Origin of the sequence: Clostridium drakei (assembly GCF_000633595.2) — a bacterium.
In the GTDB taxonomy this organism is placed as follows: Bacteria; Bacillota; Clostridia; order Clostridiales; family Clostridiaceae; genus Clostridium_AM; species Clostridium_AM drakei.
This window is the reverse complement of the sequence record NZ_JIBU02000045.1, coordinates 1-115,343: the sequence shown is the minus strand read 5'-3', so window position 1 is coordinate 115,343 and position 115,343 is coordinate 1. Positions and strand designations below refer to the sequence as shown.

Here is a 115,343-nt window from a genome sequence, read left to right as displayed (position 1 = left end):
GCATCCCATTCCAAAAGTCATTAAAGTTTCAGCAGCTTTTGGATTTACTCTTATTATTTCTCCAATTGTCATATCCTTAGTTATTCTTTCCATAATCAATACCTCACTTTTACTTAATTTATAATACTAGATTTAGTATCACATTGTAATTGTAATACTTAGTCATTTTCTTATCAAGTATTATTATTTCTTTTATAGCAAAAATTTATTATTATTTTTTATTTATAAGCTTAAATTCTGAATTAGTAATTTCAAAATTATTTTTTAGACCATCAGTTATATAAACTTCTTTATTTTTAGTTACAAATATGGCATCTACTCCTTTTAATGTTTTCACATATTCAGGACCCTTTTCCATACCCTTATAAAATATGTTTTTAGTCATAGCATCTGCATCAATGGATACATCTGTAACTAATGTAACACTGGCAAGGGAATTATCCATTGGGTAACCAGTAAAAGGGTTCAAAATATGATGATACTTTTTACCATCCTTTTCAAAAAACCTTTCATATATTCCAGAAGTTACAACTGTTTTATTGGTAACATTTATTGTAGCAAAATAATCTCCTGTAGTATTAAATGGATTTTGTACACCTATTGTCCATGGTTTACCTTCTGGATTATCATTAATAGCAAGCACATTACCACCAAGGTTTACAATAGCATGCTTAACGCCATTTTCCTTTAGTATTCTCGTAGCTTCATCTGCAGCATAACCTTTTGCAATACCACCTAAATCTAAAGACATTCCAGGTTTAGCCAACATTACCTGCTTATTTTTCTCATCTATAATAAGATCTTTATAATTTATTAAAGCTTTTTTTTGGTCTATTTCCTGTACAGAAGGCAATTTAGCATTATCAGTTCCTATTCCCCAAAGCTTAACTAAAGGTCCTATAGTTATATCAAATGCTCCATTAGACTGCTCCGAGTAATATTTTCCTTTTTTCAAAACATATAAAGTATCATCGGATACTTTAACATAAGACTTTCCAGCCTTATCAGCAACAGCATCCAACTCAGTTCCGCTTTTATTTACACTCATCTTATTTTCTATATCTTTAATTCTTTTATATGCACTGTCAATAGCTTGTTGCTTATTGCCATCGTATACCTTTATGGAACAAACAGTACCTAACATATATTCTGTTTTATCAAGTGGTTCTAAATTCTTTTTTCCACATCCATAAAATAATGAAATACATGTTACCATAAAAATTGCTATACTTATACTTTTAACCACTTTTTTCATACTTGTAAACCTCATTTTTATATTTTATTCAAGTTTTATTTTCTTTTTGTACACACAAAATTTTGCCTTAATATAGTTTCTCTTAATCATTTAAGTCTAATAGGGAATCCACATGCAACCATATAAGCTTCGTCACTTAAACTTCCTATATATTGATTGATATGGCCTAAAATATCACTAAAAATTCTTCCAAGCCTATAACCTGATACTATACTCCACCCCACCTCATTTGTTACTATAATTAATTCTTTATCTCTTTCTTTTGCTACTGTAATTACTTTCTTTACTTCATCTTTTATTTCCTTTTCTAGCTTTGATATTTCTTCTAATGAAATAGTATCAAAATCAATATTTTTGTCAAACATCAAATTTGTAACCATAGTGCCCATACATTCTAACATTATATATTTATTATTGTCTTTTTCCAGAATTTTATCTAAATCTTTAAACCCTTCATAAGTTGACCATTTTTGATTTCTACTCTTTTTATGAATTTCTATTCTTTTTTTCATTTCTTCATCTGTAACTTTAGCTGTAGCAATATATAAAACATTGTCCTTACCTTCTAAAATTTTTTCTGCAAAAGTACTTTTTCCACTTCGACTTCCACCTGTAACTAATACTATTTTTCCCATACTGACGCTCTCCTATCATATAAAATTCTTGACTAATATCGTAATAACAATTAATGCAAGTATTTCATTTAATTCATTGCTTGCTCCTAAAGTATCTCCTGTAAGTCCACCTATTTTACCTTTACAAAATAAATTGAATATAAATGTAAAAATCATTGCTGAAACCACCAAAATAACAGTATATTTCCAATGTATTATTAGCAACAACACTGCTAAAGTCATCATAAAACTTATACACAATTGATTTTTTCCTACATTATTTATAAGAAAATTTCCTGTCCCTGTATTCTTGGCAGTATTACCTATATAAGATATAAAAACAGTACAAAATCTAGATATTGCAGGAACTACTATAATTGCTACGGAATATCTAGGAGCTATATATGTTAAAAGTGAATATCTAAACAAAAAATTCATTATTGTTGCAATACATGCATATGTACCTATTCTACTATCTTTCATTATTTCAATTATTTTTTCCTCACCCTTAAAAGCAAAGAATCCATCAAAGGTATCTCCTAGCCCATCTATATGAAATCCACCAGTAATAATTACTCCAACTAAAATTACTATCACTACTACTACATCAACTGGTAATATCTTTACAAACGCTTCATATACTATCCATTGAATAATTCCAATTATTAACCCTACAATAGGCAAAAAAGTTGATCCTCTCCTAAAATCCTCCATTTCACAAGGTAAATTCATATTTACAGGTATTCTAGTAAAAAACTGAATTACTAACAAAAAACTATTGAATACTTTTTTCATAATAATCTCCTTTACTATCACGCTTAAATTGTACTTCTATATTAAATTTAATTATAATATATTTCATAATTTTTATGTTCAGTTAAACATGGCATATACTATCTATGTATATATTTCCATACTCATACTTTATAAGAGTTATATCGCCATTTTTTGAATTAAACTTCCAAAAAAAATCTAAATTATTGTCTAAAATATAACAATACACAGATTTTATAACACCACTGTGAGTTACAATGAGAATATTGTCATCCTTAAGTTGTAAAATACTATCCATAAAATCTTTTATTTTTCCATAAAACTGCATATAACTTTCTCCATTTGGTGGTACTGCATTCTTCCAATCTTCACACCAAACCTTCCATTCTTTTGGATAAAGTTCTTTTATCTCATTATAATTTTTCCCTTCAAATGCACCAAAATTTCTTTCATTTATTCTGAAATCTTCAGTTATACTACATTCTTTTTTATCCAATATAATCTCAGCCGTTTGCTTAGCTCTTTTCATTTTACTTACATATGCTCTATTAAAACTTATATTTTCAAGCATTTTTGAATCCTTCTTTGCTTGGATAAAACCGATTTCACTAATTGGTACATCTAAATTACCATAATAGAGATTACTTTTGTTACATTCAGTTTCTCCATGTCTTACAAAATATAAATTCATACATTCCCCCCATTCCTGTAGTTCACAAATAAATTATATAGCAAATATGCAAAATGGACAAATTATTATTAATTTAAATATACATTTTGTATATAAAAATAAACCTGTAGATATTTTTTATCTACAGGTTTTCTCTTAAATCTTAAGCAGTATATTCTTCATCCGCTTTTTTAAATTTATTCTTTCTTGATAAATATATAGGATAACCTATTACAGTAAGTAGGATACCTATTCCTGCATTCATAGGTTGGGTAAGTAAAGTGTTAAATATTATATAAGCTCCGCCTATAATAGCTATAGCTGGAATTATAGGATATAGTGGAACTTTGTATGGTCTATACAAATCTGGCTGTTTTTTTCTAAGAGTAATTACTGCACAGAATGTCATAACATAGAATATCCATATTACAAATACCAATAAGTCAGTTAACTGATCAAACTTTCCTGAAAATACAAGTATTATTGATACAACAGCTATTAATATACTACTATTTATAGGTGATTTAAAAGTTGGATGTAACTTTGATAACCACTTACTTCCTGGTAATTTATTTTCTGTTGCCATTGCATAAGGTATTCTAGCTCCTGTTAATATGTATCCATTTAGTGCTCCAAATATAGATACTAATATACCTACAGTTATAACTTTACCACCTGCTTGTCCGAAAATTACTTTTGCAACATCAGCAGCTGGTGTTTTTGTAGCAGCAAGAGTAGATGCTGGTAATACAAATAAATAAGCTACATTTATTATTACATATACTGCCATAACTAATGATAATCCGCCAACAATAGCTCTTGGTAAATCTTTACCTGGATTTTTCATTTCTCCTGATATAGCTCCAACATTAATCCAACCTTCATATGCAAACATTGTAGCTACTAGAGCTGACCCAAGACTTGTAGCTATTGGATGATTAGCAGCTGTTACTGGGAATAATCTTGCTGCTCCACCGCCGCCATTCATAAGTCCAACTATTATAATTGCAAATAAAGGTATTAACTTACCTACTGTAGATACAGTTTGAATAATTCCACCTGTTTTTGATCCCAATGCGTTCATGCATATTAAAAATATAATTACTATAATTGCTACTGGCTTTAACATTGAATCACTTAAACTTAATAACGATGTTACCTGTGTTGCAAATATTATTGCAAGTGCAGCTATATTTGCTGGAATATATATGATTGTTTGTGCCCATCCTAAAAGATACCCCCAAACATCACCATAAGTTTCTTCCAAATATGCTATCATACCACCTGTTTTAGGTATTGCTGCAGATATTTCAGCTGCTGTAAGTCCGCCTGCTATAGATATAATTCCACCTAAAACCCAAGCCATCATACCTAGTCCAGGAGCTCCTGTTGATGTAAATATAGCTGTAGGTTTAAAGAATACCCCTGAACCGATAACCATACCGATAACGATTGCAAGAGCAGGTACAAGACCTATTTCTTTTTTTAATTCACTTTTACCCATTTTGAGATTACCTCCCTACAAATTTTAAAATGTGATAAATTCTTATCACGATAAAATATTAACATCTATTTTGCTTTAAATCAAGATAAATTTTATAATAGTTTATGCATTTTATACAAAACGTTGAAAATTGCAGGATTTGACGAACATATTTTATAATTTCAAAATTTAACTTACTTAGTTCTACTTTTATTTCGTTATTTTTTTAACTATATTAGTGCAATAAATTAAAATAAATGAATAATTGGTTTCATTTACAAAAATACTTCGTTAACCAAAAATACATAACAATAACAAATATTATTTTAATTTGATATAATTTACTTTATAATTTTATAATTAGTTATTTCAAAAATAGATTTTATAATTAACTTTTTGCATAAAATCAAGCTTTATTCATTCTATATATTGAATAGATTTTATTTTCTGTTAAATTATAGCTTTTATTAATACTAAATATGGTATATTCTTTTTATATAAATAATTTGTTATTATTTATATTTTTATAAAAAACATACTAAGTACTTTACTATTTTGTTACTTTAGTGTATTATTATTTATTGGTATAAAATTACTTTTGACAACAAATAATTTTTATTATATAATATTATCAATTATATAATAAGGATGGTGTGTATGGATACTTTATCTAGTATTTTTAGAGAAAAAAAATTAAAACTTACTCCACAAAGAATTGCAGTATATAAATTTTTACAATCAACTAAAGAGCATCCATCTGCTGAGACAATATATACAGCGCTTCAACCAGAATATCCTACTATGAGCCTTGCAACTGTTTATAAGGCTTTAAAAACTCTAGTTGAAGTAAACCTTGTTCAAGAAATTAACGTTGGTGAGGGAAACTTTAGATATGATGGAAATGTTCTACCACATCCTCACATACAATGTCTTAGCTGTGGAAAAGTAGAAGATATAGACGGAATTTGTTTTTCTGATTTAAATGACAAAATTAAAAGTTATACTGAATATGATATAGTAGGAAATCAAGTATACTTTTACGGAATATGTAAAAATTGCAAAAATTAAATTTAACTTAATTAACTTTTTACACTTCAGATACTAAATTTAAAATCTGAAGTGTAATTTTTTTGAAACAAATGTGTTTTATGGAATAAAGTTAATTGTTTTTTACTTATAGGCATCATTTACAATCTCTTCCCACATTTTTGTACTTGGCTTGCCCGATAACAATTCATCTATTTTAGAGGACATTCCACTTTTTAGTTTTTCAGAAACATTTTCTAAAAAAATTATATTGTCTTCAGTACTTTCTTTTAGATGTTTAACCACAACAGATTTAACCCCAGATTTTATAGAACTATTTACCTTCTTGTTTCCAGTTACAAAACCTTCTCCCAAAAGCTTTTTCTGAAAATCGTCATTTATAATAAATTTTACGAAACTATTTATTTCTTCACTATTTTTACTGTTTACAGGTATGCAAATTATAGAATTACAAATTACAGGTACAACCATTTTTGAAGAATTGCTACCGGTAAAACTATCCATAATTTTTATATCTTTATTTTCATCTTTAAAATCTTTAACATAATATGATGAACTTATAATCAAAGGTAAATTCCCTTTTATAAATTTATTTATACTGCTTTCATTTCCAATTTCAAAAGTGTTTTTGTTTATATTATTTTGTTTTATAAAAGCTGCCATATCATCAAATGCCTGCTGAATTTCACCTAAAGACTTGTAAAACTCAGCTCCACTATCATACTTGCTTTCTAATTTTCTCATACTGACTTTGTTATTTATTATCATAGAAGCTAATCCATTGTTTATATCTAAATCTTCTGTTAAAATTACAGGAATTTTTATTGATTTTTCATTTAAACTTTTTAATGTGTTTTTTAATTCATCAATACTAGATGGAATTTTTAAATTTTCTTTTTTAAAATAACTTTCATTATAAAAAGTTTCTATTGTATATGGAATTAAACCAATCCCGTAATATTTATCATTAAACCTTCCATAAGAATTTAATATAGTATAATATTTATCATTAAGATTACTATCATCATAAAGATTTCCTATATCACTTAATAATCCTTTTCTACTTAACTTAATCATATTATTCCTAGAAGTAACTACTATATCAGCATTATTATTCTTACCTATATCTTCTTCTATTTTACCTCCCATAGCATTATTAATGCTAACTTTTACTTTAGGATTATCTTTTTTGTATCCTTCTATTGCCGATTTCAATATACTTGAACTCTCTTTATCTTTTAAATCCACATATATATTTAATTGTTTTTCTTTTTCTGAATCCTTTGCCTTATTACAAGCCACAATATTGATAACAAATAGCAATATTAAAAATAATGCTACACTTTTTTTCTTGCAAATCATAAAGTTTAGTTACCTCCTTTCTAGCTAAAAACTTAAACATTAAATTTTTCATATGCAAAGTACTTCTAATTTTATTTTGCACATAATAATTAAATATATAATAATTTCATATAATTAAATGGAGGTGAAACATATGAAATTTAGAGTGATATTTCTAAAAAAGAAATATATTTACTTTATAATACTTACATTGATAATTTTTATATTGATAGTTATACTACTTTTATCAAAGCATTATTCTCCAACTTTTAATACTGTTTCTGAAAGCAAAGTATTAAAAGCTGACTTTGATGGTGATGGAAAAAAGGACATACTCTCAGTAAAAAGATTTAATGATAAGTATTCTATTGATATTAAAATTAAAGATAAAAATTATCCTATTACTCCATATAAAAACTCTTCTGCTTTATTCAATTATTCATCTTACTGGCCTATGAGAGTAACTCTTATGGATGTATCAAGGGATAAAGTTCCTGAAATATTTATTCAGGCTTCAAATAAAGACAACCCTATTCAATATGTTTTTATTTGGAACGGTAATAAATTTGACAATGTACTTTCAAATTCCAATAATATTTTAGGATTTATTGATTGCAAAAATAATAAAACTCCAAAGGTAATATCAGGTAAGTTTCAAGGCAACACTGTTACTCTTTCAAATTATATATTTTTAAATTATAAATTTAAAAATTATAATTACGATAACAATACTACTTTTATGGGAACAGACACAATAGCTACTTTTATTCAATTTATACAGAGTCTTCCTCAAGAAGAATCTTATAAGCCTAAAGATATATTTACCCCCAACTTATCTGATAAAAATTTGCCACTTATAAAACAGCTATCTTCAGATAATAGTACTTATGTATTTCAAGATGCTATATTTAAAGAAAACAAGTGTAATGAGGATGGAGAAGTTTCTGAAGTATATTGGACTTTAAATTTCAGAGGTGTATCAAATTCAGATAAAAAAACAGTAAAGAATTATACTATCAACCTTTTATTAACTCCTAGTGAGGTCAATAAAGGAAATTATTACTTTAAAATTTCTTATTTATTTTAAAAAACAAAAGGGACCGTTTTACGGTCCCAAGGGGGATGGGGGGTTATAGTATCAAACAAACTCAAATATAATTTGCTTGACACTTTAGGAGATTATATCTCCTAATTACATTTATTATAATATCCTAATTTGAAAAATTTTATTCACTTTTTGATAAAGTTTTTAGTATTTTTTATACATATCTTCTATTTCTTTTTTTATTTCTTCTCTCAATTTTACAGGTTCAATAACTTCTGCATTTTTACCAAATCCCAATATCCAATTTTTCACTTCTTGAAATTCATCCAAATACATAATTAGCAATAATGATCCATCATCTAATTTTTGTAATTGCTCATCAGGATGCCATTTCCCATTTTCTATAAAGTCTGAAATATTTTTATCAAACCTTATTATAACTTTATTTTTATCTCCTTTAAAAACAGCCCAATTTTCTTCTAGATATGTTTTCAAAGAAAATGTGTGAGGTATCATATATATTTCATCTGTTATCTTTAAATTCTGTATTCTTGATATTTTAAAGCTTTCAACTCGATCACTCTTATAATAGTAACCTATTATATACCATGCACCTTCTCTAAAAATCAAGTTATATGGATCTACTTTTTTTATAGTCAAATTATTTTTATTTGCAGAAAAATAGTTTATGCTTAAAGTTCTTCCTCTACTCATAGCATAATTTATTTGAGATATCTTATCTTGTAAGTTTTGTAATCCACCAGCTTCATTAATTTTAAAATTTCCATTTTCATTTAAATACTTTAGTTCATCATTAGAATTCACACACAAACTCTTTATTTTTGTTACAGCTGTTTGTAAGTCTTTCTCATATGTAAAGCCATTTTCTTTTGTAAGTATTTGCGTAGACATGAGCAAAGATTGTAATTCTTCTTTGTTAAGCTTTGACGGTTTCATATAAAATTCTTGATCTATATAAAATCCTCCATACCTACCTTTTTTAGTATGCACTGGTATGTTAGCCTTATTTAAACTATTAATATATCTATATATAGTTTTTTTATCAACTTCTAAAGTTTCTGCTAATTCCGTTGCTGTAGTAAGTCCTTTGTATTGTAATGTAATTATCATTTCTATTAAATGAGAAATTTTAGACATACTTTTTTACCCCCAGTATAATTTTATCCTAATCTTTAATTATATCGGCATTTTTAGCAATTTTTTTAGCATTTTCATATAAAATATTAAAATAAATTTTTATCCGATCGCTACCATTGCTAATACCCCCATCTTCTTCAAGTTGGGGATAAGCACTGCTACGCGCCTGGATAAGTTCTTCTAAGACTCAGATGGAGAGAGGTATTCCTCACAAGCAAACTCCACCTGAGTCTAAGAATCACTTGATGTTTTTAAATTACTGACTAAACTGAAAGATATAAAAAATAGACATATATAGCTTGAAAACTATACATGCCCATTTTCACATGTTAACTTTAGATAATTTGGTTATTAACAGTACCATAGTAGTTATAAAATTAAATGTAAAATGATTGAATACAGAGTACCAATATCCCTTCTTTTCTATTAAATAGCAATTGTACATTCCTATCCAAATCAATAAAGGAAAAGCTCTCAAATTAAAATGAATAAAACCAAAAATTGTACTACTCAATAAAGCTGCTAAATAAATGCCTATCCTAGGTGTAAATATTTTTTCAAATATCAACCATCTAAAAATAAATTCTTCAAGTATTGGTGCAAAAATTATAACTATTGGAATTATTATCAGGAATCTATTTAATGGCATGTTAGACATCCAAGTAACTACTTCTTGTTCTTTAACTTGAACATTAAATATAGAAACAATCATAGTTTCTATATTAGCAATTATAATTATTACAACATAAGAAAAAGCTGTCAATTTTATAGCTGAAATAAGATTGAATTCTTTCAAACTAAATCCAAATCTCTTAAAATCATCACTTAATCTTTCACTTAAAGTATGTTTTAAATTTTCATTTGATAAACATAAGCTATATACTCTATTAGCTTTTTTTAAATATCTAATATTAATAACTGTAAAAATAAATGGAAAGATATTATTCGTAAATAAAGATGCTATCAAATACACTAAAGCTATTATAGTTAATAATATCTTACTTATATTTCTTTCTCGAGAAAATCTTATAAAAATTACAATTGGAGGAACATAAACAAATAGAAATACAAGCAGGTCTTTAATAAGATCATATTTTACCATTATATATTCTCCTTATTCCGTATCCTCAACTCTTATAGCAGCTATCTATTTATACACTGCTCAATTGCATCCAAAAGTTCTTCTTTACCCAATTTCTTTAACGAAGAAAAGGTGAACACTTCTTCTTCATTACTTAATTCAAATGTTTCTCTAATAACTTTCAAATTCTTTCTCAATTCAGCTTTTTTCAATTTATCAATTTTAGTTGCCACTATAATGGCATCATAATTATAATGCTTTATCCATTTATACATAATTATGTCGTCCTCAGTTGGTTTATGCCTGCAATCAACAAGTAGTATAACTTTTTTTAATTGTTCTCTTCCCGTTAAATATCTTTCAATTACTTTTCCCCAATTTTCCTTTTCTGACTTTGAAACCTTTGCATATCCATATCCAGGTAAATCAACAAAATAAAATTCATTATTTATAATAAAAAAGTTTACTAACCTAGTTTTTCCAGGAGTACCACTTACTTTAACGAGCTTTCTCCTATTAACTAAAGTATTTATTAAAGATGATTTTCCTACATTAGATCTTCCTACAAAAGCTATTTCGACTCTATTATCTTGCGGATATTGATTCGGTACAACTGCTGAAATTACAAATTCCGATTGTTTTATTTCCATAAATTTATTTTCACCTACTCATTTTTAACTAAGGCATTTTCTAAAACAATATCTATTTTATCTGCCAATATATAATTTATCTTACTTTTAACGACTTTTGGTATTTTTATTAAATCTTTTTCATTATCCTTTGGTATTATTACTGTAGTAATACCAGCTCTATATGCAGCTAAACTTTTTTCCTTAAGTCCACCTATTGGAAGGACCCTACCTGTTAAGGTTATTTCACCAGTCATAGCTACATTATGCTTAACCTTTATGCCACTTAATGCAGATATAATTGCAGTTATCATTGTAACACCTGCTGATGGACCATCTTTAGGTACAGCACCTTCTGGAACGTGTATATGTAAATCCTTCTCTTTATAGAAATTACCTTCTATTCCATATTTATGAGCATTAGCTCTAACATAACTATAACCAGCTTTAGCAGATTCCTTCATGACATCACCTAATTGACCCGTTAGTTCTAACTTTCCTGTTCCAGGCATAACACTTACTTCTATTGGTAAAGTATCTCCACCATATCCTGTCCATGCCATTCCCATTACTACTCCAACCTTATCTTCTTCATCAGCTTTATCATAAGTGAATATTTCAGGTCCAAGATAAGTCTTTACTTTAGTTGAATTGAGTATTATTCTCTTTTTATCTTTTTCCATAATTTCTGCTATGGCTTTTCTTATTACAGAAGATATTTTTCTTTCTAAGCTTCTAACTCCTGATTCCCTTGTATAACTATCTATTATAAGTTGTATAGCTGAATCAGATATTTTCACCTTATCATCATCTATTTCATGTGATTTTAACTCTTTATCTACTAAATGTTCTTTTGCTATATGAAACTTTTCTTCACTGGTATATCCTGAAACCTCTATTATTTCCATTCTATCTAATAATGGTCTAGGTATATTTTCCAAGCTATTAGCTGTAGTTATAAACAATACATTTGATAAATCAAATTCCAATTCAAGATAATGATCTCTAAATGTATTATTTTGTTCACTATCTAATACTTCTAAAAGTGCATCTGCTGGATCACCTTTAAAATCATTGCTCATCTTGTCTATTTCATCCAATAAAAACAAAGGATTTTTTGACTTAGCCTGCTTCATTCCATATATTATTCTTCCTGGAATAGCTCCTACATAAGTTTTCCTATGTCCTCTTATTTCAGCTTCATCCCTAACGCCACCTAATGACATTCTAACAAAATTTCTGTTTAAAGCATGAGCTATAGATTTACCTATAGAAGTCTTTCCTACTCCTGGAGGTCCAACAAGACAAAGTATTGGTCCTTTTAATGAATTACTCATCTTTTTAACAGCTAAATATTCAATTATTCTATCCTTTACGTCCTCAAGTCCATAATGTTCTTTTTCCAATACCTCTCTAGCTGATTTTATATCTAAGTTATCTTCTGTTTGTTTATTCCAAGGAAGATCTAATATCCAGTCAAGATATGTTCTTATTACTCCACTTTCTGCCGAATACCCTCCATTATTCTTTAATCTTTCTAATTCATATAAAGCTTTTTCTTTAACATTTTTAGGAAGCTTAGCTTTACTTATTTTATTCTTATATTTAGCTAATTCTTTCTTGTCTTCGTCTTCTTCTCCAAGTTCTTCTTGTATAGCTTTTAGTTGTTCTTTTAGATAATATTCCTTCTGTACTTTATCAATTTTATTCTTTACTTTTACACCTATTTTTCTCTCTATCTTTAATATGTCAACTTCATTAATCAATATATCTAAAAGTTTTTGAAGCCTTTCTTCTACTTCATAAGTGTTTAAAAGTTCCTGCTTTTTTTCTTGCTTAAGCATAAGATAGGAACTTATAACATCTGCAAGCCTTCCTGGATTATTCAACTCCTCAAGTGTAACTATCGTATCTATTGGTATACTTCCCGATAACTTTATGTACTCATCAAAATTTTTCCTAATAGAACGAACTAACGCTTCACATTTATTATTGTTAATACCATCTTCATCCACTAAGCTTTCAACTTCAACTTTTAAAAATGGTTCTTTTTCAATATATCTTGATAGCTTTCCTCTACTTTCTCCTTCTACTAATACTCTTATAGTATCACCTGGTAGCTTAAGAATCTGCTTTATATTACAAATAGTCCCCATTACAAATATATCTTCTTCTTCAGGTTCTTCAATCTTGGCCTCTTTTTGAGCTGCTAAAAATACTTTTTGTTCATTAAGCATTGCTTCTTCAATCGCACCTATAGACTTTTCTCTGCCAACATCAAAATGTAAAACCATATACGGAAACACAGTAATGCCTCTTAACGGAATCAGAGGAAGAACTTCTAAATTTTTCTCCATTATTTCTCCCCTCACTTTTTTAATTTATTTCAACTTAATAATAATTTAATATATAATTAGACTAATATATTATACCCATAAAATAGTTTTTTTTCAATTACTCTATTCAAGTTGTTATGTTTTTTAGATTATAAACAAGTAGCTTATCATTTTTAAATTAAAAATCATATAAAAAAGTATTTTAACACAAAAATAAATTTAGTATTAAAATACTTTTTTTGATTTTAAGCTTTTATAGATTCTGCTGCTAATACATCAACGTTAGTATTTATGCATTTAGATTTATCTTTCACCTTTTCTTTTTCCAACGCTATTTTTATAACTTCTTTTATATTTTTAACTGTTATAACCTCTACTCCATCTAACTTAGAAAAACTTTGCTGCCAATTTTCATCCGGTATTATAACAACTTTAGCACCTGCTTTTTTTGCTGCCTGAACCTTAGCATTTACTCCACCAACAGCTCTTACATCTCCATGTATAGACAATTCTCCTGTCATTGCAACTTCATTACTTACTGGGACATTGCTTATAGCACTGTATACTGCTGTAGCAATGCTTATGCCTGCAGAAGGTCCATCTACTGGTGCTCCTCCTGAAAAATTTATATGTATATCATATTCGTCACAATTTAACCCAAAGGTTCTCTCAATAACAGTAATAACATTTTCTACAGAACATCTAGCTGTACTAGTTCTTATCATTTTTCTATTTTGATTACTTATTTCCTCTTCTTCTACAATACCTGTTATTTTCAATACTCCTTTTCTAGTATTGGATTTTTGGGCCGTGGCCTCTATTTCCATTACAGCTCCAATGTTTGATCCATAAACAGCTAAACCATTAACATACCCCACAGCAGGCCTATCGTTTATTGTTTTTTCAAATCTTGGTGAATATTGTCCATTTTCAATTACCCATTCAACATCTTCTATTGTAATATCATTTCTATCCTCATTTAAAGCTATGCCTGAAGCTAATTGAATTAAGTTTACAGCATCTCTACCATTTTCACAATACTTACCTACCATACTACAAGCTTTATCATCTATGTTAAAACCTATTTTATTTACAGCATTAAGAGCTATTGTTCTTATTTCTTCTGGGTTAAGTGCTCTAAAAAACACTTCAACACATCTAGATCTTAAAGCTGGAGTGATTTCCTCTGGATTCCTTGTTGTTGCTCCCACGAGCCTAAAATCAGCTGGAAGACCATTCTCAAAAATATCCCTAATATAGGTTGGCATATTTGTATCTGATGAGTTGTAATATGAACTATCTAAAAAGACTTTTCTATCTTCTAATACCTTTAAAAGCTTATTCATTTCTATATGATGAAGTTCACCTATTTCATCAATAAATAATATACCTCCATGAGCCTTTGTAACTGCCCCTGGCTTAGGCTGAGGTATACCAGCAACTCCTAAAGGTCCTGCTCCCTGATAGATTGGATCATGGACAGAACCTATAAGAGGATCAGCTATTCCTCTATCATCAAACCTTATAGTTGTAGCATCTATTTCAATAAACTTTGAAACTTCATTAAAAGGAGAATATACTTTTTTCTTAGCATATTTAAGCACTAATCTAGCCGCAGCTGTTTTACCAACTCCCGGAGGTCCATATATTATTACATGCTGTGGATTTGGACCACAAAGTGCTGCTTGAAGAGCCTTTATTCCCTTTTCCTGACCTATGATTTCATTAAAATTTGATGGTCTGCTCTTTTCTGTAAGAGGTTCTGTGAGTTTTATATTCCTAAGCTTTTTTAAATTCTCCATTTCTTTTTTACTTTCTTTATCAATAACTATCCTGTTTGATTTTTGACCTTTAAGTGCATTAAAAAAATAAAGTCCCATAATTATAGTAAATACCATTTCAATAATCATTAAAGTGTACATCATCGTTTAAAACCTCTCTCCAATAGTTTTATTTCATGACTATAGGTTATAATATTATTATTTTTCATGGATACTGTCATTTTCATATTATGCACACTTTTCATTTTGTATATTCTATAAAAATCTTATATTATAAAATTTTTACTAAATTGTTATATGAACTTTATTTTAAAATAAAAAAGAGTACTGAATAAAAACAGTACTCTTTTATCATCATATTATGCGCTTTCCGAGCCTTTTCTTGTTCTAGACTTTTTTACTTTTATAGGAGTTCTTTTATCTCCTTCTGCATTAATAAGCTCTGGCTTCTTTGTTTCTATAGTATCTTTGTTTATAACTACTTTAGCAATTTCTTCTTTTGAAGGAATTTCAAACATTATATCCTTCATTGTTTCCTCAATTATAGCTCTTAACCCTCTAGCACCTGTATTTCTTTTTACAGCTTCACTTGCTATAGCTTCCAAGGCTTCATCTTGAAAATCCAGTTCAACATTATCGATTTCGAAAAGCCTCTTATACTGCTTAACAAGTGCATTTTTAGGCTCTTTTAATATACTAATTAATGCATTCTTATCTAATGCATCAAGAGTCACTACTATAGGAAGTCTTCCTACAAATTCAGGAATAAGGCCAAATTTCAAAAGATCTCCTGGCATTATTTCTTGCAAAAGTTTTCCTATATCTTTTTCCTTTTTAGACTGTATTTCAGCTCCAAATCCTAGGGTGCTTACTCTAGTTCTACTTTCAATAATTTTGTCAACTCCATCAAATGCACCACCACAAATAAATAGTATATTAGTAGTATTTATTTGTATAAATTCTTGATGTGGATGCTTTCTTCCTCCTTGAGGTGGCACTGAAGCTACTGTACCTTCAAGTATTTTTAACAATGCTTGTTGTACTCCTTCTCCAGATACATCTCTTGTTATAGATGGATTCTCTGACTTTCTAGCTATCTTATCTATTTCGTCTATATATACAATTCCTCTTTCTGCTCTTTCTATGTCATAATCGGAATTTTGAATAAGCTTTAGAAGTATATTTTCAACATCCTCACCTACATAACCAGCTTCAGTCAAAGTTGTAGCATCTGCAATTGCAAATGGAACATTTAAAAACTTAGCTAATGTTTGTGCTAAAAGGGTTTTTCCAGAACCTGTAGGTCCTAGTAATAGAATATTACTTTTTTGTAATTCTACATCATCATTGTTGGCATTTGAATTTATTCTCTTATAATGATTATAAACTGCTACTGCCAAAGACTTTTTTGCTTCATTTTGACCTATTACATATTGATCAAGATAGTTTTTTATTTCTATTGGTTTTGGAAGAGATGTCATATCTACTTGAGCATCTTCTTCAAAATCATCAGTTATTATTTCAGAACAAAGTTCTATACATTCATCACAAATGTATACGCCTGGCCCCGCTATTAATCTTCTAACTTGATCTTGAGTTTTACCACAAAAAGAACATTTTAATTGCTTTTTATCATCAATTTTGGCCATCTCTACACCTCTCTATAAGGTTATTTCTTCTTTACCATAATTTCGTCTATAAGTCCATATTCTTTAGCTTCTGCTGCTGACATAAAGTTATCTCTCTCTGTATCCTTTTCAATAATCTCTAATGGTTGACCTGTTCTTTCACTAAATATAGTATTCAGCTTTTTCTTTATTTTTAGTATTCTTTCAGCATGAATGCCTATATCTGTTGCTTGACCTTGGAATCCTCCTAATGGTTGATGTATCATAATTTCGGCATTTGGAAGTGCAACCCTTTTTCCTTTTGCACCTGCATTTAGTAAAAAGGCTCCCATTGAAGCAGCCATTCCTATGCATATTGTAGATACATCTGGTTTTATATATTGCATTGTATCATAAATTGCCATTCCAGCTGTTATAGAACCTCCGGGGCTATTTATGTATAAATATATATCCTTATCAGGATCTTCAGCCTCTAAGAAAAGTAATTGTGCAACCACAAGACTAGCAGTTACATCATTAACTTCTTCAGTTAACATTACTACTCTGTCTTTCAGCAGTCTAGAATAGATATCATAAGATCTCTCTCCTCTATTAGTTTGTTCAACAACTACTGGTACTAAACTCATAATTCTCTCCTCCTTTTAAATCATATGAATGATTTTAACCCATTTAAAATTTATAAGTTTAAAATTAATTGCCAGAAAAATTCCTGGCAATTAATCCTTTTAACATACTATGCTATTTCTTTACTATTGTCTACTAACATCTTTATAACTTTTTCATTAATTACACCAAGTTCTAAATAACTTTTCTGTGAATCTAGGATTAATTTTGATGTCTTTTCGATGTCTTTTCCGCCATATTGTTTTGCCATTTCTGCTGCTTTAGCTAAAAGTTCTTCTTCTGTTGCTTCAATTTTTTCCACTTTTGATATTTCTTCAACAGTTAAATCAGTCTTTACTCTCTTCTCTGCAGTTTCTTTCATATATTCTCTAACTTTTTCTTCTGTATTGTTGGTATATTGATAATATGTTTGAAGGTCTAATCCTTGATATTTTAATCTCATTTCTAGATCTTTTAGCATATTGTCAATTTCTTTATCTATCATAGCTTTAGGAATATCTATTGTTACATTTTCACAAACCGCATCAATAACTGCTTCTTCATATTCTCTCTTACTTCTTAATTCATTTGCTTCTTCCATCTTTTTCTTTAAATCTGCTTTTAATTCATCTAATGTATCAAATTCTGAAACTTCTTTAGCAAATTCATCATCTAAAGCTGGTAGCTCTTTTAATTTTATATCTTTAACAGTAACTTTAAAAGTTGCTTCCTTGCCATTTAGTTCTTCTTTACCATATTCTGCTGGGAATGTTACTACAACATCCTTTGAATCTCCTTTGTTTAAACCTACTAACTGGTCTTCAAAGTTATCTATAAATGTGCCTGAACCAATTTCTAGTTCATAATCTTTTCCTTCTCCGCCTTCAAAAGCTTTATCATCAACAAAACCTTTAAAGTCTACAATTGCTATGTTTCCTTTTTCAATTGAACCTTCTTCTTTTGTTTCAACTCTTGCATTTTTTTGTTGCATTGCTTTTAATTCATTATCAATTTCTTCATCTTTTATTTCATATACATTTTTCTTAACTTCTAATCCCTTGTAGTCTCCAAGTTTTACCTCTGGAACAACAGTTACTTTCGCTGTATATATGAAATCTTTTCCTTCTTCGATTTGAACTATGTCTATTTGTGGATAATCAACTGGCTTTACATCATTTTCTTGCAAAGCTTTTGGATATGTATCATCACAACAGAAATTTATTGCATCTTCATAAAATACATTATTTCCATAATATTTTTCTATTATATTCTTTGGAGCCTTACCTTTTCTAAATCCTGGTATATTAAACTTTTTAGCATTTTTATTAAATGCCTTTTTCATTGCTCCCTTAAATTCTTGTGAATCAACTGTTATTTCTAATTTTACAACATTATTTTCTATTTTTTCTACTTTAGCATTCATTATACTATTCCTCCTACTCACCATACGTGCTTATGTTAACCACAACATTATAACATATATTTAAAAGTATTAACATACATTGAATTAATGTTATGAGTTATTTAAGTTTTAGATTAAATTTCTGTATTATAATTATATACCAAAAAATATAAATTTTACAATTAATTTTTAATTTATATTTCATTAGTCAAAAATTGCTTTGAAGCTCTAATTTCATCATAATTAGAATAGTTATTACTATATACTTCAATAATTCCTATTTCATTATAACCTATTTCCTTTAATTTACAAGATATTTTTTTAAAATTCACATCACCTTTTCCTGGCAATAAACAAACATTGTTATCATCTCTATCATTTATATGAAAATTGACCATAGAACTCCCCATTATGTCCATGTACTTTTCTGGAAGCGTATGTGCTTTATATGCCTGCTTTATGTCTAACGTAAAATATACTGGATATTTTATATTTTCCTTTATCATATTTAAAAATCTTAAATCTGAAGACATACACCAAGATACATTTTCTTGAGCAAGCTTTATGCCTTCTTCCATAGCTAAATATGTTAATTTATTATATATTTCTAATGTAAATTTATAGTTTAAATCATTTATATTCTTGTATCGCATCCCATGAAAAGTATAACACTTAGCACCTAAAATCTTAGCTGCTTTACATATCTTTTTAAAATATAAAAACATGTCATCTCTTCTTCTCTTATAATCATCAAAAAGATAAGGTTCAAAAGCTGAAGATAAACAATGAACTGAATGAATTTTAAAATTATACTTAAGCTTTTCTTCCAAAACTTTTTCTGCAAAATCCTCTTCATATTCGCTAGGACTATTTAAAAATATTTCTCCACTTTTAAATCCTAAATTACTCATGAAACTTATACTGTTTTCAGTATCAATATTAGGATAAAAACTAGCTGACGATATACCTATTTCCATTATGTCCTCCAAACTTACTCACTAACATTTCCATCTGACGTTAAAAATAAAGTTTTACCACTTGAAATTACTGTTAATCCTCTATCTGTTAATTTATCAAATTTTACATCTTCACTTTCTGGAACATTTTGAACTAACATTTGATTTTTATTTGAAATAGTCTCAATCCAAACATACTTTGTAGTCTTTCCCAACCATGGAAGCTGGCTTATATATGCAATATTATTTTCATCTATAAACCTTGGTGAAGAACACCATATATAATTAGGTTGCGCTGAAAGTTGTGCATTCCTTGCTATTACTGTTCCATCACTTGCAGTATATTGCATATTGCTTACATCTTGCTTATTCCCATTTATATCTATAAGTATAATACCTTGAACTTTATCATCATAAACTATCATATTCTTTCCTGATGGACTTATACTATAAACTACGTTACCTTCCGTTGGCGATACCCCTTTAAAAACTTTATCTCCATTTTTAGTTTCATATATTGCATTTATACTTTTTCCATTACTTAAACTAATTGCATAACCTGCTGGTTTTTCTGTTTTTTGTTCCTTTTTAGGAGTTATTTCTGGTTGTTTTTTTGTTTCTTTAGTATTATCTGTAGTAACATTCTTAGCCTGATTTGTGTTCTTATTCATATCCTTAAATATTCCTTTGGCATATATTACTGTAAATATAACTAAAACAACACCTATAACAACAGCGAAGGTGATTGTTTTCCTTCTTCTTCTCATTTTCTTTTCATAGTCCTTACTAAATATACTTGGTTTTGCCACCTTCAATTCCTCCTACATAAAATATTAAAAATTATACTATTGTTCTTTTATTATACCATAATAACTCATTATTTATTATATCCCAAAAGGATAAATAATAATAATTTTTTGTTACTATTTTAAATACATCATTTGTAAGACTCAAATTAGTTTAAATAAAAAAATCTTATGAAAACAATTCCCATAAGATTTTTTAATACTAATTTAAATATTCTAACATGCTCATATACTCTATTTTCTCATTACTATTTTTAAAATTTATAGCTGTTAAAAATATTTTTGCAGTATCTATACATGTAAATACTGGAACCCTATATTCTGCAGCTTTACGCCTTAACTTAAATCCTTCACTTTCAGGATTGTTTCCTCTGGTTGGTGTATTTATAAGCATTTTTATTTTTCCATCCACTATAAGTTCTGAAACCTTATCCACACCTATTATTATACAATCCATTTCATTTTCCTTTAAATAGTTACCAGTTCCTTCTGAAGCATAAAATTTAAATCCAAGTTTTTGATACTCTTTTATTATGCATATTCCTTCTTTTTTATCTACATCTTTTAGTGATACATAAATACTTCCTTCTGTAACTATATTTACACCAGAAGCGCTAAATCCTTTATATATAGCCTTATCTAAAGTATGATCTACTCCTAATACTTCTCCTGTAGATTTCATTTCTGGTCCCAAGTACATATCTGCATCAGCTAGCTTTTCTCCTGAAAAAACGGGTACTTTTACAGCAAATAAATCTTTATTCTTTAAAAGACCTGTACCATACTTAAACTCACTTAATTTTTTTCCTAACATAACTTCTACAGCTATTTTAACCATTGGTACACCAGTAACTTTGCTGAGTATAGGCACTGTTCTTGATGCTCTTGGATTAACTTCTATTACATAAACATTATTTCCATCAAATACATATTGTATATTGACAAGTCCTATTATATTCATATTCTTTGCTATCTTTTTCGTATATTCAATTAAAGCATTTATTGTTTGTTCTTTTAAAGTCATATAAGGATACACTGTTATACTATCTCCTGAATGAACTCCTGTTCTTTCTACATGCTCCATTATTCCTGGCATTAATATATCTTCTCCATCACATATAGCATCAACTTCTATTTCTGTTCCTTTAATATATCTATCTATAAGAATGTTATGATCTGTTGAAACCTGAACTGCCTCATTCATATATTTTGTAAGACCTTTTTTGTCATATACTACTTCCATCGCACGTCCTCCGATTACATAGGAAGGTCTTACTACCACTGGATATTGAAGTTCATCTACTGCTTTATAAGCTTCATCAATACTTGTAACTGCTGTTCCTGTTGGTGATGGAATATCAAGTTGTTGTAGAAACTTTCTAAACTTATCTCTATCTTCTGCAAGATCTATAGCTTCAAAAGAACTTCCTAATATCTTCACACCTTTTTCACAAAGTTTTTGTGCTAAATTTATAGATGTCTGTCCACCAAGCTGAACTATAACGCCTTCTACCTTTTCTCTATTTACAATATTCATCACATCATCAATATGAAGTGGTTCAAAATAAAGCTTATCTGCTATATCAAAATCAGTACTTACTGTTTCAGGGTTATTATTTATTATTATTGCTTTATGTCCAGTTTCTTTTATAGCCCATACACCATGTACACAGCAGTAATCAAATTCTATCCCTTGTCCTATTCTTATAGGACCTGAACCTATTACCAATACTTTTTTATCATCAGTTATTATATTTTCATCTTCATCCTCATAACAAGAATAGTAATAAGGTGTTTGTGCTTCAAACTCTCCGCTGCAGGTATCAACCATTTTGTACACTGGATATATATTGTTCTTAACTCTAAAATCATCTATTTCTTCTTTAGATGCTCCTGAAATTCTATATATTTCTTCTTCTATAAATCCCATTGCTTCTGCATCATATAAAAGGCTCGCATTCATTTTTTCTGTTTTTAATCTATTTTCCATAACTACAATATTATTTATACCATTTAAAAACCATTTATCTATTTTAGTTATATTATGCAATTCCTCTACAGTGACCCCTTTTCTTAAAGCCTCTGTTACAGCAAATATTCTTTGATCATCCTGCATTTTTATTTTTTCTATAAGTTCATCTACAGTCATTTCTTCCATCTTGTGTATCTTTAAAGTAGAGAACTTTCCATCTAAAGATGTTACAGCTTTTAATAATGAACTTTCAAAAGTTCTGCTTATTGCCATTACTTCCCCTGTAGCCTTCATTTGAGTACCTAACATTCTCTCTGCTCTACTAAATTTATCAAATGGCCACTTTGGTATTTTTGTTACCACATAATCTAAAGTTGGTTCAAAACAAGCACTTGAACTTCCAGTAACATAATTTTTCAATTCATCTAAACTGTAACCAATAGCTATTTTTGATGCTATTTTTGCTATAGGATATCCTGTGGCTTTTGAAGCCAAAGCACTAGAACGACTAACCCTAGGGTTAACTTCTATTACTACATAATTGCTGCTTTCTGTATCCAATGCAAATTGTATATTACATCCACCTTCTATTTTAAGACTTCTTATTATATCTATAGCTGCTTTTCTAAGCATATGATATTCCTTATCTCTTAAAGTTTGTGAAGGTGCTACTACTATACTGTCACCTGTGTGTATACCTACAGGATCTATATTTTCCATATTACATATAATGATACAATTATCTTTTCCATCCCTTATAACTTCATATTCAAGCTCTTTCCACCCTGCTACACTTTGCTCCAAAAGTATTTGACCTATAGGACTCATTTTTATTCCCAAATCGCATATTTCTAAGAGTTCATCCATATTTTCAGCTATTCCGCCCCCAGTTCCCCCAAGTGTATATGCAGGTCTTATTATTACTGGAAAACCATATTTATCCACAAAATCAACACATTCATCTACATTAGTAGCTATAATACTCATAGGTATAGGTTGATTAGTTTCTATCATTAGCTTTTTAAATTCTTCTCTATCCTCTGCCTTTTTTATAGCTTCACTATTTATTCCTAAAAGTTTTACTTTAAATTCATCTAGCACACCATATTTTTTCAATTCCATAGCAAGATTTAATGCAGTTTGACCTCCAAATCCTGCTAAAATTCCATCTGGTCTTTCTTTTTTTATTATTTCTTTTACACATTCTAAAGTTAAAGGTTCTATATAAACCTTATCCGCCATATTGCTATCTGTCATTATAGTGGCTGGATTACTGTTTATAAGAATTGTTTCTATCCCTTCTTCTTTTATAGCCTTACATGCTTGGGTTCCTGAATAATCAAATTCAGCTGCTTGACCTATTATTATTGGACCTGATCCTAATATTAAAACTTTTTTTAAACTTTTATCTAAAGCCATTATTGCTACCTCCTGATTTCCAAACCTTTAGTTATGCTTTCATTGATTTCATAAATTTATCAAACAAATATGCTGAATCTTGTGGTCCTGGTGCACCTTCTGGATGAAACTGCACAGAAAATACAGAAAGCTCTTTATGTCTCATGCCTTCCACTGTATTGTCATTTAAATTCACATGAGTTATAATCATTTTCTCTTTTACACTTTCAGCATCTACTGCATATCCATGATTTTGAGATGTTATATACGCTCTATCCTTTTCTATATCATATACCCCATGATTTCCACCTCTATGTCCATATTTCATCTTATAAGTATCCCCTCCAACTGCTAGAGCCAACATCTGATGTCCTAAGCATATTCCAAATATAGGGTATTTATCAATTATACTTTTTATTAATTTTATTCCTTCCTTTACTGTTTTAGGATCTCCAGGACCATTGCTTAAAAGAATTCCTTGTGGATTAAACTTTACTATCTCTTCATAAGATGTATCATAAGGAAATATTGTTATATCACATTCTCTATGCTTTAAATTTTCTATTATATTTGATTTTACTCCAAAATCTATAACAGCAACCTTTTCACCCTTGCCCTCTATATGAATAACTTTCTTAGTACTAACCTCTTCCATAAAGTTTCCTTGTAATTCACTTTTGTCTAAATATTCATCAAGCTGTTTTTTGCTTAAATCTTCTGTTGATATTACACACTTCATAGCCCCTTTACTTCTTACCTTCTTAGTTATACTTCTTGTATCTAAATCACAAACTCCAACTACATTCATCTTTTTAAGCATATGATCTACAGTATTTTCGCTTAAGTAGTTAGAAGGATTATCTGATATGTTTTTAACCACAAAACCTTTTGCATGTACCTTAGTGGATTCATCCTCAAAACTATTTACACCATAGTTACCTATTAGTGGATATGTCATTGTTATTACCTGACCAGCATAGGATGGATCTGTAAGTATTTCCTGATACCCCGTTATTGAAGTATTAAAAACAAGCTCTCCAACAGAAGTTCCATTTTTACCAAAACCTTTTCCCTCATATATGCTACCATCTTCTAAATATAATAATCCGTTCATACTATTCACCTCTATAATTTTTTATAAATAAAGCCCCCTGCGTGCCACAGAAGGTTCAAGCCCATTTCACTCTAAACTTAAATTTATACAGCATTTATGTATAAAATAAAATTTGTCATTTGCTTTTTAATTGATTTTAGGCTGATTTTTAAATTTATCTTGCTTATTTTTATTCATTACAATTAATATTTATACATAGAATATCACAAAGATATCGTGTTGTCAATAACCCCTCAATTAAAGTATTTTATAAAAAACAGACCCCAAACTTTAATAGTTTGAGGTCTAAAATAAAAATATATATAGAACAATACTTAGCTATTTAATATTCCTGCTGCCAGGTTTTACATATGGTGTACCTTCTTTACACATAGGACATTCTTCTTTTTCATAACTTTTAATATCTAACTTTACAGCACTGTATAAAGGATATTCTACTTCTACCCCTTCTGCCCTTCTATCTACTATACAAATTATTCCTACCACTTCTCCACCTAACTCTTTAATGATATTTGCTACTTCTAGAAAAGACTTACCTGTAGTTATAACATCTTCTGATATTATAGCCTTCTGTCCTTTCTTTATTTCAAATCCTCTTCTTATAGTCATCTTTCCATCTTGTCTTTCAGCAAATATTCCAGGTTTTCCTGTTTGTCTTGCTAGTTCATAGGATACAACTACGCCTCCCATAGCTGGTCCTACTATAATATCAAAATCTACATCTTTAAGCTTATCTGCTACTACCTTTAAAACTTTTGCAGATTTATCAGGATATTGTAGTAATTTTGCACACTGACAATATCTATTACTATGTTTTCCTGAAGATAGAAGAAAATGTCCTTCTAAAAGTGCACCTACTTCTTTTAATGTATCTATAACCATTTTATCTGTGTTTTCCATTTTAAATTCCTCCATATGCATGAAATTTTATACAATTCCTCTTATTTCACATAAATCTTTTATATTTTCTTTTTCCATATAATTCTTTATTCCATTTATAATATCTAAACATATATCTGGCTTTATAAAATTTGCTGTTCCAACTTGAATTGCAGTAGCACCTGCCATAATAAATTCTACAGCATCCTTCCAGCTGCTTATTCCTCCAAGTCCTATTATAGGAACATTTACTGCCTTACTAACTTCATAAACCATTCTAAGTGCTATAGGTTTTATTGCAGGACCTGATAACCCTGCTGATATATTATCAAATACAGGTTTCCTTTTATTAATGTCTATAGCCATGCCTTTAAAAGTATTTACAAGAGATATAGAATCCGCTCCTGCCTCACAACATCTATAAGCCATATCTGTGATATCCTCTGCATTAGGTGAAAGTTTCACCATCAAAGGTTTTTTGCAAATCTTTTTAACTTCAGATACTACTTCAAAAGCAACTTTTGATTTAATTCCAAAAGCCATTCCTCCTGATTTAACATTAGGACAGGATATATTAAGTTCTAGTATGTCTATATCCGTACTATTAAGCTTTTCTACGCCTTTTATATAATCCTCAATAGCTGCCCCACCTAAGTTGGCTATTATAGCTGTATCAAACTTTTTCATATTTTTAAGTTCATACTGTATAAAATGATCAACTCCTGGATTTTGAAGTCCTACACTATTTAACATTCCGCCTCTTGTTTCAAATACTCTTATGCCATCGTTTCCTTCTTTAGGGTTCAATGTAAGACCTTTAGTGCATATTCCTCCTAATTTTGATACATCATAAAAATTAGCATATTCCTCACCAAAACCAAAAGTACCTGATGCAGCAATAACTGGATTTTTCAAATCTACTCCGCATATATTCACATTCATCTTAATTCTCCATTCTCAATATTAATTAAGAAGTCAACTTTCACTGTCCTATGTCCTCTGTCAATTGTCCTCTATAAAAGTTCTTCCCCTGAAAACACTGGACCATCTTTGCATGTTCTTTTGTTTCCATGCTTTGTTTTACAAGTACATACTAAACAGGCACCTACACCACAGGCCATATGTTTTTCCATAGAAACATAAACTTTTACATTCTTATCTTTGCAAAGCTTAATTACTTTATTCATCATAATTTCTGGCCCACAACATAAGACTACATCATAAAGCTCAGGTTTAAATATATCCGTTATATATCCCTTATGTCCTTCTCTTCCAGTTTCAGTTGATACATTTACATTTTCAACAATTCCCTTAAATTCATCAATAATGTAGCTTTTATCCCTAAATCCTGCGTACAAATCTACCTTACACTCCTTAAGGGATTCTGCCACATACTGCATAGGTGCTGTTCCTATACCTCCTGAAACTATAGCTACTTTTCCTTTTATATTATCTATGTCAAATCCATTTCCAAGTGGCCCCATAATTTCTACAGTTTCAGATTTCTTCAACTTGCTTAAAATTTCAGTTCCTTCACCAACTACTTGATATAAAAAAACTATTTTTTCCTCATCTATATGATTTATACTTATAGGCCTTGATAAAATAGGTTCTTTGTTCCAACATTTCAACATATAAAACTGACCTGGCTTACCATTAAATTTGCCTTTAATAGTTAATTTATATACTGGATTTTCTATTTCAATATTTTCATAAACTTTTTCAGTTGAATAATTCATCTTTACTTTTTCCATAAATCATTCTCTCTTCCTTAAATAACTAATCATATATAGATTTAGCCATTAATCTTCAATTTACTAAGTATATCATCTCTCATTCTTACAACTTCTTTTCTTGCACACTCTCCGTAATTTTTTTCTCCATCTTCAACCTTTTTATAGGCAAGTAGTATTCCTCTAGAAGAATTAACTACTCCTCCATTTCCCTGATGCAAGTAAAGTGCTACATCCTCAGCTTTTCCTCCTTGTGCTCCATATCCAGGTATAAGGAAAAACATCTTATTTAAGTCAGCTCTAAGCTTTATTCCTTCTTCTACATGAGTACATCCAACAACTCCACCTATGGAACTATATCCACAACTTCCCATGCACTGCTCTCCAATTTGTTGTATCTTTTCTCCCACAACGTTATAAACTTTTTCTTTTTCCTTTGTATCTACATACTGTATATCTTCAGCACCTTTATTAGATGTTCTAACCAGCAAAAACAAACCTTTTTCTTTATTTTTTACATAAGGTAAATAAGGTTCCACTCCATCCAATCCCATATACGGATTTAGAGTTACAAAGTCACTTTCAAAATCTCCTTCAAAATGTGCCTTTGCATACATCTCTGCTGTTTTAGCTATATCTCCTCTTTTTATATCTGCAATTACTATAGCCTTTTTGCTTCTTATATATTCAAGAGTTTTCTTATAAACCATTAGCCCTGATATACCTAATGCTTCATAATATGCTATTTGGACTTTATAGCAGCTAGCTACATCTAAAGTTGCATCTATTATATTTTTATTGTATTCAAAAATAGCATCTTCTATTGAAGTATTCTTGTTAATTACCCACTTAGGAATATATTCTACATCAGTATCTAAACCAACACATACATGACCATTCTTTTCTACACTTTCAAACAATTTATCTATTATCATAATTGATTACAGCTCCATTCACACTTTATTGGATTTTTATGCTCACTTTTATATTTCGCTAAATACTGTATTTCCAGACTTTAATGTTCTTATCACAGCTCCATATACATTCGTTCCATTAAAAGGAGTATTTTTACCCTTTGATTTAAAAGTATCTGAGCATATTTCATATTTTTTCTCTGTATCTACTAAAACTAAATCTGCATCATAGCCTATTTTTATTTGTCCTTTTTTAACACCCATTATATAAGCTGGATTTTTAGACATTATTTCTGAAAGCTTACTAAAACTTATTTTTTCTTCTTTTACAAGCTTTGTATAGCATACTGAAAAAGCAGTTTCTATTCCTGATATTCCTGGTGATCCATTCTTTTTATCCTCTGCCGTATGTGGTGCATGGTCTGTACTTATAGCATCTACCCATCCATCTTTTATAGACTTTATTAAAAACTCAACATCCTCTTTTTTTCTAATAGGAGGATTTACTCTATAATCATTGTCTACAAGTGCTATATGGTGTGGTGCAACTTCACAAGTTACATTAATTTCTTTTTTCTTAGCTTCTATAATATATTCCATGGATTCTTTTGTACTTACATGTGCTATATGAACTGCACATCCTGTAAATTCAGCTAATGCTATATTTCTCCATGTCATAGTGTTTTCTGACAACCTTGTGTCTATATTACTAAGTAAATGTTCCTCACAATGGCACATAACAATTCTCCCTTTTTCTTTTGCTTTAACCATTGCTTCAAGCATAACCTTGCTGTCCATTACATCGCTTCCATCTTCTGATATTATTTTTACAGAAGGATCTAACCTATCCAAATGACTTATATCTCTTCCATCAAAATTATTTGTTATGCTTGATACTTGATGAACATCTATAATTCCTACTTCTTTCGCTCTATTTAAAACATAATTTATAGTATCCATACTACTGCATATAGGCTTGGTATTTGCCATAAGGTTTACCATAGTATATCCACCTTTAGCTGCAGCATAACTTCCACTTTCAATATCTTCTTTATTTGTAAATCCAGGTTCCCTAAAATGTACATGTAAATCTATAAATGATGGCAATAAAGTTAATCCTTCAGCATCTATAATTTCACAATCTTTTTTTAAGTTCTTTCCTATTTCACAAATTATACCTTCATTTATATAAATATCTCCAATGAAGTTCTGTGACCAATCTACTATTTTTGCATTTTTTATTAATAGTTCCATATAAGCATCCCCTTTCTTTCGATCAAGAGGACAAAAGATAATTTATCCTCTTAAAAATTATACTAAGTTCTACATATCTGAAACTCTGTAGGTTTCATCACAGTATAAGCATCTGTACTCTCCACGTTCCTCATCTGTAAGATGAAACACATGTGTTAAATCTCTCTCTACAGAAGTTATACATCTTGGATTTTTGCATTTTATTATATTTTCAACTTTTTCAGGTAACTTTAATTTTATCTTTTCCTTTATTTTTTCATCTTCTATTATATCTATTGTTATATTAGGATCTATAAATCCTAGTACTTTAAGATCCAATTCTAAAATATTCTCTATCTTAATTATATCCTTTTTTCCACACTTCTTACTTTCTGCATTCATTATTAATGCAACTGAATAATCAACATTATCCAATCCTAAGTAATTAAATATCTTTATTCCGTGTCCAGCCTTTATATGATCTATTACTATACCATTTCTCACACTATTTATTGTTAACATATTATAATCCCCCTTCAAAATTATCTAACACCTAAAAGCTTAGCAATTAATGCCATTCTTACATACATTCCATATTTAGCTTGTTTGAAATAGCAAGCTCTAGGGTCATCATCTACTTCATAAGCTATTTCATTAACTCTTGGAAGAGGGTGAAGAACTATCATATCCTGTGATGCTATAGACATTTTTGCTTCATCCAATATATAGCTATCCTTAAGTCTTATATAATCTTCCTCATTAAAAAATCTTTCTTTTTGAACTCTTGTCATATAAAGTATATCCAAATCTCCTATAACATCTTCTAACTTTTCTACTTCCCTATACTCTATATTATTTTTATTTAATTCTTTAATTATATACTCTGGGACTTTAAGTTCTTTAGGGGCTATCAAAACAAATTTATTGCCTTGATATCTAGATATGGCCTTTATTAAGGAGTGAACTGTTCTTCCAAATTTCAAATCTCCACAAAGACCTATTTTTAAATTTGACAATCTGCCTTTTATAGACTTAATTGTTAAAAGATCTGTAAGTGTTTGTGTTGGATGCTGATGTCCACCATCTCCAGCATTTATAACTGGTATTGGAGAGTTAATAGCTGCAACTTTAGGTGCTCCTTCTTTAGGATGTCTCATAGCAACTATATCTGCATAACATCCTACTGTTCTTATAGTATCTGCTACGCTTTCTCCCTTTGCAACTGAACTTGAATTTGGTTCTGAAAATCCTATAATCTGACCACCAAGTCTTAACATTGCTGCTTCAAAACTGAATCTAGTTCTTGTACTTGGTTCATAAAATAGTGTGGCTAGTAATTTACCCTGACAAACATGGGCAAATTCTTCTGGACTTGCAATAATTTGACCTGCTAATTTAAAAATTTCCTCTAGTTCTTCTAATGTAAAATCCATAGGGTCTATTAAATTTCTACCTTTTAACATAATATCTCCTCCTTCTTAGCCTCTCTGTGCTAAATTTAAAGGTATAAAAAAATGCCTTTCCTTTAAAGATTAAGGAAGGCATGGTTTCTCTACATACATTTTAACTATACTTTTTTCTTCAATTTGCCTTTCTAATCTCTCTGGATTAGTTTTAAAGGTTTAAATTTTCAATATTCAACTTTTATCTTATTTACTGTATCATAATTTATATGCAAAGTCAATATTTATTTCAAAGACTTTGCCACTAATGCAGCACCTATAGCTCCTGCATATCTGCCTAATTCATCAGCTTTGACTCTTGATTGAAGCTTTTCCGATAATTTTTCTATTATGTACTTATTGTTACTTAATCCACCTGTCAAAAAATAATTAAAACTATCCGAATGTTTTTGACATAAGGACTTTACCTTACTTGCTATAGAATCTACTACTCCGCAAGCAATATCCTCTCTTCTTTTTCCACTGCCAATTAAACTTATAACTTCTGATTCTGCAAAAACTGTACACATAGAACTTATAGTAACTTCTTTCCCTTGCTCTGACATTTCACACATTTCTGTTATACTAAGTCCCAAAGTATTTGCCATGAGTTCCAAAAATCTTCCTGTACCTGCTGCACATTTATCATTCATAGTAAAATTAGTTACCTTTCCATCCTGTACAGTTATTACTTTAGTATCTTGTCCTCCTATGTCTATAACAGTACAGTCTTCACCTAAAATATAATATGCTCCTTTTCCATGACAAGTTATTTCAGTAACAGTTTTATCTGCATAAGGTACAGAAACCCTACCGTAACCTGTAGCAACAATCTTAGAGTTATCTTTGTTCAAATCTAATTCTTTCAATTTTCCTCTTATATCCTCTGCTGTTTTCACACCACTCCAGCCTGTAGGCAAAACAAATGTATCTTTCATTTCATCATCATTAAAAATACAAACCTTTGAAGCAGTCGATCCTATATCTATTCCTACGTAAAACATTAAAAACCTCCAGTTTAACAGAATAGAGAATGGAAAACATGCTTTTCCATTCCCCATTTAAATTTTTTACTTACAAATATGGATTTTTTACCTTTTTATCCACAGAATGAAACCCTAAAATCTTCACATTGTGCATATCTATTAAAGCTTTTATCTTATCTTCATCCTCTTTATTATACATTATAGAAATACCGCAGCAAGTTGAAAGTTGCCTAGGTGTCGGTACTATTGTATACTTTATTTTTTGTTCTTTCAACACTTTCTCCAATTTCATACCCTCTGTATGAGATGGAAATAATATATAATATCTTATTTGCTGCATTTTGCTTACCTTCTTTTAAATCATTTCAAGGAAAGCTTCTACTCTTGTTTTTATTTGTCCAGCATCCTCTGTGGAATAATCTGTCTCTATATGCATAACAGGTATATCTTTTTCTTTTAAAGCTTTCTCAACTGCTTTATGTTCAACTGCATAAGTATGACAGAATGATAAATTAAAATCTATTACACCATCTACATTATATTCCTTTGAATATTTTATTATATCATCTATTCTGCCTGTGTTAGGAGTAAAACAAGCGCAGTTTATATTTAAATATCTATCTGCTAAATTTTTAATTAATTCATCTATAGTTTCTCCTTCTTCTGACACTTCATTTTCAAAATATCTTGTACCTGTACAAGTTTCTTCCACTATTACTTGTGCATTTAATCCTTCTATTATGGAATGAAGTTTCCAGTTTGGCAATGCCATAGGAGTTCCTGTTATCATTAATCTCTTCTTTCCTTGATCTTTTAAATTCTTAACTTTTTCATCTAATTCATCACAGAGTTCGTTTAATTTTTCAACAAATCTATGAGGATCATCATAAAAAGCAATTTGAGATATTAAAAGGCAATCCAAACCACTAATTGGTGATGGCTTGTACTTTCTTAAATCATACAATCTCTTTAATGCTCTTCTTTTAGCATTAGCTATTTTTATACCTTCTTTAAGGCTCTCTACTGTAACTTTATTGCCTGTAAGTTCTTCAACTTTTCCAATAAGATCTTTTATTTCACTACCCCATGATGTATAATCCTTATCTCTTTTCATCTGTGGTAAATCCATAACATGAACTGGAACATAATCTTCTAGTACTTCCCAAGCCTTTTTCTTACCATCACAGGTAGTTTCTCCTATTATCATATCGCAAGATTGGAAATATGGACAGGTACCACCAACTTTAGCTCCCATAAATGCTTTTATAAGCGGACACATATTTCTTGGTAAAACCTTTTCTCCATCTTCTATCCAAAATTGTGAACCTGCACAAAGTCCAACTCCAATAGCATTAGCTGCAAGTATTACTTCATCTGGTACAAATACACAAAAAGTACCTATTACCTTTCCGCCTTTTTTTCTATGTTCATCTAATTCTTGTATTCTAAGTCCGTGTACTTCAGCAACAACAAAATTAAAATAATTCATACCTTCTGGTCTGTCTTCTTGATTTAAATATGTATCACCATAAAGTTCTGGCAATACAGCACATAACTTATCATGCTTTTCCAAATCTACTCCTAGATCTGTCCATAATTTTCTATAATCTCCCATTATAACTACCTCCAACTACATTTTATACATACATATTAACATAACAAATCTTGAAAACGTTATTTTAATATTTAATAGTACATGTTGAATCTATAAATTATTCTTTTTCAAAAATTAAATCATTTCTATAAAAGCACCAATTCTAGTTTTAAGCTGTCCTATGTCCGTTTGAGAATAATCAGTTTCTATATTTAAATAAGGTATATTTTTTTCTTTTGTTACAAATTCTTTTATTGTATAAGCTTCTACATTATAAGTATGGCATGCTTGAAGTATTACATCTACAACTCCATCAACTTTATATTCATCTATTAGCTTAGACAACAATTCTATTCTATTATTATTTGGTGTCATACAAGAACAAGCTATATTTAGATATTTACTTGTAAGGGCATCCATAGGATCAATATTTTCATCTACTAAAAATCCTATATCTTTAACACCTCCACAATTTTCGAAGCAAACAACCACTCCTCCATTTTGTTCTATCGTGTTGATTATTTTATCAGTGGACTCACCTAAAGGACATCCTGTTACTAGTATTCTTTTTGCTGAACTAGATACTTTCTTTTCTCCTTTTTCATAAGCTTCTTTAATACTTTTTGTCATATCACTTATAGTTTTTATTTCCTCTTCCTTATCATAGCTAAAAGCTGCACCTCTAAGAACCTTTAATATATCTATGCCTTCAATAGGAGGCGGAGTCATTTTCCCTAGTTCATAGAATTCCCTTAAAGTTTCCCTCTCTCTATTTTTCAATTTAATTTCATCCCTTAAATTTTCTTCAGTTATCTCTACATTAAATTTCTTTTCCAATTTTTCTTTTAGTTTAATAATTTCATTTTTCCAAAGTTTATAAGAGTCTTCACCTTTTGTAGTCTGAGGTAACTGCATTACATGCACATCTTTTATCTTTCCAAGCATTTCATACATTTTTTTCTTTCCATCACAAGTAGTTTCCCCTACTATTAAATCTGAAAAATAGGTGTAAGGACACTTTTCTGTTATAGCAAAACCATAACTGGATTTTATAAGAGGACATAAATTTCTTGGCAGATGCTTTTCAGCATCAGGTATTGGCTCTTCACTAGTTCCACATATTCCTATTGGTATAGCTCCAGCTGCAGAAATCACCTCTTTTGGAGTAAACGCACAAAACACACCTACAACTTTTTTTCCCTCATCCTTAAGATTTTTTATAGTTACAAAACCTTTTCTTCTCTTTTCACCAAATTCATTTATTTTTTGTGGCAATTCATTCATTTTAAATCCTCCAATTTATACATTAAATTTATTCAAAGTACTATTCTCCATTACAATCGGAAAACATGACATTATAAACATTATCAATTTTATAATAGCATATATACACTACTGCTACTTATTATATTTATTTATAATCAATTATATATCTATAACAAATTTATATAGTTACTTATTATTATATTCTAATAACTTTGTAAAAATAAATATCAGCCGCAAGGCTGATATTTATTCAACAAATCTAAATTTATAAATTTAAGAGGATATTAGATTATTTTTTTATATTTATAACATATCCTTTATCTCTTAAGCTCTTTATTATACTCTCCCCATGTTCCTCAGATTGAACTGTAATTTCTAATGATACATCAGCAGATTCAAGCCCTCTTTCATTCCAGTTGCTGTTTTGTCTTACTGTAACAACATTTCCACCCATTGCTCCTATTTCAGATATTAAAGCTCCTAATGTTCCTGCTTTATCTTGAAGTTCTGCTTCAAATCTTATTCTTCTCTTTTCAAAAACTAATTCTCTTTCTATTATTTTAGCTGTAGTTGCTATATCAGTATTTCCTCCACTAACTAGAGCAATAACATTTTTGCCTTCTATTCCATCTATTTTTTTAGCTAACAAAGCTGCTAAAGGTGCTGCTCCTGAGCCTTCAACTATTAGTTTATTTCTTTCCATTATTTGAAACATAGCATGAGCTATTTCATCTTCACTTATTGTAACTACTTCATCTACATATTTTTGAATGTATTTAAAGCATTCGTCTCCTATTGTGCTAACTGATATACCATCAGCTAAAGATTTTGCTCCTGGTACAGTAGTAGCTTTTCCTTTCTCTAGTGCAACTTTTGCAGATGGTACTATTTCTGGTTCAACTCCTACTATTCTTATTGAAGGTTTTATTGATTTAGCTGCTACGGCAATACCAGATATTAATCCACCACCACCAATTGGAACTACTATAACATCAGCTTCAGGTAAATCTTCTAACATTTCAAGAGCTATGGTTCCTTGGCCTGCCATTACATCTATATCATTGAATGGTTCTAAAAACGTTGCTCCTGTTTCTTTTTGTACTTCTACAGCTTTATCATGACATTCATCATATACTTGACCTGCCTGAATAACTTCAGCACCATATCCTTTTGTTGCTGCTACTTTTGCTTGTGGTGCAGTTAATGGCATTACTATAGTAGATTTAACATTAAATGATGTTGCAGCATAAGCAACTCCTTGGGCATGATTTCCTGCTGAAGAAGCTATAACTCCTCTTTTCTTTTCTTCTTCTGTTAAATTAACTAATTTATTATATGCTCCCCTTAATTTGAAAGCACCAGTTTTTTGTTTATTTTCACACTTTAAGTATAAATTACAATCACATTTTTTTGAGAAAGTACTTGTATGAAACATAGGTGTTTTTCTTACTACTTCCTTAATATTTTCTTGAGCTTTTTTGATTCTTTCTAAATTTAATTCCATAACTTATTCCCCCTGCTTGTATAAATATTTTATATAATTCATCCTTAATGGATAATTTCTATCATAATTTTCAAATATTGAATTAAATATTTCATATATTTTTTGTCAAAGTTTTTATATTGTATATTTTTACAGTGTTGAATTTTTTTACATTTTGTCTTTCTATCAAACGTTTACACTTGTTCGTTGTACGCAGATATCTGTTTTTTTAAATAATTTCATCAGAATATGTTTAAAACTAATTTTATGTTTTCTTAATTTCTAATTATATTCTATCACACTTAAACGTTTTCTACAATTATATTTTGATTTAAATTACATTTTTTTGCGATATATTTTATAAATTTTGATTTTTTTATTTCATATGCAGAAGAAAAAATTTCATTTTCCTTTAAAAAACACATTTTACGGTACCAGATGCATCAAGTATTTATATTGTGCCCACTAATGATAAACTTTAAAACCTTTTAAAGTTAAAAAAACAAACAAATTTCAGCATCGAATTTTGTTATCATTCATATAACGTTTAGTTCATAAATTTACTGGTCTATAATGATTTTTTAATTATAATTTAATTTAAAGATAATATTCTATAATTTCATTAAAGTATAATAGTATTTTTGTCGAATATATATTTATATTGTTTATTTTGATTGTATTTTAGCTAAATATAAAACATTTTGAGTTATCCCCAAAATTTTATAATTTAGTTATTATAATCAGTTATTCCAACACTATTTACAACTGATTATATAAATACATATAAAAAAATCGAATATGTGCATCAAATTACAATGAAATTTTTAAGGAGGTATAAATTATGCAGATATTCGATCAGATCTATTGAAAATTGTTTATCAGCAGAACTTAGGTGACAAAAATAACTTAAAAAAAGAAATTAATGATTTGATTAGTAAAAATGATACAAGTATAGGTGATTATGAAAAAACACTATTATCTAATGAAGAAGAATCAACTTTTTTAAAATTAAAAGAAGATGGAAACACATATAAGGAGGCTTTTAATATTGTAATAAAATTTGTTGATGAAAATAATTATAAAGATGCTCAAGAAAAATTTTCCAATATTACCAAGGCAAGAATAAAAATTTATGAAGATATGGATAATTTAATAAAAATAAATTCTGATAAAGCAGATAAATCAGATATTCAAAATAGAATTACATATAAATCATCTTTAATTACTACCACTATTATAATTGTGCTAGGATTAGTAGTTGCAATTATGCTTGGTTTATTTATAGCATTTATGATTTCAAAGGAAATTACTAAGGTTTTAGAATTAGCAAAAGCTTTGGAAGATGGAGATTTAACTAAATCCATAGAAGTAGACAGCAAAGATGAAATAGGAAATTTAGGAAAAGCCTTAAATAAAGCTTGCGAACATATGAAAGATTTAATAAGTTCAATAATGAATAGCGCTGGAGATATAAGTGCTTCTAGTGAAGAACTATCTGCAACTACTGAGCAAATTACATCTATGATGGAAGCTGCAAACGAATCCACTGAACAAATAGCACAAGGCGCGCAAGAATTAAGCTCAACAACAGAGAAGGTAAACGATTCCATGCAAGAGATTTCTACTTCAACTAATGCATTATTAGACAAATCAATAAGTGCACAAAATTCTTCAGATGAAATAACAAAACGTGCAGTTGAAATAAGAAATAAAGCGGCTAAAAATATAGAAGATGGAAACACAATATATAAAGAAAAACACGATAATATTATAAAATCTATTGAGGATGGCAAAGTTGTCGAACAAGTTAAAATTATGGCTGATTCCATTGGAAACATAGCAGAACAAACAAATCTCCTTGCATTAAATGCTGCAATAGAAGCTGCCCGAGCTGGGGAACAAGGAAAGGGTTTCGCTGTAGTTGCAGATGAGGTTAGAGATTTGGCAGAACAATCTTCTCAAGCTGTACTAAATATAAAGAATATGGTTTCCCAGGTAAAAAATTCTTTTGATTCTTTGTCAAAAAGCGGACAAGATATATTAGATTATATATCAAATAATGTAAATCCTAATTATGCGCTTCTTATGAATACAGGTATACAATATGAAAAAGATGCTGAATTTATAAAGAACATGGCCGAAGAAATTTCAGATTCTTCAAAACAAATGGATAATGCTATAAGTAATATAAGTGGCTCAGTTGAAAATATATCTGAAACTTCAGAAGAATCAGCAGCTAGTTCAGAAGAGATAATGAGCAGTATAAACGAGATAACAAAGGCTGTAAGTGAGGTTTCTAAATCTGCTCAAAGTCAAGCTGAACTTGCACAAAACTCAATGAAATGGTTCATAAATTTAAAGTATAATTTTAGAAAAAGCATATATCTTTGTGTAAATTTAAGTTGATATGATAAAGTTTATTCGAAAATTACTACTGATATGGTATATACATCAGTAGTAATTTTTCATATATAATGTTCAATCCTATCTTCGAACATTATGCTTAGCTGAGCCAATGTTAAAAACCATTTCTGATTAATGGTAAAATGGAATAAAAATACAAAAAATTAAAAAAGCACTAACCCTAGTGCTTTCAATTCTTTATGGTGCGCCCAGCAGGATTTGAACCCGCGGCCTCTGGATTCGAAGTCCATCACTCTATCCAACTGAGCTATGGGCGCTCATTAGGATATTTGTGCGTTTTACTTACTTCCAGGTCTCTGAATTAAAACTTAACATTTAAAACATAAAAACGCATATTTGGAGCGGGTGAAGGGAATCGAACCCTCGTAACTAGCTTGGAAGGCTAGCACTCTACCATTGAGTTACACCCGCATGTTTGGAGCGGAAGACGAGATTCGAACTCGCGACGTTCACCTTGGCAAGGTGACGCTCTACCACTGAGCCACTCCCGCAATCTTTGTTGATTCAGAATACATGGTGCAGGTGAAGGGAGTCGAACCCATACACCGTTAGGCGCTAGATCCTAAGTCTAGTGCGTCTGCCAATTCCGCCACACCTGCATGTATTTTTAAATTATAACTTATAAGTATAAAATATACTTATTGGTGGCTTACCGGGGAATCGAACCCCGGACAACATGATTAAAAGTCATGTGCTCTACCAACTGAGCTAGTAAACCATATGGCTGGGATGGCAGGATTTGAACCTACGAATGTAGCAGTCAAAGTGCTATGCCTTACCGCTTGGCGACACCCCAATATTTGTTATTTGTTATATTTGTGGGGTGAACGAAGGGGCTCGAACCCTCGACAACCAGAACCACAATCTGGCGCTCTACCAACTGAACTACGTCCACCGCAATTTGGTGCGTCTTAAGGGATTCGAACCCCTGGCACACGGCTTAGAAGGCCGTTGCTCTATCCAACTGAGCTAAAAACGCATATTTGGAGCGGGTGAAGGGAATCGAACCCTCGTAACTAGCTTGGAAGGCTAGCACTCTACCATTGAGTTACACCCGCAAATTATCAAAATATAACAGAAACTTATTAACTTTTTTAGTACTAAGCCTCTTGGTCGGGGTGACAGGGATTGAACCTGCGACCTCATGGTCCCAAACCACGCGCGCTCCCATCTGCGCCACACCCCGGCATTTCAGTGATTTAATCACCTAAATAATCTTTTCAATGGTCGGGGTGACAGGGATTGAACCTGCGACCTCATGGTCCCAAACCACGCGCGCTCCCATCTGCGCCACACCCCGACATTCAAGACTTATCTTGAACGTTCTTAGAAGTTTTTATCAACTCCCGACAACATAAATTATTCTACACGATATATCGGAATTCGTCAATACATATTTTAAAACTTTTTTAGTTTTTTTTATTTAAACTCCCTTTATCCCTGGATTAATCTTACCATCTTTTATCTCTATTATAGCTACACTATAGAACTCATCTCTTGGTACTGCAGGGCTTCCCGGGTTTACAAACCATATACCATCCTCATAAGCAATTTGTGATACATGTGTATGTCCAAAAAGTACTATATCAGCTTTAATTTCTAAAGCTTTATACCTTATTCTGGATAAATCATATTTTACATCATATCTGTGACCATGAGTTATAAATACTCTTTTATCTGCAAGAACTTCAATTTTTTCACTAGGGACATCCACAGCAAAATCGCAATTTCCCTTAACATTTATAATCTTACCCTTATAATACTTTTCTATTTCTTTAACATCTTGCACATTGTCTCCTAAGTGTACTAATACATCTACATCTCCTATCTTTTTTATGGCATTTTCAATAACCCATACATATCTATGAGTATCGCTTATTACACCTATCTTCAACTTTTACTCATCCCCCATAAGATTTATAATTTCACGCTCCAATTCTTTTAGAGCATTCGCCCTATGACTTATTGAGTTTTTTAAATCAGACTTCATTTGTGCAAAAGTCATTTTATATTCTGGTATATAAAATACTGGATCATATCCAAATCCATTTGATCCTCTTTCTTCGTTTATTATTGTTCCATCTATTTCTCCTTGAACCTTTATTACTTTGCCTGCTTCCGATATTAGCACCATAGCACATACAAACTTTGCTTTTTTATCTCTATCATCTTTTTCTTTCAATAACCTTAACAGCTTTTCATTATTTTTCTTATTATTTCCATGCTCACCTGCAAATCTTGCTGAATATACTCCTGGTGCTCCATCTAAGCAATCAACCACAAGTCCTGAATCATCTGCTAATACCATTTTATTTTTTAAAATTTTATGTATCTCATTAGCCTTTTTATAGGCATTTTCCATAAAAGTAGTGCCATCTTCTTCAACATCAATATTTATATTTGCTTCCTTAAGAGACAAAACTTCTATAGAATATTTCGAAAGTATTTCTTTAATCTCTACTATTTTATTTTTATTGTTGCTTGCAACTATCAATTTTTTCATTTTCTCTCACCTGTTCCAATCCATAATGAATCCATCTTTAAACTTTCTTTTTGTATTTGGATCACATGATTTATTCCCTGCTCAGCAAGCAATAAAAGTTCATTTAAATCCTGTTTAGAAAATGGTTTTTCCTCTCCCGTACCTTGTATTTCTATAAATTCTCCCGAATCTGTCATTACCACATTCATATCAACATTAGCTTTAGAATCTTCTTCATAACATAAATCCAGCATTTTCACATTTCCTACAATTCCTACGCTTATAGCACCTACAAAATCTCTAACTGGATATACATTAAAGGGAGTTTGTTTGTGTAACTTATTTACTGCATCTACTAAAGCTATAAAAGCTCCTGAAATTGAGGCTGTTCTTGTTCCTCCATCTGCTTGTATAACATCACAATCTATCCATATTGTCTTTTCTCCAATTGATTTTAGATCTACTACAGACCTAAGTGCTCTTCCAATTATTCTCTGAATCTCCATAGTCCTTCCATCAATTTTTCCTCTATTGATATCTCTGATTTTTCTAACTTTAGTTGATCTAGGTATCATATTATATTCACAAGTAATCCATCCTTCACCTTTGCCTTTCAAGAATGGAGGTACTTTATCCTCTATTGAAGCTGTACAAATTACTTTTGTATCTCCTGCCTCTATCAACACAGATCCCTCGGCATACTTAGTATAATTTCTTGTAATCTTTGTATGTCTAATTTGATCATTTTTTCTACCATCTATTCTCAAATCTATCCCTCCAATGACTCTTAATATAAATTACACAACAATCAAACTATATTATTCTTTCTTCTAATACAAATAATTCATCTCTTTCTGGTGGAAGCACTTCCTTCTCAATATGTCCTTCTATCAAAATACCATTCTGTTTAACAATTTTGCCTATTATAGATGCTTCTATACCTTGTTCTTTCAATATATCTATCAATTTATCTCCATTTTTAGTTGTTATAAGCATACTTCCAGAAGATATAAGTCTTAGAGGATCTATTGAATATTTGTTGCATATCTTTTGAGTTATGTTACTTATAGGCATTTTTTCTTTATATACTCTAAATCCTAAATTGCTAGCTTTAGCGACCTCCCACAATGCACCTAAAACTCCACCTTCAGTTATATCATGCATTGAATTAACTCCAAATTTTCCTGCTATAACGCCCTCTTTTACTACACTTAAACTGTTTAAATATGCTTTAGCCTCTGCTATTTCTTCACATGTCAAAACACCTTTAATTTTATCCGTATAATCACTTACAACTATACCTGTTCCTTCAAGGCATAATGATTTAGTTACTATTATATCATCATCTTCCTTAGCTCCAGAAGTAGCAATGGACTTATCTTTCAATCCCTTTCCTATAACAGTACAGGATATCACCATTTTATTCACAGCTCTGGTTACTTCCGTGTGTCCTCCTAAAATTTCAACATTTAATTTTTTAGTTTCTTCTCCTATTTCCTTCATAACACTTTTTATGTCTTCTAAAGAAGAATTCTCTGGTGCTAATATTGTAACTAATATACCTAAAGGTTCTACTCCAGAAGATGCTATATCATTGCAATTTATATTTACCGCTAATTTCCCAGGATTTTTTTCTGCTCCAGTAATAGGATCTGTTGATACTACACATTCATATTCTCCAAAGTCTATTACACTGCAATCTTCTCCTATTCCGCTTTTAATTTTAACATCATTTCTAATTGCTCCTTTAGAGCTATCTATTATGCTTTTTAAATCATCCCAATTTAATTTTCCGACTTTCATAAAAATTTCTTCCTTTCTATAAAAATAAATAAGCACTATTTCACACTCTACTTCATATTATTTATATAAGGATTAATTTATGGTAGGTGTATGTTTTGAAATATATTGGCCCATTTTTAAGAATTAATAAATTAAAAAAAGAAAACATAGAACATCAACTCTTTTTTTTAGCAAAAGAATCTTTAAATCAAATTGTACTACATTCTAAGTGTGGAGTATATACCTCCATTAAAGAACTCAAAATAAAAAATTTATCTAGTTCTGATATTAACACATTTGGTAATGTTTCTCCACTTCTATGTCTGTATAAGAAGGGAAATCCTAAAATTACAAATATTGATGATGAAGTATGCTGGAACGATGAAAGCTTTAAAAAAGAAATAAATATTGATAGTAACGCACTTATGACTCTTTCTCTTCTTGAATTATGTAACTATTATAAACAATTTGAAGGTATCAATACTAAAAAATCGAACTTAGCTAAGCTTTACATGTGCATTTGTAAAAAACAACTTGATTTTTATGCAACACATTTTAGAAATGCAGATGGCGTTTTTGTTGATAAAAAAGAAAGTAAGGATTTTTATGATGGAGAGGTAAGTTTTGAAGAAAAGAATAAAAAATTCAAGTTTTCATCACAAGCTTTATTTATGGATGCATATTATAGATGTGCTTCTTTGAGTGATGATGAAGAAAAAGATTCCTATGAAAATTTTGCATTAGATATTCTTAATATGTTTATTGAGTTCAAAGAAGACATATATGTACTTTCTCTTGATGAAATATTAAAATTAACTTTAAACTTAAATATTTTTTATAGTTATTCAAAAAATAAACAATGTAAATTACTTTTACTAGATTTATGTGAATTGATATATGACAGGTTTAATAATACTCCTCTTACATCTTATGATGATAAATTAGAATATGATTGTCTGAAATATATAAACTACTTTCTTTTCTATAAAAATACAGGAATTATGAAGTTCAAGGAAGATGCTGAAAAAGTTCATACAAAGCTTTTAAATCTTTACGACCCTGAAAAAGGCATTTTTATAAAACATACTGAAAAGAAGGAAATAACATTTTCTTGTGTTGAAATATCATTATATTTGCTTGTGTGCCTAATTCACGAAAACATAAGTAAAGAACAAAGCGACAACAATTTGATTATATTAGATGTATTTAAACGCCAACTCATTGATTCAGGTATTATATTAAGCTGGCCAGATATTCCTGACCTAAATGACATAGAAAGATATAAAAACTATACTCTAAAGTCTGAAGATTTAATAGATGAACAGTTCTTTAGGACAGCTTCTTTGCCTACTCCAGAAAGCTGTGAAATTACCTCAGTATTTGTAAAACATGTTGTTTACAGCAGAAAGAAAGAAACCTTTGAACCATCTAAAACTTCTTTTGATAGTTACAAAAACATGTTTATATTCTTTCTAATCATATATCTTCTAAAATCCTAAAATATATGATTAAAAGACTATTATAAAAATACTATTTAAAAAACAAAAGCCATGTATAAATAAGAAAAAAATTTTCCTATTTACATGGCTTTATTCATCTTCAGAAAATACTAAATTTTTATGCTTCAGTTACTATCTCTAAATTATGAAAATCCAGATTACCCATTTGATTTATAGAAACCCCTTTTATATTATATTTTTTACAAACTAATATCTTATTAAAATACATTGGTATAACAGGCAATTCTTCCATTAGTATATCTTCAGCTGTCCTTAATTCAGCTATCTTTTTACTTCCATCACTTTCTATTCTTGCCTTTACCACCATATTATCAAATACTGCATTACTATATCCATAAACATTATTTTTAGAAGATGATTGCCATTGTTCTAAAAATGATAGTGGATAATCGTATGCAGCTTCATATTGTATTTTTGCCATATCGTAGTCACCTTTTTTCATCTCATCATTTAATTCTTCTGTACCATAGCCCTCACAATTCACTTTTATTTGCAAGTTATCTTTTAAATTTTTAGCTATATTTTCACAAATTTTTTTATTTTCTACTGTATCTAAATAAATTATTTTTAATGAATCTGAATCTTTATTATATTTACTATTCTTAATAAAATTTAAAGCTTTATCTTTTTGTATGCTAGCTGAAAAAAATTCCTTATTTATATAAACTCCATTAGTGCCATTACTTACTCCTTCTGGTATAAATGATAATCCTGATTTTGCTGAATCATTCAATATATTTTTTGATATGGCATCTCTATCTATACATTCAGATACTGCTTTTCTAAAATTCACATCTTTTACTATAGTATCTTTCTTTAAGTTAAAAACTAAAGCTCCTACAGAAAGTGACCCTTGTTGTATAATACTATCCTTACTCATAAGATTTTTAACTTCACTTATTGGCGGCTTTGTAAATAAATTAATTTTAGAACTTTGAAAAGCTGCTAATGACGCTTCACTGCCATCATTAAAGGTTATGCATATCTTATCACTTTTCACACTATCTTTATTCCAATAATTCTTGTTCTTTACTAACATCATTTCATTATTATTTTTAAAATCACTTATTATAAAATATCCAGAATACAATATATTTTTATAATTTTTACTCCAATCCTTTAAGTTATTATCTATTTTTCTTATGCCATATGTAGGTTGTGCCAATAAATTTAAAAAATAGCAACATGGATAATTTAATCTTATTTCTAAACTTTTTTTATCCAATGCCCTAATTGCTACATTACTAAAATCGGTTTTTCCATTTTTGTAATTTTCCGCTCCAAATATACAATAAAGCTGTTCTGCATATTTATTTTCAACATCTTTGTTCAAAATCTCTTTAAAAAAATTTACAAAGTCTTCTGCTGTAATATAAGTACCATCACTCCATTTTGCATTATCTTTTATTTTAAATGTATAACAAGTTTCATCCTTACTTAAAGTCCAACTTTGTGCTATTGCTGGAGTTATCTTTCCATTATCATCAAGTCTTATAAGTCCTTCAAATAAATTATTTAGTAAGTCCTGTTGTCTTATATTAGAATCATTAAGCATGAATAAGTCTTTTGGCATTTTCCCAATATTATATACTATATAATTTCTTATCTGTTCGCTTTTACTAGTTTGCACATCTTTTTCCACACAACCATTAAAAAACATAAAACTTATAATTAGCAAACAACAAATAATTTTCTTCATATAGCATCTCCCTTACATAACAATATATCTAGATTATTAGCAGTTATGCAAAAAAATAAACAAAACTTACACAATAAGTTTTGTTTATTTCTTTATTTTCATGGTAGGTATTGTAAAAAATTTAATTTATCAATGTTAGGTTGTTTTTTTATAAATTTCTTTATATCTATCTTTTTAATTTTTTTATGTAAATTATTATACATGTATTTCTCAAAAAAACCTGTAGTAATATAAATTCCTCTTTTTATTTCATAGCTTTCCAAATAATTTATAAATCCTTCATAATCATTCTTTGTTATAATATCTTTTTTATGATACTTTAACAAAATTTCTTTTTCTTTTCCCATAAGGTCTATAAGCAATGTATTCGAATCCTTTAAAATCATTTCATACTGTATATTATAATTCCAACAACTTTTAGTTATACTGTCTGATATTTCATTAATACTTACTTTTTTCAATTTCATCTCATAAAATTCTGTTTTTTGTCCGGTGAAACATGATTTGAAAAACAAGTTATTCACACTTCCCCCTCCGAAAATAACTAAGTATTAATTCATTATATGATTATACAAACGTTTTTGACACAAATCACATTTAGCATTTAACTTTCATATTATAATATTGTTAATAAAGAATTTTCAAAAGTTAAGAAATATAAAAAAGACAATCTTATAAAAAGATTGCCTAGTGGATTATTGAATTTCAATTAATTTTAGTAAACTTTCATAAATATAAAAAATATAGTTCCAATTGCAATTAGCACACAAGTTACAGGACATACAATACCATTTCTATTAGCTTTAAAATCAAACATTTTTACAGCCCAAATGAGCATGGTAAAAAATATGCACCATTGCATAGTATTATAACTGTTAAAATACTTTACATATGTAAATTGATATGTAGTAAGGAGTGTTAATACTAATGTAAGAATCGTTAAACAAACCCCTATCCACCCTAGTAGATTTATAGTTTTTTTCATTTTCTCTCCTCCACATATAGTACAATTATGTACAAGCTAAACCATTTTTATCATAACCCTTTTTCAGTATTTTGTAAATAGCCGGAAAAAACGCTCATCATCATTTTTTATAATCCATTAACATTTTTTCAAATTCTTCTTCATTTATAATTTTTACGCCAAGTTCTAAAGCCTTATAGTATTTTGAACCAGCTTCTTTCCCTGCTAAAACATAATCAGTCTTCTTACTTACACTTCCTGATACTTTGGCACCAACTGATTGTAATTTTTCTTTTATAGTAGTTCTAGTATAATTTTCTAAACTCCCAGTTACAACTATAGTTTTTTCACTAAATAAACTTTTTGACAATTCCTCTTCTTTAAAAATTGGTTTTACTCCTAATTCAAAAAGTTCATTTATACTCTTTATTATTTTGTCTTCATTAAAAAATTCTATTATACTTTTCGCAACAATTTCTCCTACATCTTGAATTGATACAAGATCTTCTTCATTACTTTGTATTATATTATTTAAAGACTTAAAATTCTTAGCCAAATCTGTAGCAGTTTTCTTACCTATATTAGGTATTCCTAATGCATATATAAAAGATGCCAAACTGCAATTTTTACTCTTCTCTATGGAATTTACAAGATTTTGAGCCTTTTTCTCAGCAAACTTATCAAGTTGAATTAAATCCTCTTTTTTTATTCTATACAAATCAGGTATAGATTTTATTTGAAGTTTTTCAAAAAGCTGTTCAGCCGTTTTTTCACTAAAACCTTCTATATTCATTGCTTCTCTACTTCCAAAATGCACTATACTTTTCACCATCTGCGGTTTGCATGACAAAGTATTATCACAAAAATAATGAACGCCATCTTGTACTAACTCACTACCACAATAAGGGCACTTTTCTGGTGCTTGTATTTCTATACTTCCTTCTAATGTATCCTGAACCACTCCCATTATCTCTGGAATTACATCATTAGATCTTCTTACAAAAACACTGCATCCAATTCTAACTTCTTTTCTCTTTATATCATCCATGTTATTAAGAGTAGCTCTTTTTACTGTAACTCCAGCTAACTCTACTGGTTCTAGTATTGCTGTAGGTGTGACTCTTCCACTTCTTCCTACATTCCATTCTACATCTAGAAGCTTTGTGGTGGCTTCTTCTGCTTCAAATTTATATGCAATTGCCCACTTAGGAAATTTTATAGTATATCCGAGAATTTCCCTTGTTTTCATATCGTTAATAGCTATTACTACTCCATCTATATCATAATTTAATTCAGATCTTATTTCTTCTACATACTTTAGTTCATTCTCTATTTCTTCTATACTGCTGGAAACTTTAATATAATCATCCAAAGGAAATCCCATATTCTTTATAAATTCCATCATCTCAAAGTACGTTTTAAAAGGAGCACCTTCATTGTATCCAACATCATAAAAGAAAGCTGAAAGTTTTCTTCTAGCCGTTTCCTTTATATTTAAATTTCTTAAAGCCCCTGCTGCTCCATTTCTCAAATTTTTAAGAGGTACAGCTGCAACCTTATTATATTCTTCAAAAGCTTCACAAGTCATTATAGCCTCACCATGGACTTCTATAACATGACTATTATTTATTTTTAGAGGTAGTGACATTATAGTTCTTGCTTGTGCAGTTATGTCCTCACCTATTTCACCTGTTCCTCTTGTAGCTGATTTTATAAGAATCCCGTTATCATCATAAGTGCAGTTTATAGTAAGTCCATCAAATTTTTTAGTAATAACATATTCAAGTTGTGGTAACTTTTCCTCATGAGTGGAATTATACTCATCTACAGCCTTCTTATTTCTTATATGCCAATCTATAATCCCTTGAATAGTTTGTGACTTGTCTAAGCTCCACAACTTACCTTTATGAGTATACTTCTGAAACTCTCTTAATATATTGTCGCCAACCCTTTGTGTAGGTGAATATGGCAATATTATTCCTGTTTCTTCTTCAAGTTTTAACAATTCATCATATTTTAAATCATACTCTTTATCTGAAACACTTGGATTATCTAAAAGATAATATTCCTGTGCGTATTTATTTAACTCCTCAACTAACCTTTCAATTTGTTCCTTTTTAGTATCAATTGTACTCATATTTTCCAGCTGCCCCCTTATACAAACTCCAGTGATGCTACTCCATACATTAAATTTTTAATTCCCATCTTGTCAAAAACTATGGTTAACTTTGTGTATTCTCCGCTTTTTGAAACACCTACAATAGTTCCTATTCCAAACTTATCATGCCTAACCTTTAATCCTGCCTTAATATCTTGAATTTTTAACGAGTTAGCATTTTCTTTATTTTTATTTGAAGTAGATTCATTCAAAGGAGATGACATACTATTATTTACACTTCTATTCATATGGTTAGTTGCACCATTATTTATAGTTGTATTCCTATTATTGTACGTACTGAAACTTTTTGATTTAATAGGATTTCTTGCTGCCATATTGTCATTCTCTTTTAGATCCTTAGATATTTCTCCTATAAAGTCAGACTCAGAATAAGATACGGTTCTTCCAAAAACTCTTCTTTGCTCTGCTGATGTCATGTATAATTGCTCTTTTGCTCTAGTTATACCAACATAGCAAAGTCTTCTTGATTCTTCCATTTCACTAAAATCATTCAATGATTGACTTCCTGGAAATATACCATTTTCCATACCAACCATAAATACTACTGGAAACTCTAAACCCTTAGCACTATGTACAGTCATCATAACTGCAGTATCTGCATCTTCATTAAAATTATCTATATCTGAAACTAAAGTAACTTTTTCTAAAAATGCTGATAATGATTTATCTTCTGAAGTACTTTCAAACTCCACTGCAGCCGATACCAATTCTTTCAGATTTTCAATTCTACTTAATGCATCTATATCTTTGGAATCCTTTAATTCTTCTAAGTAACCTGTAGTATCTAATATTTCTTTTATAAGACTTGAAACAGTTATTTCATCTTTACTTCTTATAAAACTATTTATAAGACTTACAAATTTTTTTATGGATGTAGTTCCTCTTGTAGGTATACTTGGTACCTGCTCTATATCAAGAAGTACACTGTACATACATTCTTCCATAGAATTTGCAAATTCTTGAACCTTTTTTACAGTAGCATCACCTATACTTCTTTTAGGTACATTTATTATTCTTCTTAAGCTCACATCATCAAGAGGATTATTTACAAATTTTAAATAGGCTAATATATCCTTTATTTCTTTTCTATCATAAAATTTTAGTCCTCCAATTATCCTATATGGTATATTTGATTTCATAAAAATATCTTCAAAAGTACGAGATTGTGCATTTGTCCTATAGAGCACAGCAAAGTCTTTATATTTTTTACCATTGTCCTTAGTAATTTTTCTTATTTGTGAAGCCACATAATTTGCTTCTTCCATATCAGAATAAGCCCTATATATCTTTATTCTTTCTCCATCCTCATTTTCTGTTCTAAGAACTTTACGTTTTCTTTCTGCATTATTTTTTATAACATCATTAGCAGCTTTCAATATATTTCCCTTGGATCTATAATTTTGCTCTAATTTTATAACTTTTGCTTCAGGATAATCTTTTTCAAATCCTAATATATTTCTTATGTCTGCACCTCTCCAAGCATAAATACACTGATCATCATCTCCAACTACACATATATTTCTATGTGTAGCAGCTAGAAGTTTTACCAATTCGTATTGTGATTTATTCGTATCCTGGTACTCATCTACCATAATATATTGAAATTTTCTTTGATAAAAATCTAAAACTTCCTGATTTTTCTTGAATAATTCTACAGTTTTATAGATTAAATCATCAAAATCCAAGGCATTATTGCTCTTTAATCTCTTCTGGTATAAAATGTATGCATCTGCAATTTTATTTAACCTATAATTACCTTCATTTTCTTTTTTATATTTATCTGGTGATATTAAGTTGTCTTTTTGTTCCCCTATCTTATTTATTATTTCTCTATCTGTTATGTCATCATCATTTATGTTTAACTCGTCCATACATTGCTTTATCAATATTTTTTGATCATAAGTATCATATATAGCAAAATTCTTATTATAACCTAATTTATCTATTTCTCTTCTTAATATTCTTACACAGCTTGAATGAAAAGTAGAAACCCACATATTGTCTGCTTCATTTCCTATCAAGCTTCTCACTCTATCCTTCATTTCACTTGCAGCTTTATTTGTAAAAGTTATAGCTAGAATTTTTGAAGGATATATGTTTAAATCTTTTATCATATGTGCTATTCTATGGGTTAATACCCTTGTCTTTCCTGACCCTGCTCCTGCCAAAATTAATAGCGGTCCGTTTACCTGTACAGCCGCCTCATATTGTTCCTTATTTAAAAGTATTTTTAAATCCATACCATCCACTCCCTGGTTTTTTACTATGTTTAATATTATATCATCTTTATGACTAATTTAATCACTACTAATATAAAAAATGTGTTGATTTAAATCAACACATCTTTTCTTGAAATACATAACCAAACCTATCTATTGTTACTACCTTGACTTAACTTATCTAAAACTATTTTATATCCTTCACTTCCATAATTTAAACATCTATTCACTCTGCTTATAGTAGCAGTACTTGCCCCTGTAGTTGCTGCAATATCCAAATAAGTTTTTTTATTTTTTAGCATCTTAGCTACCTGGAGTCTTTGCTCTAAAGCCTTTATTTCATTTATAGTACATATATCATCAAAAAACCTATAACATTCTTCTTTTGTTTTTAGACTTAACACAGCCTCACATAAAAAATCCATTTCCTCGCCTGCTAATTTGGATTTATATTCTTCCATGAGTTTCACACTCCTTATTTATCTACATTTTAATCGTTATATGTTTCATATAATTCTATCACGATTTAACGTATTAATCTATAAAATTAAAGTAATTTTACAAAAATAAATTTTTTTATTTATTTTCATAGGTAAATATGAATTTTATATAACATAATACAAAAAACAATGAAAATAAAAACAGCCCATTGGGGCATGGGCTGCCTGCTCATAAATAAAAAGGGGGCTATTTATCCTAATTATTTATCCTTGCATCCTATATTATATTAAAATTCTTTATAAATTTCAAGTTATTTTTACAAATTTTATTGGTAAAAATTCATTTTTTTGGCTAACACCATTGCACATAGCAATTCTACATGCAACTTTTATTTCATTTAAATATTTTTCAAACTGTTTATCTCTGTCTCAGATAATTCTCTATATTCTCCCTCTTGTAAATTTAAGTCTAAATCCATTGGTCCAAACTTTATTCTTTTTAAATAAACTACATTTTTTCCCAAAGCATTAAACATCCTTTTAACTTGGTGAAATTTTCCCTCTTGTATAGTAACTTCGACTTTTGCTCCATTTTCATCAGATTCTAAAATTTTAAGTTTTCCAGGAAGACATTTGTATCCATCATCTAAAGTAATACCCATTTCAAATTTTTCTGCATCATTTTGGTCTACAGGTTTATCTATCTCAGCATAATAAACCTTATCTACATGCCATTTTGGAGATATCAATCTATGGTTTAATTCTCCATCATTTGTAATCAATAAAAGTCCTACTGTATCCTTATCTAATCTTCCTACAGGAAATGGTTTAAACGCCTGATGTTCTGGCTCAAGTAAGTCTACTACTGTTTCATCGTAATTATCAAAAGTAGCTGAAACTACACCATCTGGTTTATTCATTATTAAATATATATTTTCTCTATAATTTATCATTTCACCTGAAACTCTTATTTCCTTATCTTCAGGATCTATTTTCATTCCACTATCTTTTACAACTTCATTATCAATTTCTACTAAACCTTGTTTTACCAAACCTTTAATTTCTTTTCTTGTTCCATATCCTAAATTTGATAAAATCTTATCCAATCTTTCCATAAAAATCCTCCTATATTCCAGCGGTTTATATAAATATTATATCCTGTTTTACCCAAAATAAAAACAGCCTATATTTAAGGCTGTTTTTAAGTTTATTTTCCTGAATAATATTTCATAACCTTATTTACATAATCCCTTGTTTCATAAGGAAGTCTGGATATTCCTGAAACATTTGATACGCCTCTGCTTTGTAAGGTTCCCGGACCTGCGTTATAAGCCGCTAAAGCTAATTGCTTATTATCCGCATACATATTAAGTAAAGACCTTAGATATCTTGTACCACCATCTACGTTTTCTTCTATATTGTAAGAATTTGAAACTCCAAGTTCACTAGCTGTACCAGGCATTAACTGCATAAGACCTTCTGCTCCAGCTTCTGAAACAGAATTAGGATTAAAATCTGATTCCTGTTTTATTACTGCCATTATTAAATTGCTATCAACACCATATTTTTGAGAAGCCTTTCTTACTGCTTCATTTATAGTTAAATTACTGCTTTTTATATCACTTTTTAAATCTTTGTATATAGAATTAAGTCTTTCCCCCGCTCCATAGCCAAGTTTACTTAAATCAGTTTCTCCCAAGGCCAACTTACTAAAATCCATATTTCCATTACTATCACTAAATGCTTTAGTTAAACTTTCTAAAATAAGTCCAAATGAATCTGAATCTCCAAAAGCACTTTTAAAAATTTGAGTCATAAGTTGAGCTTGTACAAGTTGTTCTACCTTTTTATTGTTATCAACATTCATTTTCTCACCAACCCTTAAAATATACCTTGATTAATTTTATCGTAATACTTTAGTAAAACTTTAGAAATCCAATATAACTTAAATACTATTAAAAATACACTACTCTGCAAAAAAATCTATCATATCATAGTCTTCATAAGATCCCTTATGATATTGGCTTTTAGCTAAAACTAGTATTTTATAATGACCTTTGCTAAATGGTATAAACGTATAATAATTCTTTTTACTGTAATTTTGAACTAAAGTCCAATCTCCTTTTTCCATTATAAAAAATTCATATAGAACATCTTTTCCACCTTCACTTTTAACAGTAAAAGTTGCTGAAGCATTACACAAAAATTTTGTTCTATCACAAATTATTTTTGTATTAGTTACTGGAAGTGCTTCATGAATTTTTACTGAAATACACTTTTTACAATCAAATATCCTATCACTTTCTTTATTTTTGGCATACATTTCTACAGTATATAAACCACTACACTTTGGCACAAATGCATATCTTTTATCTTCTGTATATCCTGTTTCTTCAACTTTATGATCATTTATCCTTAAAACATAATTAACTAAAATACTAGTAGTATTTTGAGTTATTACATTTAACATAACCTTATCTCCAACTACATAATAATCTTTTAAAGGGAATAAAACATACTCTATTTCTCCTGGTATAAATTTAAATACCTCTAAATTGAACACGTAATGACAATCAAATTTTCTATCAGAATACTTGTCCTTTACTCTAGCTTCAAATTGATAATTTCCTTCTTCTTTAGGGATAAAAGTTATAGTATTCTTTTTATCGTAATTAATTGTTTCTAAAACTCTTTTTTCTCTTCTTATTATAAAGCCAAACTCTAAATCTGTTCCTCCAGATGCATTGATTTTTACCTTTATAGGCTCATTTATCAATACTTTATGCTTTTTATCCATAATAACATCATTAATTTTTACAGGTTCTTTACTTTTTTCATCTACTGCAAATTCAATACATTCACAAGCTTCATATTTTTCTTCTGAGCTCTTATCCTTAACCCATAAATATATTTTATAATTTCCTGGTTTCTTGGTTTTCCAATCATAACTATTGGTTCTTATATATCCTGAATCCTCATTACAGCTTCCTTCTATAATATATTTATATAATAGTTCCTTTCCTCCAATAACATCTGCCTTTAAATTTATAACTGTTTCACATAACTGTGGAGGATTTAAATCCGTAGTAAAACTTTTTATGCAAATATCCTTATACTTCTTTACAAAAAAATTTATTATAGCCCTATCATCAAAATTTTCACTTGAATACATGTCCTTAACTAGGCATAAAAGTCTATATTCTCCACTTTTACTTTCTACATAACTTACAATTCTTTTTGTTGAATAATCTTGAATACATTCCGTTTCACCATTACCATTTATTTTAATAAATTTATAAAGGATGTTTCTTCCTTCTTCATGAAATGTTTCTACCTTAAAAGTAAGTTCATTACCTTCTATCAAATCCAAATTAACTGCATTAAAATCCTGTATCTCTACTTTCTTCAAATCCATTACATCAAATTCTACAGTTTGAAAGTCATCATAATTGTTTTGAGAATCAATATTCTTACATTCTACTAACATTTCACCTTTTCCTTCAAATTTTACTGTCCAAGAAAGTGTATTATCTGGTGAATAATCTTTTATAATTTCCCACTTATCATCTATTTTTAACCAATACCTAAACATAAGTGGAAGTTTATTTGTATTTACAAACAAATTAACTTTTTCTCCTAAATTAAGCTTATACTTATCTAAACCTATATTATTTATTAACTTTTCTTCAACTTTTCCTATTATATAATTTTCTCTTGATACATAATCAAAGCTTTTTTGACTATCTCCTCTACGAGCTTGTACCATTATTATGTATTTACCCTCTTCTTTTGGCACCCATTCAACACTAGTCGCTTCACTAAAATCTTTCAAAGTACTCCAAATTCCATTTAAGCCTACCATGTATTTAAACATTAATTTTTCTTCTAATACATTGTTTATACTAATGAGAATTTTCGAGTTTTTTTCTTGTGGACTTTCCAAATTATATTTTATTTCTAACTCATTCATCTTCTCACCTACCCTCAATATATAACATATTTAATTTATATTATACTATAATTCCATATTTTGTAATAGTGTTTTATTTATTTTATATCTCAATAATTTAGTTATATTTAATGATATTTGGGTAAATATATTCTAAAGGAGAGTGATACTGTGGATAAAATAAGTAAATATGATCCAAATTACACTTATAAGAAAGACACTATAGATACTGGTATATCTGAAGAAGGCTATCCTATTATTGAAAAATCTACTAATGGTCTTATTTTTCCTGAAGGACCTCAAAATAATGTGGATATGAATGATGTTAAACCCTTTGATTAAAATTCAAGAAGGAACTCAATAAATGCTATATTTATCAAGTTCCTTCTTCTGAGTTATCCTTTATTAATTTAATTAAGTTTTTATAAAGTCTTTCATCATCTATTTTTGTCCTTTTTTTAGGATTTGAAGTTTTTCCACCATTGCGCCTTACTTTAGCCGATATATGCCTTTCAAATAAAAGCTTATCTATATTATTATCATCATAAATATACCCTTTAGGACTTATTGCATAAGCTTTCTTTCCAAGAGCCATGGCTGCCACTCCATAATCCTGTGTAACTATAATATCATACTTTTTAGCAGCATTTGTCAATGCTACATCCACACTTTGAAATCCTTTATCTACATATTTTACAGTACTATAATCACTGGTTATTACATGGGATATATCACAATACATAATTACATCTATACTATTTTCTTTTGCTGCCTTCTCAATAATATGTCTTCCTGGACATGCATCTGCATCTACTATTATTCTCATATAATGCTCCTTTTCAACCGACCATAAACTTACAATCTAAGCATATTACGACGTAAGCATATGTAAGCGAAGTAACTTTCATAATATTTGTATGTTTTAGCCTTATATTTTTCAATCACATAAATAATAAGTCTCTTTTAAGACATTTCAATAGAATAGAAAGCGGTTGCTTTTTTAACTAAATATATTAACCTAAACAGCAGGCTCCGCATTAATCTTTAGGTGTTGTTATGATTATAAATATAATTTGACTTATTTAAACTACTTATAACAATGTAATTAGGTACGTACACTTGAACTTGCTAGTTTGGATTTTAACTTTTAGGTAGTGATATATGCTAAGTGTGTCATCACATTAGCTAAATTGTTTTAGTATTATTCTTAGCTCAAAATTTTTGAAAGCCTTAGAACTTTAGTCCTGTTTGAGGGAACCGAGTTTGACAAAGTTCTTAGGCTTTCAAAAATTTCGAGCTTTAGAATAATTAAAACATTTAGCCGTGATGACACACTTAGCATATATCACGGACTAAAAGTTAAAATCCAAACTTCCACTGCACCCTTGTGTCGCAGTATTTTTACCATGTAAATTAAAGTCTCTGCTCTAATTCAGCCTTCATATTCTCATATCCTGGTTTTCCAAGAAGGGCAAACATATTTTTCTTATATGCTTCAACACCAGGTTGATTAAATGGATTCACTCCTAATAAATACCCACTAATGCCACAAGCTTTTTCAAAGAAATATACCATATTTCCAAAATAATATGGTGTTAATTCTGGAACATTTACAACCATAGCTGGAACATTTCCATCACTATGTGCTAAGATAGTTCCTCTAAATGCTTGTTGATTTACAAAATCCATAGATTTCTTTGCTAGAAAGTTTAATCCATCTAAATTATCCTTATTTTCTTCTATAATTACATTTTTTCTTGGCTTTTCAACGTTTATAAATGTTTCTGTTAAAACCCTTAAACCTTCTTGAATGTATTGTCCCATAGAATGCAAATCTGTTGAAAAATCTGCTGCTGCTGGGAATATTCCTTTATTATCTTTTCCTTCACTTTCTCCAAATAATTGTTTCCACCATTCTCCAAAGTAGTGTAAACAAGGTTCGAAATTTACTAACATCTCTGTAGTTTTACCTTTTACATATAGCGCACTTCTAGCAGCTGCATACTTATATGCAATATTTTTATTTATATCTGATGAACTATATTGTTCTCTTGCATCAACAGCTCCTTGCATAATTTCATCTATATTTATTCCTGCTGCAGCTATTGGAAGTAATCCTACTGGAGTTAAAACAGAAAATCTGCCACCTACATTGTCAGGAATCACAAATGTCTCATATCCCTCTACATCAGCTAAAGTTTTTAATGCTCCCTTTGCTTTATCAGTAGTAGCAAATATTCTCTCTCTAGCTCCTTCCTTGCCATATTTTTTCTCCAATAAATCTTTAAATATTCTAAAAGCTATAGCTGGCTCAGTGGTTGTTCCTGATTTTGATATAACATTTACAGATATATCCATACCTTCTATAGCTTCCAATAAATCGGCCATGTAAGTTGAACTTATATTATTTCCTACATAAAATATAGCAGGACTTTTTCTCTTATCCTTTGATATACTAGTACTAAATGTATGTGAAAGCATTTCTATTGCAGCTCTAGCACCTAAATATGATCCACCAATTCCTATAACTATAAGAGCATCAGAATTCTCTTTAATTTTTTTAGCTGCTTTTTTTATTCTTTCAAATTCTTCTTTATCATAATTTACAGGAAGATCTACCCATCCTAAAAAATCACTACCAGCACCAGTTCCTTCATGGAGCATTTTATGTGCTGAATTCACAAAAGCTTGTAGGCTTTGTATTTCGTGTTCTTGCAAATAAGGCATAGTTTTACTTAAATCTAAAGTTAAATTTCTTGACATTTTCTTCCCTCCGAATCCGTATTAATTAGTTATATTGAAATTTTATTCTATTTGTTTATATAAATCAAGTTACTAAATACATATTTTTCATAAAAATCAAAATGTAAACATTTACTTATAATTTTTTATTTATATTATTTCTTATAAAAAAATTTCTAACCAAAATAAAATGATTGGTATGCTTATTTTTTACATACCAATCATTTATTTTATTTATGAGAATTTGCTAACCTATTCAATTTATCTATAAGCTCTGTAACCTGCTGTAAATTTGCAGTAACTTCTTGAATAGCAGCAGATTGTTGCTCTGTAGTTTCTAATGTAGCTCCAGATGATTCTATAGTTTTATCTACAGAATTCTCTATCTTGTTTGTAAGCTCTGATATTTTTAAAGCTGTTTCTTTAGAGTTTTGAGACAAGCTTCTTATTTCCGTTGCAACGACACCAAAACCTCTCCCAACTTCACCAGCTCTAGCTGCTTCTATAGCTGCATTTAGCCCAAGCATTTTTGTTTGGTCTGCTATACTTTTTATTGAATCAAGTATTGTATTAATCTCTACAGATATACTTTTTACATTAACTATTTCTTCACTTAAGGTATGCTGATTATTAGTAACATTAACTGAGGATGCTGATAATTCTTCCATGGTTGCTGAAATTTGATTAAAATTATCTGAAAGCACTTGAGACATGTCTTTAATTTTTAATTCCTCATATCCTATTTTAGAAAGTGCATTAGCAACTATGTATAATACTTCTGCAGCTGCTCTTACACTTCTTTCAGTAGTAACTTTCACTTTATTTACTGCTTCTACATATCCATTTTCATTAACCCCTATTTCATTTGCAGTTTTTCTGAACCTAGATTCATCTGGAGAAGAGGTTAATATTTGTCCACCTAAAATTGTTCCTATTTGCTTACCCTCTATTAATATAGGTGCAGCAAAATCAATTAATCCTGCATGACAAGTATAAATATATGGCTTTTTTGTTCTTGCAGCTTCTTCCCCACCTCTTCTATGAGATTCGGCACACCTGTCATCACCTACTTTGGTAGAATGTGTGAATTTCATACAAAAATCTGTATAAGAGCTTGGCCTGGTTACTGGTTTTCCATTCATATCTACAGTTACACTGGCAATATTCATACTTTCCGCAAAATTATCTTGAAATTTTTGAAGTAAATCAATTTCAATAACATCTTTAATTTCTAGCGCTTCTAAATCTACATCTATTCCATTAGTAATTTTTATCATGATAACTCCTCCCAATTAATATTTTTTGCTTTAAATACAGCATAAACTTAATTTACATTTTTTTATAATTATATCACATAAATAGCTTAAATCAATGCAATTTTATCATTCAAAATTCAACTATATTAATCAAGTAATTCTTAGAAGAATTTATCGAAACTCATATAAATGGGATTAATGGAATAAATTTATTTAATGGTATTAGGCATTAGTAATATAACTAATGCCTATTAAAAAAAGCTAGCTTTTATTTCTCTAAGTTTTTAACTTAGGACATTAATTATTTTATAACTCAATTGTGTACTAAATGTTTACTTTTTAAAAACTATTTGTAAATTTTTTCCTATTATGTACTTTTTAATACATCAAATTTTGAAAATACCACATTAGTATTTTGTTTCCTAAAAATATAGTAAAAATTGAAGCCAATGCAATAAAAGGACCAAACGCAATATAATCCTTTCTTCCTTTTTTCTTTAATAATATTAGTAGTGTACTTATAATTGAACCAAATATGAATGAAAAGCAAATACTGATAACTGTCAATTTAATTCCAAGAAATAGTCCTAAATAAAAGCATATTTCAACATCCCCAAATCCCATAGCTTTAGTAAAAAACGCTATAACAGCCAATACTCCTCCACCAAATAATGCACCAAAAATATATTGCTTAAAATCATTATTATAATAAACACTTAACAATATAAATATGATTCCAAATACTATTCCTATAATACTTGTGATAAAATACACATCCGTAGTGTTTAGATCAATCATTCCAACTACAATTAAAATAGCTATAAGAACCACATATTTCATAAATTGAATACTAGGTCCATATTCCAAATAAGTTATGAAAAATAAAATTCCTGTTACAAATTCTATAACAGGATATCCAATAGATATCTTTTCACCACAATATCTGCACTGTCCTCTTAATAATATATAACTGAAGATAGGAATTAAATCATACCACTTTATTTTACTGCCGCATGCAAAACAATGTGATGAAGGATACACTATTGATTCTCCTTTAGGTATTCTATATATACACACATTAAGAAAACTTCCTACTATAAGACCAGTAATTATCACCAAAATTGAATCTAATGTAAACATATCTTCTCCTTTTCTATAGAATAAATTAAAAGCTTCCAAGATTTAAGTTAATGCTTGGAAGCTTTGTAGTAAATGTTTCTTTATAATTCTGGTCTATATAATCAATTTATAATCATGTTTTTATAAAATCATTTAATTACATTTTTTCTTTGCAAATTGTGTAATTAAGCAACATAGCAAATACAATAAACATCACAATCATATTAATCATAACTGCATATGGTCTCCAAATTAACATATCAAAATGGAATCCATGAATCTCTCGTATCACCTGTGAGGATGCCATTGGAAGCGCATTTAATAAAAATTGAGAAAATCTCCATGGTACATTTATAAATAAAGCCATAACTATATAGAAAATATTTATTGCAATTCCTATTGATGTAGTCAAATTTGTATTTGCTGTTTTATATGATATCCATCCTATAAGAACACTTAAAGTTAATGTTCCTAAAAATTCGCTTACAAACATTAAAGCTATTGCATCTCCTAATGTAAAATTTCCTATAGAAAATAGTGCCATTACCTTCAAACTACTTTTCAAAGTTTGAAACCCTGTGACTGAACCTATAATTAATATTGTACCAAGTGTTGCTGCTAAATTTAACAATAAACCATATATCATAACTGGAAAAAGCCGAATCTTCATCATTTTACTTCCCAATTTTGTTGCACAAATAATCTCCATACTGCCGTCTTCCATGCTATCAGAGTAAGTGGCTGCTGCAAAAAATGTAACTAAAAAAAGAATTATTAAGTATATAAATTTAAGATTATCAATAGCAAAATTCCAAAGATCACACCCCTGATACTTAACAAAAGGCGTCTTTACTTTGCTTAGTTCCTTAAGCGCCTTAGCTTGATCCTTTTTAGGAATCTTTTCTATAAGCACAATAGATTTTTTTCTCCAGCAATCATAGAAATTTTTAGCATATTCATCAGGAAAATCCTGAATTCTATTTTCAGAGTATAGTACTCCAGGATATTCCTGAACTAACCCACGCACAAAAGATGTAGGCAGTTCATATTTTATTTCTTTTGATTTTTCATCTCTCACCTTGTTAAGCCCAATCCATAATTTATCTTCTGTCATTTTACCAGAATATACAGATTCTTCTTTCAATATTTTAGGCAAATTTTTATCTCCGCCTAAGAGTATTACACTTAATCCAGCAGTTAAGAAAAATGTACCTATTATTGAGAAGATCACATACTTTGTAAAAAGTCGACGTTTTAATTCTTGATATATCATCTTTCTATCTCCTTCTATAGTTTAACGTAACTAATAATGTGCTGATAAAGAAAGTAATTCCGTTTATGATAAATAAAACTGAGGGCATGTAGAGAACTTTCCCCATAAGTGTTATCAATGGAAATTTCCTCAACTCTACAAATTCAAGATATGAAAATACCATTCCTCCTGGTAATAACATTTTAATTGCATCAATGATTGGAGATTCCATATCAATAAATATACCTAACATAAGAGCAATTAATAATGTCAATATAGAAAGCTGAATAGCTCTTGAAGACTTTTTTACTATAGATGAAATTAAGGTAGAAAAACTTGCTACAGTTAAAATTCCTACTGCTCCAAAAATAAACACTTTTTTAAGCAATTCCCCTATATTGTATGCGAAAAAACTTTTACCAGAAACTTGTATTGACGTATTTAGAGCATCCTGCGGCAATAAATGCATAAGGAGAAGAATATAAGTACCAACTCCACAAAGATAGATTATGGATGCCATAAGCAAAGGTATAATAATCTTTGCTGCAGTTAGAATCTTTTTACCTTGCATTGTAGCCTTAATGATTTCATCCATCCCATTTTCCTTATCCTTTGCTATCATAGAACCTGAAAAAATTCCTACCATAATCATAAGTACAAAAGAAAAAATCATTATATGTTCAATTCCTTCGCCCCATTGTTTAAAACCACTATAATAGATATATGGTTTTTTAACACTATTCCAAGTTGATAAAGCTAACGCTTTTTCACTTTCATTATGTGCATTTTTATCAATATAATTACGATAATATAAATCTTCATTTTCATAAAAATGCTTTCCTGAATCCTTGGGAATATGCAAGATATCCTTTGTAGATTCTCCCTTCATATTTCTAAGTTTTAACTCTTCCATAACTAACATATCAGCATATACAGAATATTTGAGCAATTCTTTATTAATTATGATATCTTTTTCATCACTACCCTTTAATGAATGAAGAAACGCATCACAGCCACTTTGAAATTTATCCTCAGTCATTTCCCCTGTAGTACCTATTCTATCTTTAGCAGCTGCTTCTATTGCTGATTTACCTTTATAATCTTTGTAACATCCTGTCTGCATAAAGTTTTCCGTGGCTCCACCTACAATAAACCAAGCCCACAATGTCGCCAAAATAACTGCAATTAATGTATATGTAAACAACCTCTTAACGTTAAATTGTCGTTTTAATTCTTGAAAAAATACATCCATTTTTTACACCTCTCTTACTTTTGAAAGATAAAAATCACTAAGAGAAGGAGATATCAACTTACTATTTGGAAGGGGATCATCTGCAACATAACGAATGGCAACCTTTCCTTCACCTTCATTACGAAAATTTGTAATTTTATATTCCTTTTGAAGTTTTTCCATACAAATTTCTGGCACCAATGTTTCGAACACTTTACCGGTAAGTGCTTGAATTAAAGCTTGGCTCTCCCCTGCTTCAATTACTATACCCTTTTCCATGAGTATAAGAAAATTAGCAATAAACTCAATATCTGAGACAATATGTGTAGATAAAATAATAATTTTCTCTTTACTTATTGTGGTCAAGTATTGACGAAATTTTCTTCTTTCTTCTATATCTAAACCAACAGTAGGCTCATCTACAATTATAATTTTGGGATCATTCAACATAGCTTGGCATATTCCAACTCTACGCTTCATACCTCCTGAAAGCTGATCCACTTTTTTCTTTTTAACTTCTAATAAATTAAATTGACTTAATAATTCACTAATTCGCTTATTTCTTAAGTTTTTATCAATCCCTTTTAATGCTCCAATATAATGCAGAAAATCTTCAACGGACTGATTTTTATCGTATCCAAACTGCTGAGGTAAATAGCCTATGTTGTCAAGATAGCTACTTTTAAGTTCAGCAATATCTACATCATTTAGCACTATTTTTCCATCACTTGGTTTTATATTCCCAACTAACATTCTCATTAATGTGGTTTTCCCTGCACCATTTGGTCCTAAAAGGCCCCAAATTCCTGGAGTAAATTCAAGATTTATATTACAAGCGGCATTTAAATCTTTAAAATTTTTAGAAAGATTATAAGTTGTTAATTTCATGTTTCTTCCTCCTATTAGAATTTATAAATATGAATTTTAAAATAACTTCTTAGTTCATCTCCAAGAAGTTTAATATAATAAAAAACCCTCTTTCATTCTAAGTATAACTAAGAGGAAAGAAAGGTTTATTCATAAATTGTTTAGTAATTATAAAGATTTTATTAAGAAAGAAACATATTAAAATTAAAATTATTTACTATGGATTAGGTATGGTAATAGTAAATATAGTGTGTCCATTTTGACTTTCTGCACTTATTGAACCTTCATGCTTTTGTATGATTTCTTTTGCAATAGCAAGTCCAAGACCTGCTCCAGCTGACTGACTTCTTGATTGATCTCTTCGATAAAACTTTTCAAATATAAGTTCTAATTCCTGTCTACTTATTATGTCACCATCATTTTCTATAAACAATTTCACACTGTTTTCTTCAATTTTACCATTTATTTTTATAACAGAATTCTTAAGGCTATATGCTATAGCATTTTTTAGTAAATTATTAAGTACTCTAGCAAATAATGAACCATCAACATAAAGCTTTATATCAGAAGGAAGATTTACATCAAATTTTAAGTTTTTATCCCTAAGTAAAGGATAAAGTTCCTCTGTCAATTGTTCTAAAAAAAAGTTGGCATCTAACAAGCTTTTGTTTAAAGGAATTTCCTGAAGATTAAAGCGCGTAATATCAAAAAATTGATTTGTTAGGTCTTCCAACCTATAAGATTTTTCTAAAAGTTTTTTAATGTACTCTTTGAGTATATTATCTGGAACTTTAGATTCATCTAAAATAGTAAGATAACCAATGATGCTTGTAAGTGGAGTTTTTAAATCATGTGCCAGATATGTTATGAGATCATTTTTTTTACGCATTTCTAATGAAATTTCCTTCTTCACAAATTCATTCTCTTGTATAAGATTATTTATTTCTGAATCAATAATTTTTAATTCCTGAAATTTTTGGGGAACTTCTGCCTTTATTAGTAAGGATATACGTTGTTCTATCTCATCTATTGTCATTTTACGCTCTTTATTCTTTGAGTATTTTGCTGTAAAATAAACGGCAATTTCTAAAAGAAGAAAGCCAAAAACAGCTATAAATATTAATATGTCTTTAAGCCGCGGCCAGTAGAAAATTCCTTTAGAACGATCTACTCCCAAAAATAATACCTTTTCTTTGTCAAATAATATTTCATTTTGAAAATATTCTGCTACTAATCCTTCAAATTTTAAATCAATGAGGAACATTAACATTATAAATATGAAAAAAGCTAAAATATAATAATTCCATTTCCATTTTCTACGCTTCAATGATATAACCTACCCCCCATACAGTTTTTATATATTCAGGGTGTTCAAAAGATTCTTCCATTTTTTCTCTTAAATTTCTAATATGAACTGCTACTGTGTTGGTAGATTTTGAATAGTATTCATCTTCTCTAAGCAAATGAAACAATTTTTCTCCATTTAAAACTTGTCCTTTATTTAATAGTAATATTTCAAGAATATTAAATTCTGTAGGCGTTAGCTTTAATTCCATACCATTCAAATTAGCCTGTCTACTTTTTCTATCTAAAATTAACCCTTTATAATATATAATACTATCTTCCTTGGTGTTTTCTCCATACTCCTTGTATCGTCTAAGCTGAGCTTTAACTCTTGCCATAACTTCCAGTGGATTAAAAGGTTTAGTAATATAATCATCTGCACCATAAGTAAGACCTATTATTTTGTCTTGATCTGCTGTTTTGGCAGTGAGCATTATTATAGGGTACTTATATTTTATTCGGATATTTTTACAAATATTAAGCCCATTTGTATCTGGCAGCATTAAATCCAAAATAACTAAGTCTGGCTTTCTGCTTTCAAGAATTTCAAAAGCCTCTTTACCATTTTCTGCTTCCCATGCTTCAAAGGATTCAGCTTTTAAATAGATTTTTAATATATCTCTAATATCTTTATCATCTTCCACAATCAATATTTTTTCCATTTCCTTGTTATATATCATTCAAAATCCTCCAAGCACAATTTAAATATCTTTGCTTCACAATAAATTGCTACATCTTAATCCAATTATATAGTAAATAAAAGAATTACTCCAGAAGTTACTATAAAAGGTCCAGTGATTCTTAGACTCAGGTGGAGTTTTCCTGTGAGGAATACATCCTACCTGAGAAAGTAGATTTACTTTGATTATTTTTTAATTTTTAAAATAGTTATTGATTAACGAAACAATGAAACTGCACAATAGACAAGTAGAAGAGCCATAACAGTGTTGAATACTTTATAATGTTTTACAAGAACTTTCTGAAATACAGAGCCAAACAATGACCAACAGCAGGTTCCTACAAAGCCAAGTAAAGCAAGAATCACAGAAAAACTTGTAAGCATGAACACAGATTTGTAATATGGTACGATAAATGTTGAAACGGTTGCAAGTGCATAAATAATAACGTTGGGATTGACGAACTGCAAAAGTAAGCCAGATAAAAATGTATTTGTACGCTTTTCGGGTTTGTCCTCACTGTTAGGTTTGCTCTTGTAGGTTTGCCATGCAAGCCATAGCATATACGCTGCACCAACAAATGACATAATTGATTTGATTGATGGGATAAAACTGTAGAGAGCTATACTAAAAATACTACTTAAAGCAAATAGAATAAAGACACCAAAGAATATGCCTACATTAAACATTATGCTCTTCTTAAATCCGTATCGGCTTGCATTTGACATTGACATAATAGTATTTGGTCCTGGACCAAAGTTTGCAATAAGAACATAGGATAAAAATGCTGTAAAATTTGGCATGGATATTTACCTCCTAACTATTGTATGATATAATGCACGAAAAGGATAATATATTATATTGTGCAGTATAATAATACTATTTGTGCAGTATACTGTCAATAGATTGGAGGAAATTTTTTTGGAAAAACTTAATTTTATTATTGCTGAAAACTTAAAAAAGCTTCGTGTAGAAAAAACACTTAGCCTTGACAATGTCTCAAAGTTGACCGGTGTAAGCAAAAGTATGCTAGGCCAAATTGAACGTTGTGAAGCAAACCCTACTGTATCAACGGTATGGAAGATTGCAAATGGGCTTAAAATATCATGTACTCAACTTATGAGCATGCCAGAAGATGACTTTGAAATCGTAGATAAGAATGAAGTACAACCACTTGTTGAGGACAACGGCAGGATTAAAATATTTCCTGTGTTTACCTTTGATAACGCAAGGCGCTTTGAAATGTATTCTATTGAAATTGACACTAACGGTTATTTATCTTCAGAAATTCACCAACAAGGTACACAGGAATTTATTACTGTATTTTCTGGTAATCTTACTATGACTATAAATGGTAAAGATTTTGTTATAACAACAGGTAATTCCATACGATTTAAGGCAGACTGCCCTCATGCTTATCAAAATACCGGCAATACAATTTGCTCATTGAGTATGGTTATTTACTATCCAATATAAAAATTAATCAATGTAGCTTTAGAGATTATTTAAAACAGATATTTATATGAAGCCCAATTTAATATTTTAGGGTGTGATCCGATATCAACAACATTTCAAATACAGCCAAAAACAGAAGCCGTCGGATAAAGCCGCTGGCTTCTGTTTTAGTAGGATATGCTAGTATTATGCAATAGATGGTTTAAAATTTATCAAAAGCCTAACTCCAAATTCAACTGTGGATATAAATGTTACCTTTTTACATATACAAATAACCTCCTAAATCACTACAACAAGCAAAAAAGTAACTAAGATATTTCTATCCTAATTACTTTTCACTAACTTAATTATTCTATTACAAATCTATTCTAACACCTTAAAATACTGGTTTAGCATCCATTTACTTTTATTCCCACTCTATTGTAGCAGGTGGTTTTGAGGTTATATCATAAACAATTCTATTTACTCCATGAACTTCGTTAACAATTCTTCTTGAAACTAAATCTAAAACTTCATAAGGTATTCTAGCCCATTCAGAAGTCATTGCATCAGAAGATGTTACTGCTCTTAAAGCTATTGTATGGCAATAAGTTCTTTCATCTCCCATAACTCCTACAGATTGAATATTTGGTAAGCATGCAAAGTACTGCCATATCTTTTCATCCAATCCTGCATTAGCTATTTCTTCTCTGAAGATAGCATCTGCTTCTCTTGTTATTTCCAATTTTTCTTCTGTTATTTCTCCAAGAACTCTTATTGCAAGTCCAGGTCCTGGGAAAGGCTGTCTCCAAACTAATTTGTGAGGAATCCCAAGCTCTTCTCCAACAGCTCTTACTTCATCCTTAAATAGTTCTCTTAAAGGCTCTATTAGTTTAAATTGCATATCTTCTGGAAGTCCACCAACATTGTGATGGCTTTTTATTGTAGCAGAAGTATTAGTTCCACTTTCTACTACATCTGGATATATAGTTCCTTGAACAAGGAAACTTATTTCTCCAAGTTTATTTGCTTCTTCTTCAAATACTCTTATAAACTCTTCGCCTATAATCTTTCTCTTTCTTTCTGGGTCACTTACACCTGCAAGCTTTCCTAAAAATCTATCTTTAGCATTTACTCTTATCAAATTCATATCAAATTGCTTTTTAAATATTGTTTCAACTTGATCTCCTTCATCTTTTCTAAGAAGACCATGATCTACAAATATACATGTAAGTTGTTTTCCAATAGCTCTATGTACAAGTACAGCTGCAACAGATGAATCCACTCCACCAGATAAAGCACATATAACTTTTTTGTCGCCAACCTTTTGCTTTATGGCTTTAATCTGATCTTCTGCAAAAGAACTCATTGACCAATCTCCCTTTAAGTTACAAACTTTAAATAGGAAGTTTGAAAACATCTTTTTACCAAAAGGAGTATGTTCTACTTCTGGGTGAAATTGAACTCCATATATTTTTTTCTCAGTATTTTCCATAGCTGCCACAGGACATTGACTTGTAGTACCTATTACCTTAAATCCTTCTGGAGCCTGAGACACATAATCTGTATGACTCATCCAGCAGCTTTGTTCTTCATCTATTCCATCAAATAGTGCAGACTTATTGTTTAATTTTACATTTGCTTTTCCATATTCTCTTACATCTGGGCTCTCAACTTTTCCACCTAAAGTATATGATATAAGCTGTTCTCCATAACATATTCCAAGTACAGGAACTCCTAAATTAAATATTTCTTTATCTATTCTTGGAGCACCTTCTCCATAAACACTGTTAGGTCCACCTGTGAAAATTATGCCCTTAGGATTTTTTTCTTTTATTTTATCTATTGTATATGTATAAGGTATTATTTCACAATAAACATTATTTTCTCTTACTCTTCTAGCTATTGTCTGATTGTATTGACCACCAAAGTCAACTACAAGAACTAATTCTCTTTGCATAATTACCTCCAAATATTTTAATTAAAATTAAGAATTGTAAGCTACAATTCTTAACTTTAACTATAAACTATTAAATTTTATTGATTAACACTATAGTTTGGTGCTTCTTTAGTTATTGATATATCATGTGGATGACTTTCTCTAAGTCCTGCTGATGTCTGTACTACAAATGTAGCATTTTCATCTAACTCAGCTAAAGTTCTAGCTCCTAAATATCCCATACCTGAACGTATTCCACCTAAAAGTTGGAATATAGTGTCTGCTACATATCCCTTATAAGGCACTCTTCCTTCAACACCTTCTGGAACCAATTTCTTATTTCCTTCTTGGAAATATCTATCTTTACTTCCACAAGCCATAGCAGCTAATGATCCCATTCCTCTGTATACTTTATAGCTTCTTCCTTGATATATTTCAGTTTCTCCTGGTGCTTCATCACATCCAGCAAGCATTGATCCCATCATAGCAACTTTTGCTCCAGCTGATAACGCTTTTACTACATCTCCTGAATACTTTATACCACCATCTGCAATAATTGGCACTCCATGTTTCTTTGCTTCCTCTGCACAATCCATTACTGCAGTAAGCTGAGGTACTCCAACACCAGATACAACTCTTGTAGTACATATAGAACCAGGTCCTATACCAACCTTCACACAATCCGCTCCTGCAAGAATGAGATCTCTTGTTGCTTCCGCTGTTGCAACATTTCCTGCAATAACTTGAAGATCAGGATAGTTTTCCTTTATTAATTTAACAGAATCCATAACTCCTTTAGAGTGTCCATGAGCTGTATCTAAATTTACAACATCTACTCCAACCTTAACTAAAGCTGCAACACGTTCTAGCATATCTGAAGTAACTCCTACTGATGCTCCACATAAAAGTCTTCCTCTTTCATCCTTTGCACTATTAGGAAATCTTTTTACTTTTTCAATATCTTTTATAGTTATAAGTCCTCTTAAATTATTGTCATCATCTACTAATGGAAGTTTTTCTATTCTATGATTTTTTAATAATTCCTTTGCTTCTTCTATGGTAGTATCTTCTGGTGCAGTTATTAAATTTTCTTTAGTCATTACTTCACTTATTTTTCTAGAATACTCTGTTTCAAATACAATATCTCTATTTGTTATTATTCCAATAAGTTTTCCATCTACAGTAATCGGAACCCCTGATATTCTATACTTACTCATAAGTGATAATGCATCATTTATGCTGTTATCCGGTGAAAGAGAAAATGGATCTGTTATTACTCCATTTTCTTGCCTTTTTACTCTATCTACTTCCATAGACTGTTCTTCTATACTCATATTCTTATGTATAATACCTATTCCGCCTTCTCTTGCCATGGCTATAGCCATTTTAGAGTTAGTAACAGTATCCATTCCAGCACTCATAAGTGGTATATTTAATTTTATTTTTTTAGTCAAATTAGTAGTCAAAGAGACCTCTCTTGGCAACACCTCTGATTTATTTGGAACTAAAAGTACATCATCAAAAGTATATGCTTGTTTTAAAATTTTTCCCATTCAAAATCAACTCCCTCTTATATTATAAACAATAATTAATAAACAAATCATTAAATATTTTTAGATTTTTTGTAAAAAAAAACACATTAAATCACCAAAGAGTGAAATTAATATGTTTATACACAATAACCTCACTCATAGTCGGAAATTTACGGCTTCCGGTAGATACTCCCTGCCATATCCAGGGGATATATGAGTCGAATGAAACTTTTGTTTCATATATTAATAAAATTGCAACTTATTAATCTATATTATTTGAACTATTTACATTATTTTATTCAATTTTTATACCTTTGTCAATTATTTTATTTTAAAATCGTCATGTTTTGAGGCATATATATACGTTTTCATAATAAAATTCTACAAAATTCATAAAATAAAGTAGAAAAATTCAAAAAGCTTTCTATTATAATTAGTATTATGTATAATATAACTGCATTTTAATAACAACAATATACTTGATAACATGAATTAGTATGAAAAGGAGCTTTATTTACACATGATAAATTTTGAAAGAAAATATAATAGAATGTTTTTAAAAAAAATTATACAGTCTATATCTAAATTCAATATGATTGAAAGCGGCGATAAAGTAGCTGTAGGGCTCTCTGGAGGTAAAGACAGTGTATTCCTACTTTTCTGCCTTAAACTCATTCAGCAGACCCATATAAAAGACTTTAGCCTTATGGGAGTTAATATAGACATGGGGCTTGGAATGAACATGTCCCCTTTAATAAACTTTTGTAATGAAAATGAAATACCTATAATTATAGAAAATACTAATATAGCTGAAGTAATTTTTCAAGAAAGAAAAGAAAAAAGTCCTTGTTCTCTATGCTCTAAATTAAGGAGAGGAGCTTTAGTAAGAGTTGCAAAAGCTAATAATATTAACAAGATAGCTTTAGGCCATAACACAGATGATGTAATAGAAACTCTATTTATGAATGTGATAAAGGTTGGTAAATTGGGTGCCTTTCATCCTAATATATATCATGAAGACAACAAGATGAGTATAATAAGACCTATGATATATTTAAGAGAACCTTTAATAGAAAAGCTTGTTAAAGATTTAAATTTGCCCATAATAAAAAGTCTTTGCCCTGAAGATAAAAAAACTACAAGGGAAGAAATGAAAAATTTATTATTTTCTCTTGAAAACATCTATGAAGATGCTGCTAATAAAATTATAAAATCTTTAGATAATGTTGATTATAAAAGTTTATGGAATAAAAAGTAAAAGTTAAACCCAGCACTTTAAATGTGCTGGGTTTATAAACAATCTGAGCATTATTTTTGACTTAATTTTAGTACATTCCGTCCATTCCCATTCCTGGTGCTCCACCTGGCATTGGGGCATTGTTCTTTTCTGGAATATCAGCTACTGCAGCTTCTGTAGTTAAGAATGTAGAAGCTACTGATGCAGCATTTTGAAGTGCTGATCTTGTAACCTTAGTTGGGTCAACTATGCCTACTTTTAACATGTTTACATAAGTATCATGTAAAGCATCATATCCTACTCCAGCTTCATTAGCTTTAACTTTTTCAATTATAACTGAACCTTCAACTCCAGCATTTGTAGCTATTTGTCTTACTGGTTCTTCAAGAGCTTTTGTTATTATATCAATACCTACTTTTATATCATAAACATCTGAAGTAAGTTTTGCTACTTCTGGAATTGCATTAATATATGCTGTTCCACCACCAGCAACGATTCCTTCTTCAACAGCTGCTTTAGTTGCAGCTAGTGCATCTTCTATTCTTAATTTTTTTTCCTTTAATTCTGTTTCAGTTGCAGCACCAACTTTGATTACAGCTACTCCACCAGCAAGTTTTGCAAGTCTTTCCTGTAATTTTTCTCTATCAAAGTCTGATGTAGTTTCTTCTATTTGTTTCTTTATTTGAGATACTCTATCATGAATGGCAGTCTTATCACCTTTTCCATTTACTATTGTAGTATTTTCTTTAGTGATTTTAACTGATTCAGCTCTTCCAAGCATTTCTATTGTAGTATCTTTTAATTCTCTTCCTAATTCTTCAGATATTACTTCTCCACCAGTAAGTATAGCTATATCTTGAAGCATTTCTTTTCTTCTGTCACCAAAACCTGGAGCTTTAACAGCTACACAAGTAAAAGTTCCTCTTAGCTTATTAACAACTAAAGTTGCTAATGCTTCTCCTTCTACATCTTCACCTAAGATTAATAATTTTTTACCCTGTTGAACTATTTGTTCAAGTACTGGTAATATATCCTGGATATTTGATATTTTCTTATCAGTAATTAATATATATGCATCTTCTATGTTAGCTTCCATCTTTTCTGTATCTGTAACCATGTATGGGCTTACATATCCTCTGTCAAACTGCATACCTTCAACAACATCTAATTCAGTTCCCATAGTTTTTGATTCTTCAACAGTTATAACACCTTCATTGCCTACTTTTTCCATAGCATCAGCTATAAGTTTACCTATTTCTTCATCAGAAGCTGATATTGCAGCAACTCTTGCTATATCTTCTTTTCCATTAACTGTTTTTGAACTTTTCTTTATTTCTTCAACAGCTTTATTAACAGCCATTCTTATACCTTGTCTTATAAGTATTGGATTAGTACCAGCTGTAACATTTTTCAATCCTTCTCTTATAATTGCTTGTGCAAGTAATGTTGCTGTAGTAGTTCCATCTCCTGCTACATCATTTGTCTTTGTAGCAACTTCTTTAACTAATTGTGCTCCCATATTTTCATATGCATCTTCTAATTCTATTTCTTTAGCTATAGTAACACCATCATTAGTTATAAGTGGTGATCCAAACTTTTTATCTAATATAACGTTTCTTCCTTTTGGTCCAAGTGTAACTTTTACAGTATTAGCAAGCTTATCTACCCCTGCCTGCATTGATCTTCTTGCTTCTTCGCTAAATAAAATACTTTTTGCCATATTAAAACCTCCTATACAATTATTCTATTACTGCTAATATGTCATCTTGTTTTAAAATAGTGTATTCAACACCATCCATTTTAATTTCGTTTCCTGCATATTTGGAGAATAAAACTTTTTCTCCAACCTTAACTTCCATTTTAACTTCTTTCCCATTAACTACTCCGCCAGGTCCTACAGCCACAATTTCAGCTTCTTGTGGTTTTTCCTTTGCTGCTCCTGGTAAAACAATTCCACTTTTTGTAGTTTCTTCTGCCTCTAATCTTTTAATAACGACTCTGTCTCCAAGTGGTCTAATGTTCATTTAAACCCCTCCTTAAATTACTTTTAATTTATTTTATATAATTAATTAGCTTTTATTATTAGCACTCACTTCATTTGAGTGCTAACACAATTATTATAATAATGAATAATGTCTATATTTTCAAATTTCAATTTCATACTTATTAAATTATTTACCGTAAAATAATGAAATAATCACATCATAGGTAAGTATTTCACCCTTTTCCTAAAGATTTCATCAATATACTAATTATTCAAAATAATTTCTATATTATACACTTGATTATTTATTGTTATTTTTTACTTATCAGGTTATAATACACAATATAAATCAATAATTTTAGTTATAATTAAAAACTAAATAAAAACCCTAGGAGGATTTTTATTATGAAGCTAGACACATACCTTAAACTTATATTTTCTATTTCCATATCCATATTCATACTATTATTTTCTATAAAGACTACTTTAAACTTTAAATATCTTTATTATTTCGACATAAAGCATTTAAATATAGAAAATAGTACCTCATTATCACAAAAAGAAATACAAATTACTTATGATTATTTAATAAATTATATAAATGGTCCCCAAAAACAAACATTTAATATACCAACACTTAACTCTTCTAATGAAGGCAAAATTCATTTTTTAGAAGTTAAAAATATATTCAGAAAATTAAATTCAATGTTCTTTATTTTTACTATAATAGGTATATTAGGTGCTTTATATACTTATAAATATAAACTTTTTTCTATTTTCAACTGGACATCCAACTTACTTTTGTTCATATGCTTATTTGCTTGGATACCATTTTATGTGAATTTCAACAAAAGCTTTAACTTCTTTCACGAAACAATCTTTAAAAATAATTATTGGTTATTTGATCCCAATAAAGATCCAGTAATTAATATTTTACCTGAAAAATATTTTTTTCATTGTGCTATTTCAATAATTTTAATTACGCTTACTGGAAGTTTACTTTTAAAAATACTATATCTTAAAAATAGAAATGGGAAATAGATAAATATAATCTATTTCCCATTTTTAAAGGAACTATGTTTAATAATCTTCTTTACTAAATTCTCACCTTTAAATACTCCTATAGCAAATAATAAAGTCATAATAACAGCTATAAGTATCAATGTCGTTTTATTACCAGAACCAATTTTAGCACCAAAATATGCAGATATAAATATTCCTGGAATCCTTCCCAATGTAGAATATATAATAAAATCTTTAAAAGTCACATTTGAAACACCGCATATATATGCTAATACATCTTTAGGTATACCTGGTATTAAATACAACAAGAAAACCACAAAATTCATATGCCCTAAGTTTAAAATTCTTTTAAAAAAATTTGTATCCTTGTTAGATATTATTTTATCTATTAGGGGCTTACCATAAAAATTAGAAATCCAAAATACAATCATACTTCCAGCCGTTATTCCTAATAAAGATATAATACCTCCACCTATTGTTCCATATATGTATCCTCCTGCAATTTGCACAATTTCTCCTGGAATAAAAAATGCTACAACCTGTATAACCTGAAGCATAAAAAATACCATAATACTATATTTTCCATAGGACATTATTATGTATTTTATTTTATTAGGATCTTTAAACAGGAAAAAATACTTACTGTAATAAACATATGCTGAATAAATTAGAAATATGCATATTATGCTTAAAACAATATATGATTTATATTGTTTTATTTTATTAAAAATCTTCCTAGTAAAACCTTCAATCATATTTTCACCTTAATTCTATATATAATAAACATTTATTATATATTATCAACTAACTTCAAAAAAGTAAACGAAATAAGCAGCTCTAAACACTATTTACATTTAAAGCTGCTTTTAATGCTAATTAAATTATCTTTCTAAATTTACATTTTCAAACTTATTTAATTTTTCATTTGAAAGTACCGATTTTTTAGAAGATTGTCCACTAAATTTCGAAAGTTGCGGTTTTGACCTCATAATCGAAACCATAGTAGCTGGTCCACCTATACATCCACCTTCACACATCATTCCTTCTATAAAGTTTCCTGGAAGTTTTCCAACCTTAGCCATAGTCATAGCTCTCTTTATTTCATCCATTCCACTAACTTTTACTGGTTTAAATTCTTCTTTAATTCCTTTATCTGATACATAATTTTGTATTGCTGCTGTAAGTCCACCGCCTTGAGCAAAACCTCTTCCAAAGCTTGAAGCATCTTCTACTAGCGTATCTTCACAATTTTCAGGATCTATTTCAAAGGCTCCCATTAAAGCAGCTATTTCTTCAAAAGTCATAACATAATCCACTGCATCTTTTATGCTCTCTCTTTGAATTTCTGTCTTTTTAGCTGTACATGGTCCTACAAATACTACTAAAGCTTCTTTATCAATACTTTTTATCATTCTTGCTGCAGCAACCATAGGTGAAACTGTACCAGAAATTTTTTCAACTTGATCTGGAAATTTATTTTCAATATAATTCATAAAGCCCGGACAACATGAATTTGTCATATATTTTTGTCCTTCTTTCATTCTTTCAACAAATTCATTGGCTTCATGTACAGTTACAGCATCTGCTCCACATGCTGCTTCTACCATATCTTCAAATCCTATTTTCTTAAAAGCATTTTTAATTTGTCCCACTGTTACTTTTGGTCCAAATTGTCCACTTATAGCTGGAGCTACTACTGCATAAACCTTTTTGTTATTAACTAATACATCAGTCACATCTTTAATGTAACTTTTATCTGATATTGCACCAAAAGGACATGCTGCCATACAAGCTCCACAATTTATACACTCTTCTTTTTCAATCATTGCCATTTTGTTATCTGAATTAATTTCCAATGCACCTGTAGGGCATACTCTTTTGCATGGTCTCATAACCTCAGCTATAGCACCATATGGGCATGATTTTTTGCACATTCCACACTCTTTGCAAAGTTCTTGATTTATATATGCACTTCCTGCTACTCTGCTTACAGCACCTGCTGGACATACTTCCATACATTTATGTTGAATACATCCTCTACATGCATCTGTAACTGTATATTTATCTATAGGACATTTATCACATGCTGCTGGTAAAACATACATTATTTGTTTATCATCTTCAGGTATAGATAAATTATTTATAGTATCACCATTAGGTAAAAAACCTGCAGCTAATTGAGCCCTTTCAAAAACTACTGCTCTTTCTTTATATACACAACATCTATATTGAGCTTTATCACCCTGTATTACTTTCATAGGAACTTTTTCTAATTCTCTTTTTGTAAGTCTGTTTTCTTTTGTCATAACTGCTACTTCTTTTAATACTAAATACTTAAGTTTTTTTAATTGGGTTTCAAAAGTTACCATCTTATTCTTTATCCTCCTATATACTAGTAAATTAAGATTTTTTAATCTGTTCTAAGGTATTTCATTGATATTTAAGCACTATGAAATATAATCACTAAATGTTTAAATAAAATATGAAAGCTAAAAATTATATTATAATTTTTAACTCTGTAATTCTTAACTTGCTAGTTAAATTATTAACTTTGATAAAATTACTTTAATTTTGAATTTAATTTATTTTTTAATAACACAGTTGATGATGTTTTGTTATCATCACTCTTCAAACATTATAACAGATTTTTTAAATTAATGTAACAGGTTTTAAAACAAAATTTATTGGAATATTTTAATCCAAAATTAAGTTACTTTTCATGTAATTGTTACCATTTTAACAATATTAGAAGAAAATTTATTTTACTCCTCAATTAATCCTCTTCAAATTTAATTTCATTCTCTCTTGCATAATAAAACAAATATTGTTGTGCAAATCCAGCTAAATTTGTAAATTTATTTATACCAAATTCCCTTATTTTTTTGAGAGAAACATCTGGTGCCAAGTAAAAATGCTGCATTGCTCTTTTCACCCAAACATCTACAGGAAAAGCAGAATATTTTTCCATAGAAAAAAGCATTATACAATCCGCAACTTTAGGTCCTATTCCCATAAACTTTTGAAGTTCCTTGTGACATTTTTCAGCCTCTTGACTCTTTATCCACTTAACATCATACTGTTCATCATATTCTTTGTTTTCAATATTTCCTTTAGTATTTATATTACTAACTGTATCCTTAATATATTTTGCCCTAAATCCAACACCACAACTTTCTAATTCCTCTAATGAAACAGAACTTAGCTTCTCAATAGTTGGAAATGCATAATATGTATTTTTCTTATACTCTAATTTTTCTCCCCACTTAGAACTTATATTTTCGATTGCCCTTTTTATCATTGGTATTCTATTATTCGCAGATGTTATAAAAGACACTATTATTTCAAAAGGTTCTTGTTTTAATAATCTTATACCATGACCAAAGTTTACTGAAATGCTTAATGTTGGATCTTCACTCAACAAACTTTTTATTTCAGAGTAATCTCTATCTAAATCAAAATAATTAATCCATATTTTATCAAAGTCTTCCTTACAAGTATTATAAATTATAACATCATTTTCTTTCTTTTCTACTTCTATTACCTTTCCATAGGCTACCCCTATGTAATTACCATTCTTTTGTCTATGCCATCTAAAACACTGTCCACAATCAAATATATGAGTAAGTTCAAAATTTTTAACATCCTTTACTATTACCCCATTTTTAAATGATTCTACACAACTAAAGTCCATTTTAACACCCCTATTCTTAATTTTTTATATTGTTACAAAATGAGTACATTATCACGCAAGTGAATGTAAGCGAAGTAACTTTCATAGTACTTATTACCCGACTTATACATACTTTTCAACAACCTAAACAATTAATCTCTTTCGAGATATTTCCATAAAATAAAAAAAGCTGTTCTTTAAACTAAATATTATTAGTACAGCAGCAGGCTCCGCCTTAATTTTAAGCGTTATTAGTTATAACTAAATATAATTTTGAATTACTAAAATTACCTATAGCAATGTAATTCTATGTGTATATTTGAAGTTACTAGTTTAGATTTTAACTTTTATGTAGTGATATATGGTAAAAGTTAAAATCTAAACTTCTACTGCACCTTACATCGCATAATTTTTATTCTATACAGCTAAATATTTTGCTTTAACCTTCAGCCTTCATTTCTCTTTCCACAATTCCTTCTAATATCTCTGCTGCTGTATCAACCATAATGATACATCTAATTTCATCATTCCTATACTTTTCTTTCAATATTGCACATTCACTAGTACCTAGTTTTTCCTCAAATTTTTCAAAAAATTCTTGTGATAATTCTTTTATTTTTTCACTCTCGTGAGCTCTCACTTTGGTAAATAATATTCCAAGTACAGCTAAAGAACCACTTATAACCCCACATGTACTTTCAATACCCATACCGCCTCCAAAAGCAGCCATAGTCTTCAATGTTTTTTTATCAAGTTGCATATTATATTCTTCATTTGCACCATATATCATAGTTTCTGCACAATTTAAATTATACTCTTCATCATAGTACTTTCTAACTGTATCCTTTAACATTTTCACCACTCCTTTTAATCTTTTCTTAAATTATAACTTAATATTTAATTTTTTTAAATAACTATTATTATATATGTTCTAGATTTATATAACATAAAACATAACTTAATATCTTGTTTTTTCTTTCTGTGCAATATAGAAATCTTCTATACCAGCATTTTTCATATCATCATTATTTTTCTTCCATATTTTAGAAAGTGATTCATTGTATATTGTAGGATTACACGGATATTTAGAACATTGGAAACAAAAATCCACTTTTTGTTTTTTGTGGCATTTATTTATACTGCATTGGCAAATAGGCTTATCACTAAAGCGACATCCTGGACAACTTCCTTTTGAAAAATGATTTAAAATTGCTAAAAATTCTTCATAATGATTAAAAATAGGCATAAAAGATTTTATTTTTTTAGCCATATTTTCAAAGTTTGCCAAATTCTCATTGAGTTCTTTACTTAATAATACTACTTTACTATTTTCATAACTTACACATCTTGAGCAATCATTTCCGCACGGAGCTAAATCCCTTACTGCTTGTTCATAATTATTCATTACAATTCCTCCTCTTATTCCATAAAATATTTCTTTTCACTTATATAGATGCATGAAAAATGAGGAAGTCACGTTTTATATGAAATTTTATTTAATTTTTACTAAGATACATTTTACTTATAATATTAATAACTTTTTCATACCACTCTTTTGGAGGCTTTTTATCTGGCATATTTTTATATAAGAAATTTATCTTTCCACGTACTTCAGAATTAAAAATATAATTTGATTTAGTATAATCTAATTTTGTTATTAATCTATGAGAATTCTTTTGCAAATTATCCCGCGTTTTAGAAAATTCAATCCAAGCTTTGCAGCTGCAAGGGTTGTTTACATCCAAAATATTACAATGACTACTAAAAAATGAATCTAAGTTCATATGAGCACGGTAAAGAAGCCCCTTAGTGGCACTTTTTGATATGCCAATTACTTCTGAAACTTCTTCTAAAGATAACCCAAACATATCAATTAATGAAAATGCTATTCGTTGATGCAGGGTGAGACGTCTTACCATAGCAAGAAAACAACCATTTTGTAGATCCTTGATAGCTTCTTCTACAATTACTTCATCTTCAGGTCTAGGAAGATCATTCACAAATAAGCGTTCTTCTTTTTCAAGAATATCCATATCCTCATAAAGCAATTCACTATATCCACTATTTTTTCTTTGTTTCATAAGAAAATTATTAAAACATATTTTTCTAAGCCACGCTCTAATTGCATTAGAATTTTCTAAAGTTTTAATTTTTAACCATGCATTAACAAATGTTTCTTGTGCTAAATCTTCTGCAACATTCGGATCACAACTTAATTTTAGTGCGTAATTAAAAACATAAGTTCCATACGTATTTATAAGTATTTCAATGCTCATTTATTCACTTCATTTCTATATTTTTTATTAATTATATCATGCATAATGTATTTTTTGTGTTTTATTAATAACATCTTTATTTATAAATAACATTCTCTTATTTTTTAAGTTTCCCAATACTCTAAAATTTATATTTGAAAAGAGTGTAAAAAAATAGTAGAAATGAGTTCATTCACTCAATTTCTACTATTTAAATCATATATACTTGATTGTATATTTATTTACTTAAATACTCATGTATAGCATTAGCAGCTTTCTTTCCAGCTCCCATAGCAAGTATTACTGTTGCAGCACCTGTTACGGCATCTCCACCAGCATATACTCCTTTTCTTGAAGTTAAACCAGTTTCCTCTTCTGCTACTATGCACTTTCTCTTATTAATCTCCAAACCCTTAGTAGTTGAAGATATTAATGGATTTGGTGATGTTCCAAGAGACATTATCATAGTGTCTATTTCCATTTCAAACTCTGAACCTGGAATTTCTACAGGTCTTCTTCTGCCTGATGCATCTGGCTCTCCAAGTTCCATTCTCACACATTTCATTCCCTTAACCCAGCCCTTTTCATCTCCTATTACTTCTACTGGATTCGTAAGAAGATCAAAGATTATACCTTCTTCTTTTGCATGATGTACTTCTTCTGCTCTAGCTGGAAGTTCTGATTCTGATCTTCTGTAAACTATGTGTACTTCTGCTCCTAATCTTAAAGCTGTCCTTGCAGCATCCATGGCAACATTTCCTCCACCTACTACAGCAACCTTTTTACCTGCTCTTATAGGTGTATCATATTCTTTTTTAAATGCTTTCATTAAATTATTTCTTGTTAAAAATTCATTTGCTGAGAATACTCCATTTAAATTTTCACCTGGTATCCCCATAAACTTTGGTAATCCTGCACCTGATCCTATAAACACAGCATCAAAGCCTTCTTCATTTACAAGTTCATCTATAGTTACAGTTTTTCCTATAATTACATTAGTCTCTATCTTAACACCTAATTTTTTTACATTTTCTACTTCATGTTTAACTACAGTTTCCTTTGGAAGTCTGAATTCTGGTATTCCGTAAACTAAAACTCCACCTGCTTCATGTAAAGCTTCAAATATAGTCACATCATAGCCTAGTTTAGCTAAATCTCCTGCACAAGTAAGTCCTGAAGGGCCACTACCTATCACTGCAATCGTTTTGCCATTGCTAGGTTCTTTTTCTGATAGATCCACATTATTTTCTCTTGAATAATCTGCTACAAATCTTTCAAGTTTACCTATAGCTACTGCTTCACCTTTTATTCCAAGTACACATTTACCTTCACATTGACTTTCTTGTGGACATACTCTTCCACAAACTGCTGGAAGAGCACTTGATTTAGCTATAACCTTAGCAGCTGCTTCGAACTCTCTATTTTTAACACATTCTATAAATTCTGGTATATTTATAGATACTGGACATTCAGATACGCACATAGGCTTTTTACAATGCAAACATCTTGAAGCTTCTTTTACAGCTTCCTCTTCATTATATCCTAAACAAACCTCTTCAAAATTGTGAGCTCTAGCCTTTGGATCTTGCTCTCTTACTGGTACTTTTTTCATTTTTTCATTATCCATTATTTATCACCATCCAATCCTACATGACATATATGTCCTTCTTTTCTTTCTTGCTCTTCCATTGATGCCTTTCCTTCTTCTGTCTTATATAATGTCTGTCTTCTCATGGCTTCTTCAAAATCAACTAGATGTCCATCAAATTCTGGTCCATCTACACAGGCAAATTTAGTTTCTCCTCCAACAGTAACTCTACAAGCTCCACACATACCTGTACCATCTACCATTATTGGGTTCAAACTTACTATAGTTTTAATACCAAAGCCTTTCGTAACCTTACATATAAACTTCATCATGATCATAGGCCCTATTGCCACTACATGATCATATTTTTTCCCCTTTTTTTCAATAAGCTCTGTTAATAAATCAGTAACAAATCCTTTATATCCATAAGTTCCATTATCCGTTGCTATATATAAATTCCCTGATACCGATTTCATTTCTTCTTCTAACAGCAAGTATTCCTTTGACTTACATCCAACTATTACATCTGCATCAATTCCATGTTCATGAAGCCATTTAACTTGAGGATATACTGGTGCAGCTCCTACTCCTCCAGCTACAAATATTATATTTTTCTTTTTTAATTCTTCTATGCTTTCATTTACTAAATCCGTAGGTTGTCCTAAAGGTCCTACAAAATCTTTAAATGTTTGTCCAATTTCATAATCAGCCATTTTTTGTGTTGATCCACCAAGTGTCTGGAACACTATAGTTACAGTTCCCTTCTGAGCATCATAGTCACAAATGGTAAGAGGTATTCTTTCACCTTTTTCATCCATTTTAACTATTACAAATTGTCCTGGTTTACATGACTTTGCAACTCTTGGTGCTTCTATGTCCATTAGAAATATACTAGGAGCTAATTTCCTTTTGTCAACAATTTTATACATTTTATTCCCCCCATTGGTAAATATTTTTTAATTATACGAATTTATACATATTATTATATCACATTCATTGTAGAAATTGCATAACTAAATAACAAATAATGCATACTATATTGACCTATCTCTTATACATTTTTTTAGTTTTATTTTAAAATATAAATACATACATTAAATCCTTTAACTAGTCATACATAATATTTATTATATAAAATTTAAATATTTAAGTTTTATAACGACTATATGCGACATAAATCAACTATAACTTTGTTAATAATTAAACTTAAAAAAAGATAATAATTGAAATAAAAATTTCAATTATTATCTTTTTTTAAGCTACAGCCATCACTTATTCATTATCAACATCACCATCATTTAAAAGGCAAGTTAATGTCAACAAGCTATCACTCAAATGTACATTTTCTACTTTCACATCATCTGGTATAACTAAATCTACAGGTGCAAAATTCCATATTCCTTTAACACCATTCTTTACTAAAGTATCACATACCTTTTGAGCACTATTAGCTGGTACACATATTATTCCAATTTCTGTAGGATTCTCTTTCAAATAACTTGGTAAATAATCTATATCTCTTATTTCTATATCACGTATTCTTATACCAATTAATTTAGGATTTATATCAAATATAGCATCTAAGTTAAAACCAGTTTTTTCAAACCTAGTATAATTTGATATAGCCTGACCTATGTTTCCTGCTCCTACTACTACAGTTTTGTATGGTTTAGTAAGTCCAAGTATATTACCTATTTGGCTATGCAGTTCTGTTACATTATATCCATATCCTTGTTGACCAAAATCTCCGAAACAATTTAAATCCTGCCTTATTTGAGAGGCAGTAAACCCTATCTTTTCACTTAACTCCTTTGATGATATTCTATCTACATCATTCTTCATTAACTGTCCTAAATACCTGTAGTACTTGGGCAATCTTTTTATTACAGCCATTGATATATTTTTTTTCTTATCCATATAGCACCTCTTATTATATATATTTTCTAGTATATTTGTTTCTATATTGCATTTAAAAATTTATAATACAAAATGAAAACAATTTTTCATGAATATTTTGTTATACAATTAACATACTAATTCTTTTTTCTATACTACTTTTTATAGTATTATTTAAGTATGCACTATGTCAATAGTTTATTTTTCTAAATTTATGATTTTTTATACTTTTTATCATTTTATTAGTTATTTAATAAACCATTAATTATATGATAATTTGTGAAATTAGACTACAAAAAATTCATTTAACATAGTAAAATATTAATGATTAAGGAAGGTGAGATTATGGTTGTTTTAAGTTGTAAAGATATTCATAAAAGTTATGGAATAGATGTTATACTTGAAAATGTAACTTTTAATATAAATGAAAGTGAGAAAGTCGGACTTATAGGTCCAAATGGTGCTGGAAAATCCACACTTTTTAAAATTATAACAAATCAACTAGAACAAGATTCTGGAGAATTATTTATAGATAAAAATAAAACTATAGGCTATTTAGCTCAACATTTATCTTTAGATTCTAATAACACTATTCAAGAAGAAATGTTTACAGTTTTTAAAGATCTATTAGCTCTAGAAAACAAATTAAAAAAATTAGAAAATTTAATGAATGAACCTTATAATCCACAAAAAGAAGAATATCATAGTAAAATAATTAAAGATTATACTATGTGTTCTGAATTGTACACCAATAGAGGTGGATATACTTATAAGGGCGAAGTATCTAGAGTCTTAAAAGGACTAGGATTTTTAGAAAATGATTTTAATAAACCAATAAATATTTTAAGTGGTGGTCAAAAGACTAGAGTTGCTCTTTGTAAACTATTGTTAATTAATCCTGAAATTTTGCTTTTAGACGAACCTACAAACCATCTGGATTTAGATGCTATAGAATGGCTTGAGGAATACTTGAAAAGTTATAAAGGTACAGTAATAGTTATTTCTCATGACAGATATTTCTTAGATGCTATAACTTCAAAAACTATAGAACTTATAAATGGTCATATAAATTGTTACAATGGAAATTATACTACTTTTTTAGATTTAAAAGAAAAAAATTATGAGATACAATTAAAAGCATATAACTTACAACAAGCTGAAATTAAAAGACAAGAGGCTATAATAGAAAAATATAGATCCTTTAACAGGGAAAAAAGTATAAAAGCTGCTGAAAGCAGACAAAAATCATTAGATAAAATAGAAAGAGTAAAAGCACCAGATAAAGAAGAAATGCTCGGTCACGTTGAATTTGAAACTACCATAAAAAGTGGTAATGACGTTCTTCACATAGAAAATTTAAGCAAAAGCTTTGGCGAAAAATCTTTATTCAACAATCTTTACTTAGATATAAAAAAAGGTGAGAAAACAGCTCTTATAGGAGAAAATGGAAGAGGCAAAACTACATTATTTAAGATAATAATGAATACTATTAAATCTGATTCAGGTTTTTCAGTATTGGGTAAAAATGTTTTTATTGGTTATTACGATCAAGAACAATCTAATCTTGATGATGATAAGACCGTAATAGATGAAGTATGGGATGATTTCCCTGAATTAACCACAACCCAAGTTAGAAATTCATTAGCTGCTTTTCTTTTTACAGGAGATGATGTATTTAAAAAAGTAGGCTCTTTAAGTGGTGGCGAAAAATGTAGAATTAATTTATTAAAATTAATGCTTTCTAAATCCAACTTCTTATTATTAGACGAACCTACAAACCATTTAGACATAATGTCTCGTGAAGCTTTAGAAAAGGCTATACTAAGCTATGATGGTACTGTTCTTGTTATATCCCATGATAGATATTTCTTAAATAAAGTTATAAATAAAATATATGAGCTAGTGGAAGATGGCGCAAAAGAATATTTAGGTAATTATACCTACTATATTGAAAAGAAAAAAAATCCATTGAGATTTCAAGAGGAAGAAGATAATTTAGGAAAAACGAAAACTCAATTACAACATGAAAAAAAGAAAAAAAGAGAGCTTGAAAAAATACAAAAAGAAAAAAATTTAAAAATAAAAAATATTGAAATTGAAATTTCTACTATAGAAGATTTAATAAAACAGCTTCAACAAAAGCTTTGTCTGGAAGAAGTTTATTCAGACTTTGATAAAAGTGAATCTATAAACAAACAATTATTAGATTCTCAAAAGCAATTAGATAATTTATATGAAGAATGGGAAAACTTATCATAGTAAAAATGACGGATTTTTTATTCCGTCATTTTAATTTTTGTCCACAAAAAGGACAGAACGAAAAATCTTTCTTCGAACCTTCCAAATCTTGTCCACAATATGGACAAAAAGAAAACCCAACATTATTAGCTTTTTGTAAATTATTAGAGTCATCAGGTTTATTTAAAAATTTTTCTAAAATAGTTTTTAATTTTTCTTTTTCTACAGGAACGTGAATAACTTCATCAATATACTGTTTAGAATAATCTTCTAACCTTATTTCGTTAGCTGAAGACAGTATACATATTATATTCTTATTTATATCTTTTATGCTTTTTATAAGCTTTTCTCCAGTTATATTCTTCATAATTAAATTACATATAACTATATCTGGATTGAATTTTTTTATTTTAGCCAAAGCTCCATATTCATTTGTAAGATTGACCTCATAACCAAGGTCATTTAGCATATCTTTCATAATAATGCTTTGGAACTTGCAATCATTAATAAGAATTACCTTCTTCATGGTTTCACCACCATACAATAAATATATTTACTATGATTTTAACTTATAATTCCCTGTTTTTCAATGCATTTTATTCATATTTATTAAATTCATGTATAAAAAAACAATGACTTCCATGAATAATTAAGAAAGTCATCTAAAATTCTATATTTATTTTCTATATTTATGCACTTTTTCATCTATAGTAACGCCTTCACTTTTATAATCTATCTTTACTACAGACATAACTCTTTCAGCACCATTTTCTACACATATTTCTTGCGCTTTTTTCACTATTTCTAAAAGCTCATTCATTTCACCTTCCATAGTAGTCTCCATAGGACCAACTTCATACTTTACACCACAGGAATCTATATATTCTATAACTTTATCCACTACTCCATATAAATCCTTTTCCTTTACCACCGGAAGCACTTGTAGGCTAACATTAACACTTGACATATTATATATCCCCCTTAATAATTTAATATACCTTTATACTATACATTCTTCCATTTGATGTCAATAAGAAAGCCTCTTAAGTTAAAAACTCAAGAAGCTTTTATCAGGTTATTTTAGGTCAAAATCATATGCTACTTCCCCAAGTATTCCCTTATCAAGACCTTCTATTTCTATTTTTTCATTAACTCTTACAGGATCAACTAGATCTACAATCTTAAATATTATAAAAGTTATCACACAAGTATAACTAGCTACTATTGCAACCCCTATCAACTGTACATAAAATTGATGTGCATTGCCATATATTAAGCCATTAATTCCATTTACTGATTTACTTGCAAACACTCCTACAAGTATTGATCCAAGAATTCCACCTACTCCATGTACCCCCCAAACATCTAATGCATCATCTAAATCAAATTTTTCTCTTAATTGCACTGCTGCATAGCACACAATTGCTGAAAGCAATCCTACTATTACTGCCGACCATGGTTCTATATATCCGGCACAAGGAGTTACTGTTGCAAGACCAGCTACTGCACCAGTTAAGGCTCCAATCATGCTTGGTTTCTTTTCATGTGCCCAAGATATTAAAAGCCACATTATCATGGCTACCGATCCTGCTATATCTGTATTTGCAAATGCTATTGCTGCAACTCCATTAGCTGCTAAAGCACTTCCTCCATTAAATCCAAACCATCCAAACCATAATAGTCCTGTACCTAAAGCAACATAAGCTATATTATGAGGAGCTGTACTTTCCTCTGAAAGTATTTTTCTCTTTCCTACATACATAACGGAAACCAAAGCTGCTACACCTGCTGTTACATGAACAACAATTCCTCCAGCAAAATCTATTACACCTAATTTAGCAAGAAATCCTCCTCCCCATATCCAATGAGTTACTGGTACATATACAAATAAACTCCATAGAGCTAAGATTTTTAAATAACTTTTAAAATTAACTCTATCTGCAAAAGCTCCTGTAATAAGAGCAGGTGTTATTACTGCAAACATTTCTTGATAAACAAAAAATGCAAGAAAAGGTATAGTTGGACCATAGCTAGGATTAGGAGTCATTCCAACTCCATTTAATACAAAATACTTAAAATTTCCTATAATTCCTCCGATATCTCCTGAAAATGCTAAGCTAAAGCCTCCAAATACCCATATAAATGTAACTATGCCCATAGATATAAAATTTTGCATCATAATGGTTAAAACATTCTTCTTTCTTACTAGTCCTCCATAAAAAAATGCTAAACCTGGAGTCATTAAGCATACTAATGCTGCACTTATAAGTACTAATGCTGTATCTCCTGCGTTAATATTTGTCATTTTCTAAATTCCTCCTTAGGTAATATAGTTTAATTATTGATACCTAGCTATTTATAGCAAATTGTATGCCATTCTTTATGAAAATGTTTACTCTGTGTATTCATGCGACTTCCACTTACATTAAATTATTTTTTACATTTTATATTGCATATTAATACATTTTTATAAATAAAAAATGGGACATTTGTGTCACACAGTGACACAAATGTCCCATTTTGCTAATCTTCTATATTATACTTACTTATTTTTCTATGTAAAGATCTTCTACTTATACCTAGCATTTCAGATGCCTTAGTCTTATTTCCTTCACACTCTTCTAAAGCTTTAATTATAATATTCTTCTCAGCTACATCTACTACATCATTTAATTTTCCTTGATTAACACCATCACATTTATCTGATTCCCATATATATTTTGGAATATCGTTTACATCTATAACCTCTAAATTAGTTATCACTACACATCTCTCAATTACATTTTCTAATTCCCTTATATTTCCTGGCCAATTATACTTTATGAGTTGCATTAGTGCATCTTTTGAGATATTTTTCTTTCTTTTTTCAGACGAATAAGAACATTTTTTTAAAAAATATTCAACTAAAGAAGGTATATCTTCTTTTCTTTCTCTAAGTGGCGGCATCTTTATTGGTACTACATTCAATCTATAATATAAATCCTGTCTAAAAAGTCCTTCATTGACCATATCTTCTAAGTTTTTATTGGTAGCAGCTATAATTCTAACATCGGTTTTTATTGTTTTTATTCCACCCAATCTTTCAAATTCTTTTTCCTGCATTACCTTTAGCAATTTCACCTGCATAAGAGGTGTAATATCTCCTATCTCATCTAAAAATATAGTTCCTCCATTGGCTAACTCAAATCTTCCTGGCTTATTTACAACTGCTCCTGTAAATGCACCTTTTTCATACCCAAATAACTCACTTTCTAATAAAGTTTCTGGTATAGCTGCACAATTTACTTTTATGAAAGGTTCGTTTTTTCTACAACTTAGATTATGCAAAGCTTGTGCCGCTAACCCTTTACCTGTTCCAGTTTCTCCATATATCATTATAGTAGTTTTAGTATCCGCTATCTGCTTTATAAGGCGAAGAATTTCTTCCATACCTTTACTTTTACTTAAAAAATAATTATCTATAGGCTCTAATTGTTGTAATACTTTACTGCCTCCAGCTATATTCTTTATTGATTCAATTACATCCTTTAAATTAAAAGGTTTTGTTATATAATCTCTAGCACCCATTTTCAAAGCTTCTATTGCAGTGTTCATAGTAGCAAAAGCTGTAATTAATATTACCTCTATACTTGGATCCATTAGCTTTATTTCACTTAAAAGCTCTATACCACTCATTCCTGGCATCTTAATATCAGTGATTACAATATCTATATGATGATTATGTATTATATTTAAAGCTTCACTACCACAAGAAGCTATATATGTATTATATCCTTCTTTCACAAGAACCTTTTCCAATAATTTAGTAACATTTATTTCATCATCTGCAATTAAAATACTAACTTCTAACATAAAATCTCCTACCTTAATATACATCACATTGGAATTTTTATAGTAAACTTTGTACCTTTTTTTCCATTACTAGCAACTTCAATAAATCCATTATGATTTTCAACTATTCTTAAACAAATAGGAAGTCCTAATCCAACTCCTTTATCTTTAGTAGTAAAAAATGGTTGAAATATTTTATCATAATCTTCAGTTGATATTCCAACTCCAGTATCTTCTATATCCACAAAAATTATTTTTGACATTTTTATATACCCTGTATTTATAGTTAAACTTCCTCCATATGGCATAGATTGAACACCATTAATGGCTATATTAAGTATTACTTGGTATATTTGGTCTCTATCCATTAATATATTAGGTACTTTATTTAAATTAACATTTAACTTTATATTATTGCAACACGTATCATTACTTAATATTTTTTTGACATCTTCTACTATATCATTTATACTTTCTGATTTTAAACTTAACTCCTTAGGTCTAGCAAAACTTAAAAACCTATCTACAATTCTATTTAATCTATCAACTTCATTAATTATTATGGATATATCCTCTTGAAGTTTATTATCTTCTGATAATTCTAATTGAATATATTGAGCATATCCACTTATAGATGTTAATGGATTTCTTATTTCATGTGCCATACCTGCAGACATAGTTGCTAAAGCTTCTAAACTTTTGGCTCGCATCACACTTATCTCTAATTCATTAGAGATCTTTATAACTCTTTGTTCCATAGATTCTAAGTTTAAATTCATTATTTTAAATGGTTTTGTTATCTTTTCAGAAGCTATAAGTGCTACAATAAATATTATAAATATAGAAATTATAATTACAACCAAAGTAAAATTTCTTAAGTTGTAGCTAACTTCAAAAGCATCCTTTTCAGGCTGTTCTATCACAAGATACCAAGTATTTTTTTGAGTTTCATATTTTTTTATTGGATAAAAAGTATATACAAATTTACGTCCATCATATTCATTATAGTATACCTTTCCTTGTTCTGCATTTAAATTTATGTGAGGATTGTTTTTCCTATTATATAATATATAGCTTCCATTATTTGAAACAAGATAAGCGCTCCCAGATTTATCCAGACCAACATTTTTCACTATATCCGTTATGGAATCAAGTTCTACTTTTTCTACTATCTTACCAGTTACTGAACCTGTATCATCTTTTATAGGTGCTATAAAATAAATAAAATATGCTTTTTCTTGTGGGATATAAGTAAAATCCGATACAAAAAATTCATTATTCCTAGCATTATCTATCCATTTTTTATAGTTATAATCTCCTTTTAAATTACCTGAAATAGTTTTTATATTTCCATAATTATCTGTAGTTAAAATATATTCGTATGTTTTGTATGCATTTCTAACACTTTTTATATACCCCAACTTAATGTTTTCATCTATGTCATTTCTATTCAATATGGATGAATTACACATTACTTCTATATCACCATATCTTTCAAAGAAAAATCTTTCTATTTTATTTGCTGTTTCCTTAGAAAGGGTTTTAAATTCTTTTTGTTTAGCATCTATTACAATTTTTTTATTACTTTCAAAAAATAACAAGCCTACTGATACAAATAAAATAACTGAGAGTAAAGCAAAAAATATGGTTAATTTTATTTTCATAGATAATCTTTCAAACTTCATATAATCACCAATTAATCTAAATTTTCATTTGTTCTAAATTCCAATTATCTCTTTTAACTTCTTCACATTGTTACGACTTATAGGTATTTCTGATCTATTATTATCATCCATTACTAACTTATAAGTACCATTAAACCAAGAGTATAATTCCTTGATATTGTCCATATTCACTAAATAACTTCTATGAGCTCTAAAAAAATCAGTTTTTCCTTCTATTTGTTGAAGTGTAAAACCAACTAAATATGTACCATCTTTAGCTTTAACATAAGTTTTTTCATCTTTTATGTAACAATAGTATATGTCTTTTATGTTTACTAATACAATTTTTCCGTTTTTTTCACAAGGTATTTTCTTTACAATTCTTTCTTCTTTATCGATTTTATTTATTATATCGTTTATAATATCAGGAAGTTTTTCTTCATCTATAGTTTTATTTTTAAATTTATTTACTAATCTTTTTACAGTAATATCTATCCTTTTCTCATCAAATGGTTTTAAAATATAATCAAGTGCATTTACTTCAAAAGCTTGTACCGCATGTTCCTCATAGGCTGTAACAAAAATTATATATATGTTTTCATTAAATTCTCTAACCTTTCTTGCAAGTTCTATTCCATTTTGGAGCGGCATATTTATATCCATAAAAACAGCCTCAGGCTCTTTATTTTTAATAAGTTCTAGTCCACTAACGCCATCATAACCAATTCCTACTATATCTATTAATTCATGTTGAGATAATATATATTTAAGTTCTTCTGCTGCTGGAATTTCGTCTTCTAACACAACACATTTTATTTTATCCATCGACAGATTTTACCTCCTTTGGTATTAAAAATTGGACTTTAGTACCCTTATCTATGTTTGTATCTATTTTCAAGCCATAATCTTCTCCGTATAATAATTTTAATCTTTCATTTACATTTTTAAGTCCTATGCCTGGCCAATTATTTACAATCTGATTTAATGTTTCTTCATCCATACCAACTCCTGTATCCTCAATTAAAAATATCACTTCTTCACCACAGCAATTAGCTTTAACAAAAACAGATCCTCCTAAAGGCTTAGGCAATATCCCATGTTTAATAGAATTTTCTATTATAGGTTGAAGCATAAATACAGGCATTTTAATATTCATTAGGTTTTCTGGTATATCTATAATGATTTTAAGTCTTTCTCCAAATCTAGCTTTTTCTATAGATAAATAAGATTGTATAAATTCGAGTTCATCTTTCAACGAAACAAAATCTTCTTCTCTTTTAAGAGTTTGTCTAAAATAATTAGACAAATCTATAATCAATTCTTTAGCCTTTAAAGGATTAGTTCTACAAAAAGAGGATATTGTATTTAAAGCATTAAATAAGAAATGTGGCTGTATCTGAGATCTTAAAGCTCTAAATTCAGCAGTAGAAGCCTCTTCTGCTAGCTTATTTACTTTATATAATTCTATTTGAGTAGAAAGTAATTCACTTAATTCTTTAACAAATTTCCATACATATTTGTCATTTTCCTTTCCTAAATCAACTTCTAGCCCTAAAACTCCTTCAAAGCTAGTATTAGATATTAAAAATGGAGCACATACAAAAAATGTAGGTTTATTATTACTTATAAATTTAATTAAACTATAATCTGGAGTTTCATAATATACCTTCAATTTCATTTTCAACTTTTCTTCATCAACACCTCTACCACAATAGCTAAGAAACTCTTTCTTATCTCCTATGAATACTCCTTTAGTATCTGTTGTCTCATATATAATTTTTGATATACTTTTTGCAGTATTTTGATTTAATCCTTGCCTCATGTAATCCATAGTTTTTTTTGCAATTTTTAACACTTTTTGAGTTTGAATAGCTCCAATTCTATTATATTCATCTCTTGCATTCTGTATTATATTTAAGAAAATAATTACTCCTATAGAATTTATCGTTATCATAGGTAAAGCTATAAATTTTACTAAACTTGCCGCATCTGGTAGAGGTCTTGCAAAAATCAGCAGCATTACCATCTGCAGCATCTCAGCTACAATTGCACCTATAAATCCACTTTTTACACTAAAATCACCATTTTTTGAATACTTTCTTGCTAAAGCTCCTGTAATTCCCTCTATTACTGTTGCAATTCCACAAGCTAAAGCAGTATATCCACCCATAAAGTACCTATGTGTACCTGCTATTATACCTACTATTATTCCAATAACTGGCCCACCAACATATCCTGCTACTATTGCTCCTATAGGTCTAGTATTTGCTATGGCATAAGGTTCCAAACTTATTCCTGTATATGTTCCTATTATTGATAATGAACAAAAAAATATAATCATAATTATTTTATCTGTAATCTTGAATTCATCCTTAATCAAATTTTTAAACATATGCAATTGATTATATATATATGCTGCTAGAGCAATCAGTGCCATACGTTCCAATAATTGCACATATATCAATTTTATTCACCTCCTTTTATTTAAGTATATTATTATACTACTTTAAAGGAAGGTATAAATGCAATGCCTAATATTGATCAAATAAAAATGCATTTTAATTTTCAGATTATTCTTTTTTTATCATGTCAAACACCTATCATATTTTACCATACACCTCCTTTTTTTTATCTTTCAACCATATATACATTTTTTTTTCTCCAGAATGTTATATTATTTTCTTGTAATCTTTTATTTTATTGTAAAGGTTTGCAAAAATAATATTATTAATTAAGGGGGGCCTTATACTATGAATTCGATCGTACTTGTTATTATCGGTGCACTTGTATTAATTTTAGCTTACAGATTTTATGGATCATGGATAGCTGCTAAAGTATTAGTTTTAGATGAAACTAGAGAAGTCCCATCTAAAACACATGAAGATGGACGTGATTATGTCCCTACCAATAAGCTAGTGCTTTTTGGTCACCATTTTGCAGCAATTGCTGGAGCTGGACCACTTATTGGACCTGTTCTTGCCGCACAGTTTGGTTATCTTCCTGGAACACTATGGATTCTAATTGGAGGTGCACTTGCTGGTGCTGTACATGATATGGTGCTACTATTTGCATCAGTTAGACACGATGGAGAATCCATTGCTGAAATTGCTAGAACAAATCTTGGAAATCGAATGGGATTTGTTACTTCTATCGCTGTATTATTTATATTAATAATTGCTATGGCTGGTCTTGGACTACCAGTTGTTAACTCGCTTTACAACAGTCCATGGGGTACTTTTACAGTTGGTTTTACTATTCCGGTTGCTTTCTTAGTTGGTTTGTATTTAAAATTTTTAAGACCTGGCAAAATTCTTGAAGCTACAATTATTGGTATGGTTCTTATAATGGTTGGAGTTATTGCAGGTCCATATATTCAACATACTGCCTTAGCACCATATTTAACTTTTAATGCTAAGCAAATGTCTTTAATACTTGCAATATATGGTTTTCTTGCAGCAGCTCTTCCTGTATGGCTTCTATTACTTCCTAGAGATTATCTAAGCACATACATGAAAATTGGTGTTATTGGATTCTTAGTAATAGGTATAATATTTGTTAGACCAACTATCCAAATGCCAGCTGTTACTAACTTTGTAAATGGTGGAGGTCCTGTAGTTCCTGGTAAAGTATTCCCATTCTTATTTATTACAATAGCCTGTGGTGCTTTATCTGGATTCCACGCATTAATAAGTACAGGTACAACCCCTAAGCTTATAGCTAATGAGCGTGACATTCTTCCTATAGGTTTTGGCGCTATGCTTTTTGAATCCTTTATAGCTTTAATGGCACTAATTGCAGCAACTTGCCTGCCAACAGCTGATTATTTTGCTATAAACTCAGCACCAGCAGCATTTGCTAAACTTCATATGATACCTAAAGAACTTCCAATGCTTTCACAAATGGTTGGTGAAAACTTAGCTGGAAGAACAGGCGGATCTGTATCTTTAGCAGTTGGTATGTCTTACGTATTTTACAAACTTCCAGGACTTGAGAGCTTAATGTCTTACTGGTATCATTTCTGTATAATGTTTGAAGCATTGTTCATATTAACTACTATAGATTCTGGTACAAGAATAGGAAGATATCTACTTCAAGACTTATGTGCTAAGTTCTATAAACCTTTTGGAAACAAAGAATCTTGGTTTAATCTTGTATTCTTTAGTGCTTTAATCTCGTTTAGTTGGGGATATCTGTTATTCACAGGTAATGTAAATACAATATGGCCTTTGTTCGGTATTGCTAATCAATTGTTATCGGCTATAGCCTTCGCTATAGGTACTACAATAATTATAAAGAAAGGCAAACCAATGTATGCCTTAATTACATTTATACCAATGATATGTATAACTGTAATAACAATAACTGCTTGCATAGAAAATGTATTAATTAATTATATACCTCAGGGTAAAACATTATTAGCTTGTATGTCTGTCATACTTATAGTACTTGTATTAATTATATTATTTGAAAGTGCTAAAGTATGGATTAAAGATTTGAAGAAAATAAAATCATCTGAAAGCACTACAGCTTAATAAAAAAGCAATCCACATTGTGAGCAATTAATTATTCACAATGTGGATTATTTTTTATCTTTGTCCTTTTTCGTATGGTGCCCCATCTGCAGCTGGTGCTGTGGTTTTTCCTACAAACCCTGCAAGTGCAAGCATTGTTAATATATAAGGTATCATTGAATAAATTTCTGTTGGTATATTTAGCGAAAGGCTTTGAGCATTTATTTCTAAAGCATTACCAAAAGCAAATAGTAAACATGCCCACATAGTTCCTTTTGGCTTCCAGTTACCAAATATCATAGCTGCTAGTGCTATGAATCCACGTCCTGCCACCATTCCTTCTTTATAAACTGGAGTCATACCTATTGATAAAGCAGCTCCTCCTATACCCGCAAGTATTCCTGAAAGTATTACACAAGAATATCTAATTTTATAAACATTTATACCTAATGTATCTGCTGCACTTGGATGTTCTCCTACTGCTCTTATTCTAAGTCCTATAGGAGTTTTAAACAATACAAAGTTTGCTACAAATACAAGTACTATGGCAAGTACTACAAACCAGTTTAATCCTGCCAAAAATGGCCCTATTACAGGAATCTCCTTTACAGCTGCCGGTATTGCATAAGGAAGTCCTGTTACTATATCTGTTTGACCACCTTTTTTAAATATTTTAAATATAAGAAAACTAGCAAAAGCTGTTGAAAATAAATTTATAGCAGTACCTGATATTATTTGATCTGCTTTTAAAGTTATACTTAGAAAAGCATGTATCAAAGCTAAAAGTCCACCTGCTATTGCTGCAAATAAAATTCCCATTATAGGACTTCCCGTAACATAAGAACCAAAAACTGCGAAGAAAGCACCTATTGTCATCATACCATCAAGTCCTATATTTACAACTCCTGATTTTTCTGAAAATACACCTCCAAGGCCTGCAAATATTAAAGGTGTTGCCATTCTTAGGGTAGATGCCAGTATTATTATAATAAGTGTTACCTTATCCATTTGCAATTACCCCCTTTCTTCTCTTTCTATTCTCTAAGTATTTAACTATGTAGTCTGTGGCTACAAATATAATTACAATTGATTGAATCAAATAAACTATTTCCTTTGGTATTGAATTCAATTGAAGTATTCTTGAACTGCTGTTTAATGCTCCAAATAATATAGCCGCTGGTATACATCCTATTGGATTACTCTTCGCTAAAAGAGCAACTGCCATACCATCAAATCCATATCCAATGTTAGCCATTAAATCTGTTGCATTATACATGACTCCTGCCAAGTGACAAGCTCCACCAATACCTGCAATAGCTCCTGATAAAACCATTGCTAGTACTGCATTCTTTGCTACATTTATCCCACCATATTCTGCTCCTAATGGGTTTAAACCTACTGCCCTTATCTCGTATCCTATAGTTGTTTTCCAAAGTAACCAATATATAAAAACAGCACATATAAGCGCAAATATAAGTCCTATATTTGCTCTACTACTTCCAGTAAACTTTAAAAGTTGAGCACTTGCTTGTATAGTTGGTGTAGATGCTTTTGATGCAACACCAATAGGAGTCCTAAGCACTATAATATTAACTACATTTAAAGCTATGTAATTCATCATTATCGTATTTATAACTTCACTAGTTCCATACTTAGCTCTTAGGTAACCTGGTATTGCTCCCCAGATTCCTCCTCCTATAATACCTGAAAGTATTATTAGAGGTACATGTACCCATGGACTTAATCCAGGTATTAAACCTACTATGGCAGCTGCTATAAGTCCCATTGTAAATTGTCCTTCAACTCCTATATTAAATAGTCCACATTTAAAAGCAATAGCATTTGCTACTCCTGTAAATATTAAAGGTGTTACAAAAACCATTGTTTCTAAAGTTTTAGCAGTATCTCCAAAACTTCCATTTATTATAGTTCCAATTAAATCTGTTAGTGCAGTAAAGTAATCTCCTATTCCATATCCTTTTGACCACATTACAAAAAATACTGCTACAAAAAATGAAACAATTATTGAAAATAAAGGAAATGCTAAACTTTTTATAACATTTATCACTGCCTGTTTTATTTTATTATTATTCAACGGTTTTTACCTCCTTTTCCTTATCTAAGGTTCCTCCAGCCATAAGAATTCCTAGTTTCTTTTCATCTGCATCTTTTCTATCTAATATATCAACTATATTTCCATCATACATAACAGCTATTTTATCTGATAAAGCTAATATTTCATCTAACTCAAGTGATATCAAAAGTACAGCTTTTCCCTTATCTCTTTCCTGTACCAATCTTTTGTGTATATATTCTATAGCTCCTACATCTATGCCTCTTGTTGGCTGAGATGCAATTAAAAGTTCCGGGTCCTTTGCTATTTCTCTTGCTGCTATAAGCTTTTGTTGGTTTCCTCCAGAGAGCGATGCTGCTGTAACTTCTTCATTTGGAGTTCTTACATCAAATTCTTCTATAATGTTTTTACAATACTTACGTATTTCATTGTAATTCATTACTATACCCTTACTAAAAGGTTTTTTATGATAAGTACCAAGTACGGCATTTTCAAATAAAGAGTATTGTAGTATAAGTCCTCTTTTTTGCCTATCTTCTGGAATATGTCCTACACCAGAGTCTGCAATTTTTCTTGGAGATTTACCAGATATATCTATTCCATTCAATGTTATATTTCCTGACTCTGGTTTTCTAAGTCCAGTTAGAACTTCTACAAGCTCCGTTTGACCATTTCCATCTACTCCTGCTATACCAACTATTTCTCCTGCTCTAACCGTTAAACTTACACCCTTTACTGCCATTATACCTCTATGGTCCTTTGCTTCTATGTTTTCTATATTTAAAATTTCTTTACCTAATTTTGCTTCATTTTTATTAACAACCAAAGTTACTTTTCTACCTACCATAAGTTCTGCTAACTGATCTATATTAGTTTCCTTAGTGTTAACTGTTCCTGTAACTTTTCCTCTTCTTATTATAGTTACTCTGTCACTCATTTTCATAACTTCTTTTAATTTGTGAGTTATAAGTATTACCGATTTTCCTTCTGCTTTAAGATTATCTATAATAACGCCCAATTCTTCTATTTCCTGTGGAGTAAGCACTGCAGTAGGTTCATCCAATATTAAAACATCCGCTCCTCTGTATAAAGCCTTTAATATTTCCACCTTTTGCTGTTGACCTACAGAAATATCTTCTATAATATCCTTTGGATTTATATTGAAGCCATATTTATCTGCAATTTCTTTTACATCTTTACAAGCTTTAGTTATATCTATTTTTAAGCCTTTTTTAGGTTCTATACCTAAAACAATATTTTCAGCTATTGTAAAATTGCTAACCAACATAAAATGTTGATGCACCATTCCTATACCTAACTTTATAGCATCATTGGGATTTGTAATTTTTACCTCTTTGCCATTTACACGTATTTCACCCTTTTCTGGTTGATACAAACCATAAAGTATGTTCATAAGTGTGGTTTTTCCTGCTCCATTTTCCCCCAATAATACATGTGTTTCTCCCTGCAGCAATTCAAAATTTACATTATCATTTGCAATAGTTCCTGGAAAAACTTTGGTTATCCCAACCATTTCAATTACTTTTTCCATTAATTTTTCTGGTTACCAACCCTAATAACATTGTAACCAGTGCCCTCCCTTCAATTAAAAGATATTTTAATTTTTCATAAATTATATTTTTTAAATTGATTCTACAATACCTTTCATAAGTTTTACAAACTTTTCTCTTGTAATTTCTGAGGTTTCCATTACTTCTTTATGATTTAGTGGCTGCTTTAGTATTCCTGCAGCCATATTAGTAATACAAGAAACTCCTATAACTTTTATACCACTATGATTAGCTATTATTACTTCAGGCACTGTAGACATTCCAACAGCATCTCCACCTAAAACTCGTATCATATTAATTTCAGCTGGTGTTTCATAAGTTGGTCCACTCATGCAAGCATACACACCTTCTTGAAGTGGTACATTAAGTTGTTCAGATATCTTCTTTACTTTTTCTCTTAGTTCTTTATTATATGCTTCTGACATATCAGGAAATCTAGTTCCAAAGCTATCTAAATTTTTCCCAATTAAAGGATTGTTCCCTGATAGATTAATATGATCCTTTATAAGCATTAAGTCTCCAGGCTTATAATTCACATTTACGGCTCCTGCAGCATTAGTAACTATTAATTTTTCAATTCCTAAAAGCTTCATAACACGAATAGGAAATGTAACTTCTTGCATTGCATATCCTTCATAATAATGGAATCTTCCTTGCATCGCTATAACTGTCTTTCCTTTTAAATTTCCTACAACTAATCGACCAGCATGTCCTTGAACAGTTGAAATAGGAAAATTAGGAATCTCACTGTATGGATAGTATTCTGCATTTTCTATTTCATCTGCTAAAGCACCAAGACCAGAACCTAAAATAAGCGCTATTTCTGGTTTATGCTTTGTTTTTTCCAGTATATACTTTGATGCTTCTTTTATGTTTTCTTCCAAAGTCATATTGTACTATACCTCCTAAACTCTATTTGATTTAAAAATTATTTTTAAAAAATTATATCTTTATCTATATATTAAAAATATAAATTTTAAAATTTACACAATAAAGAGTAACCGCTTCCACATAAAAATTCTCTAAAATTTATTATATCAAATTTTTTTAATTACTTGTAAAATACTTTTTAATAATTTACTTTTTTATGAATCTTTCTGATCCTTTTAGAACTAATTTAGGCGCAATTGTAATCTTTTTCACTTTAAAATGTTCTATATTTTTTATATTTTCCATAAGAATTTTCATAGCTGTACTGCCTAATTCTGTTGTAGGCCCATCAACAAAACTGATATTCATTCCCAAGGAATTTAAAATATCAATTCTATCAAATCCAATTAAGGCCATATCTTTCGGTATTTTTAATCCTTCTTCAGTAAGTGCTTTTATACATCCAATAGTCATTTTATTACTGCTAATAAACACTGCTGTTGGTCTATCCTGCATTAACAACATTTTTTTTGTAAGTTCATAAGCTAATTTTTCCCCATAATCACCTTTAAATACGTATTTTTCATTAAAAGGTATATTATTTAGAGCTAAAGCTTTTTTATATCCTATCAGTCTATTTTGTGCTGCGTCAGAATTCATTCTTCCTGTAATTATCGCAATTTTTTTATGTCCAGCTTTTATTAAAGCCTCCGTAGATTCATATGCACCTTTAATATTATCCACAAATGCTCCACTAAAATCAGCATATTTTACATGTCCATCTGCTAATACTATAGGTATACCTAGCTGCTCAATAGTAATTAAATATTCACTATTAAAATCATCTTCAACAGAAGTTGGTGCAATTATTATTCCTTGTATTCTTTGCTCTTTAAGTACTTTTAATGCCTTTACTTCTTTTTCTATATCATTATCAGTATTACATAGTATTATATTTTGATTATACTCAACTGCAACTTCGCTAATACCCTTTATAACTTCACCATAAAACTGGTTATTTATTTCAGGTATCACTACTCCTATAGTATTAGTTTTATTCTTAGATAAACTCCTAGCTATTGCGCTAGGAGTATAATTCAATTCATTTATTGCACTTAAAACTTTTCTCTTAGTTTCTTCCTTAACATATCCTGAATTATTCAAAACCCTTGATACTGTCGTTAATGAAACTCCTGACTTTTGTGCAATATCTTTTATTGTTGCTGGCACTTTAATTTCTCCTCATTTCTATAGGATAATTATAAACTTTTTTAATTACCATGAAGTAATTAGTAAGCTTAATTTAAATACATAAAGAAAGTATGTTACCGGTTTCATATATAATATACTACATTTCTGAATATACCTCAATAAAATTTTTATATTGTCTTATTATTCTGTATATTAATTTTTACAAAGCAGCTTTATTTCATCTTTTACAATGCAAAGGAACAGTCACACTAGGAAATGTAACAGTTCCTTAAAATTCACAATATAAAATACTTATTCAAATAAATTCACTAAATTATTAAACAATGATTTATTCTGTTTTATTTTTTCCTCATTACCTATAACACATACATAATTCTTTTTCATTGCACTGGATATCATTTCTCCAAATCCTTTTATATCATCGATTTTAACATTTAGTACTTCTTCTCTTTCCTTTTGTATGTCTTCATATTTAATATGCTTAATATATTGTTCAGCTGCGCGTTCTCCCTTCATAGAAGGAGTTAATGGAAAATCTAAATCTGATATTGTTCCTATGATATATTTTGTCATCTGCCTATCATCTGCATCAAACTTTTTGAAAAACTCTCCTGCATTATCATAAGCATTAATGGTCTCTTTTAAGTTCGGATCCCTATAAGATGTAAAGAACATATTCCCATTTTTCTGAAATGCTGCAAAGCTTCCATAAGCGCCACCTTGAACACGCACTCTATTCCATAAATAATCATAATTTGCTATAGTCTTTAATACTAATAGGCCTCCTGTATATGAATATCCAAGTTTTATAAAATTATAAGCCTTAGCTACATACTGAACTTTTCCAGAAGTCATCAAACCTTCATTTTCAGGTGCAAATTCAAATTTATATTCAACTTTTGTTATTCTACTGTCTCCAATTTCGTGGCAAACTAAAGGAAGCTCCTTTGCGAAAGTTTCATAATCTTTTTCATCTGCAGTAACATTAACTATTAAATTATTTTTATTAAAAATAGTTTCAGCAACCTCTTTTAAATTATTACTGATTTCTTCAGCTTTTTCATCAAAATTTTTCTCCAAATCAGCTATAAATTTATAAAATGATAAACCGCTTATTATATCATCATATTTACCCATAGGTGAAAAATAGGAAAATAAATGACTTGCTGATACAATATGACCTTTTTCAAACATTATCATCTCTAAACGTGATTTTGTTTCTTGAATTATCTCTTTAATACGTTTATAGTCATCATACTTAGTATAACCTATTATTTCTCCAAGCAAAGTTATTAGCTTAGATATATTACCTGTTAGCACCTTAGATTTTACAACAAACTTAGGATAAAATTTATCACAGTCTCCTTTTTCAGCATAAGTTTCTGCTGCATACCTTATACCACCAGTATAAATATTAATTTCTTTTACTAAATCTTCATACTGATATTTTTCAGTACTTAATTTTCCTATTACAGTACTTAATATTGATACATAAGGCAGCATTTCTTCCTTAACACCTTCTGTATCAAAATACATATTCATATATATTATGCCATTAGTAAACTCAGGATGATAAAGTACTTTGACTCCATTTTCTTCTTTTTCAATTAAACTAATTTTTTTAGCTTTTAAATCAATATCTTCTATTGAAAGAAGTGGTATTTTCTTTAAGTTCTCTGGAGAATCTTGAGCTACTTGCCTTTCCTTTAATGCGTTAGTATTATTAATAAGTTCTTCTATTTCTTTATCTGAAAGCCTTTCTTTGTACTCCTTTAATCTTTTTTTTATTGCTGCTTCCTTCTCTTCTTCTAATCCTTTAGCTGGCTTTACAATTAAAATAGAACCGTGATTATTTTTCAATATATACTTTTCTATAATATCTTCAAAATATCTTGTTTGTAACGATGTTTTTATTTTATTCAAAGTATCTTCATATGCTAAGTGAATCCATGGTTTTTCATCATATAGCCAGCTGTCCATAGCCTTCATGCTGTATATAAGTCCTTTAGGATATCCTTGATAGTCAGCCTCTCTAAGTTGAAACTCTTTTATATTTATAGATGCTTCTATAAGCTTTTTATCTATTCCATCCTTTACAAGCTTAGATAAAGTATCTCTAACTATATTTACAAACTTTTCTTTTTGATCTTCATTAGAATTTTTAACAATTATACTAAACATAGGTTGAAGAATGCCACCTTCAAAAGAACCAAAAACATCTTTTCCTATTTTAGCATCAATCAATGCCTTTTTTAATGGTGCAGAAGGTGTTTCTAAAAGTAAATGTTCTAGTATATCAAAAGCAAGATATATTTCAGTGTTTGTAGCATTTCCAACAGAGAAATTCATACTCAAAAATGTCTTATCTTCTTCTTTTTCAGTGCTGGATATAGGATATTTTATAGTATTTTCATGAATCTTTTCAAAAGGCTTTTGAAATAATAACTCTGAGTCTACATTTTCCTTTGTGAAATCCTTAAGATATTCTTCATTTAAAAACTTTAACTTTTCAATAATGTCCATGTCACCATATAAATAAATATAACTATTAGACGGATGATAATACTTTTTATGAAAAGCTAAAAATTGTTCCTGTGTTAAATTAGGTATAAAATCTGGATCTCCTCCTGATTCAACTCCATATTGTGTGTCAGGAAATAAGTACTCAGAAATTTTTCTAAACAATATAGATTCAGGTGATGAGAACGCACCCTTCATTTCATTATATACAACACCCTTATATGAAATTTCTGCATCCTTGTTCTCTAGCTCATAATGCCATCCTTCTTGCATCATAATTTCCTTGTATTTATATATGTTAGGATAAAAAACTGCATCTAAATAAACATTCATTAAGTTCAAGAAATCTTTATTGTTTCTGCTAGCTACAGGATACATAGTTTTATCTGGGAATGTAAATGCATTTAAAAAAGTGTTCATAGAACCTTTGATTAATTCTACAAAAGGCTCCTTTAAAGGAAACTTTCTTGAACCACATAATACAGAATGTTCTAATATATGCGGAACTCCTGTGCTATCCTTTGGAGGCGTTCTAAAACTTATAGAAAAAACTTTGTTGTCATCCTCATTTTTTAAGTAAAATAATCTAGCTCCACTTTTTTCATGTTCAAATAAGATTCCTGTAGAGTTAATTTCATTAATATCCTTCTTCTCTACTAATTTAAATCCTTCATAAACTTTACCTATTTCTAATTCCATATTTTCTGTTCTCCTTTCGAGTTTACTCTATTTCAATCCATTTTTTTAATTTATCATAGCTCCTTTTTCCTTCCTCATATCCTTGCTCATATAAATAATTCAATTTATTCTTATCTCTTTCTACTCTTCTTACCTCTAACTTTTCAGTTGGTCTAATTACAAAAACTTTGCCTTCTTTTTCAAGCTCCTCTATATATTTTATCGTTTCATTATATATTTTATAACGATTTAGCAGAGCTTTTATTAATCCTATGTGTTTAGGATATGCAATTTTTAATAAGCGTTTAAATTTAAAAGGTTTTTTTTCATATCCTTTGTTTCTAGTTAAAATTATTACATTTTTTGAATTACCATCCTGCATAGACTTCTTTATTGGTATTGGATCTGATATGCCACCATCTAGTAATTGCAAATCCTCATAATTAACTATAGAATTTAGCAAAGGTAAGCTGCTAGATGCTCTTATTACTTTTAGTACCTGATCTTTACACTGATTTTTTTCAAAATACACAGGTTTACCTGAATTACAATCTGTAGCACCTATAACAAATTTTTCTTTAGCGTTATAAAAAGTATCAAAATCGAAGATTTCTAAATTATTGGGGATTTCCTTAAATATAAAATCCATCCCAAATAATTCCTTTTCTAGTAACAATCTTCTATAGCTTAAATATCTTTTATCATTAACATAGTTTATGTTTATTATTTTATTTCTTCCCTTTTGTTTAGAAATATATGAGGCTGCATTACAAGCTCCCATTGAAACCCCTATAACATATGGAAAATATAGATTTTTATCCATAAAAAAATCTAATATGCCAGAGGTATAAACTCCTCTCATTCCACCACCTTCAAGAACTAAACCTAGGTTTTTCATGGCATTTCACATCCTTAATTTCACAATCAAAATTTATACTATTTAATGTAATTTATTATATCATATAATTTATGTGCATTTCACATTATATCTAAAAAGCTGATTACATTAAGCAATCAGCTTTTCTAATAAAACGTGGCTAATATTTTTATAATGATAGTATAAATTTCACTATTGAATATACTCCATAATATAAAGCTCTATCATCCGCATCAAAATTACTAGAATGTAATGCTTTACTTCCTTGTTTTTCATTACATATACCTAACCTAAAGTGTATAGAAGGAACTTTTTCTGCAAAGTACGAAAAATCTTCTGCTGCAAAACTTTTCTCAAGTGGAAGTATATTATCTTTTCCTAAAGTATCCTTGGCACTTTCTATGAACTTATCTGTAAAGTCTTTATCATTTATCAATGGCGGATATCCATCTTGATATTTTATAGATACATCACAATTATATTTTTCTCCACAAAGCTTAGACAAATCCTCTATATCCCTCTTAACACTTTCTCTAATTTTTTTGTTAAAGGTTCTTACTGTACCCGATATTTCAGCATTATCAGCAATTACATTAGGTGCATCACCTGCATTCATTGAAGCAAATGTAATTACAAATGGATCTAATGGATTATTTTTTAAGCGTACCTTATTATTTACAGTTTGTATAAGATCTAATGCTGGATATATTGGATTATTACATAAATGAGGCATAGCAGCATGACCTCCTTTTCCATGAAAGGTTATGAAAAAGTCGTCCACTGAAGCCATAGAAGGTCCTGATATAACCTCTATTTTTCCAACTTCTAAATTAGGCCACACATGAAGTCCTATTATGTATTTAACCTTTGGATGTTCAAGTACGCCTTCTTTAATCATTGGAGCTGCTCCTCCTGTGCCTTCTTCACCAGGTTGAAATATAAATTTAACACATTTGTTATACCCTAACTTCTTCAAAATTAGAGCGCATCCTAAAACTACAGCCATATGATAATCATGACCACACGCATGCGATACCCCATTTACAGGTAGAGCATCCATATCAGCCCTTATAGCAATAGCTTCTTCACCTTCATTTAAATTTCCCACTATTCCTGTATTAAATAAAACTTTAGTGTTTATATCTAGCTTCTCCAAAAAATTCTTTACTATGTTACTAGTTTTATATTCTTCAAAGGACAATTCTGCATTTTCATTAAGCTTTTTTCTTATATCTATTATTTCATTCATATTCTCTTCTATTAGTTTTTTTAAGTCCATTATATTTTCATCTCCTTCATATAAAAATAACTCTACCATTCTAAGGCAGAGTTATTTTTACACTATTTAAGCTTAATTAACAATTGTCCTGATTCAACCTGTTTGCCTTGGCTAACAAATATACTTTCAACTGTTCCTGAAGTTGTAGCTACAATATTAGTTTCCATTTTCATAGCTTCAATTACAACTAAACTTCCACCTTCTTTTACTGCATCTCCTTCTTTTACAAGTACTTTTACTATATTTCCTGGAATACTTGCTCCTATTTCTTTTTCATTATCAGGATCTGCCATAGCTATTGATTCACCAGCACTTTCAATTCTGCTGCTGCTAACCTTATCTTTGATTTTTACTTCTCTTCTATTTCCGTTTATCTCAAATACCACTATTCTGTTTCCACGTGAATCAATTTTTCCTATTTCAAGAAGTTGAACAATTAGCACTTTTCCTTCAGCTATTTCCACTTCACAAGTCTCACCTTCTCTTAATCCATGGAAAAATATGTCACTTCCCATACGGCTTAAATCGCCATATTCCTTTACATATTTTAAATAGCCTTCAAATACATCAGGATACATTGCATAACTTAGTGCATCTTTGTCTGTTGGTTCCATTTTGAACTTTTCTTTTAAATTAACTTTTATTTTTCCAAAATCTTCTGGAGGCAACATTTCTCCTGGTCTACATACTATAGGTTCTTCTCCCTTTAATACTACTTTTTGTAGCTCTTCAGGGAATCCTCCCATAGGCTGACCCATCATACCTTTGAAAAATGCTACTGAAGAGTCAGGGAAAGTCATATTTTTTGCCTTATCCAATATAGTTTCAGGTGTTATATCATTTCTAACCATAAATATAGCTAAATCACCAACCATCTTAGATGATGGAGTAACCTTTACTATATCTCCTACCATGTGGTTTACTTTTCTGTACATTTCTTTTACTTCATCAAATCTATGACCAAGTCCAAAGCTTTCCACTTGTGGTTTTAAATTAGAATATTGACCTCCTGGTATTTCATATTTGTATATTTCTGCTGTTCCAGTTTTTAAGCCTGATTCAAATTGCTGATATACAGGTCTTACTGCAGCCCAGTAATCTGACAACTTTTGTAGACCATCCAAATCTATACCTGTATCTCTTTCAGTATTCTTAAGTGCTGCTACTACTGAGTTTAACGCTGGTTGACTTGTAAGTCCTGACATACTGTTAAGCGCAGTATCTACAATATCAATTCCAGCATGTGCTGCCATAAGAACTGTTGCTACACCATTACCTGTAGTATCATGAGTATGAAGATGTATAGGTATGGATATCTCATTTTTTAATGCTCTTATAAGCTTAAGTGCTGCATATGGTTTTAAAAGTGCTGACATATCCTTTATTCCAAGAATATGAGCTCCTGTTTTCTCTATTTCCTTTGCCAAGTTAATATAATATTGTAAAGTATATTTATCTCTATCTGAATCTAAAATATCTCCTGTATAACACATACAAGCTTCTGCAACTTTTCCTTGCTTTAATGTTTCATCTATAGCTACTTCCATTCCTTTTAGCCAGTTAAGAGAATCAAATATTCTAAATACATCAATACCTGATTGTGCTGATTCTTTTATAAATTCTCTTATAACATTGTCTGGATAATTTTTATAGCCTACTGCATTAGCACCTCTAATAAGCATTTGGAATAATACATTAGGTACTTTTTTTCTTAATTGCACCAATCTATCCCATGGTGATTCTTTTAAAAATCTGTAAGCGACATCAAATGTAGCTCCTCCCCACATTTCCATTGAGAATAAATCTTTTCCAATTACAGATTCGGCTTTTGCTATCTTCACCATATCTTTTGTTCTCATTCTTGTAGCCATAAGTGATTGATGAGCATCTCTCATTGTAGTATCTGTTAAAAGTAACTTATTTTGATTTTTAATCCAATCAACTAATCCTTCTGGACCTTTTTCATCTAATATTTGCTTTGTACCTACTAAAGGCTCTTCTATTTTAACTTTTGGAACTACAGGAACATCAAACTCTGTTTTCTGACCATGAGTTTCATTAACAACCTTATCTCCAATAAATTTTAATATTCTTAATTCCTCATCTGGACTTGATGATATATCAAATAATTCTGGATGATTAGCTATAAAATTAGTATCACATTTTCCTTCTGCAAATTGTTCATGATTAAGAACATTTATTAAGAAATCTACATTTGTTTTCACTCCTGAAATAGTAGTTTCTTTTACTGCACGTATTGATTTTCTTATTGCATCATTAAAAGTTCTTGACCATGATGTAGTTTTAACTAAAAGACTATCATAATAAGGACTTATAACAGCACCAGTGAATCCATTACCACCATCAAGTCTTATTCCAAAACCAGAACCTGTTCTGTATACATCAATTTTTCCTGTATCTGGTGCAAAATTATTAGAAGGATCTTCAGTGGTTATTCTGCATTGAATAGCACAACCTCTTGGTTTTATATCATCTTGAGAAGCTATTCCCACTTCCTTGCTTCCTAATTCATAACCCTCTGCTATTAAAATTTGACTTTGTACAATATCTATTCCTGTAACCATTTCAGTTACAGTATGTTCAACTTGTATTCTAGGGTTCATTTCTATAAAATAATGATTTCCATTTTTATCTACTAAGAATTCTAATGTTCCTGCACTTCTATATCCTACAGACTTTGCAATTTTCAATGCATCTTGACATATAATATTTCTTTTTTCTTCTGAAAGTGCTATTGCCGGAGTAAATTCTATAACTTTTTGATGTCTTCTTTGTATAGAACAATCTCTTTCATACAAATGCACTATATTACCATGTTTGTCTCCAATTACTTGTACTTCTATATGTTTTGGATTTTGAACATACTTTTCAATAAATATGTCATCTATACCAAAAGCTTTTTTAGCTTCATTTTTACAACTCTTATAAGATTCTATAAGATCTTTTTCATCCAGTACTATTCTCATACCTCTTCCGCCGCCACCAGCAGCTGCTTTTAACATAACTGGATATCCACATGCTCTTGCAAATTCTACAGCATCTTCTTCAGATTCAATAGGTTTTTGAACTCCAGGAATAGTTGCTACTCCCGCGTTTTTAGCTGCTATTTTGGATTTGATCTTATCTCCAAGACTTTCCATCATTTCTGCTGTTGGTCCTATAAACTCTATTCCAGCTTCTTCACATTTTCTTGCAAATTCAGCATTTTCAGATAAGAAACCATATCCAGGATGTATAGCGTCAACACCCTTTTTAAGTGCAAGGTTTATTATTTCATCAATATTTAAGTATGCTTCTACAGGCCCCTTATTTTTTCCGATTAAGTACGCTTCATCTGCTTTTGTTCTAAATAGAGAGCGCTTATCTTCATCAGAATATATTGCTACTGTTCTTATACCTAGTTCTTGACATGCCCTAAAGATTCTTATTGCAATTTCACCTCTATTTGCTACAAGAACTCTTTTAAATTTCTTAACCAAATCATTCAGCCCCTTTTTAATAAAAATCGTAATTACTTGAATATTTATTAATAATTTCTTATAAATTTTAACAACATAATATTATTATATATAAGTATTAAAATTATTTCAATTGCATTGTAAAAAAAAATTACTTGCATTTTCTAGTAAAAACTTTTAGTATGAAACTATATATGAATAAAGTACTTATTTTGGCATTCAAATTTCAAATTATTTTACCATTTTTTTATAAAAATAATTATTACAACTTTTTATTTATATAAAAACATTGTAATTTATTATATAACCATACAATATATACTTTGTTTTATATATAGTATATCACATATACCCAATAAAGTATAGTCTATATATTTTATTTTCGCGATTAATACTACTCAATACAAAAAAATTATATAAATATTTAAACGATTGCATATTAATAACTGATACACTACTTAATGTATATTACATTCCAAAACTACACAAAAAATAATAAATATGTATTAACTACAGCTATTTAATGCATAAATATACAGTTCAATTACTAAACTTACATTTTTAAGTATACAAAAAAGATTTACTTAAGTTTAGTTAACTTGAGTAAATCTCCCTGTTTTCATCCATTATTCTTATAATTTAACACTATCTCTCGCCAAGTTTTAAATTAGGTATGGCATTTAAATTTAACGGAGCTACATTTCCTTTAATATATTCAAAATAAGCAGCACTTCCTATCATAGCTGCATTATCAGTACACAATATAAATTCAGGAAATAGAACTTTTATATTTTTACTATTACCTTCCTTTATCAAAGTATCTCTAAGGCAGGTATTAGCTGCAACTCCTCCTGCCACCGCAATTTTATCTACATCCTTCAACTTACAAGCTTTCATTGTATTGTCCACCAAAAAACTTACCACTGCCTTTTGAAAAGACGCCGCTACATCTGCTCTATTTATTTCTTGTTTTTTCATTTCCATTTGATTTAAATAATTAAGTACTGCTGACTTAAGCCCACTAAATGAAAAGTCTAAAGATTCACCATCTTGAAACCTCGCTCTTGGAAATTTTATAGCTTCTGGATTTCCCTCCTTTGATATTTTATCTATTTTAGGTCCTCCTGGATATCCAAGTCCTATAGCTCTAGCAACCTTATCATATGCTTCACCTGCTGCATCATCTCTTGTCTGTCCCATAACTTCAAACTCTCCATAATCCTTCATATACACTATAAATGTATGTCCTCCTGATACAACTAAACATACAAATGGAGGTTTTAAATCCTCATATTGTATAAAATTAGCACTTATATGTCCTTCAATATGATTTACACCTATCAATGGTTTTCCTATAGCATATGCTAATCCTTTCGCATACTGAAGCCCTACTAGCAATGCTCCTACTAATCCCGGTCCATAAGTAACCCCTACAGCATCTATATCCTGTAAAGTAACACCAGCCTCATCTAACGCCTCCTGAACTACTACAGCTATTGCCTCCACATGTTTTCTTGAAGCTACTTCTGGCACAACTCCACCAAACTTAGTATGTATATCTATTTGAGATGCTATAATGTTTGATAAAACTTTTCTACCATTAACTACTACCGCTGCCGAAGTTTCATCACAACTACTTTCTATAGCAAGTATTTTTATATCTTTATCCATAACCTCACCTCACTCATTTTCCCATAGTTTCTTTTAAATACCTTAACAAACATCAACAATAATTATACTTTATTGAGAATTTATAATCAATATTAACAAATTTCTAATAGGATTCAGGTGAATAATGTATAATGAAATCTTTAAGACTATAAGTATTTGTTCTTTAATATGAAACTGTTTTGTTTATTGTGTATAAAATAGTTGTATAAATTATACATAATAACTTATTTCATTATGCTATATGTAATTCAAAATTGTAAATTTACTTTTTTAAAAACCAAAAATACTCAAATTTGAGACATGCGCTCAAAAGAAAGCACAGAATCTAATAGCTCAACAGCGTAACAATTTTATATTCACAGAATATATTGGTATTAGTACTAATTCTCATTTTAAACTCCTATGACTTGAATCGCAATGAACTTTATTTGAATTAGTATTTCAAATTATATTAGGTTTAAATTAAACATAATATTGCTTATATCTGCTATTAACCAAAACCATTATATAAAGCAGTTATGTCAATGCCTTGTGTTAATAATTGAGTAGCTTTTAACACTGATATAATTGTCTTTGTTATCCTCAATTCTCAAGGAGATATACCAAATATTAATCCCAGTATAATTTGATAATAATCCATTAAATTTGAGAAAAACCACATGTTTTAAGTTGAAAAAACTTCCTGATTTATTTTAGCAATTGACAGCATGAGAATCGTTTAATATTTTATAAAAATTGAAGCATGTAAGAAAGGAAGTACTTTTATGGCCACATCTATTATAATTTTTCCAACTGATAGTGTTTATATTTCACAATTTTATCAAAATACAAACTTCGGGGCCAGCAATCAATTGTTTACAGGACAATATCTTGTAACTGTTAAAAATCACTGTAAGCTAGACGCTTATAGAACGCTACTAAAATTTCATATCGATTTATCTTGCTCAAGTACAATATGTAGTGCTATTCTCTACCTTTTTATTAACAGAAAAGATAAACCTGATAATGAGTTTTCACCCCAAAAAGTAACAATATTTGAAAATGAAGATGACTTTAACCAATCAACTGTTACCTGGAATACGGCACCAAGTACTAGCATTACCCCTTATTTCTTTAATGTAATTGATTGCGATGTGGGAAGTTATATACCTATTGATATAACAGGTTTAGTCCAGAGCTGGAGCAATATGTGTAATGAAAATTTTGGTGTTACACTTATAGGAAATGAATGTAAGTCAGATATAATCATTGGGTACGAAGGTATGAATAATCTCAATCCACCATATTTGCTCGTAAAATATAGCTCATGTGCAGGAGCTACAGGGCCTACTGGTGCGATTGGTCCAACTGGTCAAGCTGGAGCGACTGGTGCGACTGGTGCAATTGGTCCAACCGGTCCAGCTGGAGGAGCTACAGGACCGACTGGTGTAATTGGTACAACTGGAGTCTCAGGACCGACTGGTCCAACTGGAGTTACAGGACCTACTGGTGTAATTGGTACAACTGGAGTCTCAGGACCGACTGGTCCAACTGGAGTTACA

Annotated in this window: 94 protein-coding genes, 11 tRNA genes, 1 pseudogene and 1 riboswitch (1 of these 107 running past the window's edge); of the genes and pseudogenes, 11 read left to right on the top strand and 95 right to left on the bottom strand. The window is 29.6% G+C overall.

All coding sequences use genetic code 11. The annotated features are described in order from the left end of the window. From EG57_RS0219985 to EG57_RS0219960, 6 genes are all read right to left on the bottom strand, one after another. On the bottom strand, nucleotides 1–93 hold the beginning of the coding sequence (locus EG57_RS0219985; RefSeq protein WP_029163023.1) for a DUF1858 domain-containing protein. It extends 105 nt beyond the left edge of the window; the window shows 93 of its 198 coding nt (coding positions 1–93); it begins with the start codon at nucleotides 91–93; its stop codon lies beyond the left edge, outside the window. Between the two features lie 118 nt (nucleotides 94–211). Beyond that, entirely contained in the window at nucleotides 212–1,255 is a 1,044-nt protein-coding gene (locus EG57_RS0219980; protein ID WP_032078883.1) for an FAD:protein FMN transferase, read from the bottom strand. Between the two features lie 86 nt (nucleotides 1,256–1,341). Further along, on the bottom strand, nucleotides 1,342–1,890 hold the full coding sequence (gene cobU, locus EG57_RS0219975) for a bifunctional adenosylcobinamide kinase/adenosylcobinamide-phosphate guanylyltransferase (RefSeq protein ID WP_032078882.1): 549 nt from the start codon (nucleotides 1,888–1,890) through the stop codon (nucleotides 1,342–1,344). Nucleotides 1,891–1,905: 15 nt separating this feature from the next. Continuing rightward, on the bottom strand, nucleotides 1,906–2,664 hold the full coding sequence (cobS, locus tag EG57_RS0219970; RefSeq protein WP_029163026.1) for an adenosylcobinamide-GDP ribazoletransferase: 759 nt from the start codon (nucleotides 2,662–2,664) through the stop codon (nucleotides 1,906–1,908). Nucleotides 2,665–2,746: 82 nt separating this feature from the next. Further along, a complete protein-coding gene (gene cobC, locus EG57_RS0219965) occupies nucleotides 2,747–3,334 on the bottom strand; it encodes an alpha-ribazole phosphatase (protein ID WP_032078881.1) in 588 nt (195 codons plus the stop codon). Nucleotides 3,335–3,476: 142 nt separating this feature from the next. Beyond that, a complete protein-coding gene (locus EG57_RS0219960) occupies nucleotides 3,477–4,817 on the bottom strand; it encodes an APC family permease (protein WP_032078880.1) in 1,341 nt (446 codons plus the stop codon). Between the two features lie 636 nt (nucleotides 4,818–5,453). Between EG57_RS0219960 and perR the strand changes: the two genes are divergently transcribed. Then, complete coding sequence (gene perR, locus EG57_RS0219955) at nucleotides 5,454–5,864, top strand: transcriptional regulator PerR (protein WP_032078879.1); 411 nt, start codon at nucleotides 5,454–5,456, stop codon at nucleotides 5,862–5,864. 102 nt (nucleotides 5,865–5,966) lie between these two features. On the opposite strand, the gene EG57_RS0219950 is transcribed toward perR, so the two are convergent. Next, nucleotides 5,967–7,205: an ABC transporter substrate-binding protein gene (locus EG57_RS0219950; protein ID WP_032078878.1), complete on the bottom strand. Its 1,239-nt coding sequence runs from the start codon at nucleotides 7,203–7,205 to the stop codon at nucleotides 5,967–5,969. 133 nt (nucleotides 7,206–7,338) lie between these two features. On the opposite strand from EG57_RS0219950, the gene EG57_RS0219945 reads away from it, so the two are divergent. Next, nucleotides 7,339–8,271 (top strand): hypothetical protein, encoded by a 933-nt coding sequence (locus EG57_RS0219945; RefSeq protein WP_032078877.1) that lies wholly within the window; start codon nucleotides 7,339–7,341, stop codon nucleotides 8,269–8,271. Nucleotides 8,272–8,433: 162 nt separating this feature from the next. On the opposite strand, the gene EG57_RS0219940 is transcribed toward EG57_RS0219945, so the two are convergent. The 24 genes from EG57_RS0219940 to ilvA all read right to left on the bottom strand — a co-directional run bounded on the left by EG57_RS0219940 (nucleotide 8,434) and on the right by ilvA (nucleotide 36,644). Next, on the bottom strand, nucleotides 8,434–9,387 hold the full coding sequence (locus tag EG57_RS0219940) for a helix-turn-helix transcriptional regulator (RefSeq protein ID WP_032078876.1): 954 nt from the start codon (nucleotides 9,385–9,387) through the stop codon (nucleotides 8,434–8,436). A 322-nt stretch (nucleotides 9,388–9,709) separates the two neighbouring features. After that, nucleotides 9,710–10,489 (bottom strand): CPBP family intramembrane glutamic endopeptidase, encoded by a 780-nt coding sequence (locus tag EG57_RS0219935; RefSeq protein WP_032078875.1) that lies wholly within the window; start codon nucleotides 10,487–10,489, stop codon nucleotides 9,710–9,712. Between the two features lie 41 nt (nucleotides 10,490–10,530). Further along, nucleotides 10,531–11,118 (bottom strand): ribosome biogenesis GTP-binding protein YihA/YsxC, encoded by a 588-nt coding sequence (yihA, locus tag EG57_RS0219930; protein ID WP_032078874.1) that lies wholly within the window; start codon nucleotides 11,116–11,118, stop codon nucleotides 10,531–10,533. A gap of 14 nt (nucleotides 11,119–11,132) precedes the next feature. After that, nucleotides 11,133–13,454 (bottom strand): endopeptidase La, encoded by a 2,322-nt coding sequence (gene lon / locus EG57_RS0219925; protein ID WP_032078873.1) that lies wholly within the window; start codon nucleotides 13,452–13,454, stop codon nucleotides 11,133–11,135. Between the two features lie 224 nt (nucleotides 13,455–13,678). Then, nucleotides 13,679–15,358, bottom strand: a complete 1,680-nt coding sequence (lonB, locus tag EG57_RS0219920; RefSeq protein ID WP_032078872.1) for an ATP-dependent protease LonB — start codon at nucleotides 15,356–15,358, stop codon at nucleotides 13,679–13,681. A 215-nt stretch (nucleotides 15,359–15,573) separates the two neighbouring features. Beyond that, nucleotides 15,574–16,863, bottom strand: coding sequence for an ATP-dependent Clp protease ATP-binding subunit ClpX (gene clpX / locus EG57_RS0219915; protein ID WP_032078871.1), 1,290 nt, complete (start codon nucleotides 16,861–16,863; stop codon nucleotides 15,574–15,576). 20 nt (nucleotides 16,864–16,883) lie between these two features. Then, the gene (gene clpP / locus EG57_RS0219910) at nucleotides 16,884–17,468 is read right to left on the bottom strand and encodes an ATP-dependent Clp endopeptidase proteolytic subunit ClpP (RefSeq protein WP_032078870.1); all 585 of its coding nucleotides are present in this window, start codon (nucleotides 17,466–17,468) and stop codon (nucleotides 16,884–16,886) included. 107 nt (nucleotides 17,469–17,575) lie between these two features. After that, nucleotides 17,576–18,868, bottom strand: coding sequence for a trigger factor (tig, locus tag EG57_RS0219905; RefSeq protein ID WP_032078869.1), 1,293 nt, complete (start codon nucleotides 18,866–18,868; stop codon nucleotides 17,576–17,578). Between the two features lie 173 nt (nucleotides 18,869–19,041). Then, nucleotides 19,042–19,824 (bottom strand): sugar phosphate isomerase/epimerase family protein, encoded by a 783-nt coding sequence (locus EG57_RS0219900; protein ID WP_032078868.1) that lies wholly within the window; start codon nucleotides 19,822–19,824, stop codon nucleotides 19,042–19,044. Between the two features lie 14 nt (nucleotides 19,825–19,838). After that, complete coding sequence (locus EG57_RS27090) at nucleotides 19,839–20,612, bottom strand: hypothetical protein (protein ID WP_032078867.1); 774 nt, start codon at nucleotides 20,610–20,612, stop codon at nucleotides 19,839–19,841. A 199-nt stretch (nucleotides 20,613–20,811) separates the two neighbouring features. After that, on the bottom strand, nucleotides 20,812–24,000 hold the full coding sequence (gene carB / locus EG57_RS0219890) for a carbamoyl-phosphate synthase (glutamine-hydrolyzing) large subunit (RefSeq protein ID WP_032078866.1): 3,189 nt from the start codon (nucleotides 23,998–24,000) through the stop codon (nucleotides 20,812–20,814). 31 nt (nucleotides 24,001–24,031) lie between these two features. Continuing rightward, on the bottom strand, nucleotides 24,032–25,093 hold the full coding sequence (gene carA / locus EG57_RS0219885; protein WP_032078865.1) for a glutamine-hydrolyzing carbamoyl-phosphate synthase small subunit: 1,062 nt from the start codon (nucleotides 25,091–25,093) through the stop codon (nucleotides 24,032–24,034). Between the two features lie 318 nt (nucleotides 25,094–25,411). Next, a complete protein-coding gene (gene pyrE, locus EG57_RS0219880) occupies nucleotides 25,412–25,993 on the bottom strand; it encodes an orotate phosphoribosyltransferase (RefSeq protein WP_032078864.1) in 582 nt (193 codons plus the stop codon). A gap of 27 nt (nucleotides 25,994–26,020) precedes the next feature. Then, nucleotides 26,021–26,914, bottom strand: a complete 894-nt coding sequence (locus EG57_RS0219875) for a dihydroorotate dehydrogenase (RefSeq protein WP_032078863.1) — start codon at nucleotides 26,912–26,914, stop codon at nucleotides 26,021–26,023. A gap of 71 nt (nucleotides 26,915–26,985) precedes the next feature. Next, a complete protein-coding gene (locus tag EG57_RS0219870; protein ID WP_029163045.1) occupies nucleotides 26,986–27,726 on the bottom strand; it encodes a dihydroorotate dehydrogenase electron transfer subunit in 741 nt (246 codons plus the stop codon). 41 nt (nucleotides 27,727–27,767) lie between these two features. After that, the gene (gene pyrF / locus EG57_RS0219865; RefSeq protein ID WP_032078862.1) at nucleotides 27,768–28,640 is read right to left on the bottom strand and encodes an orotidine-5'-phosphate decarboxylase; all 873 of its coding nucleotides are present in this window, start codon (nucleotides 28,638–28,640) and stop codon (nucleotides 27,768–27,770) included. Between the two features lie 48 nt (nucleotides 28,641–28,688). Further along, nucleotides 28,689–29,873, bottom strand: coding sequence for a dihydroorotase (locus tag EG57_RS0219860; RefSeq protein WP_032078861.1), 1,185 nt, complete (start codon nucleotides 29,871–29,873; stop codon nucleotides 28,689–28,691). Between the two features lie 69 nt (nucleotides 29,874–29,942). Then, the gene (locus EG57_RS0219855) at nucleotides 29,943–30,374 is read right to left on the bottom strand and encodes an aspartate carbamoyltransferase regulatory subunit (RefSeq protein WP_029163048.1); all 432 of its coding nucleotides are present in this window, start codon (nucleotides 30,372–30,374) and stop codon (nucleotides 29,943–29,945) included. 20 nt (nucleotides 30,375–30,394) lie between these two features. Then, nucleotides 30,395–31,315, bottom strand: coding sequence for an aspartate carbamoyltransferase (gene pyrB / locus EG57_RS0219850; protein ID WP_029163049.1), 921 nt, complete (start codon nucleotides 31,313–31,315; stop codon nucleotides 30,395–30,397). Nucleotides 31,316–31,539: 224 nt separating this feature from the next. Beyond that, entirely contained in the window at nucleotides 31,540–32,298 is a 759-nt protein-coding gene (locus tag EG57_RS0219845; RefSeq protein WP_032078860.1) for an acyl-CoA dehydratase activase, read from the bottom strand. 70 nt (nucleotides 32,299–32,368) lie between these two features. Continuing rightward, nucleotides 32,369–32,620 (bottom strand): putative Se/S carrier protein, encoded by a 252-nt coding sequence (locus tag EG57_RS0219840; RefSeq protein WP_032078859.1) that lies wholly within the window; start codon nucleotides 32,618–32,620, stop codon nucleotides 32,369–32,371. Nucleotides 32,621–32,635: 15 nt separating this feature from the next. Next, a complete protein-coding gene (locus EG57_RS0219835; RefSeq protein WP_032078858.1) occupies nucleotides 32,636–33,895 on the bottom strand; it encodes a double-cubane-cluster-containing anaerobic reductase in 1,260 nt (419 codons plus the stop codon). A gap of 114 nt (nucleotides 33,896–34,009) precedes the next feature. Then, complete coding sequence (locus EG57_RS0219830; protein WP_032078857.1) at nucleotides 34,010–35,158, bottom strand: double-cubane-cluster-containing anaerobic reductase; 1,149 nt, start codon at nucleotides 35,156–35,158, stop codon at nucleotides 34,010–34,012. A gap of 271 nt (nucleotides 35,159–35,429) precedes the next feature. Next, entirely contained in the window at nucleotides 35,430–36,644 is a 1,215-nt protein-coding gene (ilvA, locus tag EG57_RS0219825; protein ID WP_032078856.1) for a threonine ammonia-lyase, read from the bottom strand. Between the two features lie 816 nt (nucleotides 36,645–37,460). On the opposite strand from ilvA, the pseudogene EG57_RS25235 reads away from it, so the two are divergent. Further along, nucleotides 37,461–38,989: pseudogene (locus EG57_RS25235) on the top strand (methyl-accepting chemotaxis protein); the annotation flags it as partial. Between the two features lie 238 nt (nucleotides 38,990–39,227). Here EG57_RS25235 and EG57_RS0219815 read toward each other — a convergent pair. From EG57_RS0219815 to EG57_RS0219745, 15 genes are all read right to left on the bottom strand, one after another. Next, a tRNA-Arg gene (locus EG57_RS0219815) sits at nucleotides 39,228–39,304 on the bottom strand. An 80-nt stretch (nucleotides 39,305–39,384) separates the two neighbouring features. Further along, nucleotides 39,385–39,458 (bottom strand) — tRNA-Gly (locus EG57_RS0219810). Nucleotides 39,459–39,463: 5 nt separating this feature from the next. Further along, nucleotides 39,464–39,538 (bottom strand) — tRNA-Gly (locus tag EG57_RS0219805). A 23-nt stretch (nucleotides 39,539–39,561) separates the two neighbouring features. Next, nucleotides 39,562–39,646: transfer RNA gene (locus tag EG57_RS0219800), tRNA-Leu, on the bottom strand. A gap of 43 nt (nucleotides 39,647–39,689) precedes the next feature. Beyond that, nucleotides 39,690–39,765: transfer RNA gene (locus tag EG57_RS0219795), tRNA-Lys, on the bottom strand. Nucleotides 39,766–39,768: 3 nt separating this feature from the next. Further along, nucleotides 39,769–39,843: transfer RNA gene (locus tag EG57_RS0219790), tRNA-Gln, on the bottom strand. Nucleotides 39,844–39,866: 23 nt separating this feature from the next. After that, a tRNA-His gene (locus EG57_RS0219785) sits at nucleotides 39,867–39,942 on the bottom strand. A gap of 7 nt (nucleotides 39,943–39,949) precedes the next feature. Continuing rightward, nucleotides 39,950–40,026 (bottom strand) — tRNA-Arg (locus tag EG57_RS0219780). A gap of 5 nt (nucleotides 40,027–40,031) precedes the next feature. Then, nucleotides 40,032–40,105, bottom strand: a tRNA-Gly gene (locus tag EG57_RS0219775). A 52-nt stretch (nucleotides 40,106–40,157) separates the two neighbouring features. Continuing rightward, nucleotides 40,158–40,233, bottom strand: a tRNA-Pro gene (locus tag EG57_RS0219770). Between the two features lie 38 nt (nucleotides 40,234–40,271). Continuing rightward, a tRNA-Pro gene (locus EG57_RS0219765) sits at nucleotides 40,272–40,347 on the bottom strand. Nucleotides 40,348–40,470: 123 nt separating this feature from the next. Further along, nucleotides 40,471–40,941, bottom strand: coding sequence for a metallophosphoesterase (locus tag EG57_RS0219760; protein ID WP_032078855.1), 471 nt, complete (start codon nucleotides 40,939–40,941; stop codon nucleotides 40,471–40,473). 3 nt (nucleotides 40,942–40,944) lie between these two features. Next, on the bottom strand, nucleotides 40,945–41,550 hold the full coding sequence (locus tag EG57_RS0219755; protein ID WP_032078854.1) for an XTP/dITP diphosphatase: 606 nt from the start codon (nucleotides 41,548–41,550) through the stop codon (nucleotides 40,945–40,947). Further along, nucleotides 41,547–42,296, bottom strand: coding sequence for a ribonuclease PH (gene rph / locus EG57_RS0219750; protein ID WP_032078853.1), 750 nt, complete (start codon nucleotides 42,294–42,296; stop codon nucleotides 41,547–41,549). Before rph ends, EG57_RS0219755 begins: the two co-directional genes overlap by 4 nt. Nucleotides 42,297–42,342: 46 nt before the next feature. After that, entirely contained in the window at nucleotides 42,343–43,332 is a 990-nt protein-coding gene (locus EG57_RS0219745; protein WP_032078852.1) for an AIR synthase family protein, read from the bottom strand. Between the two features lie 95 nt (nucleotides 43,333–43,427). On the opposite strand from EG57_RS0219745, the gene EG57_RS0219740 reads away from it, so the two are divergent. Beyond that, complete coding sequence (locus EG57_RS0219740) at nucleotides 43,428–44,810, top strand: hypothetical protein (RefSeq protein WP_032078851.1); 1,383 nt, start codon at nucleotides 43,428–43,430, stop codon at nucleotides 44,808–44,810. Nucleotides 44,811–44,928: 118 nt separating this feature from the next. Here EG57_RS0219740 and EG57_RS0219735 read toward each other — a convergent pair whose 3' ends face one another. From EG57_RS0219735 to EG57_RS0219695, 9 genes are all read right to left on the bottom strand, one after another. Next, complete coding sequence (locus EG57_RS0219735) at nucleotides 44,929–46,530, bottom strand: peptide ABC transporter substrate-binding protein (protein WP_032078850.1); 1,602 nt, start codon at nucleotides 46,528–46,530, stop codon at nucleotides 44,929–44,931. A 98-nt stretch (nucleotides 46,531–46,628) separates the two neighbouring features. Next, nucleotides 46,629–47,054, bottom strand: a complete 426-nt coding sequence (locus tag EG57_RS0219730; protein ID WP_032078849.1) for a hypothetical protein — start codon at nucleotides 47,052–47,054, stop codon at nucleotides 46,629–46,631. A 191-nt stretch (nucleotides 47,055–47,245) separates the two neighbouring features. Further along, entirely contained in the window at nucleotides 47,246–47,515 is a 270-nt protein-coding gene (locus EG57_RS0219725; RefSeq protein WP_029162892.1) for a hypothetical protein, read from the bottom strand. A 100-nt stretch (nucleotides 47,516–47,615) separates the two neighbouring features. Then, entirely contained in the window at nucleotides 47,616–49,631 is a 2,016-nt protein-coding gene (gene ligA, locus EG57_RS0219720) for an NAD-dependent DNA ligase LigA (protein WP_032078848.1), read from the bottom strand. A gap of 17 nt (nucleotides 49,632–49,648) precedes the next feature. Then, complete coding sequence (gene pcrA / locus EG57_RS0219715) at nucleotides 49,649–51,913, bottom strand: DNA helicase PcrA (RefSeq protein ID WP_032078847.1); 2,265 nt, start codon at nucleotides 51,911–51,913, stop codon at nucleotides 49,649–49,651. 128 nt (nucleotides 51,914–52,041) lie between these two features. Further along, nucleotides 52,042–52,353 (bottom strand): YerC/YecD family TrpR-related protein, encoded by a 312-nt coding sequence (locus tag EG57_RS0219710; RefSeq protein ID WP_032078846.1) that lies wholly within the window; start codon nucleotides 52,351–52,353, stop codon nucleotides 52,042–52,044. Nucleotides 52,354–52,730: 377 nt separating this feature from the next. Then, nucleotides 52,731–53,447, bottom strand: a complete 717-nt coding sequence (locus EG57_RS0219705) for a pseudouridine synthase (RefSeq protein ID WP_032078845.1) — start codon at nucleotides 53,445–53,447, stop codon at nucleotides 52,731–52,733. Between the two features lie 92 nt (nucleotides 53,448–53,539). Next, entirely contained in the window at nucleotides 53,540–54,199 is a 660-nt protein-coding gene (locus tag EG57_RS0219700) for a lytic transglycosylase domain-containing protein (protein WP_032078844.1), read from the bottom strand. 99 nt (nucleotides 54,200–54,298) lie between these two features. After that, nucleotides 54,299–56,302: a triple tyrosine motif-containing protein gene (locus EG57_RS0219695; protein ID WP_032078843.1), complete on the bottom strand. Its 2,004-nt coding sequence runs from the start codon at nucleotides 56,300–56,302 to the stop codon at nucleotides 54,299–54,301. 150 nt (nucleotides 56,303–56,452) lie between these two features. On the opposite strand from EG57_RS0219695, the gene EG57_RS26795 reads away from it, so the two are divergent. After that, the gene (locus EG57_RS26795; protein ID WP_169748491.1) at nucleotides 56,453–56,623 is read left to right on the top strand and encodes a hypothetical protein; all 171 of its coding nucleotides are present in this window, start codon (nucleotides 56,453–56,455) and stop codon (nucleotides 56,621–56,623) included. A gap of 34 nt (nucleotides 56,624–56,657) precedes the next feature. Here the strand turns inward: EG57_RS26795 and EG57_RS0219690 are convergent, their stop codons facing one another. From EG57_RS0219690 to EG57_RS0219645, 10 genes are all read right to left on the bottom strand, one after another. Beyond that, the gene (locus EG57_RS0219690) at nucleotides 56,658–57,107 is read right to left on the bottom strand and encodes a YaiI/YqxD family protein (protein WP_032078842.1); all 450 of its coding nucleotides are present in this window, start codon (nucleotides 57,105–57,107) and stop codon (nucleotides 56,658–56,660) included. 587 nt (nucleotides 57,108–57,694) lie between these two features. Further along, nucleotides 57,695–59,044 carry a glucose-6-phosphate isomerase gene (locus EG57_RS0219685; protein WP_032078841.1) on the bottom strand — a complete coding sequence of 450 codons (1,350 nt, stop codon included), beginning with the start codon at nucleotides 59,042–59,044 and terminating at the stop codon, nucleotides 57,695–57,697. A 209-nt stretch (nucleotides 59,045–59,253) separates the two neighbouring features. Next, nucleotides 59,254–60,300, bottom strand: a complete 1,047-nt coding sequence (locus EG57_RS0219680; RefSeq protein ID WP_032078840.1) for a PocR ligand-binding domain-containing protein — start codon at nucleotides 60,298–60,300, stop codon at nucleotides 59,254–59,256. A 357-nt stretch (nucleotides 60,301–60,657) separates the two neighbouring features. Continuing rightward, nucleotides 60,658–61,419 carry a prepilin peptidase gene (locus tag EG57_RS0219675; protein WP_032078839.1) on the bottom strand — a complete coding sequence of 254 codons (762 nt, stop codon included), beginning with the start codon at nucleotides 61,417–61,419 and terminating at the stop codon, nucleotides 60,658–60,660. Nucleotides 61,420–61,555: 136 nt separating this feature from the next. Next, nucleotides 61,556–62,671 carry a hypothetical protein gene (locus EG57_RS0219670; RefSeq protein WP_032078838.1) on the bottom strand — a complete coding sequence of 372 codons (1,116 nt, stop codon included), beginning with the start codon at nucleotides 62,669–62,671 and terminating at the stop codon, nucleotides 61,556–61,558. Nucleotides 62,672–62,675: 4 nt separating this feature from the next. Beyond that, nucleotides 62,676–63,902 (bottom strand): ABC transporter permease, encoded by a 1,227-nt coding sequence (locus tag EG57_RS0219665; protein WP_032078837.1) that lies wholly within the window; start codon nucleotides 63,900–63,902, stop codon nucleotides 62,676–62,678. Between the two features lie 3 nt (nucleotides 63,903–63,905). Then, nucleotides 63,906–64,769 carry an ATP-binding cassette domain-containing protein gene (locus EG57_RS0219660; protein ID WP_032078836.1) on the bottom strand — a complete coding sequence of 288 codons (864 nt, stop codon included), beginning with the start codon at nucleotides 64,767–64,769 and terminating at the stop codon, nucleotides 63,906–63,908. A gap of 196 nt (nucleotides 64,770–64,965) precedes the next feature. Continuing rightward, a complete protein-coding gene (locus EG57_RS0219655) occupies nucleotides 64,966–66,075 on the bottom strand; it encodes a sensor histidine kinase (RefSeq protein ID WP_032078835.1) in 1,110 nt (369 codons plus the stop codon). Beyond that, nucleotides 66,065–66,754 carry a response regulator transcription factor gene (locus tag EG57_RS0219650; RefSeq protein WP_029162907.1) on the bottom strand — a complete coding sequence of 230 codons (690 nt, stop codon included), beginning with the start codon at nucleotides 66,752–66,754 and terminating at the stop codon, nucleotides 66,065–66,067. The genes EG57_RS0219655 and EG57_RS0219650 overlap by 11 nt, the downstream gene beginning before the upstream one ends. Nucleotides 66,755–66,987: 233 nt before the next feature. Then, nucleotides 66,988–67,572: a LysE family transporter gene (locus EG57_RS0219645; RefSeq protein WP_029162908.1), complete on the bottom strand. Its 585-nt coding sequence runs from the start codon at nucleotides 67,570–67,572 to the stop codon at nucleotides 66,988–66,990. 118 nt (nucleotides 67,573–67,690) lie between these two features. Between EG57_RS0219645 and EG57_RS0219640 the strand changes: the two genes are divergently transcribed. Next, nucleotides 67,691–68,245, top strand: coding sequence for a helix-turn-helix domain-containing protein (locus EG57_RS0219640; RefSeq protein WP_032078834.1), 555 nt, complete (start codon nucleotides 67,691–67,693; stop codon nucleotides 68,243–68,245). Nucleotides 68,246–68,630: 385 nt separating this feature from the next. Here the strand turns inward: EG57_RS0219640 and guaA are convergent, their stop codons facing one another. Both guaA and guaB read right to left on the bottom strand, forming a co-directional pair. Beyond that, nucleotides 68,631–70,163 (bottom strand): glutamine-hydrolyzing GMP synthase, encoded by a 1,533-nt coding sequence (gene guaA / locus EG57_RS0219635; protein ID WP_032078833.1) that lies wholly within the window; start codon nucleotides 70,161–70,163, stop codon nucleotides 68,631–68,633. Nucleotides 70,164–70,240: 77 nt separating this feature from the next. After that, nucleotides 70,241–71,695, bottom strand: coding sequence for an IMP dehydrogenase (guaB, locus tag EG57_RS0219630; RefSeq protein WP_032078832.1), 1,455 nt, complete (start codon nucleotides 71,693–71,695; stop codon nucleotides 70,241–70,243). A gap of 118 nt (nucleotides 71,696–71,813) precedes the next feature. Next, nucleotides 71,814–71,911: riboswitch (purine riboswitch) on the bottom strand. A gap of 283 nt (nucleotides 71,912–72,194) precedes the next feature. Between guaB and EG57_RS0219625 the strand changes: the two genes are divergently transcribed. Beyond that, a complete protein-coding gene (locus EG57_RS0219625) occupies nucleotides 72,195–72,932 on the top strand; it encodes a tRNA 2-thiocytidine biosynthesis TtcA family protein (RefSeq protein ID WP_032078831.1) in 738 nt (245 codons plus the stop codon). Nucleotides 72,933–72,999: 67 nt separating this feature from the next. Here the strand turns inward: EG57_RS0219625 and groL are convergent, their stop codons facing one another. Further along, nucleotides 73,000–74,631 (bottom strand): chaperonin GroEL, encoded by a 1,632-nt coding sequence (gene groL, locus EG57_RS0219620; RefSeq protein ID WP_032078830.1) that lies wholly within the window; start codon nucleotides 74,629–74,631, stop codon nucleotides 73,000–73,002. Between the two features lie 19 nt (nucleotides 74,632–74,650). Then, on the bottom strand, nucleotides 74,651–74,935 hold the full coding sequence (gene groES / locus EG57_RS0219615) for a co-chaperone GroES (RefSeq protein WP_007061534.1): 285 nt from the start codon (nucleotides 74,933–74,935) through the stop codon (nucleotides 74,651–74,653). Between the two features lie 365 nt (nucleotides 74,936–75,300). Here groES and EG57_RS0219610 point away from each other — a divergent pair, with 365 nt between their 5' ends. Next, nucleotides 75,301–75,936: a TIGR01906 family membrane protein gene (locus tag EG57_RS0219610; protein WP_032078829.1), complete on the top strand. Its 636-nt coding sequence runs from the start codon at nucleotides 75,301–75,303 to the stop codon at nucleotides 75,934–75,936. Between the two features lie 11 nt (nucleotides 75,937–75,947). Here the strand turns inward: EG57_RS0219610 and EG57_RS0219605 are convergent, their stop codons facing one another. The 9 genes from EG57_RS0219605 to EG57_RS0219565 form a co-directional block, all read right to left on the bottom strand. After that, on the bottom strand, nucleotides 75,948–76,673 hold the full coding sequence (locus EG57_RS0219605; RefSeq protein ID WP_032078828.1) for a TVP38/TMEM64 family protein: 726 nt from the start codon (nucleotides 76,671–76,673) through the stop codon (nucleotides 75,948–75,950). 126 nt (nucleotides 76,674–76,799) lie between these two features. Beyond that, nucleotides 76,800–78,287, bottom strand: coding sequence for a 4Fe-4S dicluster domain-containing protein (locus tag EG57_RS0219600; protein ID WP_032078827.1), 1,488 nt, complete (start codon nucleotides 78,285–78,287; stop codon nucleotides 76,800–76,802). A gap of 404 nt (nucleotides 78,288–78,691) precedes the next feature. Beyond that, nucleotides 78,692–79,609 (bottom strand): DNA-3-methyladenine glycosylase family protein, encoded by a 918-nt coding sequence (locus EG57_RS0219595; protein ID WP_032078826.1) that lies wholly within the window; start codon nucleotides 79,607–79,609, stop codon nucleotides 78,692–78,694. A gap of 418 nt (nucleotides 79,610–80,027) precedes the next feature. Continuing rightward, nucleotides 80,028–80,441, bottom strand: a complete 414-nt coding sequence (locus tag EG57_RS0219590; protein ID WP_032078825.1) for a C-GCAxxG-C-C family (seleno)protein — start codon at nucleotides 80,439–80,441, stop codon at nucleotides 80,028–80,030. 105 nt (nucleotides 80,442–80,546) lie between these two features. Then, entirely contained in the window at nucleotides 80,547–80,993 is a 447-nt protein-coding gene (locus EG57_RS0219585) for a DUF3795 domain-containing protein (protein WP_032078824.1), read from the bottom strand. A 91-nt stretch (nucleotides 80,994–81,084) separates the two neighbouring features. After that, complete coding sequence (locus EG57_RS0219580) at nucleotides 81,085–81,864, bottom strand: RNA polymerase sigma factor (protein WP_032078823.1); 780 nt, start codon at nucleotides 81,862–81,864, stop codon at nucleotides 81,085–81,087. Between the two features lie 217 nt (nucleotides 81,865–82,081). After that, complete coding sequence (gltA, locus tag EG57_RS0219575) at nucleotides 82,082–83,470, bottom strand: NADPH-dependent glutamate synthase (RefSeq protein ID WP_032078822.1); 1,389 nt, start codon at nucleotides 83,468–83,470, stop codon at nucleotides 82,082–82,084. After that, on the bottom strand, nucleotides 83,470–84,360 hold the full coding sequence (locus EG57_RS0219570) for a sulfide/dihydroorotate dehydrogenase-like FAD/NAD-binding protein (RefSeq protein ID WP_032078821.1): 891 nt from the start codon (nucleotides 84,358–84,360) through the stop codon (nucleotides 83,470–83,472). Before EG57_RS0219570 ends, gltA begins: the two co-directional genes overlap by 1 nt. Before the next feature lie 343 nt (nucleotides 84,361–84,703). Beyond that, the gene (locus EG57_RS0219565) at nucleotides 84,704–85,348 is read right to left on the bottom strand and encodes a redox-sensing transcriptional repressor Rex (RefSeq protein ID WP_032078820.1); all 645 of its coding nucleotides are present in this window, start codon (nucleotides 85,346–85,348) and stop codon (nucleotides 84,704–84,706) included. Between the two features lie 324 nt (nucleotides 85,349–85,672). Between EG57_RS0219565 and EG57_RS0219560 the strand changes: the two genes are divergently transcribed. Further along, nucleotides 85,673–87,586 carry an ABC-F family ATP-binding cassette domain-containing protein gene (locus EG57_RS0219560; protein WP_032078819.1) on the top strand — a complete coding sequence of 638 codons (1,914 nt, stop codon included), beginning with the start codon at nucleotides 85,673–85,675 and terminating at the stop codon, nucleotides 87,584–87,586. Between the two features lie 25 nt (nucleotides 87,587–87,611). On the opposite strand, the gene EG57_RS0219555 is transcribed toward EG57_RS0219560, so the two are convergent. The 7 genes from EG57_RS0219555 to EG57_RS0219525 all read right to left on the bottom strand — a co-directional run bounded on the left by EG57_RS0219555 (nucleotide 87,612) and on the right by EG57_RS0219525 (nucleotide 95,524). Continuing rightward, a complete protein-coding gene (locus tag EG57_RS0219555; protein ID WP_032078818.1) occupies nucleotides 87,612–88,091 on the bottom strand; it encodes a response regulator in 480 nt (159 codons plus the stop codon). 150 nt (nucleotides 88,092–88,241) lie between these two features. After that, nucleotides 88,242–88,532 carry a thiamine-binding protein gene (locus tag EG57_RS0219550; RefSeq protein WP_029162927.1) on the bottom strand — a complete coding sequence of 97 codons (291 nt, stop codon included), beginning with the start codon at nucleotides 88,530–88,532 and terminating at the stop codon, nucleotides 88,242–88,244. A 108-nt stretch (nucleotides 88,533–88,640) separates the two neighbouring features. After that, a complete protein-coding gene (locus tag EG57_RS0219545) occupies nucleotides 88,641–89,870 on the bottom strand; it encodes an ammonium transporter (protein WP_032078817.1) in 1,230 nt (409 codons plus the stop codon). Nucleotides 89,871–90,088: 218 nt separating this feature from the next. Beyond that, on the bottom strand, nucleotides 90,089–91,417 hold the full coding sequence (locus EG57_RS0219540; protein ID WP_032078816.1) for a sigma-54-dependent transcriptional regulator: 1,329 nt from the start codon (nucleotides 91,415–91,417) through the stop codon (nucleotides 90,089–90,091). 23 nt (nucleotides 91,418–91,440) lie between these two features. Then, nucleotides 91,441–93,081 (bottom strand): sensor histidine kinase, encoded by a 1,641-nt coding sequence (locus EG57_RS25565; RefSeq protein WP_052038011.1) that lies wholly within the window; start codon nucleotides 93,079–93,081, stop codon nucleotides 91,441–91,443. Between the two features lie 33 nt (nucleotides 93,082–93,114). After that, nucleotides 93,115–93,885 carry a LytR/AlgR family response regulator transcription factor gene (locus EG57_RS0219530; RefSeq protein WP_032078815.1) on the bottom strand — a complete coding sequence of 257 codons (771 nt, stop codon included), beginning with the start codon at nucleotides 93,883–93,885 and terminating at the stop codon, nucleotides 93,115–93,117. Beyond that, complete coding sequence (locus EG57_RS0219525; RefSeq protein WP_032078814.1) at nucleotides 93,878–95,524, bottom strand: LytS/YhcK type 5TM receptor domain-containing protein; 1,647 nt, start codon at nucleotides 95,522–95,524, stop codon at nucleotides 93,878–93,880. Before EG57_RS0219525 ends, EG57_RS0219530 begins: the two co-directional genes overlap by 8 nt. Before the next feature lie 286 nt (nucleotides 95,525–95,810). Between EG57_RS0219525 and EG57_RS0219520 the strand changes: the two genes are divergently transcribed. Continuing rightward, nucleotides 95,811–97,592, top strand: a complete 1,782-nt coding sequence (locus EG57_RS0219520; protein ID WP_029162933.1) for a carbon starvation CstA family protein — start codon at nucleotides 95,811–95,813, stop codon at nucleotides 97,590–97,592. A 54-nt stretch (nucleotides 97,593–97,646) separates the two neighbouring features. On the opposite strand, the gene EG57_RS0219515 is transcribed toward EG57_RS0219520, so the two are convergent. From EG57_RS0219515 to tsaD, 10 genes are all read right to left on the bottom strand, one after another. Then, the gene (locus EG57_RS0219515) at nucleotides 97,647–98,579 is read right to left on the bottom strand and encodes an ABC transporter permease (protein WP_032078813.1); all 933 of its coding nucleotides are present in this window, start codon (nucleotides 98,577–98,579) and stop codon (nucleotides 97,647–97,649) included. Beyond that, nucleotides 98,572–99,666, bottom strand: coding sequence for an ABC transporter permease (locus tag EG57_RS0219510; RefSeq protein WP_032078812.1), 1,095 nt, complete (start codon nucleotides 99,664–99,666; stop codon nucleotides 98,572–98,574). Before EG57_RS0219510 ends, EG57_RS0219515 begins: the two co-directional genes overlap by 8 nt. Continuing rightward, nucleotides 99,659–101,197, bottom strand: coding sequence for an ABC transporter ATP-binding protein (locus tag EG57_RS0219505; RefSeq protein WP_032078811.1), 1,539 nt, complete (start codon nucleotides 101,195–101,197; stop codon nucleotides 99,659–99,661). The genes EG57_RS0219510 and EG57_RS0219505 overlap by 8 nt, the downstream gene beginning before the upstream one ends. A gap of 90 nt (nucleotides 101,198–101,287) precedes the next feature. Further along, the gene (locus EG57_RS0219500) at nucleotides 101,288–102,106 is read right to left on the bottom strand and encodes a purine-nucleoside phosphorylase (RefSeq protein WP_032078810.1); all 819 of its coding nucleotides are present in this window, start codon (nucleotides 102,104–102,106) and stop codon (nucleotides 101,288–101,290) included. Nucleotides 102,107–102,293: 187 nt separating this feature from the next. Further along, nucleotides 102,294–103,316 (bottom strand): LacI family DNA-binding transcriptional regulator, encoded by a 1,023-nt coding sequence (locus EG57_RS0219495; protein WP_032078809.1) that lies wholly within the window; start codon nucleotides 103,314–103,316, stop codon nucleotides 102,294–102,296. 273 nt (nucleotides 103,317–103,589) lie between these two features. After that, nucleotides 103,590–106,517 (bottom strand): insulinase family protein, encoded by a 2,928-nt coding sequence (locus EG57_RS0219490; RefSeq protein WP_032078808.1) that lies wholly within the window; start codon nucleotides 106,515–106,517, stop codon nucleotides 103,590–103,592. A gap of 22 nt (nucleotides 106,518–106,539) precedes the next feature. After that, nucleotides 106,540–107,394 carry a patatin-like phospholipase family protein gene (locus EG57_RS0219485; RefSeq protein WP_032078807.1) on the bottom strand — a complete coding sequence of 285 codons (855 nt, stop codon included), beginning with the start codon at nucleotides 107,392–107,394 and terminating at the stop codon, nucleotides 106,540–106,542. Nucleotides 107,395–107,542: 148 nt separating this feature from the next. Then, entirely contained in the window at nucleotides 107,543–108,652 is a 1,110-nt protein-coding gene (locus tag EG57_RS0219480) for a M20 metallopeptidase family protein (protein WP_032078806.1), read from the bottom strand. Between the two features lie 62 nt (nucleotides 108,653–108,714). Continuing rightward, on the bottom strand, nucleotides 108,715–112,152 hold the full coding sequence (locus EG57_RS0219475) for a pyruvate carboxylase (RefSeq protein WP_032078805.1): 3,438 nt from the start codon (nucleotides 112,150–112,152) through the stop codon (nucleotides 108,715–108,717). Between the two features lie 624 nt (nucleotides 112,153–112,776). Then, nucleotides 112,777–113,802: a tRNA (adenosine(37)-N6)-threonylcarbamoyltransferase complex transferase subunit TsaD gene (tsaD, locus tag EG57_RS0219470; protein ID WP_032078804.1), complete on the bottom strand. Its 1,026-nt coding sequence runs from the start codon at nucleotides 113,800–113,802 to the stop codon at nucleotides 112,777–112,779. 764 nt (nucleotides 113,803–114,566) lie between these two features. Between tsaD and EG57_RS26325 the strand changes: the two genes are divergently transcribed. Continuing rightward, nucleotides 114,567–115,343: DNRLRE domain-containing protein (locus EG57_RS26325; protein ID WP_032078897.1), on the top strand; the 777-nt coding region annotated here is incomplete at its 3' end.

Coding starts and splice junctions, on each gene's coding strand:
- pyrE (WP_032078864.1), bottom strand. CDS start 25,993: ATGGAAAACACAGATAAAATGGTTATAGATACATTAAAAGAAGTAGGT.
- ligA (WP_032078848.1), bottom strand. CDS start 49,631: ATGAGTACAATTGATACTAAAAAGGAACAAATTGAAAGGTTAGTTGAG.
- EG57_RS0219505 (WP_032078811.1), bottom strand. CDS start 101,197: ATGGAAAAAGTAATTGAAATGGTTGGGATAACCAAAGTTTTTCCAGGA.
- lonB (WP_032078872.1), bottom strand. CDS start 15,358: ATGATGTACACTTTAATGATTATTGAAATGGTATTTACTATAATTATG.
- EG57_RS0219875 (WP_032078863.1), bottom strand. CDS start 26,914: ATGAATGTGAATATATGCGGAGTAGATTTGAAAAATCCAGTTATTGCT.
- EG57_RS0219485 (WP_032078807.1), bottom strand. CDS start 107,394: ATGAAAAACCTAGGTTTAGTTCTTGAAGGTGGTGGAATGAGAGGAGTT.
- EG57_RS0219840 (WP_032078859.1), bottom strand. CDS start 32,620: ATGCAGCAAATAAGATATTATATATTATTTCCATCTCATACAGAGGGT.
- cobS (WP_029163026.1), bottom strand. CDS start 2,664: ATGAAAAAAGTATTCAATAGTTTTTTGTTAGTAATTCAGTTTTTTACT.
- EG57_RS0219710 (WP_032078846.1), bottom strand. CDS start 52,353: ATGGAAGAATATAAATCCAAATTAGCAGGCGAGGAAATGGATTTTTTA.
- EG57_RS0219540 (WP_032078816.1), bottom strand. CDS start 91,417: ATGTTAGAAGTTAGTATTTTAATTGCAGATGATGAAATAAATGTTACT.
- EG57_RS0219935 (WP_032078875.1), bottom strand. CDS start 10,489: ATGGTAAAATATGATCTTATTAAAGACCTGCTTGTATTTCTATTTGTT.
- EG57_RS0219725 (WP_029162892.1), bottom strand. CDS start 47,515: ATGAAAAAAACTATAAATCTACTAGGGTGGATAGGGGTTTGTTTAACG.
- ilvA (WP_032078856.1), bottom strand. CDS start 36,644: ATGGAATTAAATTTAGAAAGAATCAAAAAAGCTCAAGAAAATATTAAG.
- EG57_RS0219855 (WP_029163048.1), bottom strand. CDS start 30,374: ATGTTAACAATAAATAGTGTGAGAAATGGTATAGTAATAGATCATATA.
- EG57_RS0219605 (WP_032078828.1), bottom strand. CDS start 76,673: ATGATTGAAGGTTTTACTAGGAAGATTTTTAATAAAATAAAACAATAT.
- EG57_RS0219860 (WP_032078861.1), bottom strand. CDS start 29,873: ATGGAACTATTAATAAAAAATGCAAAAATAGTAGATTGGTCACAGAAC.
- guaA (WP_032078833.1), bottom strand. CDS start 70,163: ATGCAAAGAGAATTAGTTCTTGTAGTTGACTTTGGTGGTCAATACAAT.
- EG57_RS0219595 (WP_032078826.1), bottom strand. CDS start 79,609: ATGGACTTTAGTTGTGTAGAATCATTTAAAAATGGGGTAATAGTAAAG.
- EG57_RS0219590 (WP_032078825.1), bottom strand. CDS start 80,441: ATGTTAAAGGATACAGTTAGAAAGTACTATGATGAAGAGTATAATTTA.
- EG57_RS0219705 (WP_032078845.1), bottom strand. CDS start 53,447: ATGGAAAGATTGGATAAGATTTTATCAAATTTAGGATATGGAACAAGA.
- EG57_RS0219900 (WP_032078868.1), bottom strand. CDS start 19,824: ATGGAAATAGGTATATCGTCAGCTAGTTTTTATCCTAATATTGATACT.
- EG57_RS0219520 (WP_029162933.1), top strand. CDS start 95,811: ATGAATTCGATCGTACTTGTTATTATCGGTGCACTTGTATTAATTTTA.
- EG57_RS0219685 (WP_032078841.1), bottom strand. CDS start 59,044: ATGTCAAGAAATTTAACTTTAGATTTAAGTAAAACTATGCCTTATTTG.
- EG57_RS0219555 (WP_032078818.1), bottom strand. CDS start 88,091: ATGAAGAAGGTAATTCTTATTAATGATTGCAAGTTCCAAAGCATTATT.
- clpX (WP_032078871.1), bottom strand. CDS start 16,863: ATGGCCAAAATTGATGATAAAAAGCAATTAAAATGTTCTTTTTGTGGT.
- EG57_RS0219560 (WP_032078819.1), top strand. CDS start 85,673: ATGGTTGTTTTAAGTTGTAAAGATATTCATAAAAGTTATGGAATAGAT.
- EG57_RS0219515 (WP_032078813.1), bottom strand. CDS start 98,579: ATGGATAAGGTAACACTTATTATAATAATACTGGCATCTACCCTAAGA.
- EG57_RS0219490 (WP_032078808.1), bottom strand. CDS start 106,517: ATGGAATTAGAAATAGGTAAAGTTTATGAAGGATTTAAATTAGTAGAG.
- EG57_RS0219530 (WP_032078815.1), bottom strand. CDS start 93,885: ATGGATAAAATAAAATGTGTTGTGTTAGAAGACGAAATTCCAGCAGCA.
- EG57_RS0219945 (WP_032078877.1), top strand. CDS start 7,339: ATGAAATTTAGAGTGATATTTCTAAAAAAGAAATATATTTACTTTATA.
- EG57_RS0219610 (WP_032078829.1), top strand. CDS start 75,301: ATGAAGCTAGACACATACCTTAAACTTATATTTTCTATTTCCATATCC.
- EG57_RS0219950 (WP_032078878.1), bottom strand. CDS start 7,205: ATGATTTGCAAGAAAAAAAGTGTAGCATTATTTTTAATATTGCTATTT.
- EG57_RS0219845 (WP_032078860.1), bottom strand. CDS start 32,298: ATGTTTTACGTAGGAATAGATATAGGATCGACTGCTTCAAAGGTTTGT.
- EG57_RS0219545 (WP_032078817.1), bottom strand. CDS start 89,870: ATGACAAATATTAACGCAGGAGATACAGCATTAGTACTTATAAGTGCA.
- EG57_RS25565 (WP_052038011.1), bottom strand. CDS start 93,081: ATGAAGTTTGAAAGATTATCTATGAAAATAAAATTAACCATATTTTTT.
- EG57_RS0219625 (WP_032078831.1), top strand. CDS start 72,195: ATGATAAATTTTGAAAGAAAATATAATAGAATGTTTTTAAAAAAAATT.
- clpP (WP_032078870.1), bottom strand. CDS start 17,468: ATGAGTTTAGTACCAGTAGTTGTTGAACAAACTAATAGAGGAGAGAGA.
- EG57_RS0219500 (WP_032078810.1), bottom strand. CDS start 102,106: ATGACTTTGGAAGAAAACATAAAAGAAGCATCAAAGTATATACTGGAA.
- cobC (WP_032078881.1), bottom strand. CDS start 3,334: ATGAATTTATATTTTGTAAGACATGGAGAAACTGAATGTAACAAAAGT.
- EG57_RS0219870 (WP_029163045.1), bottom strand. CDS start 27,726: ATGGAAAAAGTAAAGATGAATTATTCAACTGAAAAAGTTTATGAAAAT.
- EG57_RS0219835 (WP_032078858.1), bottom strand. CDS start 33,895: ATGGGAGATTATAGAAAATTATGGACAGATCTAGGAGTAGATTTGGAA.
- EG57_RS0219665 (WP_032078837.1), bottom strand. CDS start 63,902: ATGGATGTATTTTTTCAAGAATTAAAACGACAATTTAACGTTAAGAGG.
- EG57_RS0219585 (WP_032078824.1), bottom strand. CDS start 80,993: ATGAATAATTATGAACAAGCAGTAAGGGATTTAGCTCCGTGCGGAAAT.
- carA (WP_032078865.1), bottom strand. CDS start 25,093: ATGAACGGATTATTATATTTAGAAGATGGTAGCATATATGAGGGAAAA.
- EG57_RS0219745 (WP_032078852.1), bottom strand. CDS start 43,332: ATGAAAGTCGGAAAATTAAATTGGGATGATTTAAAAAGCATAATAGAT.
- EG57_RS0219940 (WP_032078876.1), bottom strand. CDS start 9,387: ATGTCTAAAATTTCTCATTTAATAGAAATGATAATTACATTACAATAC.
- EG57_RS0219735 (WP_032078850.1), bottom strand. CDS start 46,530: ATGAAGAAAATTATTTGTTGTTTGCTAATTATAAGTTTTATGTTTTTT.
- EG57_RS0219830 (WP_032078857.1), bottom strand. CDS start 35,158: ATGAATGAATTGCCACAAAAAATAAATGAATTTGGTGAAAAGAGAAGA.
- EG57_RS0219600 (WP_032078827.1), bottom strand. CDS start 78,287: ATGGTAACTTTTGAAACCCAATTAAAAAAACTTAAGTATTTAGTATTA.
- EG57_RS0219565 (WP_032078820.1), bottom strand. CDS start 85,348: ATGGATAAGAAAAAAAATATATCAATGGCTGTAATAAAAAGATTGCCC.
- EG57_RS0219695 (WP_032078843.1), bottom strand. CDS start 56,302: ATGAATGAGTTAGAAATAAAATATAATTTGGAAAGTCCACAAGAAAAA.
- tsaD (WP_032078804.1), bottom strand. CDS start 113,802: ATGGATAAAGATATAAAAATACTTGCTATAGAAAGTAGTTGTGATGAA.
- EG57_RS0219700 (WP_032078844.1), bottom strand. CDS start 54,199: ATGAATGTTGATAACAATAAAAAGGTAGAACAACTTGTACAAGCTCAA.
- pyrF (WP_032078862.1), bottom strand. CDS start 28,640: ATGATAATAGATAAATTGTTTGAAAGTGTAGAAAAGAATGGTCATGTA.
- cobU (WP_032078882.1), bottom strand. CDS start 1,890: ATGGGAAAAATAGTATTAGTTACAGGTGGAAGTCGAAGTGGAAAAAGT.
- EG57_RS0219580 (WP_032078823.1), bottom strand. CDS start 81,864: ATGAGCATTGAAATACTTATAAATACGTATGGAACTTATGTTTTTAAT.
- groL (WP_032078830.1), bottom strand. CDS start 74,631: ATGGCAAAAAGTATTTTATTTAGCGAAGAAGCAAGAAGATCAATGCAG.
- gltA (WP_032078822.1), bottom strand. CDS start 83,470: ATGGATAATGAAAAAATGAAAAAAGTACCAGTAAGAGAGCAAGATCCA.
- EG57_RS0219480 (WP_032078806.1), bottom strand. CDS start 108,652: ATGGACTTAAAAAAACTAATAGAAGAGAATATGAATGAAATAATAGAT.
- EG57_RS0219980 (WP_032078883.1), bottom strand. CDS start 1,255: ATGAAAAAAGTGGTTAAAAGTATAAGTATAGCAATTTTTATGGTAACA.
- yihA (WP_032078874.1), bottom strand. CDS start 11,118: ATGGAAATAAAACAATCGGAATTTGTAATTTCAGCAGTTGTACCGAAT.
- EG57_RS0219670 (WP_032078838.1), bottom strand. CDS start 62,671: ATGATATATCAAGAATTAAAACGTCGACTTTTTACAAAGTATGTGATC.
- EG57_RS0219755 (WP_032078854.1), bottom strand. CDS start 41,550: ATGAAAAAATTGATAGTTGCAAGCAACAATAAAAATAAAATAGTAGAG.
- lon (WP_032078873.1), bottom strand. CDS start 13,454: ATGGAGAAAAATTTAGAAGTTCTTCCTCTGATTCCGTTAAGAGGCATT.
- EG57_RS0219960 (WP_032078880.1), bottom strand. CDS start 4,817: ATGGGTAAAAGTGAATTAAAAAAAGAAATAGGTCTTGTACCTGCTCTT.
- EG57_RS0219570 (WP_032078821.1), bottom strand. CDS start 84,360: ATGTATAAAATTGTTGACAAAAGGAAATTAGCTCCTAGTATATTTCTA.
- EG57_RS0219645 (WP_029162908.1), bottom strand. CDS start 67,572: ATGCCAAATTTTACAGCATTTTTATCCTATGTTCTTATTGCAAACTTT.
- perR (WP_032078879.1), top strand. CDS start 5,454: ATGGATACTTTATCTAGTATTTTTAGAGAAAAAAAATTAAAACTTACT.
- groES (WP_007061534.1), bottom strand. CDS start 74,935: ATGAACATTAGACCACTTGGAGACAGAGTCGTTATTAAAAGATTAGAG.
- EG57_RS0219650 (WP_029162907.1), bottom strand. CDS start 66,754: ATGGAAAAAATATTGATTGTGGAAGATGATAAAGATATTAGAGATATA.
- guaB (WP_032078832.1), bottom strand. CDS start 71,695: ATGGGAAAAATTTTAAAACAAGCATATACTTTTGATGATGTACTTTTA.
- carB (WP_032078866.1), bottom strand. CDS start 24,000: ATGGCTTTAGATAAAAGTTTAAAAAAAGTTTTAATATTAGGATCAGGT.
- EG57_RS0219690 (WP_032078842.1), bottom strand. CDS start 57,107: ATGAGAATAATAGTAGATGCAGATGCATGTCCAGGAAGACATATTATT.
- EG57_RS0219550 (WP_029162927.1), bottom strand. CDS start 88,532: ATGTCAAGTGTTAATGTTAGCCTACAAGTGCTTCCGGTGGTAAAGGAA.
- tig (WP_032078869.1), bottom strand. CDS start 18,868: ATGAATGCTAAAGTAGAAAAAATAGAAAATAATGTTGTAAAATTAGAA.
- EG57_RS0219680 (WP_032078840.1), bottom strand. CDS start 60,300: ATGATAAAAATTACTAATGGAATAGATGTAGATTTAGAAGCGCTAGAA.
- EG57_RS0219660 (WP_032078836.1), bottom strand. CDS start 64,769: ATGAAATTAACAACTTATAATCTTTCTAAAAATTTTAAAGATTTAAAT.
- pyrB (WP_029163049.1), bottom strand. CDS start 31,315: ATGTTAAAAGGTAGAAATTTAATAGACCCTATGGATTTTACATTAGAA.
- pcrA (WP_032078847.1), bottom strand. CDS start 51,913: ATGGATTTAAAAATACTTTTAAATAAGGAACAATATGAGGCGGCTGTA.
- EG57_RS0219675 (WP_032078839.1), bottom strand. CDS start 61,419: ATGTTTACATTAGATTCAATTTTGGTGATAATTACTGGTCTTATAGTA.